This is a genomic window from Campylobacter concisus (assembly GCF_003048605.1).
Taxonomy (GTDB): domain Bacteria; phylum Campylobacterota; class Campylobacteria; order Campylobacterales; family Campylobacteraceae; genus Campylobacter_A; species Campylobacter_A concisus_BM.
In genome coordinates this window covers 1-115,343 of record NZ_PIRX01000005.1, presented here as the reverse complement: position 1 = coordinate 115,343, position 115,343 = coordinate 1, and the positions used below count along the sequence as shown (strand labels likewise).

Below are 115,343 nucleotides of genomic sequence, written 5' to 3'. Positions count from 1 at the left end.
CTAAAGTAGCTCTTTTTCAAAAGCCATTTCGTAATCTCTCTATAATAAATTTTATGTTAAATTTCAACCAAAAATCAAAGGATAAATTTTGGTAAAAATAGGACTTTACGGCGCTAGCGGCAAGATGGCTCAAAGCATCATCTCTTGTTTAAAAGATGAAAAAGACGCCACTTTAAGCGTTGCTTTTAGCCAAAAAAATGAAGTTGAAAATTTAAGCAGTGAGCTTTTGACAAACGACTTTGCTAAATTTTTTGAAGCGTGCGACGTTATCATCGATTTTAGCCAAAAAGAGGCGACCGTAGCACTACTAAACTACGCTAGAACCAACCCAAAACCACTAATCATCGGCACAACCGGACTAAACGACGATGAGAAAAACTTGCTTCACCTAGCATCAGGCACTATGCCAATACTCTACGCAACAAACATGAGTCTAGGCGTAGCAGTGTTAAATAGAATTGCAAGGATAGCCTCGAAAGTTTTACGAGAATTTGATATAGAGATCGTCGAGCAGCACCACAGACACAAAAAGGACGCTCCAAGCGGCACTGCGATGACTTTAGCTGGCTGCGTGGCGGAGGCAAGGGATCTAAATTTAAAAGATGTTTTAGTAACTGGCAGAGCCGGCATGGTGGGCGCAAGAAGTAAAGACGAGATCGCAGTTATGGCGCTTCGTGGCGGCGACGTGGTCGGTCGTCACACGGTTGGCTTTTATAATGACGGCGAATTTATCGAGCTTAACCACACGGCAACTAGCAGAGCGACCTTTTCAAAAGGTGCCATTAAAGCTGCCATCTGGCTAAAAGATCAAAACAGCGGTCTTTACTCAATAGATGATAGTTTGGGGCTTGATGATTAAATTTAAGCTTGATGATATAAAGAGATATGAGCTAGAATTTGGCGATAAATTCTACCTGCCAGAGCGCAAAAGCGTCAAAATTTAAGAGCTGGCGAGTTGATTTGAGATGATGAAATTTAGTTTTAGTGCATGTGGATTGTTATAATATGGTGCAAATAACGGCAAATGTGCCAGAATTTTGGATAACAAGCCACTTACAAAAAGTGCTTGGCGTTGGCTATGAAATTTAACTGCAAAGATAAAATTTAAAAAGATGAAAAGAGGATAAAAGATGTGTGCGATAGTTGGTATCATAAATTCTAAAGATGCGGCAAAAACGGCGTATTATGCGTTATTTTCTATGCAACACCGCGGTCAAGAGGCAAGTGGCATCAGCGTCTGTAACGACGGCGAAATTTCCACTCACAAGGGCAACGGCCTAGTCACCGAGGTCTTTAGCGAAGAGATATTAAGCTCACTAAAAGGCGACATGGCGATCGGCCACAACCGCTACGCAACAGCTGGCAAAAACTCAGGCCGTGACGCCCAGCCAATAGCCGCCAACTACGCCCTAGGTCAAATCTCGATCGTTCACAACGGAAATTTGGTCAATAAAGACGAGGTTAGAGACGAGCTTATCAAAGATGGCGCGATATTTCAGACAAATATGGACACCGAAAACATCATCCACCTCATCGCAAGAAACCACGACGAACACCTACAAGATCGCATCATTGCAGCACTTGATAAGATAAAAGGCGCTTACTGCTTGCTCGTGCAATCACGCCACAAGACCTTTGCCATAAGAGACCGCTGGGGTGTTAGGCCGCTAAGCCTTGGCAGGCTAAAAGATGGCGGATATATCGTAGCTAGCGAGACTTGCGCATTTGACCTTGTGGGAGCGACATTTATGAGAGATGTTAGACCTGGCGAGATGATAGTTTTTGAGCATGGCAAGAGCGAGTTTCAAAGCTTGCAAATCTTCGAGCCAGATCCTAGAATTTGCGCCTTTGAGTATATCTACTTTGCGCGCCCAGATAGCGTGATAGAGGGCAAAAGCGTCTATGAAGTGAGAAAAAAGATGGGCGAGGTGCTAGCAAAAAAGAGCAAGGTAAAGGCTGACTTTGTAGTGCCAGTGCCAGATAGCGGCGTGCCAGCAGCGCTTGGATACGCAAATGAGAGCAAAATTCCATTTGAGCTAGCCATCACCAGAAATCACTATGTGGGCAGGACCTTTATCGAGCCAAGCCAAGAGATGAGAAATTTAAAGGTCAAACTAAAACTAAACCCAATGTCAAGCGTGCTAGCTGACAAAAGCATCGTGGTGATCGATGATAGCATCGTTCGTGGCACCACTTCTAAAAAGGTGGTCGATCTCTTAAGACACGCAGGGGCGAAAGAAATTCACTTCAGAGTTGCGTGCCCTGAGCTCAAGTATCCTGAGCGATATGGCATCGACACACCAAGCTTTGAAGAGCTAATAAGCGCCAAAAAAAGCGTCGAAGAGGTCAGAGAGTACATAGGAGCCGATAGCTTGGAGTTTTTGAGTATCGATGAGCTTAAAGAGAGTATCGGCAACGAGAGAAAATACTCGCTTGTAAGCTTTGATGGTGATTACTTTATAAAATGAGAAATTTAGTAGTTTTGCTGCTAGCAATACTCTTTTTTGCTGGCTGCTCGCAAAAGGCACCTAGCAAAAAGGATGAAATTTCCATCATGGTGAGCTACTTTGAGCTAAATGGCAAAAAGCAGCAGCTACTCATAAAAAGCATGCCAAATTTATCTGATAAAAATGCCAGTGTGCCATTTTTTGGCATGATAAATTTTCTTGATCAAAATAAAACTACAAGTGCTTATTCTCTAGTAAATGGCGTTATAAACGTCATAGAAGCTGATAATGTCTCTATAAATTTAAACAAAACTAGTGACGTTTTGGCTCTTAAAAAATCTAGCGAGATAAGGTTTTACGAGATAAGGCCTGATGTGGTTGAGAGTGTTAAATTTAGATCACCAAACGGCGTTTGCGCTGAGTTTTTGGCTCAAAATCCAGTTTTTGTAAATGCGGCCACCAACTACTACTTAAGAGATGATAGCTTTTTTGCAAGTTTAATTGATGCAAAATTTGTCTATAAAAAGGGCGCAAAGATCCTAAAAAAGGAGTTTGCTTATAGCATCTTAGAGCCCAAAATCCTAGAAGAAGCCAAAGAATTTACACAAAAATCAAACCAGCTTTTCTTAAACGATATGCAAAAGCTTGGCAGACTGCTTGACATACTCTGCACATTTTAGTAGGCACTTACACACTAAATTTAAACTTTTTCACAAGCCTGCACCCTTTTAAAATTTATTTTAAGTACGGGGGGGGGTAGAATGCCTTTTTAAACCATAAAGGAGATCCATCAAGATGAAAAAGCAAATTTTAGCTTCAGTCTTAGCTAGCGTGTTGGCCACAAGTAGCGTATATGCTTGGGGCTTTGGGAGTAGCAAAGAAAAACCAAATTATGATTATAGTGGGGATAAACAGTTTATAGAAACTAACACGAAAAAAATAGACACAGATAGGGCAAAATATTGGTGTTTAGATCAAGGTAATGATCTAGGCTGCCTAGCACTAGAAAAACGAGAGGCTTTAGCCAATAAAGACCTTAAAAAAGTAGTGAATTTTTATGAAAAAACTATTCCAGAATACTGCTATGAGAAAAAATTTGCTCCAGCGTGCAATATACCAGCTCTTGATTTGATTTTATACAAAATAATCTATTTTGCACATAAAAGCGATGATCAAGCTAAAACCGATGCCATAGATTCTGATTATGCAAAAGCTCTTTCTGAGTCAAAAGCGGACGTAAAAATGCTTGAATACGGCTGCAATGAGCTAAAAAGCGCATATATATGTAGAGATCTACGCGACATGTATAAAAACCTGGGCGATAGAGATAAAATAAGAGAATATAACGAGAAAATAAAAAACGGTGATAAAAAATGGAATTCAGTCATTTATGATTATCATCATAGTCGATTTGCCTATGGAAGAGCTTCTGGATGGTGGTTTTTGGACGATTGATTATTTAAATATGCAGGAAAAACTCCTGCATATTTTTTAAAAATATCTATTTTTAAGTTGTAATTTCACTTTAGCTGACTTGTAAATTTCTCCATTTTCAAGTCAGCCACTTTAAATTTCAAGCTAAATTTAGCCCCCTGCTCTTTTAAATTTATCGCTCACCTCAAAAAATCTAGACGCCAAATTTATCCTAAAGCATCTCTATAAACGCCTCGAGCCTTGTCTTGATCTGCCCAGCATCGCTCGTCGAAAAGTCCGTCTCAAGCGCCATATAAGGCGTATCAACATCGTTGCACGCCCTTTTTATATTAGCAGTTTCTACGTTGTAGGTGTGACAGGCTTGCAGCACAACGTCGATCACGCCGTCCGCCTTATACTCTTTTATCATCTCTTGTAGCACATTTTCTCTATCTTTATTTGGCGACATGATAGAGCAAGGTATAGCCATGTAGCGCTTTGCTATGGCGCTAATTGGATCGTCATTTTCATCGATTAGGTTGCTAAAATTTTTAGTTCCAGTGCAGTTTTCGTAAGCTACCACGACGCCGCCCGCCTCTTCTATGGCTGGCACGATCTTATCATAGACCCCGCCGCTTGGACAGCCTGTGATGATGATGCGTTTGGCGTCCTTATGCACGGGTGAAATTTTATCTCTCACGCACTCTTTTAGCTTCTCAATGATGATCTCAAGGTCGCTTATCTGCTCCTCTTTGTCAAATATAAAACCATTTCCATATAACAGTGCGTGTAGCTCTTTGCCGTTCATCGGTGGTGGCGTTAGTTTCATGAAATTTTGAATTTCCCCCATTAGCTCGCGCTCTTTGTTAAATAGCCTGATAGAGTTTCTAAGCTCCTCATCGCTTACGCTCACGCCAAATTTAGCCTCCAGCCGCTCCTTTAGCTCCCTAACCTCATCTTGCCAAAGCTCCAGGCTCTTTTGGCTCTTGAAATGCGGCAAATGCATGACGTGCACATCTTTAAATTCGCCCATAAGCTCATACATCTTCTTCTTGCCGTCGCATGTCGTCTCGCCGATAACAATATCAGAGTTTCGCACAAATGGACACTTATTCGCTTTTGCAAAGCCGTAGCTTGCCTTTATGAGCGGACAGAGGTTTTTAGGCAGGTACTTTTCGCCCTCGACCACGGCGTTATCGCCAGTCGCGCAGACGCTCACGCTGTAAGCGTTTGCCGCGTGGATGAGCTCTCTTGGCGTGTAGGTGCAAAAGATAGCAGCGATCTTTTGGCCGCTATTTTTAACTGCTTCGACGTTTTGGGCTAAATTTTTCTTAGCACCATCATAGGTAGCAAAAATTTCGCTCAAATTCATACTCTCATTTATCGCCATATTCTCTCCTTAAATTTCTTATCCCTGCAAGGCCAGCGCCGATCGCACCGCAGTAGATCGCATCTTTGTGCGTGGTGACGCTAGCTTGCAAACACGCTTCTAAATTTTCTCTCACATACTCGCTCTTACTAAAGCCACCGCTTAGAAAATAGCTCGTATTTGCCTGTTTTTTAACCAAATTTGAAATTTTATTTATAGCTGAGATGATCACCGCTTTTGCGATATTTTCTCGTGAGACGTTTTGAGCGATAAGGCTTATGATCTCAGACTCCGCAAAGACCGTGCACATCGAGCTTATGGCGATATCTTTGTCGCTATTTTTAGCAAGGCTTGTAAGCTCATCAAACCTAACTCCAAGGCGGTTTGACATAATTTCAAGAAATTTACCAGTGCCGGCTGAGCATTTATCATTCATCGTAAAGTCCGTCACTGCGCCATTTTCAAGCTTGATAGCCTTCGTATCTTGGCCGCCCACGTCTATAACGGTGCAGTCGCTTTTGCAAAAGTAGTGCGCCCCAAGCGCGTGACAGGTGATCTCTGTAAGGGTTTTATCAGCGTATGGCACCGAGACTCTGCCGTAGCCTGTCGCTACAAAATAAAGCTCACCAAGACCTAAAGCTAAAACTCGCTCTTTTATAAGCATGGCCGTATCTGCGCTACTCCAGCCAGTTGGGAGTAAAAATAGCTCTTTTATCTCGCCGCTAGCTTCCATGACTGCTACTTTTGCAGAAGTTGAGCCTATATCGATTCCGATTGAGTGCATTTTGTATCCAAAAAAGGTCTTTCTAAAACTTAGAACTGGCGTGATTTTACTCCCTTTAAGACAAATTTGTCAATAAATAAGACCCAAAAATTTATAGCCTTTTCACCTTTTAAAATTTATAATTTACCCACACTTTACAAAGGGGATGAAATTTGAAAAATTTGACAAACGAACAGAGATTTTTCTCAAATGCCGACCTTACAAGGCTATTTTTCCCTATCGCCGTAGAGCAGTTTTTAGAGTATAGCTTAGGGCTTGCAAACTCGCTAATGGCAGCAAGTGTTAGCGAAAGTGCGGTGAGTGCGGTAAGCCTTGTGGAGTTTGTCATGGCGCTATTTATTAGCATATTTACCGCCATAGCCACTGGTGGCTCGGTGGTCGCTAGCCAGTATCTAGGTAGCAAACAAAGTGGCAACGCTAGAAATACCGCCGATCAGCTAATTTGGTTTAGCCTAATTTTCGCCATCTTTATAGCCATTGCCATCATCCTTTTAAAAGACCTCATCTTAGATAAAGTCTTTGGCGATATCGGCGAGCAAGTGAGGAGCGATGCTAGCCACTATCTCGTTTTCTCCGCCATTTCAGCGCCCTTTCTAGCCGTCTATGCAGCAGCTGCGGCGATCTTTCGCACGATGTCAAACGCAAAGCTACCTATGTATATCATGGCGGCTGCAAATTTACTAAATGTGCTACTAACTGCCATTAGCATCTACACATTTCACACAGGGGTGCTTGGTATCGCCATTAGCACGCTCATAGCAAGAGCTATCGCTTGCTTTGTCATCGTCTATCTGCTACTTGATATCAAGCTAAAACTTCACATAAGAAAGAGCCTTATCTATAAATTTGACTACGAAATCATCAAGAAAATTTTAAATATCGGCGTGCCTTATGGCTTTGAAAACTCTATGTTTTACGTGGGTCGCATCATCGTTTTGAGCCTTGTTTCGCTCTTTGGTACGGCAAGCATCGCTGCAAATGCCGTGGGCGGGACGATCGTGATGTTTCAGGTGCTCCCTGGCATGGCGATAGGCACAGGTCTAAGCGTCGTAGTGGCTAGATGTATCGGCGCAAATGACTTTAATCAGGCTAAATTTTACGTGAGAAAATCGATGCTAAGCATCTACATCGTGCAGCTTTTTAGCACGGCTGCCGTGTTACTGCTTCTTGAACCGCTACTTCGCGTTTATAATCTCTCAAGCGAGGCCATAAATTTAACAAGGCAGATCGTCTGGTATCACGGCATCGCGATGTGCCTTATCTGGCCGCTTGCCTACACCTATCCGACCGTTTTTCGAGCTGCTGGGGACGCAAAATACCCGATGATAGTAAATTTAGCCTGCATGTTTGCCTGCAGGATCGTGCTAGCTTATATCTTTGCGCTCACCTTTAATCTTGGCATGATAGGCACTTGGTTTGCGATGTTTGCCGACTGGGCGGTAAAGGCGGTACTCTTTGTGCGCAGATACGCAAATGGCACGTGGATGAAATTTCGAGCCATTTAAAAAAAAGTAGTAATATACACACGATTTTGTCACAAAGGATAAAGATGAAAAATGTTTTAAAATTTAGTGCAGCTCTAGTGATCGCAGCGCTTTTTACAGGGTGCGCAAGTGAGAGCTCAAGAGTGGTAGAAACTCCAAAAGTAGCAAGCTACGGCTCAGTTTATAACGGCAAAAAAGTCTCAGTTTCTATTGGTCGCTTTAATAACCAATCAGCCTATCAAAATGGCGCCTTTAGCGACGGCGAAGATAGACTTGGTAACCAAGCTCAAAGCATCCTAATCACAAATTTACAGCAAAGCGGTAGATTTTCGGTGCTTGAGAGATCAAATATGTCAGTCCTCAAACAAGAGAGCGAGCTAAGCAAAGAGGCTCAAAATTTAAAAGGCTCAAGATACGTCATAACTGGCGATGTGACTGAGTTTGGACGCAAGACAACAGGCGATCACCAGCTATTTGGCATACTTGGCAAAGGTAAGCAACAAACTGCCTACTCAAAGGTAAATTTAAACGTTGTCGATACCAAAACGGCTGAGGTTGTATATTCAGTTAGTGGCGCCGGCGAATACACCCTTTCAAACAGAGAGATCATCGGCTTTGGCGGCACCGCAGGATACGACTCTACGCTAAATGGCAAGGTGCTAAGCCTAGCGATAGTTGAAGCGGTAAATAACCTAGTAAATGGCATAGAAAGCGGAGCATGGCAAGTAAAATAAAGCTTGCCAGCCTTGGCGCTCTTGCGCTCGTGCTAGCAGGGTGCAGCAACGCAAGTGGCCCAAGGTCGCTTTACTACTGGGACGGCACATATAGCAGCTCGCTATATAGCTATCTAAGCGAAGATGGCGACGCAACTGAGCAAATTTCACGCTTAGAAAATTTAGTGCAAAACTCAACCCAAAGGGGCTACAAGGTTGCGCCAGGGCTTTATGCACACCTTGGACTTTTATACTTAAATAATGGAAATTTAGGCGCTGCAAATGCAAATTTTGACAAAGAGGTGCAAAATTTCCCAGAGTCAAAAGAATTTATAAATTTCATCAAAGGCTCTAAAAATTTAACCCCAAAAAAGCAGAGCAAAAAAGAGGGAGCGAAAGATGAAAAATAGCCTGAAATTTATAGCTGTGACGCTTCTTGCGATATTTTTTGCGGGTTGTTCTTTCAAAGAGCCTGAGCCATACGACTACTCAGCCTTTTTGCAAAAAAAGCCACGCTCCATCCTAGTGCTCATGCCAACAAACGATAGCACCGAAGTAAGCGGCTCAGCAGCGGTTTTGGCTAACTCAGTAGCCCCACTTAGCGAGGCTGGATACTATGTATTTCCAGTAGCTCTTGTAAATGATACATTTAAGCAAAATGGCATAACCGAGCCAAGCGAGATCGCAGCCGTGCCTCTGAACAAGCTTGATAAAATTTTTCACGCCGATAGCGTGCTTTACATAAACATAAAAGACTACGGTACAAGCTACGTCGTGGTCTCAAGCTCGACAAAGGTAGTGCTTGAAGCAAAGCTAGTCGATATAAAAAGTGGCACGACACTCTGGCAGGGCGAGGCAGCAGCCGCAGAGGATAGCGGTAATGGGCAAAACAGCCTGCTTGGCATGCTAGTCTCAGCCGTCATCACACAGGTGGCAAACACCATCTCAGATAGATCATACGACCTAGCAGTAAGGGCTGATGCCTACCTCTTTTCTAGAAACTGCCGCGACTGCATACTTTATGGGCCATATTCGCCTCACTACGGCAAAGACGCCCAGCTACATAAAGATAGATAAATTTAATGTCCAGCCATCAACTTGGAGTGCTACTTACGCTAATTGGTGGCGTTCTTTGGGGATTTAGCGGAGTTTGCGGGCAGTATCTCTTCTCGCAGGACATTAGCGCTGATTTTCTAGTACCTTATAGGCTCTTGCTAGCTGGCTCATTTATCGTGATCTACTACGCTTTTAAGGCTAAAAAAGCCGTTTTTGCGCCACTTACTGACATAAAACTGCTAGCAGAGCTTCTTATATACGCCATACTTGGGCTAATGATGACGCAGTATGCCTACTTTTACTCTATCGAGCTCTCAAACGCCGCAGTTGCAACGGTCATTCAATACACCGCTCCAGTCTTCATCCTAGCCATCATCTGCCTAAAAGAGAGGCGAGCGCCAAGACCGCTTGAAATTTTGGCTCTATTTTGCGCGATGCTTGGCGTCTTTTTTCTTGCTACGCACGCGCAAATTTCAGCCCTTGTCATCTCACCAGAAGCGCTATTTTGGTGCTTAGTAAGTGCTGTTTGCGTCTGCGTTTATAACCTAGCTCCCGCAAGGCTAAACGCCAAATACTCAGTCACGCTCACGCTTGGCTGGGGCATGGTGATAGGTGGCGTGGTGCTTTGCCTTTATATGAGAGTGTGGGAGTTTGCGGGGCTTAGTGGCACGGCGCAGTGGCTAGCATTTTTCGCCATTATCACGCTTGGCACGATATTTGCATTTAGCTTTTATATGACTGGAGTTAAGCTAATAGGTGCCTCAAAGGCTAGCATGATAGCCTGCATAGAGCCACTAAGTGCGGCCTTTTTTGGCTACCTTTGGCGTGGGACGAAATTCGTCTTTTGGGACTTTTTAGGCTTTGCTCTCATCATATCTTGCATATTTTTACTTTCAAAGAAGAGAGATGATATACCTAGCACAAACTGACACGACAGCTGGCTTTTTAAGCAAGGACTACAAGGAGATAAACCACGCCAAAATGCGAAACGAGGGCAAACCTTGCCTCATCACGACGGCTAAATTTAGCATTTTAAACGAGCTTGCAAGAGTGCCAAAAAAATATAAAAATTTCATCCGTCGTTCGAGAAAAACGACATTTTTATATCCAAATTTAAAGGCGATCAGGGTCGTAAAAGAGTGCGAACACGAGAAATTCCTAAGCAAATTTGACTGGCTTTACTCAAGTAGCGCAAACAAAAATGGCATGAAATTTGATGAAATTTGGGCTAGAAGCGTGGCTGATGAAGTTGTTGATGAGCACTTTTTTGAAGATACGCCATCAAAAATTTATAAAATTTCAAAGAACAGACTAAAAAAGATCCGTTAGTTAAATTTACGCCCTGCACTTTTCTTAAATTTAGGTGGTTTTTGTTGTGGTTTGAGGTGATAAATTTGCTAAATTTCACAGCTTGCAAAAGCGGTTTTAAAAGCTAGTTTTTTAGACAAGCTCTAAAATTTAATCTACTAATTAGATAAATTTACAAATATCCAAACTAAATTTAACCTGTCTCGTATTATAAGCCTCGCTCCAGACTACATTTTGAAATTTAAAGTCTGCCAGATGCTTTAGCCAAGCACTGGCTGATATAAATTTGCGCCAATATCTAAAATTGCCCACTAAGACCAAATTTAAGTCATTCAGGCTCTGCAACTCGCATAAATTTACAAATTTAGAGCAAGAAAGGACTAAATTTCATTAAATTTAGCTCATTTGTGCGGATAAAGTAGCTATTTGTCACAACGCCACTACAACCACGCAAGTAAAATCAGTCAAGCCACAAATTTAAAATTTTAGCCACTATCAAAATTTGGATGCAGAGATAGCCAAGTGAGTAAATTTGTCAGCTCTCAAAACCAAAATTTAGCCATTTTGCAAATTCAAAAAACAATTTCAATCACCACAGCTAGTTGCTTTTTCACGGGCGAAAATAGTCTTTGTAAAACGCAAACTACTCTATAAATTTCTCGTGACGGCATCAGATCATATAAATTTGCTTCTCGAGCGTAAATTTACAAATTTTAAGCGCCAGAACCCAAAAAAACAAAAAGTAGCCTTTACAAATTTACAGCAGCCAAACCCTAAATTTGACTAAATTTAGCCAGCATCATTTGGCACAAACAGATAAATTTACAAATTAGATTATTAAATTTGGTTTTGGGATTAAATTGACTTGCTAGCCCCTTTGGCTGGCACCAAAGGGATTTTACTAGCAAATTTAGATTATAGTTTTGCTTTTCTTTTGCGCTCTGTTGGGTCTAGATAGCGCTTACGAACGCGGATATTTATAGGCGTAACCTCGACTAGCTCGTCATCTTCTATCCACTCTAGCGCACGCTCAAGGCTTAGCTTTCTAGGTGGCACAAGTTTGATCGCATCGTCGCTACCGCTTGCACGCACGTTTGTTAGGTTTTTGCCCTTGATAGGATTTACATCAAGGTCGTTTGGACGGCTGTGCTCGCCGATGATCATACCCACATAGACTTTTGCCTGCGGATCAAGAAATAGCACGCCACGATCTTGCAAGTTAAATAGCGAATAAGCAAGCGTTACGCCGTTTTCCATAGAAACCAAAGCGCCGTTTGTTCTGTGCTCGACGGTGCCGCTTAGTGGTCTAAACTCCAAAAAGCTATGGTTCATAACGCCCTCGCCTTTTGTATCAGTCAAAAACTGGCTTCTAAAGCCGATAAGGCCGCGCGCTGGGATCTCAAACTCGATCCTTGTTTGACCATCGCCTGTTGGGTTCATAGAGACCATTTCAGCTTTTCTTTTGCCTAGTTTTTCTATGACAGTGCCTGTCGTATCATCAGGTGCGTCGATCACTAAAAGCTCGTATGGCTCGCATTTTACGCCGTTTATCTCTTTTACGATGACCTCTGGTCTGCCAAGCAAAAACTCATAGCCCTCGCGGCGCATATTTTCAGCCAAAATGGTGATCTGAAGCTCGCCACGGCCGCTTACTTTAAATTTGCCCTCGCCGATGTTTTCATACTTCATCGCGATATTTGTCTTCATCTCATTTGCAAGGCGCTCATCGATCTTGTTTGATGTGACGTGTTTGCCCTCAGTGCCTGCTAGTGGTCCGTCATTTACAGAAAATACAACGCTAAGTGTTGGCTCTTCGATATGGAGCGGATCAAGCGGATGTGGGTTGTTTGGATCAACGACGCTATCGCCAACGTCAAGCGCGTCAAAGCCAGCGATCGCTACGATGTCGCCAGTGCCAGCCTCGTTTATATCGATCCTATCAAGCCCCATAAAGCCGATGAGTTTTGAAATTCTACCAGTTGTCTTTGTGCCATCAGCTTTTGCAAGCATGACGTTTTGGTTTTTAGCTATCTTGCCGTTAAAAATCCTCGCGATACCGATCTTGCCGACGTAGTTATCATAATCAAGCGTGAAAACTTGAAGCTGAAGTGGGTTCTCGTCACTACCGCTTGGAGCTGGCACGTGAGCTAGGATAGTCTCGAAAAGTGGCTGCATATCTTTGTTTTCATCGCTTAGTTTTAGCTTTGCGTAGCCATTTTTTGCAGCTGCATAAACGACTGGAAACTCTAACTGCTCGTCATTTGCATCAAGCGCGACAAAAAGATCAAAAATTTCATTTATAACGCGGTCTGGATCGCCTGCGGGTTTGTCTATCTTATTTACGACGACGATTGGGCGAAGTCCAAGTGAGAGCGCCTTTTTGACGACAAATTTAGTTTGTGGCATAACGCCCTCTTGCGCATCAACAAGTAGTAAAACGCCATCAACCATCTTAAGAACACGCTCTACCTCGCCACCAAAGTCGGCGTGGCCTGGGGTGTCGATGATGTTGATCTTTGTATCTTTGTAGCGAATGGCGGTGTTTTTAGAAAGGATCGTGATGCCACGCTCTCTTTCGATGTCGTTGCTATCCATTACACGCTCGCCAAGGTTTTGATGCTCGTTAAATGTTCCTGACTGCTTCAAAAGCTCATCAACCATTGTTGTCTTACCGTGGTCGACGTGCGCGATAACGGCTATATTTCGTATCTTTTCCAAATGTTTTCCTTGAATTTATTTAAGGGTATGGATTATAATTAAAAAGAGTTTATTGTTTTATAAAAGAAAAATTTTAGAATAAATAAAACACTCTCACTTCCAAACACCAATCAAGTAATAACTTATCTGATAAGATTCATTATCGTAACTTCTCTTTATATAGTTTATCTCTATTTTGTCAAAGATACCAAACAATCTTTTGACTACTTCTTCATCATAATAATAATTTTGAATACCGTTTTCTAAAAATCCTATCCTTCCCTCGATCTGGTTTGCTACAGCTATGTATTTACTTTTTTTTATGGCTTGTTTGTATCTATCATCTTCTAAATTTCTTACTTGAAAAAACGCAGAACCTCCCTTTTTTAAAACCCTATAAACTTCGCTTAAAGCTTTTTTTGATTCTGCTTCATCTTTTGCATAAAAAAGAACTCCGAAATTGATCAAACCATCAAAAAAATTATCTTCATAAGGCAAATCTAACATATTACCCTCTCTGACATCTGCTTTTAAACCAGCACTATTTAAAAGCTCTTTAGTATGCAAAACTCCTTGCGGTGAGTAATCGCAGCCAAAAGCGTCAAAACCAAATTGTGCTAGAAATTTAACATGCCTACCCATTCCGCATCCAAGATCAAGCACTCTTCCACCAGGTTTAAAATTTTTAAAAGCAAAATCGGTTACATAGCTTACTGGATACACTGGTGCTATATCTTGAGAATAGTTTCCATTCCAATATTCTTGTGCCAAATCTCTCCCATTAATAGTCTTATTTGTCATTTTTAATCCTTTTTGCACTTACTATATAAATATCATTAAGCTGTTTCATATTTTGAGTTGTAAAAGTTATAGTTTCAATATTTAAAATTTCAAAATCCCTTAATAAATCCCTAATATCTTCCTTAGAAAAAGACTTTAATCTATCCGCCCTAAAGTCATCTGATTTAATGAAACAAAATACACAAATAGCTCCATCTTTTAAACTTTTTTTTGCGCTATCTAAAAGATTATTAACGCTTATGTCACAAAGACCAAGATAACTAAAAGCGCCATCTACTAATTTGCTATTAAAACTATTTTCACTCATTTTAATAACTTCGTATCCACTCTCTTTTAAAAAATTTATATATGTCTCATTATCTTCTAAAACTAATATCTTATCACCGCGCTTAAGATTTCTAAAAACAAAAGCTACAATATTATCATCAGCATACTGTTTCATATACGTTCTCCTTCTTCTTTTAAAAGTATATTTTCATCCATTTTTACTGTTTTTACAAAAATTTCAAAATACTGTCTTAAGTCAATAAGAGCCATATCACCACCTGCAAATTTTGCATAGTTGTAATTTTTAATTTTTTTAAGCATATCTATTTGTTTTTGCTTATCTAAAATACTATTCCTATCAAGATGGCGAACATAATATTTTATGGCCTTTTCTCTTTCAACACCTTTTCTATCAATTATCTTTCCACTAAACTCTTTAAAAAATCTATAGCTAACTCCTGCCATCTCTTCGGCGTATAGATAAAATGTCCAACCTTTACTTGCATCTCCAAAAGCTAAAAATTTACCATCTTTCTCGCGCAATACATCATACACACTACCTTTTCCAAAGCAACTATCGCAATCTTTTAAATAAATTTCTGGATTTTTTGAGCGAATAGCAAAAGAAAATATAGGATCATCTGTCCTAATTACGCCACTCTTATGCCTAAAATATTCACCAAGTGCACCGACTGTGCTTTTTGAGTTGAGATTATCATAAACCAAATTCTTACAAAAGCTATATGTAAAGGTTGGCATTATAAGATCACCATCGCTACCTAGAATTTCATAAAATGTAGATATTATTTCATCTAAAAAAGTATTTTTATCTCCAATAATTTTACCTAGCTTAAAAAGTTCGCTTGAGACTACAAGCTTATCGCCTTTTTTTAGCCCCAAATTAATAAGTATATTTTTAAGATCTTCTTTGGTGTAGGTTTTATCATTAAATTCAATCATTTTTTGCCTTTATTCTATTAATAAGGCTATTGATAGCGCTAATGCTTTCAAAATCGCTGGAATTTATATCACTAGCATTTATTTCTCCAAATTTTTTTGATATAAGCTCAACCAACTCCATCACATCAAGGCTATCTATAATTCCACCTGTCAATAAGTTTTGTTCATTTTCACTAATATCGCCTTTTGAAATTTCAGTTAGTAATTTTTTTGCCTCGTTCATCTCATCTCCTTTGCAAGATCTTTTAACGCGTTTCGGTCAATCTTTGTATTAACATTTAATTTAAATTTATCAATTTTAACAAAATATTTCGGAATCATGTATCTTGGCAGTTTTTGCTTTAGAATACTTGCTATATCGATTTCACTATCGCTTTCATAAAAAGCAAAAATTTTGTTATCCCAAAAAACACAAGCTGTCCGTTTTACACCCTCGATAGCACCTATAATGCTTTCTATTTCACCAAGCTCTATTCTATGTCCTGCTAGTTTTATTTGATTATCAGCTCTACCAACACAGACTAACTCGCCTCGATCATTGTAATAAGCAACATCCCCTGTTTTATAAACATAGTCTCTAAATTTATTGTTTATTGGATTTTGCATAAAAACACTTTTACTAAGCTCGACATCATTATAATAGCCCTGAGACACACACCTGCCACGAACATAAACGATGCCTCTTTTTCCAACATCATTCTTATTAATAATATTTAAATTCTCATCTAGTAAAAAAATTTCAATATTCTCACAAGCTCTTCCTGCCGGCAAAATCTCATCATCTTTAAGATCTTCATGACAAACATAATAGCTACAAATCCCTGTTACTTCACTAGGTCCATACAAATTTATAAATTTGGCATGTGGATATATTCTCATCCACTCTTTTAGCTGTTTTATAGGCGTTATCTCGCCTGATATAAAGACGCGCCTAAGACAAGGGAGTGGTTTTAGCGCATTTGTATTGGCAAAATATGTGATAATTTGTGGAGTTATTCCTGTTTGTGTGATGTTATTAGCCTCAAAATAATCGATAATCTTGCTAGGAAAAGCATAATCACTATTTTGCAAAATATGCAATGTTGCACCAGTAAAAATACAAGGATAAATATCAAGCACAGACTTATCAAAGTGAAAATAAGCTTGATTTGCAACTATATCACTCTCATTTATTCCCCATTTTTCCACAGCCCAAGTAATATAGTCAATTAAATTTAAATGATTAACTGCAAAACCTTTTGGCTCTCCGGTAGATCCAGATGTAAATAAAATATAGGCAAGATCTGCATCCACAAACTCAATACTTGCATCTTCCAAAAGGGATTTATCAATATTAAAATTTTCAAAATCGTTAGTTAAAATGGTAGGTAAATTTAGATACGAAAAATCAAACTCACTACTTGTAATTAGAAGTTTTGGCTCTATTTTTTTTACAACACTTAAAATTCTGTCCTTTGGACTATCTTCTGCTATAGTGGCATAAAAATTGCCACTTCTTAAAACTCCTAAAAATGCCACAATGCATTCAATACTCTTTTTAAGCAGAATAAAAATAGGTTCTTTTTTAATGTTCTTTCTTAAAATTTCACTCGCAACTTTTTTACAAAGCCTATCAAGTTCAGTATAAGTAATACGACTTTCATTTGAAACAATAGCTACTTTATCTGGAAATTTGGCTGCTGTCTTTGTTAAAAGATCACTAACATGCTTTATCATTTGACTTCCTCAATAAGATCAAATTTAATCAACTGGTCAATTATTTCTTTTAACTTTCTTACTTCAATTCCTAAAATATCAGCTATTTCTAAAGCATCGGTTTCTCCATCACAATATGCTAAAAAATGTCTTATATTGAGCATCTGTTTTGGATATGCGCCTTTATTTATTGTTGATATTAAGCCTCTTGAGCCTAAATTTGGCTCACAAACTGTTTTTAGCTTAAATTTTGCATTTGTTTCAAGGTTTAAAACAATGTTTTTCGCATATTTTAACCCGCCAGTTAATCCCTTTTGTGTAACAAAATTTAAATCATCAAGACTATTGTGATACTCTTTAAATTCTCCAAATTTTGAACGACATATCGCAACCGCACCAAGGTTTAAAGATGGGGTATTAAACTGTCTTTCATCACTTCCTCTATGTAAAAAACTATAAATTTTAGGATTTTTTGTAAGGTGTTTTATAGCATGAAGTGCTGTTTTGTCACTTAAACTATTCTCTTTTTGACTTAAAACAACGCTATATGCCTTTTCATCCCCTAGACAAGACATAACAAAAGCGGCTTTAACATTTTGTTTAAGCTCATTAAAATGCCTACTTATATAAGTTATTGAACCTATTGTTTCTGGAATAATTAAAAACCTATAGTTATAGCGCCTATCTTGCAGTGATTTTACAAACTCTATAAGTTTTGCCATAACAACAGGGCCACTTAATTCATTATTTGCCATTTGTGGATGACAAAGATATGTTGAAAATAATACTTCATCTTTTGTTTGCGTCGTAGCAGGTATAAATAATTCACCATAATAAAGCGATCCATCATCTTTAAAATCAGTATCTATAAAAACCTCATAAACTCCGTCTTTTAGAGTATCTAACTCTTTTTTACTAATACAAAAGCCCCAACGTCTTTCATAATAACTAGTAACATAAGGAATAGCATTTGGCAAATGAGGCAAAGAATAAAGATGTGGTAAAAGCTCATTTAAATGCATTTTTTTATGAATTTTTTCAGAATAATTAACTAAATTAAGTGTATTTTTACTAAATTCGCAGATCTTTTTGCCATCAGGTGTGATTATATAAGCATCTCTCACAACCCACTCGGGAGGTATGGTCCAGTCAAAACACTTGGTGCCACTTTTTACAGAAGTTATATTTAGTTTAAAATTATCTCCATCTTTTTCAACTTCATCTTTTATAAATTGCAAGCTTTTTAAAAATCCTTCTCCAGTGATAGAACGAGGAATTGTAAAAAGTTTTGTAGCCATGTCGTGCATTTTCATTTAAACTCCTTTTTTAAAATGAAATATTACCATTTTTTTTAATCTTTTATAAATTTTAAGCTGATATCAAGAAATTAATTTTTGGAATAGATTTTGCATGTAAGCGTTAAGTTTTTAAATTTAAAGGGATTAAATGCAAGCTTACACAGCGAAAAACAACGTAGATTTGCTAGCTCCTGCGGCTACTAAAAAGCCTGCGGCTGCGAAGAAGTCTCAAAACAACGGCGAGTTTTTGTCGATGGTTTTGGATGCGGCTGCGAGCAAGGCAAATAGCGGTCAAAAGATCACCGAAAAGGATGTCAAAGAGATAGTAAAAACTGTTGATATCCAAAAAGAGACGATAGAAAAGGCGCAAAACGAAAGCGTGGCAAAAATTTCGACCGCACTTGAAGAAAATTTGGACGAAGATACAAAAAATGAGCTCTATGAAAATGCAAATTTCATGCAGCTTTTGCAAGTTTTAGAGATACTAAACGGCAATGAAAAGGTAAGCAAATTTCCAAATTTCAGCGACAAAATAGCAAATTTCTTAAGTGTGCCCCAAAACGTCGAAGAGCTTAGCAACGTTAAAAGCGTTAGCGATCTTATCGACCTTGCTAAGAAATTTGACCTTGGCCTTGAAAATATAGAAATTTCAAATGAAGATGTGCCAAAACTAAACGAGATGTTTAAAAATTTGGGCAAGCAGGAATTTTTCACGCCGATAAAGACTGAGGACAAGCCTTTTTATCTAAAAGAGCTAAAAAACGAGGTCGAGCAAACTATCATCAAAAACGAGCCAAAAGAGGTCGTAAAGCTTGATACTTTGCTAAAAGAGGTAGTGGCAAATCCAGTCAGCGAAGTTAAAAATTTAGTCAAAGAAGAGCCTAAAAAACTAGATGATAGTGAAGTAAAGCTTGATGATGAGATAGTAGATGTTGAGCCAGAGGAGCAGCCAAAAGAGCCAAAAGTAAAGGTAAATTTACACGAGCAAAAGGCGCAAAAAGCCCCAACTCTTGAGTCGCTACTCTTTCCAGAAAGAGAACAGATGAGCGAGGCTGAGCCAAGCGAGGAGACCTTTAGCAGCGATAATAAATCAGAGCTAAATCAAATGGTAAAAGATATCGCAAATAGCGCTAAACACCAGCTTCAGACAAAGGCGGAGATAAAAGAGACGCTTAGTAACTTCTCTTCTACACTAAAAGAGCAGGTGCAAAACTACAAAGCGCCGATCACTCGCTTTAACATCACGCTTAACCCGCTAAATTTAGGCGAGGTCGAGATCACGATGGTTAATCGCGGCAATAATTTGCATGTAAATTTTAACTCTACAACGGCTACGATGAACCTCTTTTTACAAAACCAGGCTGAGTTTAAAAACAGCCTTGTAAATATGGGATTTACCGAGCTTGAGATGAATTTCTCAGACCAAAACCAAAGACAAGAAAAAAGAGAACAAGCAAAGAACAAATATAGCTCAAATCAAAGCGACGAGAGCGAAAACGCTCAAGCGGAACAAAGCTTGCTTGAGCTAGTAATACCAAGATATATTTAGGAGAGATTATGGCTTCAGTTTCAGATATAACTACGCAAACAACACAGCAAAAAAACGCCGAGAAAAAGGCTAACTCTAGAATAGACGCGGCAAAAGGCACAGGCACAAACCCAAATTCACAGCTAGATAAAGATGCATTTATGAAGCTACTTTTAACAGAGCTTCAGCACCAAGACCCAACAAGCCCTATGGATACTGAAAAGATGCTAACGCAAACTAGCCAGCTAGCATCAGTCGAGATGCAAGAAAATACAAACAAAGCGATGAAAGAGCTAGTAAATCAGCTAAAATCAAACGCAAATGCCTACGCTATCTCAGCCCTTGGCAAGATGGTCTCAACTGGCTCAAATGCAGTCACACTAACAGATGAGAAAAAAGATGCAAAATTTGCGCTTTACTTTAAGACAGATCTTGCAAATGGCAAAATCGAGATTAAAAACGCAAATGGTCAAGTCGTAAGAACAACTGATCTAAATGAGACAAATGCAGGCGTTCATAACCTAGCTTGGGACGGCAAAGACGCGTCTGGCAACCAAGTGCCAAACGGCTCATACACCATTTCAGCGACTTATACTGGCAAAGATGGCAAAGAGTATAAAACACAAGTAGGCAACTACCCAGTCGAGGCGGTGAAATTTGTAGATGGCAAGGCTATGATGAAGGTAGCTGGCGAATACGTTTCAATGGATAAAGTATCTGAATATTACGAGGGCTAAAAGCCATGATGAGAGGTTTTTACAACGGGGTTAGCGGCATCAAGACGCAAAGCTTTGGTATGGATGTTTGGTCAAACAACATCTCAAACATAAACAATGTCGGTTTCAAAGCTTCAATCCCTGAGTTTAAAAATTTAATAAACCAAAACCTAGTCTCAGCTGGCAGTGGCCCAACTAGTGATCAAGTGGGACTTGGAGCTACCAAGCAAACGACTGCGCTTGACATGTCAAATGGTAGCTTTCAAAGTACCGATAACAACTTTGACCTTGCCATAGGCGGAGATGGCTTCTTTGGCGTTGTCGATAAAACAGGCAAAAACTACTACACAAGAACAGGCACTTTTGACATAGATGCGGCTGGAAATTTAGTAGATACTAGGGGAAATTTACTCCTTGGCACGCTTGCAAATTTCACTCCGACCACGCCAAGTGCAACCGCTCTTAAAAAATATGGTCAAACCTCAAGCGCCCCACAAGCTTACACGGTCTCACAAGAGGAGCTAAGTCTTGGCGATCCTGGCTCACAAAAGGGCATAACACTGCCTCATTTTTTATTTATGCCAGCTGAGGCTACTACAAACATCAGCCTAAAAGGCAACCTAAACTCAACCCGCATAACAGATAAAAAAACGACAGCGCTTGATGCTAGCCAATACGCCTACACGCTTGATAATACAAACAAGACGATCTCGCTAAACGGGCAGATCCCGCTAAGCACCACATCTCTTGGCGCAAAAGCTGGCGACAGCGTGGTCGTCAAGGTCAAAGACGGCGATGGTAAATTTAGCGAGTTTTCTACCACACTTGAGGGTGATGGCACTTGGCAGATAAACGACAAGAGCCTTAAATTTATGGATTTTGCAAATTTAGAGGTAAATGCTGAAGTCACCTCGCTCGTTGAAGTGCCAAACAAAGAGAAACTAACCTCTGACATATACAACGCAGATGGCACAAAGAGCTTGGTCACTATAAATTTAACCAAGCAGATCCCACAAACTGGCGACCAGACTATCTGGGACGCGGTGGCAACGATAACTGACGCTAGCGGAGCCGTGCAAAATACGGCGATGGGCTCACTTACATTTAATGGCAGTGGCAGGCTTGTGGCAAACACACTAACGAGCGTTGGCGGCGTAAATTTAAACTTCGAGGGCGACGGCGATGCGGACGTTTATAACGGCATGACAAGCTCAGCAAACGCCAGAAAAGACTTCAACATAAAAAGAGATGGCTACGCTGAGGGGCTTTTATCAAAATATAGCGTCGATGATCGTGGCAACATCATGGCAAATTTCGACAACACTCGTGCATTCCCAGTGGCAAAAGTGGCCCTTTATCACTTCATAAACGACCAAGGCGTAGCAAAGGTTGGCGACAATCTCTATGAAGCCACCGCTAACTCAGGCGAGCCATTTTTTTACAAAAACAAAGCTGGCGAAACCGTTTATGGGGCGCAAATTTTGGCAAATAAGCTTGAGATGAGTAACGTCGATCTTGGTCAAGCACTAAGCGAGGTAATCGTCACGCAAAAGGCCTACGAAGCGAGTGCAAAAAGCATCACGACAAGTGATGAGATGATACAAACTGCTATCCAGATGAAGAAATAATCCTTAAAGTAAATTTGGGCGAGCAATCGCCCTATTTTTATAACTTTAAATTTACTTTAGCCCTTTCAAATCCCCTAAAATACTTACTTTTCTCTAAATATAGCAATATAATTTTAAGCATGCTGGTTATAAAATTCATTTAATTTCTTTTTTTAAGGATTGTCAAATGAAAATGCTATTTTTAGCCCCAGTGCTAGCTTGTAGTCTTGCCTTTGGTGCTGATGTGATCGCAAAAGATGCAAACATCACACTTGATGGCAAGATGATCGGTAAGATCGAGGTTTTAACGCCAGTTGAGGTCGTAGAAAAAGGCGATAAAACGAGTAAGATCAAGGTTAGTGGTGTAGTGTCGGCAAACTACTTGGCTCAGCTTCAAAGAAGCGTAGAAGACCCTGAAGTTTTTGTAGCTTTTGATAACGAGAGCGAGGCAAATTTCAAAAAAGTAAAAGATCTTGAAGATGACTACGGCGAGGTTTGGTACCAAGCTGATGGCGTTTATGAAGTGTCAAATGACGCGCTTGGTGGCAACCAAAAAGAGCTTTATGCAAAGGCAAAGAAAATTTACGAGGAGACCTGCTCGGCATGTCACAGGTTGCACGAGCCAAACAGCTTTACAGCTGCTCAGTGGCCAGCAAATTTAGCTGGTATGGTTGATGCGAAATTTGTCGCACTTGATGAAACTGACCTAAATTTAGTGCTTAAATACCTACAGCACAATGCCAAAAAAGTAAAATAAATTTTCATAAGGGAGAAAATATGAAAAGACGAGATTTTATAAAATTTTCTGCACTTGCTGCCACAGCGGCACAAGCAAACAAGATAGAAGGCGTGACAAAGACCATCTTTGATCAAAACAAGACCTTTGGCGCAAATAGATTTGGCCTATTTTGGGCAAATACCAACTCAAACCAAATCGTCTCAGTCGATCCATTTGAGGGCGATAAATTCCCAAATACCATGAACAACAGCTTGCCAGACCTCATCCAAAACGAGAGCCGCGTACTCTATCCATACGTAAGAAAGAGCTATCTAAAAGCAAAAGGCGCAGCAAAGAGCGAGCTTCGTGGCAAAGAGGAATTTGTGCGCGTTAGCTGGGACATGGCCCTTGATCTAGCAGCAAAAGCCTTAAAAGAAAATTTCGACAAATATGGCCCTGAGAGCATCTACGGCGAGTGCTACTGGTGGGGCGGCAGCGGTAAGATCAGCTGGGGTAGGACTGTTGGTCACAGGATGCTAAAAGTGCTTGGCGGATATGTAGAAGAGAGCGGCGACTACTCAACGGGTGCTGGCCTTGTTATCATGCTTCACGTCCTAGGCAACAGCGCCGTTTATGATGCTCCGACAAAGTGGGAGGCTATCGCTAAAAACGCTAAAAATGTTGTATTTTGGGGCACTGACCCACTTGTAACTGATCAAATTTCATGGCAACCACCAACACATGATGGCTATCTTGGCATCAAAAAGATAAAAGAGGCAGGCATAAAAACTTATAGCGTTTGCGTCTTTAAAAACGACACCACAAGATACCTTGACTCTGAAGCTATCATCGTTCGTCCAAATACCGACGTAGCAATGATGCTTGGCATGTGCCACTATCTATATGAAAACAAGCTTTATGACGAAGAATTTATCAAAAAATACACAGTTGGCTTTAATAAATTTAAAGACTACCTGCTTGGCACAACCGACAAGGTAGTCAAAGATATCAACTGGGCTAGCAAAATTTGCGGAGTAAAAGCTGAGGATATCGCAAAATTTGCAACAGCACTTGCAAAAGAGCCAAGCGTCATCATCGCAGGCAGATCACTTCAAAGACAAGATCACGGCGAGATGAGCTTTTGGGGTATCGTAACACTTAGCGCGATGCTAGGTCAGATAGGCAAAGAGGGACTTGGCTTCGAGTTTAACCTCTACCACTCAAATGGCGCTACAGACAAGATCGCTCCGTCACTAAAAGGCATCAGCACTAGCATCAGCGAAAAATACGACAACGTAGATGGCGCTCCTTGGAAGAAATTTAAAAACGTCACCATCCCATCTTCAAGATCGATCGAGGCTTTGCAAAACCCTGGCAAAGAGATAGACTATGACGGCTCAAAGATCAAGCTACCACACATGAGAGTGGCTTACATGGCGTCTGGATCGATGTTTACAAGACATCAGGATGTAAATAACGCCGTAAAAGCGTGGCGTAAATTTGACACCGTAATAACAGCTGAGCCATTTTGGACAAGCACAGCAAAACTAAGCGACATCGTCTTGCCAGTAGCCCTTGAAGTCGAGAGAAACGACATAAACCAAAGCGTGCCTACAAACGAGTACATCGTGGCTTACAAGCCTGTCGTAGAGCCTATGGGCGAGAGTAGGAGCGATTACTGGATCTGCTCACAAATCTGCAAACGCTGGGGCAGAGAAGAGGTCTTTACAGAGGGTAAAGATGAGCTTGGCTGGGCGAAAGAATTTTACGCAGACGCAGCCGAGCAAGCCAAAGGCATAAATGTCAAGATGCCAAGCTTTGATGAGTTTTGGAAAGAGGGATATGTTAGATTTGAGCAAGATGACGAAGCGAGCAGATACTACACAAGGCTTAGCGCTTTTAGAGAAAATCCTCACAAAAACCGCCTAGGCACGCCATCTGGCAAGATAGAGCTCTACTCTCCAACTATCGCCAAATTTGGCTACAAAGACTTTGCTCCACACTTTGCTTGGATCGAGCCGTTTGAGTGGCTTGGCAGCGAAAAGGCCAAAAAGTATCCATTTAGCGTCACAACCCCGCACTCAAGATACCGCCTCCACTCACAGCTAAATAACTCCGTGATCAGAAACTACGCTGAAGTATGCGCGCGCGAGCCAATGCTAATAAACGTAAATGACGCCAAAGCAAAAGGCATCGCAACTGGCGACGTGGTGAGAGTATTTAACGACAGGGGCGAAATTTTGGTTGGCGCACTAGTCACTGACATCATCCCAGAGCACGTCATCGCCATATGCGAGGGTGCGTGGTACGATCCTGAAGTGCTAGGCGAGAAGAGCCTTTGCAAGCATGGCTGCATCAACGTCCTAACTCGCGACAAAGGCACATCTAGCATCGCTCAAAGCAACTGCGGACACACGATCCTTGCAAATTTAGAAAAATATAAAGGCGAAATCAAGCCGATCACTGCGTTTTCTAAACCAAAGATTTTGCAATCTTTGTAGAATTTATATAAATTTAGCCCTCGTTTGGGGGCTAAATTTGACGTATATGTGCTGCTTTAAATCTGCAAATAGCTAAAGTTTCAACCACAATAAATTTCTAGCTTCTAAAAACAAAAATATTTAAACAAGCTACTTGCTGAGCAAATTTCTCGGGCAGTTCAAATTTAGTTATCACTTTGGCTAATAAATTTGGTAGCAAGAATTTAAATCCAAGCCCGAAGCGACTTAAATTTGATCGTAAATTTCTAGATTATTTGATTTTGTAGTTAAATTTAGTGGGAAAATATCAGCACAACTACCACCACAAAAGAAATATACTTTTCTAATAGCTTAAATTTATTGCTTCTATTGCAAATTTCATCTCTTTTACTCTTTAAGTATCTCGGTTTTCTAAATTTAAGCCACAATTTTTTGTGTTTTGAAGCTCTAAAGTTAAATTTACCAACAGCGCCTCGCCTACAACCAATATCGCAGCGTTGCCAAATATACACGAGATTATTGCTTGCAAATGGTTCAAAATTTAATTGTTAATTTGAAATTTTGAGTCTATAAATTTGATACGGATCATTTAATAAATGGATATTTTTACCGAATTCACAAAATAAATTTGATAAATTCAAATGAAAATCGAGTTTCTGAAAGTTTTAAAGATGGAGTTTAAAAAAAGATGGTGCGGATGAGAGGACTTGAACCTCCACGCCGTGGGGCACCAGATCCTAAGTCTGGCGTGTCTGCCAATTTCACCACATCCGCACAACAATAATAAGTGGTACGCCCATCAGGATTCGAACCTGAGGCCTACGGCTTAGAAGGCCGTTGCTCTATCCAGCTGAGCTATGAGCGCATAAAGTCTTTCAAGTGGCGCGCCCGATAGGAGTCGAACCCATAACCTACAGATCCGAAGTCTGTCGCTCTATCCAATTGAGCTACGAGCGCCCAAAATGGGGTGAGTGATGGGAATCGAACCCACGACCCTCAGGACCACAATCTGATGCTCTAACCGACTGAGCTACACTCACCATTTAACATGGTCGGGGTGAAAGGATTCGAACCTTCGGCCCTCTGGTCCCAAACCAGATGCGCTAACCAGACTGCGCTACACCCCGCCTGAGTCGTGTTTGTAAGTTTATGCCACTACCTCATTAAAAAGTCGCATTGTATCTAAAAATGTTATTGTTGTCAAGAAAAAATTAGTTTTAGACTTTATTTTTATAAATTTTCAAGAATTAAGTGTAAATTTCAGACTTTAAGCTTTTGATAAAAAATCTAACTAAAAAACGATGCGAACAGCGCTAAAGCTGATATGAGCTGGCAATGCTCCTTGTGCTGGCTTTATCATGGTCTGACTAAAGCGCTTAAATTCTGGAGCTTCCCAAAGTTTTTTACATAGGCCTTGCTCGCTAATATCTACTCCCAAGCAGCTTTGGTCTGCGGCAAAGAATTTTAATGAAATGCACTTTTCATTTTTAGCAAAAAAGCCAAGATCACCAGAGCTATCTACAACCCCAGCATTTGTCATCACTCTAAAATCAACTCTGTTATTTTTGGTGTCAATAGCCAGCTTGCCTTCTGATATGTAGTAGGTATTTATGTCTTGAATTGCAACTGCTATCTCTGACATAACTTTTGTAAGCTTGGCGTCCTCTCTTGTGGCGTTTATCTTAGAGATGTTAACTGCGGTCAGTATTCCCATAATGACTATTACAAAAATTGGCTCAATCATTGTAAAGGCCTTTTTCATTACTTCATCCTTGAATTTGAAGTTGCGAGATTATAGCTAGAATTTTTATAAATGAAAGATAAATTTTGAAATTAAGTTAAAGAAGAGTGGCAAGGAATTTCCTTGCCAATAAGTAAAGGTTAAAAGTTATTCCCACTTAATGCCAGTACCACCAAATTTTAATTTACCATTAGCAGCTGCAACGTCAGCATTAGATGCAGTTGTGGTACCTGTTATTAGCGCCGCTATACTTCTCATAGAAGGTAAATTCCATACTGATTGACATAGTCCGCCAACTTTAATAGTAGCTCCAACAGTACCGTTTTTATTATTTACTGTACCTAAATTTAGACACTCTTCGTTCTTAGCTTTAACAGGATTTGGAACATTTGTCATTTGCGCAAAATCAGCTGTTACTTCGCCATCAGCAGCAGCCGTAGCACCACTTGCCTCTTTAAACTTACCTTGTGAAGTGTAGTAAGAGCCTAGGTCAGAAACAAGCGTTTGTATATTTGTAGCAACTTTAGCTATCTCTGCATCGTCCCTTGTTGCAGCTAGTCTTGGTATAGCGACTGCGGCCAATATACCCAAAATGACGATCACGAAGATCAACTCGATCATTGTAAAACCTTTTTTCATGGTTCCTCCTTGAAATTTGTGTAATTTTTCGCGGATTATACAACATTTTTTTCAAAAGACAAATAAAAACTAAATTTTTTACAATTTAGCCGATTTGGTAGTTATGAAAAAGAATTCCGCTATAATGACGCTCAAGAATATGGAGATTTTATGAAAAAAGTTTTATTTTGGATGGTAGTATCTTTTTGTATTTTGAGCGCAAATTCATCATTTGAGCCAGTGCTTTCATCAAAATATGACGAAAAACAAGCCTACATCGGCAAAAAGCTCTTTTTTGACAAAAGGCTAAGCACTACTGAAAACTACTCATGCGAAACTTGCCACAACTTATACTGGAATTTAAGTGGTACAAACTCATCTTACACTAGCCAAAAGGGCGTCATAAACCCGCCTAGCGTGCTAAATTCGGCTTTAAATTTTCTATTTTTTACTGATGGCAGGGTAAGAAGCTTAAAAGATCAGGTAAAAGAGTCGATAAATTCTAGAAATGAGCTAAATTCAAACAAAGATGAGATAGTAAAAAAAGTAAAAAGCATAGGCGAGTATGCGATTTTATTTAATGACGCATATGGTGATGGCATAAACTACGAGAATATAGTAGATGCTTTGGTGGAATTTGAAAAGGCGGTTTTGAGCATTGATTCGCCATTTGATGAGTATCTAGCTGGCAATGATGACTCCATAAATGCTGAGGCGAAAAAGGGCTTTGAGCTCTTTAATAAAATAGGCTGTGTGGCATGCCACAATGGTAGAAATTTAGGCGGAAATTTGATGCAAAACGTAGGCTTAAAAGATGCAGGTGAGAGCAGACGCCTTATGCGTGTGCCTTCGCTTAGAAATGTAACAAGAACGGCTCCATATCTAAGCAGTGGCGAAATGAGCGATCTAAAAGAGGTCATAGGCTTTGTGAGCTATCATCAGCTGATCCACACACTAAGTAGCGAAGAGCTGGAGCAAATTTATAAATTTTTGCAAACACTAAATGGACGCAGACCTAGGATACTAAATGAATAAAAGACAAGCAAATATCATCTTAATCGTCCTGGCGATCATCTTTTTCTTTAGCTCGGCTTACATCTATATGGCAAATAGAGCAGTTACTGCTGTTAGTAAATTTAACGATACGATCTTAAGCCTTATCTTGCTAGATAACGAGCTAAGCTTTAGCTTAGAAAATAACGTACTTCGTCTAAACTACGACGATGTAAATAAAAATTTAAAAAGTTTTGATCAAAATTTAACCAGACTTGATGAGTTAAACGAAATCATACATGTCTTTTACCAAGAGAAAAATGCCAAAACTTTAAAGGTTATAAACGACGACTTTTTAAAAAAACAAAGGCTTGTAGATAGGTCAAACTACGCTAGCTCGTCAATGGCTGCTTATATCTTATCAGGTGAGTTTGAAATAGCATCAGAGAAAAAGCTAGATGCTCTTAATGTGATATTTCACGCGATAAAAAGCTCAGCCATAATCAGCCCTGAGACGCTAAATCAAACAAAAGAGCAGATACAAAAGTATAAAGATATCTATAAAAACGACGCAAAAGCGATCTTGGTGCTAAATAAGGCAACTTACGCGCTTGAATTTGCAAAAAACCTAAGCGCCATAGCTAAAGACTCTGTTGATCTAAAACTTGGACATGAGCTAAGAAAATTTAGAGATGATACCCTAGCCTCTTACAGCATAATGATACGAAATATAGTGATAATGCAAGTGCTTTGTCTTATCAGCTTCGTGCTATTTTGCGCACTGACCTTTTACCAAGCAAGGGTGCTAACCAAGCAGCAAAAACAGATAAAACTACTAAAAACGACAGTGGATGCAGGACACAGCTCGATAGTCTTTTGCGACAATGACAATAAAATTTTATATGTAAATAAAACCTTTGAGTCAAAAACTGGCTATAAACTAAAAGATGTTGTCGGAAAAAGTCCTAAAATTTTAAAGTCAAATATGCACCCAGAGAGCTTTTACGCTGAGATAAGAAATGCTATAAATAAGCACATCTCATGGGAGAGCGAAGAGCTCATAAGCAGGACAAAAAGCGGCAAGCTACTCTATGAGAAGGTGCGTTTTGCGCCATTTTTCTTTGAGGGTAAGTTAGAGGGCTACATGGCTATAAAGCTTGATAGAACAAAAGAGCTTAGCATGCTTAAAGAGCTAACTCAAAAAAATGAGCAGATAAAAATTCAGTCTTCTATCGACAAGCTAACTGGCTTTGGCAACTACTTTGCCCTAACTGAGATGATAGAGGCGAAAAAAGATGGAATTTTGATCAGCATAAGCATCAAAAACTATAAGATGCTAAGATTTTTCTACCAAAACAAGGTCATCGAAGCCATGCTAAAAGCGGTGGCAAATACACTAAAACTCTGTGTTGATACCTACTCTATAAATGCTGAGTTATTTAGATTTCAAGATGATGCGTTTTACATCTGGTATCAAGGCGATGACATCGTTAGAGATATCGGCTTTATAAAAGAGTATTTTAACTTTAGCAGGATGAACATCGAGATAGATAGTAAATTTGAAAACCTACCTGGTATCAAGATAACTCTTGGCGTATCTTTATCAAATGACACACCGCAAACAAATCGTCTAATGCAGTCAATCCTAGCTAATCAACAAGCAAGTGATAGCGGCAACGAGATCTACTACTATCTCGAAAACGACGCGATCGAGATGAGATACTATAAAAACCAACTCATAACCGAACTCATCGAGTACGCCCTAGAAAACGACAAGGTGATAGTCGAGTGTCAGGGAATTTTTAACGTGCGTGAAAATGAGACAGAGGCAAAATACTACGAGGTTTTGGTGCGTATAGTCGATCAAAACGGCAAGATCCGCTACCCAGGCGAGTTCTTAGAAATCGCGATGAAAACGCAACTCTATCTTCAGATAACAAAAAAGGTGATCGCTCTAGCCTTTGATCTAGTGAAAAAATATCCAGACTATACATTTTCTATCAACCTCTCAAGCTCGGATCTAACAGATCCTGGTGTGAGAGAAATTTTAGACGAAAAGCTAGAGAGTTGCCCAGATCCAAGTAGAGTTTGCTTTGAGATGCTAGAGAGCGAAGAGCTTAGCGACTACGCCATGGCAAATGAATTTATAAAAAGAGCTAAAAAATATGGATGTAAAATCTCAATCGACGACTTTGGCTCTGGCTACTCTAACTACTACCGAATTTTAGAGCTTGATATAGATAACATCAAGATAGATGGCTCGATCATCAAAAAGCTACCAACTGATGAAAACGCAAGAGTTTTGGTTGAGACTATCGTGAGCTTTGCTAGAAGACAAGGCTATAAGATAGTGGCTGAGTTTGTGAGCAACGAAGAAATTTTAGAGTATATAAAGAAATTTGGAATTTCGTATGCGCAGGGATTTTTACTAGGCAAACCACATCAGATGTAAATTTTGCAGTTACTTTAAAGCCTATTAAAAGGCTAAATTTAACTGCTTTTTACTTTTATACTCGCGCAAAACCTCTTTTTTAAATTTTACTAGACGTGAAATTTGATCTTTTTTACAAAACGAAAATTTAAGAATTTGTTTTTAGAAAGCTTGAAATTTGGATTAACTAGATTTTAAAGCTTATGTGGATAAGATTTTGTCTTTTAGAAGTGGTGACCCATACGAGACTCGAACTCGTGTTACCGCCGTGAAAGGGCGATGTCCTAACCGCTAGACGAATGGGCCACGGTCGGTTATGAAGTTGGGATTATATTACTTTTTAACTTAAATTTACATAAAAGGACAAATCGTTGAAGAAATTTTCACTTGTTTTATTATCTGCTCTCATTTTTTCAGGCTGTGTTGCGACTAAAACGCCGCAAAGTTCGCAAGCTTTTCAGGTCACTTTATTTTCTCCGATGATAAAGATAAATGATGTTGGATTTTTTCACACTTATAAAAATGATCTAAATTTACAAATTTATAGCTCTGGCGTAAATACCGCAAATATCAATATAAAGGACAAAATTTGCGTAAATAGCGCTTGTTTTAAAAAGACTGAATTTAACGAGAAATTTTTTCTAGCGCCACATTATGAGAGCCTTTTTGAAGAGATTTTGCAAAGGCAAAAAATTTATGACGGCAAGAATCTAAGCACCACAGAGTGCGGCTTTAGACAAGATCTAAGTTCTTATTTTATAAAATACGAAGTTTGCGATAACTACGTCAAATTTATCGACAGCAAAAATAAAATAAAAGTGATAATAAAAGAGTTAAAATGAGATACATAGGAGCTCACGTAAGTGCGACTGGAGGCGTCTTTAACGCACCGATAAACGCTGCAAAAATAGGAGCAAATGCCTTTGCGCTTTTTACAAAAAACCAGCGCCAATGGAGCACAAAAGAGCTAAGTGAGGGCGAGATAGAGCAGTTTAAAGCAAATTTAAAGGCCTCTGGCATAAGCGCCGATCACGTCTTGCCACACGCAAGCTACCTCATAAATTTAGGCCATCCAGAAAAAGAGGCAAGGACAAAATCCCTTGAAGCCTTTATCGATGAGATAGAGCGAGCTAGCAAGCTTGGACTAAAGCTTTTAAATTTTCACCCAGGCTCACACCTAAAGCAAATAAGCCAAACCGAGTGCCTAGATAACATCGCTAGGTGCATAAACGAAGCGCTAAAACGAACAAGCGGCGTAAAGCTTGTCATCGAAAACACAGCCGCACAAGGCTCAAATTTAGGCTTTGATTTTGCGCAGCTGGCGTATCTGATCGAGCGAGCAGACGATGAGAGCAGGGTTGGCGTTTGCATCGACACTTGCCACGCATTTGCCGCTGGGTACGATCTAAGAAGCAAAGAGGCTTACGCTAAGACGATGGGCGAATTTGACGCGATCATCGGCTATAAATTTCTATCTGGTATGCACCTAAATGATGCTAAATTTGGGCTTGGCTCAAAAAAAGATAGGCATGAGAGCCTTGGCAAGGGCGAGCTTGGGCTTGGCGCTTTTGAAAATATAATAAATGATGATAAAATAGGCGAAATTCCCTTGATTTTAGAGACGATTGATGAGAGTATTTGGGAAGATGAGATCAAAATTTTAAGAAACCTAGAAAAGGAAAAGCTATGAAAAGAGTGCTTTTAAGCATTGTTGCGACGTGTTCTTTATTAAATGCTGGGGGTTATAAGGTCCCTGAGCAAAGTGCTGACTCTTTGGGGCTTGCTGCTAGCAACGTAGCCTTTAGTTTTGGGGCTGATGCGGCTTATTTTAACCCTGCAAATATGATGTTTTTAGACGGGCTTCACCATTTTGAAAGTACGCTTGGTTGGTTTCATATAAATTCCATCGACTTTAAAAGCGATGATGGCAAGAGCTACAGCTCAAAGAAATTTGACTCACTAGCTGGCACATTTAGCTTTGTAACGCCAGAAATTTATGAAAACTGGAGATTTGGACTAGCTCTTGCCGTGCCTGCTGCTGTTGGCATCTCGTGGGAGGATCCAGAGACTGCTTTTACTGGCAAGAGGTTTAAACTACAAGTTGTCGAGCTAAATCCAACCGTAGCTTACCGCATAAATGACAAACTTGCCGTTGCTCTGGGCGCTAGAGGCGTTTATAGTAAGGGTAAGATAGCAAGTGATTTTGGACGTTTTGGCTACAGAGAGATACAAGGCGATGGGATAAACTACGGCTACAACGTCGCTCTTACATATAGACCAATTGATGATCTAAGCTTTGCAGTGACTTACCGCTCGAAGGTAAATTTAGAGCTTAAAGGTAGCGCTGACGCTGATTTTAACGGAGCTCTAGCAGCTATAAGCTATCATGGTAAAACAAGAGTTGAGATCCCTCTACCTGCTCAGCTAGTGCTTGCAACTGGATATAAATTTAGCGATTTTACCCTTTTGCTAGCTTTCGAGAAAACTTACTGGTCTAAATTTAAAGATTATGACTTTGAATATGATGACAAGACGGCAGCTCATTCACGCCACCCTGCTTTTAAAATGTTTATGGACGATCCGGTCGTTAAAAATGCAAAAGATACAAACACATATAGGATAGGCCTTGCTTACGACGCAAATGAAAAACTTAGGCTAATGGCTGGCTTTTCATACGATGAGGATATCACTAGTGGCGAGCACACTGGCTTAGAGCTTCCAAACACCACCTCTCAGGCATATTCATTTGGAGCAAACTATAAATTTACGCCAAATTTAGAGCTAGGACTAGGCTATCTCTATCAGCACCGAGACAAAAAGCGTGCGACAGGCATAAAAACTGGCGCCGGCTCAATGTCTGGCGAATTTGACGCAAGTAGCGTTCAGATAGCTGCAATGACATTTAAATACTCTTTCTAGGGCTAAAAATGCAATACTCTTATAATAATTTTTATGAAATTTTGACCAAAGTAGCAAAGCAGAGTCCAAACCAGATAGCGATCTTTGACGAAAAAGAGAAGCTAAAATACCACGAAATAAAGCAAAACGTCGATAAAGTGGCGGCTTACTTGCAGCTTTGTGGAGTAAATTTTGGCGACAAAGTGGCTATGGCGGTGGCAAATTCGAAAGAATTTATCATATCATACCTTGCTATCACGGCTATCGGTGCGGTCGCAGTGCCGATGAACACCTTTTTAAAAACAAATGAGTTTGAGTATATCTTAAATGACTGCGGCGCAAGGGTGCTCTTTGCCTCTAGCTCGCTTGCAAAGGAGCTAATCGCACTTAGCGAGCTTGAAATTTTAAGAAAGATCATCTGGATCGGTCAAACGCCTAAAAAGCTTCAAAGCGCCTCAAAAGACGACTATGTAAGCGTTGATGAGGAGTATGGCGAGAGTGCTTATCTCTCTTCTACACCACAAATTTCAAAAGAGGATATGAGCAAGGGCTATGAAAATAATGGCGTTGTAAAAAATGTAAATTTCAGCGAAGCGCTAAATCACAAATACACTCTAAGCATCACAAAATACCCTAAAATAGACGATCTAATGCATATCATCTACACCTCAGGCACCACAGGCAAACCAAAGGGTGCTATGATAAGCTATAAAAATATCTTTTCAAACGTCATCGGCGCTCACGAGCGTTTCAAGGTTAAAAAAAGCGATAGATTTATCGTATTTTTGCCGATGTTTCATAGCTTCACACTCACAGCGATGGTGCTTTTACCGATATATGCGGGCGCTTCGATGGTGCTTGTAAGATCGGTCTTTCCATTTTCAAATGTGCTAAAGCAGACGCTGCTTAAAAGAGTAACTGTATTTTTGGGTATCCCAGCCATCTATACAGCCATCGGCAAGGCAAAAATTCCATGGTATTTTAGATGGTTTAACCGCATAAGGCTATTTGTAAGTGGCGCTGCTCCGCTTGCTAAGCAAACGATTGATGATTTTAGAGTGAAATTCCCGCGTGCAACGCTAGTTGAAGGATATGGCCTTAGCGAGTGCTCGCCAGTCGTAGCGGCAAATTTATTTGACAAGCAAAAGCTTCTAAGCGTCGGCCCTGCGCTAAATGGCTATGAGGTCAAGATCGTAGATGATGAGATGATGGAGCTACCAGTTGGGCAGATAGGCGAGATCATCGTAAAAGGCGACTGCGTCATGCAAGGCTACTACGGCATGCCAGGCGTGACAGATGAGACTATCATAAATGGCTGGCTAAAGACTGGAGATCTAGGCAAGATCGATGAAGAGGGCTTTATCTACATCGTTGATCGCAAAAAAGACCTCATCATATCAAAGGGCATAAATATCTATCCGCGCGAGATCGAAGAGGTGATCTATAAGCTTGAAGCAGTCGAAGCCGCAGCAGTCATCGGCGTAAAAGATGTGCATGCAGACGAAGAGGTCGTCGCTTTCATACAGGTAAAAGATGGTATGGATCTTGATGAAAAGACGGTTAGAGAGCATCTAAAGAAAAACTTAGCAAATTTCAAAATTCCAAAAAGCATTTATTTTGCCGAGGAGCTGCCTAGAAACGCCACTGGCAAAGTGCTAAAACGCGTGCTAAAAGAGCAGATAAAGGATAAAATTTAGTGAAGTATTTGCTTGATTTTCTAAACCAAGACCTCAAAAAAAGTAAAATTTACGAGCTTATAAAGTGCGGCGATGAAGAGGGAGAAATTTTAAAATACCTAAGCAAAGCCTACGTGCAAGGCACGGCTAGTATGAGCGTTTTTGAGCTACTTGGAGCTGTTTTTGGCACGCAAAACGACAAGCAGCTTTTATACCTTAAATTTATAAAAAATTTGCTTGATAGTGGCTGGATAGTGCAAAACTACAGCCTCTTTAAAATGCCAGAGAACTCGCAAAAAAGCTCTAACCAAGGGCTGCTTTCGCTACTTCACTCTGAAATTTCACTCTCTAGCACGTTTTTAAAAATTCTAGAAGATGGCAACGCCGATATAAATTTACCAGAGCTTGCGCCGTATGAAGATCATTTGGAGTATTTAAAAGATCAGTTTTTAAAGATAGAGCTTTACTCAAAGGCTGCGATATTTGAAGGTGGCTCAAATGACGCTAAAAAGCGCATAAACGAGCAAATTTCCGAGCTTACAAAACGCATAAACGAGCGAGTAAAACTAAGCAAGATCAGCCTAAAAATAGAGCAAATTTTTAAAGAAAACTCACTTGATGAAAAAGAGCAGATCATATTTTTAGCCCTTTTAAAAGAGGAGTATGCGGGCGACTTTGAAAATGGCCGCGACCTAAACACCCTAGTTGGGCTAATAAGCAAAGATGAGCTTGAACGCATCAAAAATCGCACTCTTTTAGAGGACGGCTCAAGGCTCATCGAGGGCGCACTAATCGACTACGACGAGGTTTTAAACGCTTATGGCAACGTAAGCAAGAGCTTTTTTATAAACGAAGAAATTTTGCAAAGCATAATGCACCCAAAAAATGACAAAAACAGCAAGAAAATCAAGATCGAAAGCCTAGTAAAAGAGCAAGAAATTTTTGAGCTCATTGAGCCAGTAACTAGCCTAGAAGATGTCGTGCTAAACGAAAAGACAAAGCAGCTTTTAAGCACGATACTAAAGCAAGTCGATAAAAAAGTGCTCGCTAGACTTAGCAGCTGGGGCATAAAAACTAGGAAAAATATAGACGCAAAAATCATCTTTTACGGCGAGCCTGGCACTGGTAAGACCATGAGCGCCGTTGGGCTTGCAAAGAGCCTAAAGAAGCAAATTTTAAGCTTTGACTGCTCAAAAATTTTAAGCAAATATGTCGGTGAGAGCGAGCAAAATGTAAGGAAAATTTTTGATACTTACAAAGAAATTTGCAAAAAAAGCGGCAGCGAGCCGGTGCTTTTACTAAATGAGGCTGATCAATTTTTAAGCACGAGAGTGGAGAGCTCGAGCGGGGCTGAAAAGATGCATAATCAAATGCAAAATATCTTCTTAGAGCAGATCGAGCGCTTTGAAGGCGTGCTGATTGCCACGACAAATTTCTTACAAAGCCTTGACGTGGCGTTTTCTAGAAGGTTTGACTATAAGATCGAGTTTAAAAAGCCTGATTTTAACGGCAGGCTTGCCATTTGGCGTAAAATTTTGCCTGAAAATGCGAGCTTTGAAGATGGCTTTAGCGTAGAAAAGCTGGCTGAGTTTAACCTAAGTGGCGCGCAAATCGTCCTTGCGTTAAAAAATACCGCTTTAAAAGTGGCTATAAAAGATGATGGGATTTTTACCTTTGAGGACTTCAAAACCACGATAGAGCGCGAGCTAAACTCAAGCTTTGGCGAGGATAAAAAGATGGGATTTGGCTCTTAGCTTTTCCCTTAATTTATAAATTTGACTTTGCGTTACACAAAACCGCTGATATCGATAAAACTTTTGCTTTACTCAATAAAATTTAGACAAGCGTCGCCACTAAAATCACGGAAAACGCGAGTTAAATTTAGGCTTTGGCGATAAAAAATGCAGATAAGTGCCGAGAGTGTGAAATTTTGTTTTTATATGGAGTATGCCCATAAAAGACATAGAGATCGCAAAATAAATTCAAGCTCTGACGATGAAAAATGGTTTTATTCTTGTGCTTTTTAAAAGCTATCTTGCGAGGTTAGCGCTGCAACAAAGACCAAGGACGGATATCAAATTTGCTTTTTATCTATTAAATTTACAAGAAGTCTGCCATTAAAATTTATAAAAAACATGAAGCAAATTCAATCTTTGGCAAAGTAAAAAGAGGTTTTTCTCTTGCACTTTTCTAAATATACGCCTTGCGTCACAAGGCAAAGTCTAAAATATCAGTGCTTGCCAAACTAAACGTGGAATTTTTAAAATTAGTTTTTGGCAAAAGCTACGATAGGATAGACACTCACCCATAGGCTTTTTGCATAAATTTAACTAGCTCGCTTATCTCAAATTTTAAAATTTTATCCGTTCTATAACTACCCTACTTTTTCATCTATTGCGGGCTTTTTCATTAAAGTAGATGGCTGCAGGTCAAAGTGTGAAATTTTGCTTTTTTATTAAATTTGAGCGAAAAACTACAGCTTGGCAGATACCAACTTATAGGCACTAGCATAAATTTACTCCCTTGGCCTTTACAAAATGGTATTTTTTATCCAAAAAACGCAAAATTTTAATTTATCCACTATGCCTTAAACATAAAGCGCACAAAGTGCATAACTCTAGTTGCGTATGCTTTTGCATTAAATTTTGTTTTTATCTATGCAAATGTGCAAGAGCAATAAGCAAGACAAATCCCACTCACACCAATTTAAATTTACTACCACATTTTTACATACAAGCATTTTTGCCAAAAATCCCAAAAATTTTAAATTTTATCCGCCATTTGAAGCGTTAGCGTGACTATTTTTTATAACGCTTTATCATTTTTCCTAACACAAAAGCCACCCACTTCATGAAATTTAACCCCAAAAACCCAGTAAATTTCAAACACGCTTCCGCGACTTTTGCAACAACACTTTTCGCACCAAAAAAAGCAAAATTTACCGATATTTTTAATAAAAGGCTATGAAATTTTAGTAGTCAAATTTATAGAGAAATTTTACTGATTGATCTTATCAAGTAGCTCTTCAACCTCTTCAAGCGCAAAGGCCTCTTCTGAGCTTTGTTTTAAAAAGCTCTCCATAAATTCTTTCTTCGAGATCGCAAGGTCAAGCTCCTTGTCGCTGCCCTTTTGATATGCGCCGATGCGAAGCAAGACCTCATTTTCTTTTAAAAGCGAGTAAAGTCGCTTAAATTTCATCGCATTTAGCTTGTGCTCTTTGCCGATCACGTCGCCCATGACACGCGAGGCTGAGTTTTGGATATTGATAGGTGGGTAGATGCCAAAGTCCGTTAGCTCGCGGCTTAGCACGATGTGGCCGTCTAGGATAGAGCGGCTTTGGTCAGCTATCGGGTCGCTCATATCATCGCCCTCGACTAGCACGGTGAAAAACGCCGTGATACTGCCCTTGCCCTCCTCTTTGCCAGCGCGCTCCATTAGCTGTGGCAAGAGTGTGAGCGAGCTTGGCGGATAGCCCTTTGAAGTCGGTGGCTCGCCAAGCGCAAGGCCGATCTCACGCTGTGCCATCGCAAAACGAGTGACGCTATCCATGATGAAAAGTACGTCGTTGCCCTGCTGTTTGAAGTATTCAGCCACGCTCATCGCACAAAATGCGCCGTATTTTCGCATGAGCGAGCTATCATCGCTGGTCGCTACGATGATTACCGTGCCCTCTAGGTCGCCGCCTAGGTTTTTTTCTATAAATTCGGGCACCTCACGGCCACGCTCGCCTATTAGCGCGACTACTTTTATGGGAGCTAGCGTATTTTTTACGATCATCCCCATGAGGGTTGATTTGCCCACGCCTGAACCTGCGAAAATTCCCAGCTTTTGCCCTTTGCCGCAAGTAAGCAGCCCATCTATCGTCTTTATACCAACGCTAAAAGGCTCGTTTATAAGCCCCCTTTTCATCGCATCTATGGGTGCTCTCATGATCGGCATATATTCAGTCGTATCAATCGCCCCTTTGCCGTCAATGGGCTTCATAAATGGATCGACCACGCGACCAAGTAAATTTGGCCCCACCGGTATGCTCATGCCCTGATCGCTCTCATAGACAAAGTCGCCTATCCTAAAGCCCTCGACAAAGCCAAATGGGCTGATATAAGCGCCATCTGTCTTTATCTGCGTGACCATGCCAAGGCCGTTTTTACTCTTGTCTTTTGCCACTATGCGTACGATGTCACCGATACTTGGGCGAAGTCCGGTGATCTCTATCGTAGTAGCTGTGATCTTTGTGATGACGCCAAAGGTATTTGAGAGCTTCATGCCCTCTTTAAGCCTTGAATTTATGCGCTCTAAGCTCAAAAATGCGTTTCCCTAGGCGAATTTATCAGCGAGAAAAACTCTCGTCTTGTGTCTGCGTTTTTGATAAAGCAGCCTCTAAGCGCAGAGGTCGTAGTAGTCGAGTTTATCTTCTCCACACCCCTCATCTCAACGCACATGTGCCTAGCTTCGACGACTACTCCAACGCCTTTTGGAGCGATAACGTCCTCAAGCGCCTTTGCGATCTGCTCGGTCATCTGCTCTTGAATTTGCAAGCGTCTGGCGTAGATATTTACCATGCGTGGAATTTTACTAAGGCCAACGACCTTGCCATTTGGGATGTAGGCCACATGCACGCGGCCGATGATAGGCAGCAAATGGTGCTCGCAAAGGCTGTAAAACTCGATGTTTCGCATTAAAACCATTTCGTTATTTGAGCTAGTAAAAAGAGCGTCACCAAGGACTTCTTTTGGGTCTTGATCGTATCCGCTAGTTAGAAATTTAAAAGCTTTATAAACGCGCTCTGGGGTTTTGATAAGCCCCTCTCTGTTTGGATCTTCACCGATGATAGTTAGCATATTTTTAACTGAATTTTCAAAACTCTCTTGCATAAATTTTCTCCATAATTTTATCGCCAAATTCTACGTTAAAACGCCTTTTATATCTATAAAAATTTACAAATTTACAATGAAATAAGGAAAATTCTGCTATATTTTGGGCTAAAAATTTGTATTCATAAAGGAATTCGATGGAAATCAAAACAAAAGCTCTAGATAGCGTAAATACCCTAGCAAGCACAACCATAAGTGCAGATGCTATAAAGTCTAGTGTAGAAAAACTAGCAAAAAAAGCGGCAAAAACTATGAAAGTAGATGGCTTCAGACAAGGCCATGTGCCAGTCGCTGTCGTGCTAAAACGCTACGAGAAAGAGCTGACAAACGACGCTGAGCAAGATGTCTTAAGAGATGTAGTCGAAGAGGCTATCAAAAAAGCAGGCAAGAAAAATGACGACCTTATCGGCGAGCCTATCGTTTCAAAATTTGACAGAAAAGATGACAAGATCGATGTTGAGCTAACAGTTTCATTTAAACCAAGCGTCGATGTGAGCGGTTATGAGAGCTTGATACCTGAGTTTTCAAACCCACGCGTTTTGAAAAAAGATATCGATGAGAAAAAAGCTGAGCTTCTAAAAATGATAGCTCCACTTGAAAAAGTAGAGAGCAAAAGAGGCCTAAAAGTTGGCGATTTTGCTAAATTTGACTTTGAAGGCTTTGTTGATGGCGTTGCATTTGAAGGTGGCAAGGCTGAAAACTACGTGCTTGAGATCGGCTCAAACCAATTCATCCCAGGCTTTGAAGATGGCATGGTAGGCATAAAAGCTGGCGGTGAAAAAGATATCGAGGTTAAATTCCCAGAAAACTACGGCGCTGCACATTTAGCTGGCAAAGACGCTGTTTTTAAAGTCAAACTTCATGAAATTCAAGAGAGAAAGATCCCTGAAAAACTAGATGAAGAGATGCTAAAAACTATCCTTCCAAACGAAGAAAAACCAACTGAAGAGCTACTTGAAGAGCGCATAAAAGAGCAAATTCGCCAAGAGAAAATTTATAAACTTATAAACGAAGAGCTAAAACCAAAATTTGCTGAAGCTGCGGTTGAGAAATTTAAATTTGACGTGCCAAAAAATATCGTCGAGCAAGAGATCGATATGCAGTTTAGAAACGCATGGAGCTCATTTACTCCAGACGATATGAAGAAATTTAGAGAAGACAAAGACGCTCTAGCTAAAAAACGTGATGAGTTTAGAAAAGACGCTGAAAATAGCGTTCGCCTAACTTTCATTATCGATGAGCTAGCTCGCGTAAGAGGCGTGAAAGTGAGCGATCAAGAGGTTGTTCAAGCGATCTATTTTGAGGCATATAGAAGCGGTCAAGATCCAAAAGCACACCTTGAGATGTACCGCAACCAAGGCATGCTTCCAGCTATAAAGATGTCGATGATCGAAGAGAAGCTATTTAGCGAGCTTTTCAACAAAGAAAAAGACGAGAAAAAAGCAAGCAAAAAAGAGAAGGCTGAGTAATGAGCTATTACGTTCCTGTCGTAGTTGAAAGAACTAGCAGAGGTGAGCGAAGCTATGATATATACTCCCGTCTTTTAAAAGATAGGATCGTTATGCTAAGTGGCGAGATAGAGGACGGCATGGCTGCTTCTATCGTCGCTCAGCTGCTATTTTTAGAGGCTGAAGACCCAGACAAAGACATCTACCTTTACATAAACTCACCAGGCGGCGTGATAACAAGTGGCTTTAGCATCTATGACACGATGAACTACATAAAGCCAGATGTTTGCACTATCTGCATCGGTCAGGCTGCTAGTATGGGCGCATTTTTACTAAGCTGTGGCGCACCTGGCAAGAGATATGCACTGCCAAATTCTCGTATCATGATACACCAACCACTTGGCGGTGCTAGAGGACAAGCGACTGATATAGAGATACAAGCTCGTGAAATTTTACGTTTGAAAGAAATTTTAAATGGAATTTTGGCAAAAAATACAGGTCAAAAACTAAGCAAGATCGTAAAAGATACTGAGCGCGACTTTTTTATGAGCTCAGCTGAAGCTAAAGAGTACGGACTTGTCGATAAAATTTTGGAGAAAAGTTTTAAATAAGGCCCAAAGTGATAAAGATAGATAACGCACCAGATCCAAAAAGAAAAGCAGCTGAAGCAAAACCAGCTGTCAAAAAAGAAAAGGTAAATATCTATAAATTTTCAGAGGACGTTTTGCACGAGCTAAGTGACGACAACGTCCCATCTACGCCGACAAACTACTCTATCTACTTTGAAAAGATGCTTGATGGGCAGTCAGATGAGTTTAGAAAAGAGATCGGCGATATCATTGTGGCAAATTCTGAAAGCTCAGTGCCGACAAATGGCAACATCTCTATCGAAAAAGAGGTAAAACAAGGCTTTATCCAGATAAAGAGCATGCTTCAAGCAGTCGTGCTCATCTATAAAAATTTAGGCGTTATGAGAGGTCTAGTGCAAAAGCGCATGGATGGGCTTAAAAACAACACAAACGTCCTTGCACTGCAAAATGTCTTAAGCGCCTTTAACCAAGACCTCATCAAACTAAACGATCTCATGGACAAGCATCTTGACGTCATCAAGATGAGCTACGAAGAGGTCGGCAAGATGTTTAAGGCAATCGAAGAGCAGTCGATCTATGACACGACCTACGAGGTCTATAACAAGAAATTTCTAGTAGCGACCATAAGCAGCGAGATCGAGTCTGTTAGGCGCTACGGCTATAATGCCTCATTTTTACTTGTCAAGATAAAAGATAAATTTGCAAACCGAGTTAAAAATTTAAAAGAGCGAAACAATATGTTTAAAAGCATGTCGCAGCTTCTTTTAAGAACTTCACGTAGAAGCGATATAGTCGCACACTACGGAGATGGCTGCTTTGCTATGGTGATGAAATACACCGACGAAAATGGCACAAAGCAAGCGTGCGCTAGAATTTTAAACATGCTCTCATCTATGCCTTGGAAGATCGACAACGAAGAGTGCAAACTAGATGTGCAGATCGTCTCAAGCATGATCTCAAAGACAAAGAGCACCGAAGAGCTGCTCTCTCACGCGCTTGACAAGCTAGAGACCAACCAAGACCTAAATGAGCCACTATTTTTAGACGAGAAAGCAGAGAATTAGTTTGATCCTAGAAGTTTTATCCTATCCAAATAAAAAACTTTATGAAATTTCAAAAGAGGTTGAGGTTTTCGATGAGAAGCTTCACAAACTTCTTGATGATATGTATGAGACGATGATCGCAAAAGAAGGCATCGGTCTTGCGGCCATACAAATAGGCGTTGCAAAGAGAATTTTTATCATAAATTTAGCCAACGAAGAGGGTGTGCAAGATAGAGAAAATTTAATCGAGATCATAAACCCAAAATTTGAGCTACGTGAGGGCGAGTGCGTCTATCAAGAGGGCTGCCTTAGCGTGCCTGGCTACTATGAGGACGTTAAACGAAGTGAGGTCGTTAGCATCAAATTTCAAGACCGCTTTGGCAAAGAGCAGACCTTAAAAACTGATGGGCTACTAGCGATCGCTATCCAGCATGAAAATGACCACCTAGACGGACATCTTTTTATAGAAAAAATAGGCTTTAACAAACGCAAAAAATTCGACAAGGAATACAAAAAGCAGAAAAAAGAAAAGACATCATGAAGTCCCTAAAATGTGCTACTTACGGCGACGGACTAAAGATCATTGATGTTGAGTCTATCTTTTCGCGTGGGCTTCCTGGCTTTAGCATCGTGGGCCTTGCAAGCACCAGCATCAAAGAGAGCACAGAGCGCGTAAAGGCGGCACTTTTAGCGCTTGACTTTGCCTTTCCAGCGCAAAAAATAACCATAAATTTATCCCCCTCAGACCTGCCAAAAAGTGGCTCACATTTTGATCTAAGTATCGCCCTTTTAATCGCTCTTCAAAAGGCAAAAAGCTTGGAGAAAATTTTTGTTTTTGGCGAGCTTGGACTTGACGGCAGTGTAAAAAGCACGGCAAATTTGTTTTCGATCCTACTTTTTTTAAGCACGCAGGTGCAAAAGGCAAAAATTTTAGTGCCTAGTGAGATAGCCGCCAAAGCTTCGATGATCCCAAATTTAGAGGTTTATGGCGTTAGCACACTAGAGGAGGCGATAAAGTTTTTTAGCGACGCAGAATTTGCTAAAAGCACGCATTTTAGCGCCACACACGAGCTATTTTCAAATGTGATAGAAATTTCTGGCAAAAGATACGTTCCAAATTTAAATTTCGAGCTTGATTTTAAGGACGTTTTGGGTCAAGAAAGAGCCAAAAGAGCCTGCGTCATCGCAGCTGTTGGCATGCACAATATCTTATTTGAAGGCAGCCCAGGCAGCGGCAAGAGCATGTGCGCAAAACGCCTCGTCTATATCATGGCGCCACAAAGCCTAGAAGAGGTGCTAAAGTCCGCCGCCTACCGCTCGCTAAATTTGCAAGATAGCGAATTTACAAGCACTAGAGCCTTTCGCTCGCCACATCACACCTCGACAAAAAGCTCGATCTTTGGCGGAGGCTCAAACGTCGCAAAGATCGGCGAGATCGCACTTGCAAATGGCGGAGTGCTATTTTTTGACGAGTTCCCACACTTTGCTAAACAGGTGATAGAAAGCCTTAGAGAGCCACTTGAGAACAATCAAATCCACATCGCAAGGGTAAATTCAAAAGTGACTTATGAGACTAAATTTATCTTCGTAGCCGCTCAAAACCCCTGCCCTTGTGGGAATTTGTTTTCTCGCAACCTAAACTGCAAATGCAGCGAAAATGAGATAAAAAACTACAAAGCCAAAATTTCAGCCCCAGTGCTTGACCGCATAGACCTAAAGGTCGCGATGGATGAGAGCTCGCCAGGCGACAAGGCAAGTTTAAGCTCACAGCAGATGAGCGATATGGTTTTAAAAGCCTTTATCTTTCAAAAAAAGCGCGCTCAAGATGAGCTAAATGGTAAGCTAAATGACGCGCAGGTGGCTAAATTTTGCACGTTAAACGCCGAGGCGAGTGAAATTTTACAAAAGGCCGCCACGAAGTACAACCTCTCACAAAGGGGCATAAAAAGGACGCTTAGAGTAGCTAGAAGCATCGCCGATCTTGATGAGAGCGAGCAAATTTTAAAGCCCCACATCCTAGAGGCGCTTAGTTTTAGGGCATAAAATGAAAAATTTATATTTAGATACGAGAGTTTTAGACGAGAGAGCAGGCGAGAAATTTGACCTTAGCGAAGAGCTCTTGATGGAAAATGCAGCCGCAGCCATAGCAAATTTCATCCGTAAGAAATTTAAAAAAGGCAAGAGGGTGCTTGGCGTTTGCGGTGGTGGAAACAACGGCGCTGACGTGCTTTGCGCTTTAAGGATGCTAGAGGGCGAGTATGAGTGTGAATTTATCCTAGCTAGTAAAAATTTAAAGCCACTAGCCACCAAGCAGCTCGAAAGGGCTAAATTTGCTGGTGTGCGAGAGAGCAAAGATGTAGAAAATAGCTTAAATAGCGCAAAATGCGTCATAGACGGGCTTTTTGGCTCAGGGCTAAATAGAAATTTAGACGAAACGCACATAGAGTTAATCTCAAAAATAAACGCTAACCCCGCTTACATCATCGCTTGCGACGTGCCAAGCGGGCTAAGTAGCGATGGCAAGGTGCTTGGCGCTTGCGTAAAAGCAGATGCGACGATCACGATGGGAGCTAGAAAGCTAGCTCTTTATAGCGACGCGGCAAAGGACTACGTTGGCAAAATAAAGCTCGCCACTCTTGGCATAAGCGCGCAAAACTACGAGTGCGAAAGCGACTATCACTTGCTTGAAAAACGCGACCTCGTGCTTCCAAATAGAAAAAATCAGTGCGTAAATAAGGGCAACTTTGGCCATGCATTTATCATATCTGGCGAGCACGTGGGAGCTAGCAAGCTTTGCGCAAAGGCGGCATTTGCCTTTGGAGCTGGGCTAGTTAGCGTGATAGGCGAGCAGGGTTTAAATTTACCAACGCATATCATGCAAGCTAGCAAGATAAGCGAGAAAATGAACGCTGGAGCCCTTGGCATGGGGCTTGGCAAAAGGGGCGTAGAAGAGCTTGAGGTGCAAATTTTAAAAGGTAAAAAGCTTGTGCTTGACGCTGATATCTTTTATAGCCCAAAAGTGCTTGACTTGCTAAGCGAAAACTGCGTCTTGACGCCTCATCCAAAGGAGTTTTGCTCGCTTTTAAAAATTTGCAAAATAGCCGATATAGATGTGCAAACCTTGCAAGAAAACAGATACGCTTACGCTAAGGCTTGGAGCGAGAAATTTAAGGCTGTGCTTGTGCTAAAAGGGGCAAACACCATAATCGCCAAAGATGGGCAAATTTACGTCATGCCTTATGGCAAAAACACGCTTGCAAAAGGCGGCAGTGGCGACGTGCTAAGCGGCCTTGTGCTAGCACTTTTGGCTCAAGGCTACGAGCCACTAAATGCTGCCATCTCAGCCACTTTAGCTCATGCGCTTAGCCTTAGAAATTTTGACAAAAACAGCTATGCGCTCGAGCCAACAGACATCATCAAAGGAGTAAAATGCTTACGAAAAAGATAGCCGTGCTTTTTAGCGGCAGTGGCTCAAATTTAGAAGCGATACTTAAAAAAGTTCATAATCAAATTTTTAACGGCGTAAAGATCGAAGTTTGCCTTTGTATCTGCAACAAGCCTGGTGCTTTTGGCATCGAGCGAGCTAAGAAATTTGGACTTGAAACGACGATAATAGAGAGCGCTAAATTTGACAAACGTGAGGAATTTGACGCTGTTTTGGTGGAGCAAATTTTAAAAAGCGGGGCCGATCTAACGGTGCTTGCAGGCTTCATGAGGATACTAACGCCAGGTTTTACGGCGCAGATAAAAGCCATAAACCTTCACCCATCTATCCTACCGCTTTTTAAGGGCGCGCATGCGATAAAGGAGAGCTTTGAGAGCGATATGATGATAGGCGGTGTCAGCGTGCACTACGTGAGCGAGGAGCTTGACGGGGGCAAACTGATCGCGCAAAGGGCGTTTGAGCGCGAGGACGGCATGAGCTTGGAGGCTTGGGAGGCTAAAATTCACGCCATAGAGCATGAAATTTTGCCTGAGAGCATAATAAAAATTTTAACAAAGGAAGTAAATGTTTGAATGGTTGAGTTCGCCAGAGGCGTGGATATCGCTACTTACGCTAACTGGCTTGGAGATAGTTTTAGGCATAGATAACATCATATTTATAGCCATTTTAGTAGGCAAACTGCCACCAGAGCAAAGGGGCAAAGGCCGCATTTTAGGGCTTGGCTTTGCGATGATCACTAGGATCATCCTGCTACTTTCGCTATTTTGGATCATGAAGCTTACAAAGCCGCTCTTTAGCATAGGTGAGCTTAGCATCACTGGACGCGATCTGGTGCTCATAATAGGCGGTCTATTTTTGATAGTAAAATCATCAATGGAGATCCACGCAAACGTCACTGGCAAGCATGAAGAGGCTCACGAGAGCAAGTCTCATCCAGGATTTTTCGCGACTATCCTTGAGATAGGCATTTTAGACATAGTCTTTTCGCTTGATAGCGTTATCACCGCAGTTGGCATGGCTCAGCACATCGATATCATGATACTTGCTGTCATCATCGCAGTTGGCGTGATGATGTTTGCCTCAAAGGCGATCTCAGAATTTGTCGATAACAACCCAACCATAAAAATGCTCGCACTAGCATTTTTGGTGCTAGTTGGCTTTGCGCTCATACTTGATGGCTTTGGTGTGCATGTGCCAAAAGGCTACATCTACTTTGCGATGGGCTTCTCGCTAGCGGTTGAATGCCTAAATATCTACGCTAGAAAAAGGGCATTAAGAGATCAAAAATAAAAAATGTGAGCCAAAATGCAGATAAAAAATTTAGACCACATCGTGCTTGTAGTAAGCGACGTTGAAGAGGCGCTTAAATTTTACTGCGACATTTTAGGCATGCGACTAGCTCAGAAAGACGGTCACATTAGCCTAAATTTTGGCTCACAAAAGATAAATTTACATAGGTTTGAGGGCGAGTTTTTACCTGCGGCAAAGCACCCAACAAAGGGTAGTGCTGACATTTGCTTGATAATTGAAGACGAGATAGAAGACGTGCGCTCAGAGCTTCTTGCAAAAGGCGTAGAGATCGAGCTTGGCGTCGTTAGGCGAAATGGGGCTCTGGGAGCAATGAAGAGTTTATATATTTACGATTTTGATGGAAATTTGATAGAACTTAGCTCATATGAAATTTAACAAGAAGGCAGCTTGGACCTACTAAAAGACCCGCTAAAAGGGCTCATCATCTCACTCTCGCTGCCAGCTGGTGTGGGTATGATGTTTAACACCCTTTACAACGTCACTGGCACATTTTTCGCAGCTAAAATTTCTACCATAGCAGTTGCTGGCATGGCGATGAGCTTTTTGCTCTATCTAAGCATCGTTGGCATCGGGCTTGGCTTTGGCTCGGCACTCACCGCGCTAATTGGCAACAGCCTAGGCGCAAACAAACCAAAAATGGCTAAACTTTACGCCTCAAATGGCATCATCTTTGTGCTTCTTTTTGCCATTTTTATGGGGCTATGTGGCTATTTACTAGCACCAAATTTACTAATTCTTTTAGGCGCCGATCACCACTACATCAAAGAGGCGCTTGACTACGCTGGTGTCATCTTTCTTGCAGCTCCATTTTTCTTGCTTATAAAGTCGCTTAACGGCGTTCTAGTCGCGCTTGGCGATACTAAAAGCTACCGCAACTGGCTATTTTGCGGCCTTTTTATCAACGCATTTTTTTGCTATCTTTTTGCCTTTGGCTTTGCTCTTGGCGTAAAGGGCCTTGCTCTAGCGACGGCTAGCGTGCAGTTTTTAGGTATGATCTATCTCTTTTTTAAAGTTAGAAAGAGCAAGATGATAGATCCTAGAAATTTAGGCTACTTCGTACCAAATTTCGCCGTCTGGGCAAAGATACTAAAGCAAGCCTTGCCAGCTTGCCTAAACTACCTCTCAATGTCGCTTGGCTCGCTCGTGCTTTTAAAATTTGTGAGCTTTTACGGCGTAAATGCAGTGGCAGGTTATGGCATAGCTTTAAGGATCGAGCAAATTTTAGTACTTCCAACCATCGGCATGGCAGCAGGAGTGCTTAGCATCGTCTCAAGAAACTACGGCGCTAAGAGCTTTCAAAGAGTATTGCAGTGCTACAAACTATCGCTTCTTTTTTTGCTCATCTACTGCGTCTTTGCCTACATCTTTATAAGGCTTTTTGGCGAGAGCGCGATCAAACTCTTTGATGGCACGCCAGCCGTGCTAGAAGTGGCAAAGCTCTACCTTGGCATCAACTCACTTGCCTACATGGCTTACGGCACGATAAACATCTCAGGCAGCACTTTGCAGGCGATAAAACGCCCAGTAGCGATCTTTTTGCTAAATGGCTTTAGACAGCTCGTGCTTCAATGCTCGCTTTTTTACGCGGTGGTCTTTTGGCTGGGGCTTGAGATCAAATTTATGTGGCTAGCGCTATTTTTTAGCGTCTATTTTACGGCGATTTGCTTTTTGGCTTGGACGCTTTTTAGGTTAAAAAGAGCTACGAGCGCAAGCTTTTAAATTTAAAGCTAAATGCAAAAAAGCAAAGTGAGGCGACTAAGATGATGCTAGCTCCACCTGTGAGATTGAAATAAAAGCTGATCACAAGGCCGATAAAGCAAAAAATGATAGAAAAAATGGTTGAGATTAGCATCATTAGTCCAAGTCTTTTGGCGAAAATTTGCGCAATATATGGCGGTATGGTAAGTAGTGCGATGACAAGTATTAGCCCCACGACGCGGATCGTAGCCACCACGCAAAGCGCCATCATACAAACTAGCAGATAGTGAAAAAAAGTGGTATTTACCCCGCGAAGTTTTGCAAACTCCGCATCAAAGCTGATCGCCACAAACTGGCGGTAAAAAAGTGAGATGAGCGCCAAAAACAAGAGGTCTAAAAAGCTCATAAATGCGATATCTGTGCCACTAACTGCAAGGATCGAGCCAAAAAGATAGCTCATAAGATCGGCGTTATAGCCAGGTGTGAGGTCGATAAAAATGATACCGATCGCCATGCCAATCGCCCAAATAGCGCCTATTACAGAGTCTATGTTTGTCTTATCTTTTAGCGTAATCGTGGCTATTATGAGCGCTAGAAGCAGCGAAAATATGCTCGCTCCAAGCAGCGGCTCAAGAGAGAAGAAAAAGGCAAGTCCTATGCCGCCATATGCGCCGTGTGCGATGCCTCCAGCGATGAAGGTCATCTTGTTTATCACGACAAGCGAGCCTATCATGCCGCATATTATGCTTACTAAAATGCTCGCAATAAAGGCATTTTGCATAAAATTTAACTCTAAAATTTCGCTCATTTTCTCTCTTTAAAATTTAAAAATATTGCTCTTTGTCTTTTCGCAGCCACACTCGCCAAGTGCGATCTCGACATCACAAAAATGGCTATGCGTTCTAGCTAGATGCTCGATAAATTCCCTCTTAGCAAGGTTTTCATGCGTTTTATGAATGTGTAAATTTTTACTCACGTAAGCGATCTTTGTAGCGTAATTTAGCACGATATTTAGGTCGTGACTAACTAAAACCACGCCAACGCCGCTTGCGTTTATCCCCTTTAAAATTTCATAAATTTCAGCCTGCCCTTTTGTGTCGATGCTGGCTGTTGGCTCGTCTAGGATGAGCACTTTTGCATTTGCACAAAGCGCTCTAGCGATATAGACGCGCTGCCTTTGACCGCCACTTAGCTCGCCGATCCTCGCGTTTGCAAACTCACTCATGCCGACCTTTTCAAGGGCACTTAGTGCTAGAGCTTTTTCATCTTTTGAGTAAAAACCAAAGATTTTTTTATCGATTAATCCCATCAAAACGACTTCTAAAACCATCATCGGAAAGCTTTGATTTGAGAGGAAATTTTGCGGCACGTAGCCTATAAATTTACTTACCTCGCTTGGCTCTTTACCAAAGAGCTTGATCTCGCCACTTTGAGGCTTAAGCAGGCCCAAAATGAGCTTTAAAAGCGTGCTTTTGCCTCCGCCATTTGGGCCAATTATCGCTAAAAACTCATCGCTACTATAGTCTAAATTTATGTCCTCTAAAACGACTTGTTTATCGTAGCTAAAGTTTAAATTTCTAATTTTTATAATATCTTTCAAAATAGGCTCTTTTGCGTAAATGTCGTGACAAAAATGAAAAGTCCAAGCCAAAGCATGATGCCAAGGGCTGCAAATTCTGCGTAGATTTTAAACTTTTTTAGCTTAATGTTCGTGCTGATCTTTGAGCCAAAAACTGCCGCTACAAATATCACCACACTCATGCCAAGCGCCATAAACAAGCCACTTATCACACCTGCAAAGTAGCTGCCTATCTCATTTGCCAGCACAAAGACTAGTATCGTGCCAGGACAGGGCACAAGAGCCGCAGCGGCCGCCACCAGCCACTCTTCTTTGCTCTTTGGCTTTTTAGTAGAGCAAATTTGACAGCCACATTCACTTGTAAATTTTGTATTTTTACTCAAATTTTGGTTCAAATTTGAGCTAAAAATATAAAATTTAGCCTCTTTTTTGTTTAAAAGATAAAATTTAACCTTTTTAACGAGCATAAAAATCGCCACAAAAAATATCACGACCCCTGAAAACGCGGTCGTTATGCTAGCAGTGTCCTTTGTAAGGTCGTTACTCACCTCTCGAAGCAGCAAAAAGCTAGCAAAGACAAAGACAAATGCACCCACAACATGCAAAAAGCCGATCTTTAACGCAAATAAAAACGCCCTTTTGTAGCTGCCACCAGTTGCGGCAAAATATGAGCTTGTTAGCACCTTGCCATGACCTGCGCCAGCAGCGTGCAAGAAGCCATAGCCAAATGAGATAAACGCTAAAAATAGCAGCGCAAGCGGACTTTTGTAATCCACGCTTCTTAAAATTTGCTTTAGCCTATCAAGCAAGCTTAGGCTAGTTTTTGAGACGATGTCAAATTTAGCCTCATCGATCTTATCTATCTGGCTTAAATTTTCATCGCTCACGCCTGCTACTGGCTCTTTTAGCAGCTCTTTAAGCGCTGGCTTTTCGTTGTGAGCTTTGGCCGCTTCTTTGCTTGAAAATGTAAAAAATATCAAATTTGAGTTTGAATTTGGTATCGCCCAGAAGCTTTCACCCACCAAAAATGCGTCGCTTTGCGTGAATTTGAAGTTAAAATAGCCCTCTTTATCCTCCATATCAACAGATACGACAAGACCGTCAGCGACCACTAAATTTGTCTTAAAACTCACATCAAATTTAAGCCTACCCTCGTCAAAATAGAGCTTATACTCATTTAAATTTAGCTCGATTTTTGTAGCATTTTCGTCTTTGTAATAGTACTCAATGTCCGTTAGATAGTGCCTTGGCACGAGGTAGTCTAGTAAATTTAAGCGGATCTTTCTTAGCTCTTTTTCGTCTATCTTTTCATCTTGATTGAGATCAAAATTTTGCTTCATCAGCTCTGAGAAATTTTGCGAAAATGTCCAAGTAAAAGCTATCTGTGTGATGTTGTTTTCGTGTGCGATAAATTTCGCCCCAACGTGGGCTGTGGGGCTGTAAAGCGAGCATAGAGCACACCCGAAGGCATTTATGGCTAGTAGGCAAATGACGATCAGGCGTGCTAACATTTTTATAGGCTCTTAGCGAAAATTTCAGCCGTTTTTTTCATCTCGGCTAACCAGTTTTCAGGCAGTTGGTCTATCGTGACGACCTTTGCACCAGTCTCTTTTGCGATCAAATTTGCAGCCTTTGTTGGAAACTGCGGAGCGACGAAAATGACCTTTACACCATGCTCTTTAGCCTCTTCGATGAGCTCTTTTAGCTCAGCTGGCTTTGGCTCTTTGCCCTCTACCTCGATAGCGATCTGCTCTAGGTCATAGCGCTTTGCAAAGTAGCCCCAAGATGGGTGATATACGATAAATTCGCGAGTTTTGACATCTTTTAGGGAGTTTTTGATAAAGCCATCAAGCTCGTCAAGGCTAGCTTTAAATTTAGCCAAATTCTCCTCATAAAGCTTTGCATTTTGCGGGAATTTCTCTATTAGCGCCTTTGCGATGTTATCAGCCTGAGTTTTTACTAGGATAGGGTCAAGCCAGATGTGCGGATCAAGCCCGTCATGGTGGTAATGGTGATCATGATGGTCGTGAGCGCCATGGTCGTGGTGCTCATGTTTATGTTCGCCCTCGTGCTTGTGCTCATGGTGCTCTTCATGTTCATGCTCCTCGCTCATAGCGATCTTTTCGATGCCCTCTTGCGTCTTTACGATGCGTAAATTTTTAAATGTCTTTGAGAAGCGATCAAGCCACGCATCCTCAAACTCGATGCCGATAGCAAAGTAAAGCTCGCTCTTTTCAAGCTCCTTCATCTGCTTTGGCTTTGGCTCGTAGGTGTGCGGATCAGCCCCTTTGCCAACCATCGTATTTACATCTAGCGTATCTCCAGCGATCTGCTCGACGAAAAATTTCGTTGGCAGTATGCTAGTAGTAACAACCGGCTTTGCAAAAAGAGACAAAGCACATACAGCTAAAAAAACGATAATTTTTCTCATTATCTCTCCTTTAAAAAATAATTGCGAAGTTTAGCAAAATGCAACTTGGTTGCAACTTAAAGTTCAAAAGCCTAAATTTAGCCTTTTCTTTTAAATATAGTTTAAATCTTTTAGCGTTAATATACGCAAAATAAAAAGGGCAAAGATGAACGCGAGAAATTTCCTAGAAGAGCACAATATCAAGGCTACGACGCTTCGCATAAAGCTTGTTGAAATTTTGCAAAGCGCCAAAGCGCCGCTAAGCTACGACGAAATTTTAGAGAGCCTTGACGCAAATAAAACGACCTTTTATAGAAGTATGGAAATTTTCGAAAAAGAAAATCTCGTGATAAAAACCGAAAACAACCACAAGAGCTACTACGAGCTGGCAAATGAAGCCAAAGCCTATTTCATCTGCGACGTCTGCCACAAGGTGACAAACATCGATATGCCCCACCTAAACGTCGCTAAAAATATAAAAAGTGCCGTGATAAAGGGCGTTTGCGACGAGTGTGATCACGAGTAAAGCGCGATGATCTCGGCTGGGATAGCTTTTGGGCGGTTTGTCTTTAGATCGATATAGACAAACTCGGTCTTGCCAGTTGCTATTAGCTCTCCATCCTTTTTAAACTCAAAATACCTGCTCGAAGTGGCCTTGCCATCGGCCTGCGTGTAGGTGTGGATAAAGACCTCATCCATCATTTTTACGCTCTTTATATACTTGATCTCATTTTTTCTAATGAGCCAAATTTCACCCCTTTTATACTGCGCCGCGACTGTGTCGCCAACAGCGGCAGAGTGGGCAAATGCGGCCTCTTGCATAAGCGTGAAATAATAGACATTATTCATATGTCCGTGCATGTCGATGGCTTGTGGCGGGATGATGACGCGATATATAAAATCTCTCATTTTTGACCTTTTTTGCTAAAATTATAACCAAAAAGAGGAGCTAAAATGCAAAATTTATGGGATAAAAAGGCGTCAAACTACCAAAGATTTGACGGCAAGATCAGCGCTATCCAGCAGCAAATTTTTGCCAAAGCCTTGGCTTGGGGAGCTAGCTTTAGCGGCAAAGAAATTTTAGATATCGGCTGTGGCACGGGCGTTTGGAGCATATTTTTATCCAAAACCGCCAAAAGCGTAACTGGCATAGATAGCTCTGAAAAGATGATAGAAATTTTAAACGAAGATGCAAAGAGATTTGGCGTGACAAATTTAAGTAGCGAGGTTTGCTCGTGGAGAGAATTTAAGCCTAAAGGGCACTTTGATATCGCTATTTGCACGATGAGCCCAGCCATTGCGAGCGATGAAGATTTTGCTAAATTTCAAAACTGCGCCAAGCAAAAGCTCTATCTTGGCTGGGACAAGCCTAGAAGCTCTGACCTACTTGAGCCATTTTTTGAAAAATTTGGCCGCACGCTCTCGCAAAAAAACATAGTAGATAGGCTTGAAGCGTGGCTAAACGAGCAAGGCATCGCTTACAAAAGCGAAATTTTAAACGAAACTAGGATCGCTAGACGAAGCGTGCAAGAGGCAGCTGAAAATATCTGCTGGCACCTTGAGATAAACGGAGCTAAAAACTACGATGAAAAGGCGGTTTTAGCGATGTTAAAAGAGAGATTTGACGGCGAGTTTATAGATGAGAAAATTGACTCTCAAATGAAGCTTTTTGTCTTTTAAGGCTTAAATTTAGAGCAAATTTGCTTGCCAAATTCGCTAAAAATGACGCCAAAGATGATGAGCATGGCTCCAAAAATTTGCCAGATACTAAGTATCTCACCAGCAAAAAAGTAGCCGATCAGCCCAGCAGAGACTGGCTCTAGGCAGAAAAACAAGGCCGCCTTGCTAGCGGTCGTATATCTTTGGGCGATCGTTTGCACAAAGTAACAAAATATGGTGCCAATCACCGTCGTGATAAATATCGCTATGAAAAATTCCCTATAGAAATTTGGCACGATACTGCCCTGAAAAAGCGCAAAAACAAGTGAAAACAGGGCATTTGTGAGAAAGACCACAAAGACTAGCAAACAAAGCTCACTCTTTCTTACAAAGTGGCCATTTAGCGTCGTGTAAAGTGCGTAAAATATGGCGCAAACAAGCGCTAGTGCCTCGCCAGCCCCAAGTGCGAGCGTGGCGCCACTTAAGAGCCAAAGCCCAAAAATAGCGATGAGTGCGCCTAAAATTGCAAAAATACTTATCTTATTTTTAAAAAACACCGCCGCCATAAAAGGGACTATCACACACTCAAGCCCCGTGATAAAGGCGACGCTCGAGCTAAATGTAAGCTTTAGGGCGTAAGTCTGCGTTGTAAATGACGAAAACAGCACCGCACCAAGGATAACGCCGTAGAAGACGCTCTTTTTATCAAATTTCTTAGTAAATTTAAGCGCGACAAAGCCCATAAAGATAGCCGAGAGAAAAAACCGGCAAAAAAGCATGACAAAGACGCCATTTGTCTTTAGTGCATTTGCCATGGGTAAAAACGTAGCGCCCCAAACGACGGCAACTACGATAAGAGCGATGTCGGCTTTGTTTTGAGCGCTTAAATTTCTCATTTAAATATCGAGTCAAGCACCTTTTTGCCGCTATCTAGGCTAAAGCCGCTTCTTAGCCCCTTTTCCTTCTCGCTCATCACGTTAAATAGCCCATCTAGCGTCTTTCTCGTGATATAAGCGTTTATATCCTCGCTCTCATCTGGCACATATTCGCTTGCGCCTAAATTTTTAGCTAGGCTCTTTACCGATTTTATCGTTTCGTTGTTTTTTGCTGAGTTGCCGATGAAAGAATTTAGCCCATTATACGCAGTCGCAAAGCTATTATCGCTCATCATTTTCTCAATTATCGGCGTAAATGCCGCCTTTAGCTTTTGGCTGGAGCTTTGTTGCAAATACTTCGTAACGCTGTCGTTGCCGCCATTAAAGAGCTTTTTGATGTCTGCCTCGCTCATATTTTTTATGCTCTCGCTAAAAATTTCAGCAGCCTTTGGCACGGCCGTGGTCGCAGCGTTGTTTATCGACTTGCTAAGGTCTTGCGCCCACTTCTCGCCGCCCACTTTTTTGGCTAAATTTGACGCCATCTCAAGGCTTTTTGGGAGTGGAATTTTAGCTGTCGCGTTGTTTATAAAGCCCTCTTTTGAAAGCTCGCTAACAGCAGCATTTAGCGCCTCACTAACTAGACTTTTGTAGTCGCCGCTTGATGCGTGAGTGGCGATTTTCACGCCTTTATTTATCATATCATCCATGCTTGCGGCTTGTAAATTTAAAACAAGCGCGCCACAAAGAATAACAAGAGATCTTTTCATCTTCTCTCCTTTTTACAAATTTAAAGCAAAATCATACAAAAAATATCTAAACGCTTAAAATAAATTTAATCTTTTTGCACTAAAATTCGCCATTTTTAGGGGAATTTATGCAGATTTTACTTCTTAGCTTCGCTCTTAGTATGGATAGCGCAGCGCTAAATATGGCAAACGGCGCAAGGTATAAAAGTCTTGCCCTTGGCAAAATTTTATTTATAGCCTTCATGCTTGGATTTTTTCAGTTTCTCATGCCGCTTATTGGCTATTTTTTAGGCATTAGCTTTGCTAAATTTATAAGCTCCATTGATCACTTTATCGCCTTTTTTATACTCTGCTTTCTTGGCTTTAAAATGCTAAAAGAGGCCTGCAGCAGCGAGGATAGCGACTCTTTGGGCATGGATATTAAGACCATTTTTGTAGGCGCATTTGCCACTAGCATAGACGCACTTGCCGTTGGCGTCACGCTTAGCTTTGAAGCGGTTAATGTATTTGAGAGTGCGCTCATCATCGGCGTAGTCTGCTTTGTGCTAAGCCTAGCCGCCTTTTACATCGGTAAATTTATGGGTGAAATTTTGGAGAAAAAGGCGCTCTTTTTAGGCGGAGCGATACTTATATTTCTTGGCTTTAAAATTCTCATCACCCACCTGTTAGAAGAGGGAGTGCTCTAAATTTCTATCTCTATGCCAACTGGGCAGTGGTCGCTGCCAGTGATCTCTGGCAGGATAAAGGCGTCTTTTAGCCTATCTTTTAGCCCTTGCGAGATGAAGAAATAATCAATCCTCCAGCCGACATTTTTAGCCCTTGCGTTAAAGCGGTAGCTCCACCACGAGTAAGCGTCCGCAACGTCGCCATTTACGGCTCTAAATGTATCTATAAAGCCACCTTTTAGCACCTCATCTATCCACGCGCGCTCGATAGGTAAAAAGCCCGAAGTTTTGGCGTTTGCCTTTGGATTTTTCAGGTCGATCTCGCGGTGAGCGGTATTTACGTCGCCACAAAATATCACCTCTTTGCCACTTTTTACTAGCTCTTTGCAGTAAGCTAGAAATTTCTCGTAAAAGTCCATCTTGTAAGCTAGCCTCTCGTCGTCCTTTTGGCCGTTTGGAAAGTAGATGTTAAAAAGCACGATATCATCAAATCTATGCTCCAAAACTCGCCCCTCCGTGTCGTCAAAAAAGGCCGCCTTTTGCGTTTGCACGTCAAATTTAGCAAGGCTCATCACACCAGAATATCCTGCTCTTGCGCCTGAATTTACACTTATATCTTTAAAGCCAAGGTTGTAAATTTCTTTTGGCACGTCGTCCTCTTTGACCTTGATCTCTTGCAGTCCCAAAAAATCAGGCCTAACCTCATCAAGCCAGCCAAAGCCATCTTTTGCCACGACTGCGCGCAGCCCATTTACATTCCAGCTAATAAGTTTCAAATTTCATCCTTTTTTTAATTATAATTATGCCAAAAATCACAAAAAGGAAAGTTATGAGAAACCAGCCAGAGTATAAATTTTTTAAAAATTTTGGCTACGCAAGAGAGGGTTTGGCTGAAATTTTTAAAAACGAAAAGAGCTTTCGCATAGAAATTTGCATATTTTTGATAGCTACGATCTCGCTATTTTTTTGGAAATTTGACCTTATTTTTAACCTATTTTTGATCTTTAGCATGGCATTTGTGCTAGTTTGCGAGTGCTTAAACTCGGGCCTAGAGCGAGTGACTGATCTTGCAAGCCCAGACTATCACGCCCTAGCAAAGGCGGCAAAGGACGCTGGAAGTGCGGCCGTGATGATCGCAAATTTCTTATGTGGCGCGCTTTGGTGCGTAGCGATAGGATATAAAATTTGGGGCTAGACAAAGAAATTTACAAGGCGCTTCTTGGCGAGAAAAAGGTAGAGATCATAAATTTACTTTGCGAGCTAAGCGATGAAAATGGCTTTATCATGCTTAAAATTTCAGAAATTTGCGAGAAGCTAAATGTGAGCAAACCAACCGTGATAAGCACGTTTAAGCTGCTTGAAGAGAAGAAAATTTTTGAGCGAGTAAAAAACGGGGTTTATAGATTTAAAAATTTATAGTGGCAAGCAAACGCCTGCCACTTCTTTCTAGCCGATAGTCTCAGCAGCGATCATACCAAATGTCAAGCAATCAGTTATAGCCACTGATCCTAGACGACTGGCTCCGTGAACGCCGCCAGTGATCTCGCCAGCTGCATATAAATTTGGTATAGGCATAGCTGTTTGAGAGTTCATGACTTGAGCTTTTGTGTTGATATTTAGGCCGCCCATTGTGTGGTGAACTTTTGGCGTGCCACGCTCTGCGTAAAACGGCGGAACCGAAATATCAATACCCTTTGTCGTAGTCGCAACAACTGGCTTGCCAAAGTCCTCATCAACGCCTTTTTTGACAAATTCGTTGTATCTTGCGACCGTTTTTTTGAGCTCATCAACTGGGATCTTATACTCAGCTGCCAAGGCATCAAGTGTGTCAAATTTCTTGCAAATTCCAGCTGCGATAGCCTTTTCATAGTGAGCTGGGAGCATGTGAGGAAGGGCTCTTGAGTCGCAGAAGTTGATAGGGAAGTTTTTATCGTCTTCGCCTTTTTCATGGATGACTTTAAACATCGCTTCAGTTCTTGTCCTGCGGTCAGCTAGCTCGTTCATGTAGCGTTTGCCAGTTCTTGGATTGACTGAAATTCCAAATGGAAAAGCGCCATTTACGTTAAACATCGATCCCACGCCAAAGCCTGTCTCATCGGCACATCCCCATGGGCCGTACTGGATCCAGCTTGGCTGAACTGGATAAGCACCCGCTCTAAATGCTGCTAAAAGCGCGCCCGCTGTTGAGCCTGGTTGGTTTGTTGAGTCTGTCTCAGGTGTGATCCTTGGATCTTGAAGGCGCCTAAAAATTTTATCTCTACAAAAGCCACCAGCTGCTAGCACAACGCCCTTTTTAGCTTTTATATATTTTGTATCGCCGCCTTTGTTTTCGACATCGTCACTCATCAAATTGCCATCAAATTTGTAGTTTTCTCTGACGATGACGCCCACAACTGCGCCCTTGTCGTCAAAGACAAAATCATCAAATTTTGTCCTTTTTTTGATAGACGCGCCTTCTAATTTTTCAAATGTCGCAGTCATAGGAAGTACGATGCCAGCGCCGCTACCGACCTCTGTTTGAAGGCTTCTTGGCACTGAGTGACCGCCTGCGTGAGTGATCTGATCGATATATTTTGCACCACAATCAAGTGTGAGTTTGTAAGCATCTTGCGCTCTCTCGCCGATCTTTGCTAAAAGATCAACGTGGTTGATGCCGCGTCCTGCTTTCAAGCAGTCTTTGATAAATAGTTCGGTGCTATCTTTGATACCAGCTTTCTTTTGCATGTCGCTATTTGGAACGGCAAAAATTCCGCCGTTGATGACAGAGTTGCCACCTGTGCGGCCCATCTTTTCGATCAAGACGACTTTGTTGCCTTTTTTAGCTGATGTCACACCAGCCGCAAGAGCTGCAAAGCCTGAGCCGATGATGACTACGTCATACTCCTCGTCCCATTTGACATCTTTTTCGTTCATTGGGCTGGCCATTAAATTTGTAGCGCCCATGCCAAGTGCCGTGGCTCCGATAGCGCTAAATTTCACAAAATCTCTTCTAGATAAACCTGAATTTTTCATGCTCTCTCCTTTGAAGTAAGATATTCACTAACTAGATTATACGACTTTTTTATTAAAATAGTCTAATTAGTTTTTTAAATTAAACTTTATTAAAGCTAAGTGCGATTAGAGCGTAGTTTGGTAATATTTAATAAGATTAAATTCATTTAAATTTGACTTTAGATTTACGCTAGATAGGCATTCAAAGTAAATTTGGCATAAAGTTTGGAATTTTTATTTTTAAATTTAGAAAAAATAAGCATTAATTAAATTTTCTGTTTTAAAAAATTTATGAGAAATTTTAGGATTTAGTTTTGGATATTTGCTTAAATTTATAAATTAGTTTAGAAGAAGAGGATCGGAGCAAATTTGCCCCGAAAATTATTTAACGCCAACTATGATTTGAGTTGCTTTGATGATCGCAGTTACGTCGTCGCCAACTTTTAAAGCCATGCCATTTACTGACTCTTTTGTGATAACAGCTGAAATTTTGCTGCCGTTTGCGTCGATGATAACCTCAGCATTTACAGCGCCGTCTTTTATCTCGCTCACAACGCCTTTGATTTGATTTGTAGCGCTTAGCTTGATGTGGTTATTTTTTGAAACGATAACGCTTGAAGCTTTGAATAAAAATATAGCTTTTTTACCAACTTTAAGATCAAGAGCTTTCTCGCTATCAACTGTAATAGTTGCTTTTAGCACCTCGCCACCTGCTAGTTTGCCAGCTATTAGCGAATTTACCGCACCTGTTCTTACTTCTGATATCTCAACATTTAGTTGATTTCTTGCACTTAGTGACATATTTTCTCCTTATTTTGATTTAATGTTTGGGTATTATAGAGTATTATTGTTAATGCAAACTCATGATCAATTAATAAAATTTTTTAATATTACAAGTAAAGATTTATAATTTACCAAAGCCCAAAATATCGCACTAAATGAACTAAAATCTAAAAATTTAATTTGAATTATTTTTGAAAAATATATAAATAAATATTATTTTTTATTATAAAGCAGACAAACTAAGATCGTTTCAAGATCAGATGGCTTTATATCTTAGTTTGTAGATTTTTGATTTTTAGTGATTTAGTAAGAATTTATAAATTTTGCGCTTAGATACCAGCTTCAAGCATTGCTTCTGCTTGATAGTGAGTGATAAGCGGCTCGATGATCTCGTCAAATAATCCTGCAGCCATGATCGCATCAAGGCGGTAAAGTGTTAAATTTATGCGGTGATCACTTATGCGGTTTTGCGGGTAGTTATAAGTTCTTATCCTGCCTGAGCGGTCGCCAGTACCAACCTGGCTCTTGCGCTCACTAGTCTCTTTAGCAAGTCTCTCTTGCTCTTGCATCTCGTAAAGTCTAGCTTTTAGCACCTTCATCGCAGCTTCTTTGTTTTTGTGCTGGCTCTTGCCGTCTTGGTTTGTGACAACAAGTCCTGTTGGTATGTGCGTGATCCTAACGGCACTATCAGTTGTATTTACTGACTGGCCGCCATGGCCCGAGCTTCTCATAACATCAACTCTTATATCATTTGGATTGATCTCGATCTCGTTATCTTCAACCTCTGGCATGATAGCCACAGTCACAGCCGAGGTGTGCACCCTGCCCTGACTCTCAGTCTCTGGCACACGCTGAACCCTATGTGTGCCACCTTCAAATTTTAGCCTTGAGTAAGCGCCTTTGCCCTTTATGAGCACGATGATCTCTTTAAAACCGCCAGTGTTGCCCTCGCTTTGGCTAACAATCTCAAATTTATATCCACGAAGCTCTGCATATCTGATGTAAGCGTTAAAAAGATCGCCAACAAATAGTGCAGCCTCGTCACCACCAGTACCTGCGCGAATTTCTAAAAATATATTTTTATCATCGTTTGGATCTTTTGGAAGAAGTAAAATTTTGATCTCTTCTTCAAGCTTCTCTCTTGAAATTTCTAAATTTTTAAGCTCATCTTTTGCAAGCTCGCCAAGCTCAGAGTCCTCAAGCAGGGCTTTGTTCTCGTCAATATCATTTAGAATTTGTAGATATTTTTTTGCAGCAGTTGCGACTGGTTCGATAGATGATTGCTCTTTTGAGAGCTTTGTCATCTTTTCGATATCGTTTGCTATATTTGGATCGCTTAGAAGCGTAGAAATTTCATCATAGCGATCCAAAAATGGATGAAGTTTATCAGCAAACATTAAAATTTAATAGATTAAGCAGCTTTTAGAGTATTTACTAATTGAGCAAGGCGACTAACGCGGCGAGCAGCAGTTTGTTTCTTCAAAAAGCCTCTACTTACGAAGCTGTGGATGCTTTTGTTAGCAACTTTTAAAGCTTCATTTGCAGCATTTAGATCTTTAGCTTCTACAGCTACACGCACTGCTTTTGTGATGTTTTTAAGTCTAGTGCGGTAAAATCTGTTTCTTTCTGTTCTTTTTATAGTTTGTCTAGCTCTTTTTTCAGCAGATTTATGGTTTGCCATAATATACCTTTTTTGATAATTTTAGTCCGTGATTATATGAAAAATATATTTAATTGTAACTGAATTTAAGTCTGCTTTAAAACAAATAAAATTTTAGATTTTAAATTTGATAATTTCTGATAAAATAGCACCATTTTATAATAAAAAGGATAAATTGATGAAACTTTTTGGAACAGACGGAGTTCGTGGCAAGGCTGGCGAAAAGCTTTCAGCTCAAACATCTATGCGCCTTGCAATGGCTGCTGGAATTTACTTTAGAAAGACCTCAGCGACAAATGTGATTTTGGTTGGAAAAGATACAAGAAAAAGCGGCTATATGATCGAAACCGCCATCGTTGCAGGGCTAACTGCAGTTGGTTACAACGTCCTTCAAATAGGCCCTATGCCAACACCTGCGATCGCATTTTTAACAGAAAATATGCGCTGTGACGCTGGCATAATGATAAGTGCGTCGCACAACCCATACTACGATAACGGCATCAAATTTTTTGATAGCTTTGGCAACAAGCTTGATGAGACGATAGAGGCCGAGATAGAGAAAATCTTCTACGACGACGAGCTCATCGCAAACGCCCAAAAGACAATGACAGAGATCGGCGCAAACAAGAGAATCGACGATGTTATCGGCAGATATATCGTCCAGATCAAAAATTCATTCCCAAAAGAGCTAAATTTAAAGAATTTACGAGTAGTTTTAGACGTGGCAAACGGAGCTGCTTACAAGGTCGCACCAACTGTATTTAGCGAGCTTGGAGCTGATGTCATCGTCATAAACGACGAGCCAAATGGTAGCAATATCAACCAAAACTGTGGCGCACTTCACCCAGAAGATCTAGCAAGTGAGGTAAAAAGGCTTCGTGCTGACATCGGCTTTGCATTTGACGGCGATGCTGATAGGCTTGTCGTGGTCGATGAAAACGGAGAAGTAGTGCATGGAGATGCGATACTTGGCTCACTGGCTGCATTTTTGCACGAGCAAAAGACTCTAAAAGGCGGTGCCATCGTGGCTACAGTAATGAGTAATGCCGCGCTTGATGACTATCTAAAAGCTCACAAGATCAAGCTACTTCGCTCAAATGTAGGCGATAAATACGTGCTTGAGATGATGAAAGAAAATGGCATAAATTTTGGCGGCGAGCAAAGCGGACACGTCATATTTAACGACTACGCTAAGACTGGCGACGGCCTTGTTACTTCAATGCAAGTTGTTGCGATGATGCTTAAAAAAGGCAAAAAAGCTAGTGAAATTTTTGGCGAGCTAAAGCCGTATCCGCAAATTTTGCTAAATTTAAAGATCACAGAGAAAAAGCCGCTTGATAAGATAGAGGGGCTAAAAGAGCTTGAGGCTAGCCTTGCAAAAGAGGGCATAAGATCGCTCTTTAGATACTCTGGCACTGAAAATTTGATCAGACTTTTGCTTGAGGGCAAAAATCAAACTTTAGTTGAAAAACGCATGGATGAAGTTGAGAAATTTTTTGTAAAAGCCCTAAATGCGTAGAAATTTGGTTAAATTTTTCATCGCATTTTTTCTCATTTTTATCGTTGATCAAGTGATAAAGATGATATTTATAGATGGTTTTTCGTGGGAGGGCGAGTTTTTCTCGCTAGTGCTTACATATAATAAGGGCGTTGCATTTTCAATGTTTGCCTTTTTAGATGAGTGGCTGAAATTTATCCAGATCGCCCTTATCTTAGGCGTTTTTATCTATCTAGTCGTTGAAAAAAAGCTGCTTTGCTCACATGCCATTTGGCTTGGAGCTTTGCTGGGAGCTGGCAGCTCAAACATCACAGATAGATTTATCCATGGCGGCGTCGTGGATTACGTCTTTTGGCATAAGTGGTTTAACTTTGCAGTCTTTAACTTCGCTGATGTGATGATCGATCTTTGCGTCGTGATGATACTTTGGCAAAGTTTTAGAAAAAGGAGAGAGAGTGGGAAATAATATCTACGTCGCATACGCGCTTTGGCTACTTACTGGCTGGCTTGGAGCGCATAGAATTTACCTTGGTAAATTTATCACTGGCTTTTTGATGATGGGGTTATTTTTCGTTGGGTATGCTACGTTTTATTTCATTATAGGCATACCATTTTTAATGATCTGGGGCATTTGGTGGATCATCGACGCATTTTTGGTTGGCGCTTATGTCGAGAAAAATTTACAAAAGGCCGAGCTAAAAGAGAGAGTAAAACTAAAAGATAAAGAGGACGACTTAAAAAGGCTTTACGAGCTTTTTGAGAGTGGTGCGATCAGCAAGGCTGAATTTGAAGCTAGAAAAGAGATACTTTTTAGATAAGGAGACGTTATGGCAGAATATTATCTTTACTTAAAATACCTCCACTATTTGTTTTTCATCTCGTGGATGGCAGTGCTGTTTTATCAGCCAAGGCTCTACGTTTATCACGTAGAAAACATGGACAAGCCAGACTTTGTCAAAGTGGTAGAGGTGATGGAGTACAAGATGTATCACTACATCGGCTGGGTAGCGCTCATTGGCTCATTTGTAACTGGCATTTTGATACTTATAGCGATGCCTGATCTTATAAAAACTGGTCACATCCACGTCAAAATTTTAGTTGTCATCTTAATGGCTATCTATCACCTAGACCTTGGACGCTACATGAAGCAGCTCAAGGAGAAACGCTGTAACAAAAGCGGCATCTTCTTTAGAGCTTACAACGAAGTGCCAACTATCGCGATGCTCATCATCATCTGGGTAATGATAGTAAATCCATTTTAAAGGAATTTGATGAAGAAATTTTTAGCATTTATCGCCTTGCCAGCGCTCTTGCTCGCAGCTACTCAGTATTTTGAGCCGATGCAGATAAAATTTGACAACAGACTCTACTCACTAGCAGGCTCAGCCAAGCCTGTGCCAAATTTATTCACGCAGGAGTACTTGCTGCCTGGCGAGAAGCTAGATAGTTTTAGCTACATGCTCTCGCTAAATATGCTTAAATTTGAAGCGACGATCGAGCAAGCAGTCGAGCAAAAGATAAATGATCTAAAAGAGCTAAAAGCAAAAGGGCTAAAAGTAGCTTATAAAAAGGGCTCGCTGGTAAATGAAATTTATCTTGATATCACGATATTTTCAAACCTAAATGGCGTGCCAACAGCCGAGCACTCGATATATCGCTATACCAAGCAAGGCGGAAATTTAGTCCTTTTTACCATCCAAAGGCGTGCTTATAAAAAAGAGGGCATTCAAAGATTTGCTACAAATTTCACGATCGAGTCGCAAGACTTTAGCAAAAAAGCCCTAGCCACACCTTTCCCACAAATCATCAGCAAATAAAGAAATTTGAGTGTAAATTTAGCCTTTGCACTCAAATTTTAAAACCAGACTTAACAAATTTATCTAAAAATAAAACGAATAGTTATATGATAAGAAAAACTCAAAAAGGATAGCCTATGATACACAAAATTCTTATCGCAAATCGTGGTGAGATCGCAGTTAGGATAGTCAGAGCTTGTAGGGATTTACACATCCAAAGCGTAGGAATTTACACAGCACCAGACAGCGAATGCTTGCATGTAAGGATCGCTGATGAGGCCTATCAAGTGGGTGAAGATCCGATCAAGGGCTATCTTGACGCCAAAGCTATCGTAAAGCTTGCCAAAGAGTGCGGGGCTGACGCGATACACCCAGGATACGGCTTTTTAAGCGAAAACTACGAATTTGCAAAGGCAGTTGAGGATGCTGGGCTCATCTTCATCGGTCCAAAGGCTGAAGTCATCAAGAAAATGGGCGATAAAAACATCGCTAGATATCTAATGAAGAAAAACGGCATACCAATAGTGCCAGGCACTGAAAAGCTAAATGATGAGAGCATGGACGCCATAAAAGAGCACGCTAGACGCATCGGCTACCCTGTCATCTTAAAAGCAAGTGGTGGTGGTGGTGGCCGTGGCATCAGGGAGGTCTGGCAAGAAGAAGATATGCAAGATGCCTTTGAGTCGTGCACCAGAGAGGCAAAAGCATACTTTAACAACGACGAGGTTTTTATGGAGAAGCTTGTCGTAAACCCTCGCCACATCGAGTTTCAAATTTTAGGTGACAACTACGGCAACATCATCCACCTTTGTGAGCGTGACTGCTCTATCCAAAGGCGCCACCAAAAGATCATCGAGATTGCACCTTGTCCTTCTATCAGCGAAAATTTAAGAAAGATCATGGGTGTGACTGCTGTGGCTGCTGCAAAGGCTGTGGGCTACTCAAACGTAGGTACGATCGAGTTTTTGCTAGATGACTACAACAACTTTTACTTCATGGAGATGAACACCCGTATCCAAGTGGAGCACGGCATCACTGAAGAGATCACAGGCCATGACCTAGTCGTTAGGCAGATAAGAATAGCAGCTGGTGAAATTTTAGAGATCGAGCAAAGCGACATCAAGCCGCGCGGCTACGCGATAGAAGCAAGGATCACGGCTGAGAATGTCTGGGAGAATTTCATCCCAGCACCAGGCACGATCGAGGGCTACTACCCAGCTCTTGGCCCATCTGTGCGCGTCGATAGCCACGTCTATAAGGACTACACCATACCGCCATTTTACGACTCACTTATCGCAAAACTGATCGTCAAAGCAACCGACTACGATCTTGCTGTAAATAAGCTTGAAAGAGCACTTGAAGAATTTACCATCGAGGGCGTGCGAACGATCATCCCATTTTTGCTAACGATCAGCAAAAGTAAGGAATTTAGAAGGGGATTTTTCGATACTAGCTACGTTGAGAAAAACTTAAAAACTATCCTTGAAAACACCTACGACGATATGAACAAAGAGCCAAATGACGACCTAGAAGAGGTCATCGTAGAGGCGATAAAAAGATATAAAAAGAAGAGATAAATTTATCTCATTTCAGCTTTGGCGATAAATTTCGCCAAGGCTAAATTTCTGCGCAAACTGCGTAAATTTTAGCTCCGTCATTTGCCACAGCATAGAGCCTGCCACCGCTTACTAGCATGATCTGATCTGCGCTAAGGCTAAATTTCTCAAACTCTATCTCTTTTAATAGCAAGCCATCTTTGGCACTTATCAAAACTGGCTTATTTTTGCGGTTTGCGAGCAAAATTTGACCCTCGACCCAAACAAAATGCTCCGTGCCACTGGTTTTAAACTTAAATATCACCTCGCCACTTTTTGCATCCACGCCGTATAGATCTCCGCCCTTGCCAGCGGTGCCAAAGTAAAGCACCCCATCATTCAGGCAGACTGGCGTGTAGAGATATGCGCCAAGCTTTAGCCGCCAGATGGTCTTGCCTATCCTTGCGCCCTGCTCTTTTGGCGGCAAATTAGCGTTTAAATTTTCATCTTTTGCTTCGCTTTTGAACTCTGCGCTGTCCAAAATTTCTTTGCACTCCATCATAAATGGCGAACTCATTCGCACGCAAAAGCCATCAAATTCATACGTTTTAGCGTCGTTATATATCTCTTTTATGGGCTCATTAGCAACGCCGAGCTCGCTCATCTGCCCGTCACTTATCTTTATAAGCTTTGCTGGGGAGTTTATGTAGCCCTTGTAGTATCTAGTATTTAGCACGAAGTAGCCATTTTCTGGGTAGCAAAGTGCGTCGCTGGCTATGAAAATTTCGCTTTGTTTGTAGGTAAGTGTTGATCTTTTATGTTCGCTAAAGTCGCGCGAAAATGTATCTAGTAGCACGTAGTTTGGCGTTAGCTTTTGAGCTATCTCTAACTCGCTAGGCACCCCAAAAGCAAAATGCACAAAGGCAATGCGCCCATTCATCTCGTAAATGCCAGTTACGCCGTGCCCGCGAAACTCCACGCCAGGCATATCAAGAGGATATGATCTAACCATGCTAGCTCCTTAAATTTATGGCGATTATAACCCAAATTTCAAAGCGCGCTGGGTTAAATTTGATAAAATTTGCCAAATTTAGCAAATTTAAGGACCGATATGTTTTTAAAACTAGATGAGATCGCTGGGAAGCTAGATCAAATTTTCTTGCCGCTAGAGCAAGATGGTATGACTGGCATGAGGCTTTTGCCGCAAAAGGACGCTTCGGCGCTTATGCAAGCGCAAAAGAGCCTTGGCGTAAATTTTCCAGATAAATTTACAGAGCTTTTAAGCAAATTTGATCTTGGAAATTTTGAAATTTGCAATGTCAGCTTTGGCTCCAGAGGCGACTACGCAAGCGAGTTAGCGCGCCTAAACAGCGTAGATGAGTTTGGTGGAAAATGGTGGAGTGGCGAGGAGAGGCCAGCAAATTTGATAGTTTTTGCCGTGGGTGATCCTTGGATATTTTTGCTTGATTGCACGAGTGGTGCGGTCTATGCGTGGCTACTTGAAGATGAGGAGCTTTGCAGCAGGCGCGTTGCGAGCGACTTTGAAAAATTTTTCATAGCGATTGCTAGCACCTATATAGCAAGGCTAAATGATGAAACTATGCCATCAGCCCAGCAAATCCTAAATTTTGTCCAAGCAGACGACACAGCACTTGATTTTTGGCAAGAGATGACGCAAATTTAGTAAATTTTATAAATTTATCCTAGCAACCAAAGCAAAAACCACTTTTTATAAATTTAGTTTCGATATGTAACACTCATTGCCCAAAATAAAAATATTAAAATATCTTTAAATAAAAATTTTTTCTAGCCGAGCTAATATTTAACTACAAAAAAAGGAAAAAGGAGCAAAAATGAGCGAGTACATCGAACAAACGATGGAGTGGATAAAGAAGACCAACCCAGGTCAAGGCGTCTTTGTCCAAGCTGCGACTGAGGTTCTAAACAGCCTAGAGCCGCTTATCAAAAGAGAGAGCAAGTACCAAAAACACGCGATCCTAGAGCGTATCGTCATCCCTGAGCGCACGGTGATCTTTCGCGTGACATACACGGGCGATGATGGCAGACCAAAGGTAAATAACGGCTACCGCGTGCAGTTTAACTCAGCCGTTGGCCCATACAAAGGCGGTCTAAGGCTCCACCCAAGCGTCGATCTTGGCGTGCTAAAATTTCTTGGATTTGAGCAAATTTTCAAAAACTCGCTCACTGGCGTAAATATCGGCGGCGCAAAAGGCGGCAGCACCTTTGATCCAAAGGGCAAGAGCGAGGGCGAGATAATGCGCTTTTGCCAAGCATTTATGAGCGAGCTATATCGCCACATCGGCAACACCGTGGATGTGCCAGCAGGCGACATCGGCGTGGGCGCTAGAGAGATCGGCTATATGTTTGGCCAGTATAAAAAGCTAACCGGCAGATTTGATGGCATCCTAACTGGCAAGGGGCTAAACTGGGGTGGCAGCCTAGCGCGCACAGAGGCTACTGGATACGGACTAGTATATTTCACTCAAAACATGCTAAAAAAAGCTGGACTTGATCTAGAGGGCAAAAAATGCAGCGTCAGCGGTAGCGGAAACGTCGCCATCTACACAGTAGAAAAGCTCTATCAAGCAGGCGCACTGCCTATCACCGTCTCTGACTCAAACGGATATGTCTATGACGCTAAGGGCATCGATCTAGCGGTACTTAAAGAGCTAAAAGAAGTAAAACGCGCTCGCCTTAGCGAATACACCAAATTTAGACCAAATGCAAAATATGTAAGCGTGAGCGAATATAAAGAGGGCAGAAACGGCGTCTGGGACGTGCCATGCGACGGAGCCTTCCCATGCGCGACACAAAACGAGCTTCACCTAGCCGACATAAAAGTGCTTTACGCAAATGGCTGCCGCTTCGTAGCTGAGGGCGCGAACATGCCAAGCACGCTTGATGCGATAAATTTCATGCTTGAACAAAAAGACTTTCACTTTGCTCCAGCAAAAGCGGCAAACGCTGGTGGCGTGGGCACAAGCGGACTTGAGATGATGCAAAATGCTGGCATGACTTCGTGGAGCTTTGAAGAGGTCGATCGCAGACTTCATGGCATCATGAACCACATCTTTGAACTAAGCTACGAAACGAGTAAAGAGTTTGGCGATGAGGGCAACTTGGTGCTTGGCTCAAATATCGCTGGCTTTAGAAAAGTGGCTGATGCGATGATAGATCAAGGATATGTGTAGGCCATTTTGGCTCTGTAAATTTACGTCCAACCTAAATTTGGACGTAAATGGGTACTAGGCAGGCTATGGTTTTTAGGCAAAATAGAATTTGCCTTTTGCATGGCAAATTCTACTAGCAAGCTAGCAAATTTACGCAAGCTTGAAGCATTTTATGCGGTGTGTATAGAGTGTTTTTTGACAAATTTTGCTGGCGTGACAGATGTAAATTTGAAGCTTGGTTAAATTTCACTAGGGTAGCGAGCAGACCACTTTTTTAGAGCTTCTGATATAAATTTATTAAAAAGCTGATATGGCGGCAAATGGTGGAGTGGCGAGGTTTGAGCAGTAAAAAATTAAAAGTTTTTGCTGTGGGAGATCCTTGGATATTTTGCTTGATTGCACAAGTGGTGCGGTCTATGCGTGGCTTATTTGACGATGAAGAAGCTTTGTAGCAGGTGTGTCACAAACTAGAAATTTTTATAGCGCTTGCAACTTCGACATAGTAAAGCTAAATGACAAAATCCTACCAAAAAGCGAACAAGACCTAAAATTTCTAAAGCAGATAAAAAAGCACTTTTTTGACAAGAAACGGCATATGAAATTTAGTAAATTTAGGCTCGTCCAGCCTAAATTCTCTTTTATAAATTTAAACTACAAACAAGCGAATTTCTTACTAAATTTAGCCTAAAAACTCGCACACGCAACATAAATTTATAAACTCACAAGAAGTTCAAATTTACTTTACTAGATGGTGTTTGCTTGGTCAAATTTCAGCAAATCGCTCACGTAAGAGGCAGTAAAAAGGTGGGATAATTTTGGTAAGTGAAAATTAAAATTTACTGCATTTAACCTACAAATAAGCAAATTTCTTATCAATTTTAGTCACCACATAAAAAGTATTATTAAAACAATATTTCTCTTGCCAAATTTAGCTAGATATTAGGCGAAAATTAGCTTAAAACACTCACGCAAGCGCTAAAAATTTGTAAGCTCAAAAGAACTTTTCAAATTTACTCCAACAAGTTGGCTTTACCAAGTCAAATTTCAACAAAGCAACCCACGCTAGCGATGGTAAAATGATTAAATTCTGCTAAGCAAAGATTAAAATTTGATAAATTTAAGCTGCAAATAATCAAGTTTCTTACCAAATTTAGCCTGCAATTAGACAAAATTTGGTTTAAAACACCCACACAAACACTTAAATTTACAAACTCGCAAGAAAGTCAATTTGTCTATATTATTTTCAGCACAACGTCTATACAAGTGATGTCAAAGTATTAAATTCCAGTAAGCAAAAATCAAAATTTACTAAATTTAAGCCGCGTCTAAATTCATCCTACAAAATTTAACCGCAAACCACATCAACCGCAAACGCCATCGCGTAAATTTAGCAAATATAAAAATGATAGAATTTTTGAAAATAGTTATTTGTGAGTTTTTGTATTAAAAATTTAATGAAAAAGAGCAAGCCCTAGCCTGCTCTTTGTGAGAATTTAACCCTTTTTTGGAGTTACAAGCATATTTACATAACGACCTTCTATTATAGGCTCTTTGTCGCGATCAGCTTCATCTTTGATCATCTCCCAGACCTTCTCAAGCATGGCTACTCCAGCCTCTGGGGTACTCATCTCGCGACCCTTTAAAAATACACGAAATTTAACGTGTTTGCCATCTTGCAAAAACTCGCTTGCGTGTTTAACCTTGTAGTTTATATCGTTTTGGGCGATCTTGACAGAGAGTTTTATCTCTTTTATCTCGATGGTTTTTTGCTTTTTCTTGGCCTCTTTTTGCTTTTTCTCTTGCTGATAGCGGAATTTACCATAGTCCATTATCTTGCAAACTGGTGGCTTCGCATCTGGCGCTATAAGCACTAGATCAAGCCCAAGCTTGTTTGAGATCTCTAAAGCCTCATCTCTTGAGATGACACCGTATGCCGTGCCATCATCCCCTACACATCTTACCTCTCTCGCCCTTATGTCCTCATTGAGCAATACTTCATTTTCCTTACTCAAAAATGTACCTCACTAAGTTTCTCCTTCGTTAAATTTATAAATTCCGCCAAGCTCATATCGCTCTGCGTCCTAGCCTGTCTGTCGCGCAATGCAACGCTCTTGTTCGCTACTTCGTTGTCTCCTAGCACGACTATCATAGGCACCCTTTGTTTTTCTGCCGTTCTTATTCTCTTATTTAAACTCTCATTTTTACTTGCGATCTCGCTATCGACGTTGATCTTTCTTAGCTCACGTGAAATTTCTTTTGCGTAGTCTAAATGCGCATCACTAATAGGCACGATGACGACTTGCGTTGGAGCTACGAAAAATGGCAGCTCGCCAGCAGTGTGCTCAAGTAAAATTCCTATAAATCTCTCAAAACTGCCAAGCAAGGCTCTGTGAAGCATTACAGGGCGCTGTCTTTCGTTATTTGCATCGATGTAGCCTAGATCAAAGCGCTCTGGCAGGTTAAAGTCCACTTGTATCGTGCCACACTGCCACTTTCTCTTAAGCGCGTCGGTGATCTTAATGTCGATCTTTGGTCCATAAAATGCGCCGCCGCCCTCGTCGATGCCGTATTTAAAGCCATTTTCATCAAGAGCTTCTTTTAGCGCTTTTGTAGCAGTTTCCCAAATTTCATCGCCACCGATCGCTTTGGCTGGCTTTGTTGAAATTTCCATCTCGTAGTTAAAGCCAAAATTCTCCATTATCTTGCCAGCAAATTTTAAAATTTCTAGGATATTTTCTTTGATCTGGCTTGGCATACAAAAGATATGTGAGTCATCTTGTGCAAATTCTCTAACTCTGAAAAGTCCGTGAAGCACGCCGCTTTTCTCATGGCGGTGTACGACGCCGTACTCAAAAAATTTAAGCGGTAGATCACGGTAAGACCTGATATCGCTTTGATAAACTTTGATGTGACCAACGCAGTTCATCGGCTTGATGCCATACTCTGTCTCATCGATCGTTGTAAAGTACATATTTTCTTTGTAGTTTGCGTAGTGACCGCTTCTTCTCCACACGTCAGCCTTTAAAAGCTCAGGTCCTCGCACTGGCTCATAGCCACGGTCGCGGTGAGCTTTGTATAGAAGTTGCTCTAGTTTTGATCTTAAGCGCCCGCCATTTGGTAGCCATATCGGCAAACCACCACCCACTTCTTCATCAAATGTAAATAGCTTCATCTCGACGCCAAGCTTTCTGTGATCGCGCTTTTTAGCCTCTTCGATGATGCGGATGTGCTCTTTTAGGCTCTCTTTGTCTGCGTAAGCTGTGCCGTAAATTCTAGTTAGCATCTCACGGCTCTCATCGCCGCCAAGATACGCACCAGCCACGCGTGTAAGCTTGAAGAATTTTAAAAATTTAGTATTTGGCAGGTGTGGTCCGCGGCAAAGGTCTTCAAAATCGCCTTGTGCATAGCTGCTCACTTCGCCATCTGGAATTCTTTTTAAGACCTCTTGTTTTAGGTCGTCGTTTTTAAATTTCTCACTCATATTAGCTTTAGTTGAGCAGGTTTTAACGATGTCAAATTTCTTCTCAGCAAGCTCTTTCATCTTATCTTCGATCGCTGCTAGATCGCTCTCGCCTAGCTTCGTGCCCTCATCATCAACTCTAAAATCATAATAAAATCCATCTTCTACGTTTGGTCCGACAAAGAATTTCGCCTTTGGATAGAGTGATTTGATAGCTTGTGCCATGAGGTGTGCACAGGAGTGTCTGATAACGTGTAGTGCCTCTTTTGAGTTGTCGAAATAGACAGGCTCAGCACTACTTTCACGCCCTGCGATACTTTGAGTATCGACTATTTCGCCATTTAGTTTGTATGCGATGATATCGCTCATTGTTTTTCCTTATATCAAATTGTCTTTTTTACGATAAAAGAACGATTAAGGATTTTATCGAAATGGGCTTTAAGCTAAACTTAATAATTGCTAAGCAAATTTTTATAAATTCTTTTTAAATTTAATGAAATTTGAGCCAAAATTTTTGGTTTTTAAAATATATTTTTTTATATATAAAGATAAAAATCCCTAAAATATGCATATTTTATCAATATAATTTATTATATTTTAAGATTATCCTTGATAATATTTGCTCCTGAAATGAATTTAGCAATTTCTCGTCTTTGCATTACTTAAATTCATTTTTCTCCCGACAAATTTAGTGCTAGGAAGTGATTAGCCTAGCACTTTTCTTTTGCGAATTTAACAAAAACTGGCTTTACTATCCTGGCGTAGTCTTTTGCATTTAAAACGACTGATCTATTAAGAAGCCCTGCATTAAAGGTGATCTCCTCGTTTCGCTCTAGCAAATTCTCATCCACAACAAGGTGCAAATTTTTATGAAAGCTAAATGGCGGAACCGAGCCAAATACGCAATCAGCAAGCGCTGTAACCTCCTCTGGACTAGCAAGGCTTGCTCTTTTACCGTCAAATTTTTGCGTAAGCGCGTCAAGATCAGCCTGCTCGTCAGCTGGCAAGACCGCGAGCAAGTAAATTTTACCAGCCTTCATCGCTGGCTTTTCATCATCTAGCAAGTAGCCATCTAGCACATTTTCATCTTTAAAAATTTCTCTAAATTTAGCTTCATCAACGCCTTTTATAGAGCAGACCAGCGCCTTTGCGCCCTGACTCATCTTCGTGCCTCTTATCTTAGCGACCTCCTCTGAAGTCCTAGCGCTCTCATGCTCTATCACTCTAAATTTAGCCCCATTTTTGCTAAGTAGATCGTGGATTTTATTAAAAATTTGCTCTGACACAGCTCTTTCCTTTGGATAAATTTAGTTAAAATTATACCGCTAAAACAAAAAAGGGCAGGAAAATGCAGATAAATTTAGATGACGTAAAGATCGAGCCAAGCTGGAAAGAGGTGCTAAAAGATGAGTTTTTGAGCGAAAATTTCGCACGCGTCAAAGAGAATTTCTTAAAAGCAAAGAGCACTGGTGTCGTCTATCCACCAAGCGGGCTTATATTTAACGCATTTAACCTAACACCATTTCACGCCGTAAAAGTCGTCATCCTTGGACAAGACCCATATCACGGCGCAAATCAAGCCATGGGGCTAAGCTTTTCAGTGCCAAGTGGCGTGAGAGTGCCGCCAAGCCTTGTTAATATCTATAAAGAAATTTACGCCGATCTTGGCATAAAAGAGCCAAATAGCGGCGATCTTACAAAGTGGGCAAAGCAAGGCGTGCTTTTATTAAATTCAACTTTAAGCGTTAGTGCTGGAGTGGCAAATTCTCACGCTGGCTTTGGTTGGCAGGGCTTTACAGACGCAGTTATAAGAAAGATTAGCCAAAATTTACAAAACGTAGTTTTTATGCTCTGGGGCAACCCAGCCAAGGCAAAAGCGCCGCTAATAGACGCCAGCAAGCACCTCATCTTAGAAGCAGCCCACCCAAGTCCGCTAGCTCGTGGGGCGTTTTTTGGTTGCAGGCACTTTTCAAAGGCAAATATCTACCTAGCAAACCACGGCAAAACGCCCATCGAGTGGGACTTAAACGCTAAAATTTGAGCTATTTTTTAAGCTCAGAAAGAAGCTTATTTACCTTTTCTAGCTCGCTTTTGCAAAATTTCTCATCGTTATTTTGCATTATCATCGCCTCTTGGCCGCTTTGTCTTTGCTTAAACTCATCAAATTTAAGCTCAAAAAGCCTTAGCGCCTTCTCATCACCCGCAAGCTTCTTGCTCTCTTTGGCATAAAGCTCGTCAAGATAGAGCCTACTTTGCTTGACATACTCCTTGCAAACCTCGCTTGCACCAAATAAATTTACGCCCAGAAAAAGGGCAACAATGGCAAATTGTTTCATATTTTTCCTTGAAATTTTTGCGTTATACTAGCCTTTAAGCACTTAAATTTTAAAATATTTTGCAAAAAAAGGATGAAAATGAGGCGAAAAGATAGAGAACTAAGCCCTGACGAGGCGCTTGAGATTATCGATAACTGCGAATACGGCGTGATCTCATGTGTGGATGATGAGGGAGAAATTTTTAGCGTGCCGATCTCGCCTGTTAGAGTTGGTGAGAGCATTTTTATCCACGGAGCGACCGCTGGTAGCAAGGCTAAGCTGCTTCAAAATGGGCGAAAAGTGGAGTTTGTCTGCGTGAGCTTTAATAAAGTCCCACACCTAAATGATAGCGAGCTAGAAATGATAAAAGACGACGGCAAGGCGCTTGGCGGTAAGGTTTTTACGACTGAATACAAAAGCGCCATCGCAAAAACAAGAGCCTACGAAGTGACAGATGATGCCAAAAGATATGAAATTTTAAAAATTCTCAGCCAAAAATACACCGCCTACGCGATGAGCACCTTTGACGTGGCGGCAGAGTATGGGCTAAAAAATATGAAAATTTACGAGCTAAAGATAGAGAGCCTTAGCGCAAAGGCCAAAATTTTACCAAAAGCGGCAAAGGAGTAAATTTGAGCTCGCTTGCACTTATGTTTAGACCAAAAAACTTGGATGAAATTTGCGGTCAAAAGGCGGTTAAGGCGGCCTTTTTAAAATTTATAGCCACCGGCAAGATACCGCACTCCATATTTTATGGTCCAGCAGGCTGTGGCAAGACGAGCTTTGCAAGGGCAGTGGCAAACGGAGCAAACTACGACTTTTACGAGTTTGACGGCGGAAATTTAAAGATAGATGACTTTCGTAAAATTTTAAAAAACTACGAAAACGCCCTAAATAAACCGCTCTTTTTCATAGACGAGATACACAGGCTTAGCAAAACCCAGCAAGAAGCACTGCTCATCCCCATGGAAAACTACAAAGCCCTAGTCATCGGTGCAAGTACTGAAAATCCCTTTTTCACGCTAAGCTCGGGCATCAGAAGCCGCTCGATGCTCTTTGAGTTTAGACCGCTTAGCAGTAGCGATTTTGAAGAGCTTCTTAGTAAGATCAGGGAGCAAATTTCATTTAGCATTGACGAGGAGGCGAAGGAGTATCTCTTTAAAAGTAGCGGTGGCGACGCAAGGGCTATGCTAAATTTACTCGAATTTGCCGTTACGCTTGATGAAAACGTGAGTATAGAAAATTTAAAAACACTTCGCCAAAACGCCCTAAAAGAGGGAGCAAAAGAGGATGACACGCACTACGAGCTAGCAAGCGCTTTTATAAAAAGCCTGCGCGGAAGCGACGAAAACGCCGTCATATACTACCTCGCAAGGCTCATAGACTCTGGCGAGAGTGCGGACTTCATCGCTAGAAGGATGGCGATATTTGCCAGCGAAGACATCGGCAACGCAAACCCAAATGCGCTAAATTTAGCTGCCAGCACGCTAAGCATCGTAAAAGAGATAGGCTTTCCAGAGGCTAGGATCATACTGGCTCAGTGCGCCGTCTATCTAGCCAGCTCGCCAAAGTCAAACTCCAGTTACAACGCGATAAATGCGGCCCTAAGATACGTGCAAAGCGAAGAAATTTTAAAAATTCCACCATATCTAAAAAATCACACAAAAGAGAGCAAAGACTACCTTTATCCGCATGATTTTGGCGGCTGGGTCGAGCAAAAATACCTAGAAAAACCGCTCGTTTTTTACAAAAGCAAGGGCATAGGCTTTGAAAAAACGCTAAATGAGTGGCTAGAAAAGATAAGGGCAAAGGGCTAAATTTAGGCTTTACTCTTTAAATTTAAAAAGGTACGCACATGGTCGAGCAAAATTTAGAATATATAGCAAATTTAAAGATAAAAGACGTGTCGTGGGATAGGCTAAGCTGTAGCTACGGCACGGCGGAGCTTTTTGCGCAAATTTTAAACACACTTGCAAAGGCTGTAAAAAAGAGCAAATTTGACGAAAAAGAGCTTAGCGAGCTACTTGATGAGATCTTTGGTGAGTGTGAATATCAAGAGACATTTTGGCACGCAACGCCCTTTGCGCTCGTTTTTTTAGTGAGAATTTATAAAAGTGCGCTAGGCGAAAAAGGCGAGGCAGCTAAATTTATCTCGCGTAAGCTTGAACTCTTTTTTAAATTTATGCTTGAAATTTGCGAAAAAATAGAACAGATAGATCATGCAAAGCCACTTGCAAAGATGGAGCAAATGCTAGAGCCAAAGTATCTTGAGACCATTGATCAAGACGAGCTAAGCTATGATGATAGGCTATTTTACAGCTTTTACTACTACTCAAGCATGGTTTTGCAGGGCGCTTTTGTAAAAATTTAGCTCGGCCATGATTTTTTAATAGTTAATTTAAATTTTATATTTTTTCAAATATACTTCTTAAATCCAAATCAATCACGAAAGTTAAAAAATGCCTACAAATTTTGCTGAAATTTTAAATAACTGCGTTGAAAGTATAAATTCATTTCTTTGGGGTCCATACTTTCTTATCGCCCTACTTTGCGGCACTGGACTATTTTTCACCATTAGACTTGGCTTTGTTCAGATTTTTAAATTTAAGATGGGTTTAGGCGAACTTTTTGGAAATTTCTCACTTCACGGCGAGGCTGCTGGCAAGGCTGGTATGAGCTCGTTTCAGGCAGTCGCAACGGCGATCGCGGCGCAAGTTGGCACTGGAAACCTCGTGGGTGCGACCACAGCGCTTATCATGGGTGGTCCGGGGGCCATATTTTGGATGTGGTGCGCAGCATTTTTAGGCATGGCTACAAATTTTGCTGAAATTTGCCTCGCTCAAATTTACCGCACCAAAGATGACAGCGGCCACACGATAGGCGGTCCAGCCTTTTACATAAGCCGCGGATTAAAAGGCAAATGGGCGAAATTTCTAGCTGGATTTTTCGCTATCGCTATCATCATCGCGCTTGGCTTTATCGGCAACATGGTTCAAGCAAACTCTATATCAGACGGCTTTAGCGGCGCTTTTGGCATACCGCAGTGGCTAACAGGGGCGTTTTTGGCTCTAATTTGCGCGCTAATTTTCATAGGTGGCGTAAAGGCGATCGCAAGGGTCGCTGAAAAGATCGTGCCACTAATGGCGCTACTTTATATCGTCGTTGGCGTGGTTATCATCGCATTAAATTTTCACCAAATCCCAGAGGCGATCTCACTAATATTTAAAGCTGCGTTTGACCCTTCGGCTGCTTGGGGTGGGGCAACTGGAGCTAGCATCGCAGCTGCTATGAGATACGGCATCGCAAGGGGACTTTTTAGCAACGAAGCTGGCATGGGCTCAACTCCGCACGCACACGCTGCTGCAAACGTCAAACACCCAGTCGATCAAGCCGTCCTTGGCATAATGAGCGTCTTTATAGACACCTTTGTCATCTTAAATATAACCGTTTTTGTGGTGCTAACCGCAAACGTCATCAGCTTTGAAAACGGCAAGGCAGTCTTTACTGGCATCACCTTGGTGCAAGAGGCGTTTTCGTCACATATATTTGGCAAAACTGGCGGTTATAGCTTCGTGGCGATCTGCCTATTTTTCTTCGCATTTACGACGATCATTGGTTGGTACTACTTCGCTGAGATCAACGTGCGCTACCTTTTTGGCGCAAAAGCGGTTAAAATTTTTAAAATTTTAGTTGTTGTTTTTGTCTTTTTAGGCAGCTTGCAAAAGGTTGATTTTGTCTGGAGTTTAGCAGATATGTTTAACGGCCTTATGGTTGTGCCAAATTTGATAGCCATTATCCTTCTAAGCCCAGTCGTGGCTAAACTTTTAAAAGATCACGACGCTGGCAAAGAGTACAACGTAAAAGAGTATTTGAAGTAGATTTAAGAGTGTGTGGAGAGAGGCTCTCCACATTAAATTTATATTATAGGTGGTCAGTTGGAGCAACAGTTATAGGCTCAAGTGGCATATAAAATGTCGTTGCTTGAGGTTCTGCGTATTTATTGCCAGCCTCATCTACTGATGAAGCTTGGGCTGTGTATTCAAAATCTCTATTGTTTAAAACGCTACTTTCGACTTTCCAGTTGCCATCAGCATCAGCCTTGGCGCTTAGCTCTTCGACCACTTGAGCTGCTTTGCCTAGCCAAGAGTTACCTAAGCCATCGCGATTAATAATATCAGCAGTTTTGATAACCAAATTTATATCAGCAAACGGCTCTGCTTTGCCCTCTATGGTCGGTGAAAAGTCGTATTGTTTATTGCTATCATACATTGTGTTATAGTGTGACAAGTCAGAAAAGTCATCAGTAGATATTTTTGTGATAGACAAGGTGCTATTGTCTGTATCAACAGTTATCTCTTGCGTGCTTGTAGCTTTTAGCTCTTCGCCGTTTGCAGCTACTTTGCTAGCTTCGATAGTAAATTTATGATCTCCATCAGCTAAAGGCGAATTTGGTGTGTATGACCAGTTGCCATCATTATCAGTAGTTGTCGTACCAAGTAGTGGTGCATTTTCACCTTCACCATCAAATATGCTTATAGTAGCGTTTGAAGTAGCCTTGCCTACCAAAGTTGGAGTGTTATCGTTTGTGATATGCAGACCTGTTCTTTGTGAATTTTCATGCTCTAAGATATTGCCCTCGATGTCAAGGTTGCCGCTTACTGCCTGATCTGTATTACCAGTCACTACGTTATCATCAACTGCTGTGACAGATACTTCTAGTGGCTGCGAGAATATATTGTTATATGCATTATCTATCGCAGCCGCAAGTGTATCAAGACTAAAGCCCTCCTCGCTTGCGCCACCGCTTACATTTGTAAAAGCCTCTGCACTTGCATTTGCTTGAGAGCTTAGATCGCCAAAATTCGCATTGATGTTTGACTCATGACCGCCATTTGCAAAGCCAGCAGCACCAAGGCTCACACCATTCGAGCTTACTCCGCCTGCTGATTGAGTGCCGCCAGCTGCAGTCTCTTCAAGATCAGAGATATTTTTACCATTTAGTAGTTGCTCTTGTAGCGATGCTACCTCTTTGCCAGTCTCATCACTAGCTTTTTCATTTTGAGTTTGCTCAGCCTGCACCTCGACCTTTACGCCGTCTTGCTCTTTTATGACCTCATTGTCATAGATCACGTCGCCTGCTTTTAGAGTTCTTTGATTTCCATTAGCATCAACTGCGACGATGGCATCCGTGCCGATTATTGATTTTATTAATCCTTTAACTTTACTCATAACATTTCCTTTTTATGTTTTTAGTTTTTATGCTGCAATTATAAGTAAATATTTTAGTTCTTTGCTATTGTACTTTGGTACAGTTGTGACATTTTAGAAATGTGAAGTTGTAAATTTTGTAGTTAAATTTAGTAAAAACTTACCGTATTTTAGGAGTTTTACACAAAATTTAAAAATGGTAGAGTTACAAAAAATATTTTTAAATTTTATTTATTTGATTTTAGGTTTTGGGAAATTTGAAATAGAAATGGTGGCCCCGAATGGACTCGAACCATCGACCACTACCATGTCAAGGTAGTGCTCTACCAACTGAGCTACGGGACCAAAGATTTAGGATTATATTTCATTTTCCTTTTTATTTAGCTTAATTGCCATTTTCTTTAAAATTTAACTTTATAAAACTAGTCTATATTTTAGTACTCTAAAATATTATTAATGCAGATTTAATCAAGCAAGGACTATAATTTCATAAAAATAAGTTTAAGCAAAAATATTAGTTTTCCGTTGAAATTTGATGTTTATAAAATCTTAATAGAAAGGAAAGGGTATGAGAAAGCTTAAATTAGTTGCTATTTTTGCCTGTTTATTTTCGCTTCATCTCTTTGGTGCTGATATGCCAAAGGGCGATCTAAACGTCACAAAAATAGTAGTCTCTGATGAGCTAAGAGCCAAGTATAAGATCAAACCTCATCATGAACACCTAAGCTTTGACTGCGTTGATTGTCACCAAAACCAAGGCGATGATCCTAGCAAATTTAAAGCGATCGGTGACGCTGGCTGTCTATCTTGCCACAAGACCAAAAAACTCCTAGCCGATAGACTAAAATTCATGGATACTCTAAAAGCAAATCCTCACAACTCAGTTCACGACGGTCCAAATTTGTACTGCGACGAATGCCACAACGAGCATAAAGAGTCTACAAATATGTGTTCTGAGTGCCACGCGCATGAAGTTCCGCAATGGATGGGGGTAACACCATGAAAATTTCAAAAAAATTACTAGCGCTTATCATATTAATAAGCGGAATTGTTGGATTTTTAGTCGTTTTACCAGTTCATTATGCGCTTGATGAGACGAGTGGGGATAAATTCTGCATAGTTTGCCACGAGATGGACCCTATGGTCATCGCCTACAATGACGACGTCCACAGCGGAAACGGCAAAACCGGCATCAAAGCAAGATGCGTCGACTGCCACATACCACATGACAACATCGCAAAATACGCCCTAACAAAGGCGAAAAACGGCATTTTAGAGGGCTGGGTGCATTTCTTTGGCGATCCTAACGCTATTGATTGGCATAAAAACCTCAAAAACCGCGAGCATTTCGTCTTTGACAACGGCTGCACAAGCTGCCATACAAATGTAATAGATAGCAACAAAACCTCAGCGCAAGCTCAAAAGATGCACGCTCACTACAAAAAGCTCCTTGATACCCCTAAAGAGCTAAAATGCGTAAGCTGCCACTACGACGCAGGTCACGGCGCTGGCTTTAGAAACTATCTTGAGTATTGGAAGCCATCGTATAAAATTTACGATAAAAAGATGATCGAAAAGAGGATCGAAACTAAGCAAAAATTCTTCAAAGATGAGTACAAACCTACAAAAGACGAAGAGGAATTTTTAAAACAAAAGGCTGAAAAAGACGCTAAAAAGCCAGCTGGTGGCGGTCTAGCTGGCTAACAAAGAAGCTTTGCTGCTCTTAAGCGACTTTGAGCAAAATGTCATCCTAAATGCATCGCTTTACCGCTTTGGGTTTAGGATGATGCAGCTAAAAAGCGCTAGCGAAGTCATTAAAGACTTTGAGTGTGGCAACAGATATGATCTGTACGTTTTTGACGTAAAGGCTAGAAATTTAAACCTTGATCTGGTTAAATTTATAAGAGATAGCCAAAACATCACTCCCATTATGCTTTTGCGGGGCGTTAGCATCACTAGCGTTTTTAAGAGGATTTACTATAAGCCATTTTGCCCTGAAGAGTTTTTATTTCACGCCTTTAGCTTTGCAAGGTGCTTTTAGGCTCTAAATTTGAGCTAAAAAATGGTCTAGTCTTTGACAAAGACTCCCTTTGCGTAAGAAAAGAGGGCGAAGTCATCTATCTTGGCAAAAAAGAGAGTCAGCTACTTGAAATTTTATGCAAAAACTCGTCACACGTCGTCACCTACGACGAGATAGATCATCACCTATACAAAAACGAAACCTTATCGCAAGATCGCATAATATCGCTCGTGCGAGAGATAAGAGCCAAGATACCAACTATTTGCCTAAAAACCATACGTAGCACTAGATATAAGGTGGAGTGAGGGGATAGCCTAGAAAATAAAAAAGCTAAAAATCTCTAGTTTTTATATCCAACAACTATACTCATAAGCTTTTTGTTTTGTTCATTTATATCAAATTTTTCTTCTGCGATTTTTCTACTTTCAATACCCATTTGAATTACCATTTCTGGATTTTCTACAAAGTACATCATTTTTTGCGCCAACACATCGCTATTGTATGGCGGTACCAAAAAGCCATTTACACCATCCTTGACCGTTTCTCTGCATCCAACAGTGTCTGTTGTTATAACAGCTCTTCCTATTGCCATCGCCTCTTGCGAACTCCTTGGCACACCCTCTCTATATGACGGCAAGACAAATACCGAACTATTTGTGATCCAATCTTTTATATTATTTACGTATCCTGGAAAAATGACAATTTCATCATTAAGATAAGGCCTTAGCTCTTCTTTATTTAATCCAAATGGATTATTTTCTTCAAAACCACCTAATATATAAAAATTTACATCCTTATATTTATCTTTAACCATTTTAGCGGCTTTTAAATATTCAAAAATACCCTTTTCTGTAAGCAATCTACCTATGAATATAAAACTAACGGGATCACTTGTTGCTTTAGAGTATGAAAATTTTTCCAAATCAACACCTATGCCACCCAGTATATTTACACTTTTTACATTTATATTATAAGTATCTATTAGCTCTTTTTTATCATCGTTATTTAAAAAGATAAGTTCATCAAGAAGTGGTAAGGAAATTTTATATAGAAAAATCTGTATTATCTTGATAATTTTCGCCTTTTTTGTTTGACCGCTCTTGTGGACAGTAAAAGCCCCACCAAGCCCTTCTATCATACCAACTAGTCGTGGCACTCTTGCTATTTTTGCAGCTATAGTTGCAAAAATGACTGGCTTAACAAAAAAAGAAAAAACTACATCTGGCCTATACTGCCTAAATAGCCTAATCAAATTAAACGTAGCAATAACGTCTTTAAATGGATTTAAGCCTTTTGCATTTAAAGTATAGTCAAGTGGGATTGCACCAAAAGAGCTTATTTTTTCTCTACTTTTTCTATCGTAGTCACTAACCAAGCAATAAACTTCATGCCCAATTGATACAAGCATTTTAATAAATTCTTTTCTAAAATTTATCATCGTGGAGGCGAGATTGCCGATTATAAAAATTTTCATAGCATCTCCAAAAAAAAGTTTTTATAGGGTTGCCAATAATGAATAGCATAAAACGAGTAGTTATACCAAATATAAAAGATCAAAAAATTTTCTATTATGATTAAAAATGCTAAGGTAAATTTTAACTTTATTTCTAGTCTTTCTAGAAAAATACTAAAAATTACGATATCAAAAAATATAAAATATAAACCAAGCCTATCCGCTAAAGTAGATAAAAATATAGACAAAAACATAGCCACGACTATTAAAATGGATAGCTCATCGAATAATATGTAATTTATATTATTTCTATTTTTTATATCTTTTCTCATAAATATATATAAGATAAGAGGAATAATATGGATAGCAATCCTAATAAATCCACCTTTAGAATAGTGCATATCAGATAAATATAAAAATTTTATCTTGCTGATATATCCAGTAAAAATATCAAATTTAAAACATATCAATGCAAGAACAAGAAAAAATACTATACCCATACAAACTTTTTTTATATCAACTTGTCTTAAATATAGCAATGGTAAAAATATCAGTAATACAGCAATCGACTTATGAAATAAACTACCAATTAAAATAAAAATCACGGATTTTAAGTTATGATTTTTTGCCATAAAGTACATCGCTACAAAGCCAAACCCTATTGCAACACTTTGCCTGGTATATCCCATAGCTATCACCGTAATACTATAAGGAAATGCAACAAGCAATCCAGCAAAAGGATATCTAAATCTAGTTACCAGAAAAAATAAGCAACTTAAAAATAAAAAAGCGCAGCATAAATTTAAAAAAATGATCCCATGTTGCGCAGAAATATTTTTTCCAATTAGACTTAAAATTTCATATCCAAGATCAGTCTTTGCATCTTTATAAAATATTTCATATAAATAATAATTCCAATCGCCACCAACCTCGTATCTTGCGCCAATAAACAATATTAAAAATAGATAGAGTGCAACTAATACTATTTTGTTAAAGCGTGAAAACTTAGTCAGATCTAACACTAAAAATGTTGATATATAAGCAAATATTATAAAGTAAAGCAATAAATTTCCCTAATTATTTTTAAAAGAAAGAAATATCCTTTTTGCGAAAACAAAAATTTGAGGGCACCCTAAAAATACAGAACTGTATAAAATTTTGTAAACAAAATTTCTATTTATTTTAAAAACATATTTAATATTATTTGCTTCTGGGCATATAGCATTTATATGCTTTTTAAAGTTACTGTCCGAATAATCCAAAATAAACTTTAAAATTGCAGGGATATGATATTTAAAATATTTGTCAAAAAGACCTCTCTGCAGCAGGAAATCCCTTACGGCTTTACTAAACTCGGCAAAGTCATCAAGAGCTTTTTTGTTATTTGAAAAACTATTAGAAAGTGAGTTAGGATTCGTTCTGTAATGATAAAATGGCCTTGCAATGTGAGTAATTTTTTTTGCTTCATAAAAAAGCTGTAAACTTACAAAACTATCCTCACAATGTGAAAAATGTGGAAAATCAATATTTTTATAAAGCTCTCTTTTAGCTAATTTATCACACATAGAAACAGAAACTTCATGAGATAAAATAGCTTTTACAAATTCCAAATTTAACTTTGGATGATTTTTTGTATAAAAAAAACTTTTTATAACACTTTTTTTACTAAATTCTTTAATGTAGTCAAAGCAAACGATATCTGCATCACTTTTTCTAGCTTCATATATCAAAGAACTTACCATATCTTTATCGACCCAGTCATCACTATCTACATGTAAAATGTATTTACCGCTTGCTATTTTCAACCCACTTTTTCTAGCTTGCGGTAAGCCTTCATTTTTTGTTTTATTAATAATTTTTACATGGTTTTTTCTATTTGGGTATCTTTCGATCGTATTCTCCAAAATTTTCATAGATTTATCTGGTGTGCAATCATTTACAAAAACATACTCTATATTGTCATGATCTTGCTCTAAAAGCGTAACTGCGCTCTTTTCTATATATTTTTCCACATTATAAATGGGTACTATTATGGATACATCGTAGTCTTTCATTTGCTTATATCTGTATTTTTCCAAAATTTTTAAGAATCCTTAAAATAAATAGGACAGTTTGTAAAAATTTGTTTTCACCCATCGCCACTTGAACTCTATAAAATTCACAAAGGGTTCCTAATATATCAACACTGCTAACTCCATCATTTGAAAATTTACCGACCACACTTTTTAGTGTTTTTATCTTCGCTCCGTTGTTTACAACAGTCAATACAAATAGCTGATCTGCCGCTATTGGAAATTTTCTAGAATAGTATCCAAACTTTTGATGGAGACTTGTACGATATATTGAGCCAACAGCATGCCCTGAAATATAGTGAAATTGTCCTTTAAGCCATTTTGGACCACTATTTGGCTCGATTTTGCCATTATTAGTATCGATACAAGCTGTTATTATGTCTACACCATCTTCTATAACTTCCTTATAATTTTGAATAGCATTTGGATAAAGTTCATCATCAGCACCAATAACAAGGTAGAATTCTCCGTTACAAGCCTTTATACCTCTATTTAAAGCGTCATAAATCCCAAAGTCCTCTCCAGAAATAACTTTTATATTTATTACTTCAGTACTTTTTAAAATTTCTAAAGTACTATCACTAGATGCTCCATCAGAAATGATCCACTCAAAATCTTTATCGGTTTGCTCTTGCAGGCTTTTTATTACTCTAGGTAGGAATTTTCCTACATTGTAGGTTGCGGTAATTACGCTAAGTTTAGTTGGTTTTTCATTGTAGTTTTTATAGTAAATCTTTTGATTCATTTGGATGTGTCTTATTTTATTTTTAATATCTATTTCTGCAAAAAGCCTACACTTTATATCAAACTTCACAATCATTAAATTTATTTTTTAAATACCACTGTATGGTTTTTACTATTCCGCTTTCAAAGTTTTCGTCTGCTTTCCAGTGAAGCTCCTTTTCTATCTTACTCGCATCTATAGCATATCTTCTATCATGCCCTGCCCTATCTTCCACAAACGCAACTAGGTCTTTATATGAGAAATTTGCAATAGGTTTTTCTTTATCTAAAATGGTCGTAACGATATTAACTATTTCCAGATTAGTCTTTTCGTTGCGTCCACCAATATTATACGTTTCCCCGCTTTTCCCATTGTGAAAGACAGTATCTATTCCTTTGCAATGATCAAGTACATATAGCCAATCTCTTATATTTTTACCGTCACCATAGACTGGTATTGGCTTTTTTTCAAGTGCATTTTTTATAATTGTTGGTATAAATTTTTCACTATGCTGTTTTGGACCGTAATTATTTGAACAATTTGTAATAACCGTATTTAGTCCATATGTCTCATGATAGGATCTAACTATCATATCAGATGACGCCTTAGATGCTGAATATGGAGAATTTGGTGCATATGGTGTTTTTTCAGTAAATAGCTCATTTGAATCAAGACTAAGCGTTCCATAAACCTCATCTGTGCTAATATGATGAAATCTTGAGTCTTTATACTCCTTTTTATAGTTAAATGGACTTTTCATCCAATATTTATAAGCTACATCTATCAAGGTAAAAGTTCCATTTATATTTGTTTGTATAAATATATCTGGACATTTTATCGAGTTATCCACATGAGACTCAGCAGCAAAATGAACAACTCCTTGCACGTCATATTCTTTAAATATAAATTCCACCAACTCTCTGTTACGAATATCACCCTTGATAAATTTATAATTTTGATTTTTTTCACACTCTTTTAAATTTTCTAAATTCCCTGCATATGTCAGCAGATCCAAATTTACCAATCGGTAATCTGGATATTTTTCTAAAAAATACGGTACAAAATTTGACCCTATGAAGCCAGCACCGCCAGTTACTAAAACAGTTTTCATGTATTAGCTACCTTTAGAAGATATTTTCCATAGCTGTTTTTAGATAGCCCATTTCCGAGTGCTATTAGCTGTTCTTTTGAAATATATCCTTTTTTATAAGCTATTTCTTCGATGCAAGCTATTTTTAATCCTTGTCTTTTTTCGATCACTTCTATAAATTTGCTAGCTTCCAATAGGCTTTCATGCGTACCAGTATCAAGCCACGCATAACCCCTGCCCAAAACCTCTACATAAAGTTTTTCTTGCCTTAGATACTCTTGATTTATAGTAGTTATTTCTAGCTCGCCTCTATCTGATGGTTTAACATTTTTAGCTATTTGCACAACATCGCTTGGATAAAAATATAGACCTATTACAGCGTAGTTGCTCTTTGGTATTTTTGGTTTTTCCTCGATACTTATAGCTTTTTTATTTTTATCAAATTCCACAACACCATAAGCCGATGCATCATCAACGTAATAACCAAATACAACGCCTTTCTTATCATTTTCTACTTTTTGTTTGCTATTTTCAAGTAGTTTTATTAATCCCTCACCATATATGAGATTATCACCAAGTACCAAACAAACATCATCTTCACCTATAAATTTTTCACCTATTATAAAAGCTTCTGCAAGTCCATTTGGATAGTCTTGTACGGCATACTGTATATCTAATCCTAAACCGCTTCCATCTCCAAATATACCTTCAAATCTATCTATATCTTTTGGAGTAGAAATGATCAAAATTTCTTTGATATTAGCAAGCATAAGCACTGACAATGGATAATATATCATTGGCTTATTATAAATTGGTAATAGCTGCTTAACTATGCCCTTTGTAATTGGATAAAGCCTAGTTCCGCTTCCGCCAGCTAAAATTATCCCTTTCATTTTTGCCACCTATTCATAATATCGCAAATTTTTAGTATATCTTCTTCCTTGTGAAAATAAGATATTGGCAAGCTTAAGGTTGTGTTGTGTATCTCTTCGCTTATTGGATACCGACCTTCTATTATGCCCTGCATAGATTTTTGTCTATGTGGGGGCAATGGATAATGTATTTCAGTTTTTACTCCATTTTCAAGTAGATAGCTTTTTAGCTCGTCTCTTTTTTTATGTCTAACATTAAAAACATGATACACGTCAAAATAATCCTTATCCACAGCAGGCTTTACAAACCTATCATTCAAATTTTCCAAATAAATCTTTGCTAGCCCTCTTTTATGATTTGTAATATCATCTAAAATTTGAAGCTTAACCGATAAAAATCCAGCTTGAATTTCATCTAATCTCGAATTATAACCAAGCTCATCATTGTAATACTTTATAGCAGAGCCGTAGTTTCTAAGAGACTGAAATGTCTTTGCCAAATTTTCATCATTTGTAGTGATAGCCCCAGCATCACCCAATGCGCCTAAATTTTTTGTCGGATAAAAGCTAAAACATCCTATGCCAAAACTACCAACGATCTTATCTTTAAATTTAGCCCCGTGCGCCTGCGCTACATCTTCAATTATCTTTAAATTATACTTATTTGCAATAGTGCAAATTTTATCCATATCACAAGCCTTGCCATATAAATGTACGACTGTAATTGCTCTTGTATTTTTGGTTATTTTTTCTTCAATCTTATTTGGATCTATGTTGTATGTATTTATATCAGGTTCAACCAAAACAGGCTTAAACCCATTTCTAACAATTGCTAAAATTGTTGCTATATAGGTATTAGATGGTACTATTATCTCACTATTTTTAGGAAATTTACATGCGTCTATCGCTAGGATTAGAGCGTCCAGCCCACTTGCAACTCCTATGCAATGTTTTACGTTACAAAAAGAGGCAAAATTCTCCTCAAATTTCTTTACTTGATCTCCCAAGACAAACCAGCCGCTATTTAAAAATTCGCTAAAACTTTCTTTATATTTATTAAAAAGCTTTTCATTTGCAAGCCTTAAATTTTCATACTCGATCATTCAATACTCCTCATCAATATAATCATCTTTGTCGTAAAACTCTGAAGCAAAAACTAATAGAGTAGATCCTTTTGAAAAATTATCCATAGTATGCCAATCTTCTGGCTCGAGCAGTAAGCATTTTGAAGGGCTATCTAATAAAAATGTCTCTTTTTTTAGCCCATCATTGACATATATCTCGCAACTTCCACCAACACAGATTAAAGCTTGAATAGTCTTTTTATGTCTATGCCCACCCCTCTTTTGAGTCACATCATATATACAATAAAATCTCTTTATCTCAAAAGGAAGTAGCTTTTCCATGACGGTAAGCCAACCTCTTTCGTCTTTAAATGTTGGAGGATCAATAATATAAGCCATTCATAGTCCTAAAATATAATTTTTATCATAAACATTATAAGTATTTTTTATCAATCTTTTAATTTTTGAAAGTGGTGTTTTCCAATTTTTTTTAAATTTTATCGTACCGTGAAAATCGTATTTATAACCTATCTCTTCTAACCTGCTTTTTATATCTTCCAAGTGAGACAAATATGGCTTATATAAGTTTTTTAAATCAATTTTTCTTAATTTATAATTTCCAAATTCTAATTTATTATTTTCTAAAAATTTAAAACCATGAAAATGATAAAAAATCAGCTTAATTTCTTTTTTAGAAAGATCGTATTGTTGGATATTCCACGGTGCAACACCACCTCCTAAATTTTTTAAAGAATGGACTCCTTTAAATCTATTTAGCCAATCATCCAAATATTTTTGATCGCCGAATTTTCCATCTTCAAATCTAGCATAACACCACTCATTACAAGCATTTCGCCACCAGTTTAACACTTCCATCCCATTTTTATCATTTTTAAAAGTCATAAACTGCACACAATAAATTCCGCTGGTTCTGCTTTGATCATACTCTTTAGTATACCTATGCTCCGTTATCAAAACAGACTTTTCACCCAGCTCCTTAATAAGCACGGCCGGATTTGAGAAAAAATATAAATCTGCATCAAGATACGTACAACTATTAAGATTATATTTTTCTATGCAGTACTTAATAATCGAGGGTGTACAAGTCCAGCAATATTCGCCTGGTGTTCTACTTTTTTTTATATTTAAAAGTTCATCATCTTCAAATTCTTCAAGCTGAATTATTGTTGCTGCTTCTAATTTTAACTCTTTTAGAACTTTGTAGCTTCTATCATCAAAAGAAAAAATATATAGATAAAATTTATCGCTATTCTTTTTAAGAGACTCGTACATAGCTAAGCCACGAGTTAGATAATTGCTATCAAAAAGAGTGCAGTAATTATGCATCATGTACCTTTCTAAAAACTATTGCTATCGTATGCCCATCTTCTCTTAAATGAGAACATGAGTTTCTGACAAATTTACTCAATAGGAAAGAAATTTTTTGAATTACTCTACTCAAAAAAGATACATTGATAGTTTTTGTATCAATACCAAGTAGCCCTCTTATAAATTTAGAAAACTTAGTTGTATAAAACCAGTCCTTATGGACATTTGTAACTTTTTCTTTATAAATATCCACAATTTCTAAATTGTATTTTTTGGCAATATATTCTAATGTATACTCGTTCCAGTGAAGTAAATGATGTGGTGGTAAATTGAATATATTGTTTTGTGCATAACGAATAAAAGAATAATTATTAGGAACAGCAATAATAAAATAGCCATTTTTCTTTAAAGCAGTCAAAGATGATTTTATAAAACTATCTAAATTTACAATATGCTCAAGAACTTGAAATGTAACAACTACATCTTGACTATTCTGATTATTTTGAGCAAATTCTTCAATTGTTTTTTCTATAACATTAATTTTTTCTTTTTTTGCAAATTCGACAGCCTGAGAGCTAAGCTCGAGGCCAGTATACTCTATTTTTTTATCAATGTAATTAAAAAAAGCTCCTCGACCAGAACCAACGTCTAATACATGGTCATTCTCTTTTATAAATTTACATGAGTATAAAAATTCAGTTTTATCTTCGTGCAAATAATACCATTCTTCTCTACCTAGTAAACTATAAAATTTATTATCTCCAGGGACAAATGGATAGAAAAATTCAAGTTTGCAATGTGGACACAAGTTTTTGTATAGATATAAATTTTCTCCAAATAGTTTTTCTGTGTCAATGCCTCTTTTTTTCCACAAATTAATAATATCACTAGTATTTATTCTTTCGATATTTTCTGCACTATTACTACATAATGGACATTTTATTTCTTTTGCCATATAAAACCTTTTTCATATTTATATTCATTTTCTTCATCTTCTAAATCAAAAGACTCAATTAAAGTAAAATTTTTAGAGAAATATTTTTCAAAATTATATTCGTAAAATATCCAACAAGGAATGGTAGTATTCCCATATATATCTCCTGTGTGTTGTATAGTTATAAGGTCCTTTTTGTATTTTTTAGAAAAAATTGTTCTATCCAATAAAATAAATTCAAAATTATCTTTTAGTATTTTATCTAATAAATCATAAGGTCTCTCAATATATTGTAATACACTTGAAAGCAATAAAACATTTGGACCTTGTTCTTTCTTGCAAGTTTCAATATCATAATAAAATTTTAACCTATCATCTTGAAAATCCATTTTACCTATATCAACAAAGTGCTTTTGCTCAACAACACTCCAAGAAACTTCATCAAAGCAATCCAAGAATTTTTTATTTTGAAAATAAGTGCTTCCTAAACTTCCACCAAAGTCAAGCACCCTAAGCTTTCCTTTGGATTTTGCACAAGCATACATCAGTCCAGCTAATAACGGCCAAGAATATTGGATTTTATCAAATATTACGCTGTCTCTCTCAAAAATAGCTTCTTTATTTTTAACCTTTAAAAGAGAGGCTCTAACCTTTTGGAGTATTTCCTCACTATCATAGCCAATGGATGCTTTTTTCGCTTCCTCCCAAGTGTTATAACTACCTTTCCAGCCGTATTTATTTGGCCTCAGTCCCTTTAAAAATTTCAATAAAATAGGTGGAATTAAACTCTTAATAAATTGTTTCATCAGTACAATTAGCTCTTTTAAAGTAATTTTCATTTATATTATATACTTTATAAACATATAAGTAATTGTTCTTCATAGAATGTTTAAATGCCTTAAAAAGTCTTTGATCCTTTATTTTTGGGCTGTTCATAATACAATTATTTATAAGTTTATATTGTTTATAAGAATATTTATAAACATCCTCAATTGGATTTTCTAAATCAATCATAGAATATTTATCAAAAAAGATAAAATATAATCTTGCCCTTTCAACGACATCATCACTTAACCTTTTAACATTTTCTATATTCTCCAAGTTTTTCTTATATTCATCTATAGTTAAAGAATTTATAGTAGTTTTAGTTGTTTCCAAAAAATTTGAAGTTGTAAAAACTGGAACACCAAAGCAAGGGGCTTCAACACCGATTGTTCCAGTACAAGTTAGGCAAGCATCTGCATATTCAAATACTACTTTATTATCTACCTTTTTATCAAGATATATAAATTTAGCACCATATTTAGCATTTATCTCATCAACAACACTTTTAACAGTAATATCACATTTATAAAGGTATTCCGAAGGATGAGGTTTTATATAGAAATTATGCTCTAATGTTTTTTTTGATAATACTAATAGAGTCTCATATAACCAAGTATAAAAATCTGAATAAAGTGTGTCAAAATATTTAACAGCATCGACAAAAGCATGCGAAAATATAAAAAAATTTTTACCTTTTTTGTGTATCGCATATCTAGCCTTTAACTCACCTATACTATTTATTTCAGTATTTAAGTATACGTTTACATTATCAAAATTTTTATGGTTTTTTCCATTAACCCTAAGGAGTATTGTATCTTCATATTCTTTTTGCAGCTCTTTCTCAGAAATTCCGGAAAATACCATATCCATAATTTCCTGATTAAAGCATCTCGGTTTTTTTATAAACCCCTTTGTAGCATTCTGAATAGTAATATATCCGTTCTTATTCGTTTCTCCATCATAAAATTTTATATTTGGATCTACCAGATAAGCTACTCTAAAAAATATTCCATAGTCAGCATATACATTATGAGACAAAACAACATCAGTGATTCTACTTTCAGTTAGAATATCTTTGTATCTATAAAAAAGCGTTACAGCGTTATAAATATATAATAAAAACCTTAAATCCATCTTTCTATAAGTTGGCAAATTCGTGAACCTTAGAAATTGATCATATATAAGATCGCCTATTTCAATACCTTCGCAAATTATATTCCAGCCGCAAGTTTTATTATAATTAAAAGCTTTACAATTATTAAATAAAAAAATTAGCGCCTTATATCTATATAAAATGTTTTTAAAAGTATATACCGATACAAAACTATCTATGCCATATATATTTGCAATATATTTCATCTTAATATCCGAGTTATATTGAAGTAAAGCTATACTATTTGTAGCTCCTAAATTTTCTAAAAGCAATTTGAAATTACAAATGTTGTGAACCATTACAGGATAATCACTAAAAAACTCTAACAAGACTTTTCTATCTGATTTTATAAAATTAGAATTTTCTTTAAAATACTTAGATATATTTGATAGATCTATTTTGCTTAGCTGTTTGACTTTTGAAATAGACCTTACATAAAAAAATATATAATCAATAAAGGTTCCTCTCTTTAATAAACTTAATATATCCCTAACATATTTAAAGACTCTCATAAACACCTTCTAATTATAAAACATTAAATAAAATCAACCAAATACTACTACACTACTTATTTTTACTTATAAAATTATAAATGATTTATTATATAGAATTCATTATAAATTCTGCATACTTAAAGTCTTCAATGGTATCAATATCTATAGAGCGTTCTCTTGGCATTATATAGGCGTACGAGTTATCCCCATAGTATTTATTTTGTTTTATTAACTTATAATCAAAAACAAATACTGCACCATTTGGAAAATAGCTTTTTCTAATTTCTTGGCGATTTAGAAGTCTTTCTTCAAATATATTTTCAAATTTTCCATCTGCTGTGATATATTTATGCCATTCTATAGGGTGATATTCTTCAGTATAACTAATTACACTATCTGCTTTTTTTTCTATAAAAAGCTCAATAGCACCATCTATATCTTCTGCAATTCTTAATGGTGATGTGGGTTGAAGCAATACAAAACTTTCAATGTTATATCCAAAGTATTTATTTAATCTATCAATGGTATATATGTAATTATCAATAGCTTTTGCGTTATCGCTTGCCAAGTATCCGGGCCTTAAGAAATGACTTTTTGCTCCATATTCGACTGCAATTTTTTCTATATCTGCAGAATCTGTGGAAATTATTACATCGCTAATATATTTTGATCTAAGAGCCTGTTCTATAGTGTATGCAATCATTGGCTTTCCGCATAATTCTTTAATATTTTTTCCAGGCAAACCCTTGCTGCCTCCTCTTGCCGGTACAATCGCTAAAAAACTATTATTTTTATACATTAAAAAACTTCTTTATACTCTTCATTTGCTCTTTGATATTCTTCCATACGTCCGATATCAAGCCAATACTCTCTGATCGGAAATGATATAACATTTTTACTTAATTTTATTAGCTTTTCAAACAGCGTAGGCATATCATAAAACTCATCTTGTGGAATAAGATCTAAAATTTCAGGTGAGAGCATATATATCCCAGCACTTACAAAAAATTTCTGCACTGGTTTTTCTGCGATAGCAGTTATTTTATTATCATTCATCTTTACCACGCCGTAAGGTACCTCATAGTCGTACTCTCTGACGCACATTGTGGCTGTGGCTTTATGTAGCGTGTGATAGTTAAAAATGTGCTCAAAATTTACATTTGTAAGAAGATCACCGTTCATAACAAAAAATGGCTCACTTGGACGCTCTTTTAGCAAGCTTAACGCTCCTGCTGTACCCATCCTTTTTTGCTCTAAAACGTAGTCTATATTTACGCCAAATTCTTTTCCGTCGCCAAAATAGTCCCTAATAATGCTTGCATTAAAATTTACGCACATCGTGATATTCACAAAGCCATACTCTGCAAATCTCTCGACTATCGTCTGAAGAATCGGCTTATTTCCAACCTTTAGCATCGGCTTTGGCATATCTTGCGTAAGCGGTCTAAGCCTAGTGCCAAGGCCTCCTACCATTAAGATAACTCTATTTGTCTTGATCTTTGGCTCAACAAGCTCTTCTATCTCTTTTAAGTCCAAAACTATTCCATTATCATCTACTATTGGTATCTGGTGAAGTTTTTTAGATAATGCTATCTTTAAAATTTCCTCTTTTGTGCTAGAAATTTTTGCAATAGCAGGCTCTTTAAAAACGATCGTCTCTATAGGACTATCAAGGTCTAGCCCCCTTAATATACCCCTTCTTATATCGCCATCTGTCAGTGTCCCAAGAAGCTTATCATTGTCATCAACAACCAAAGCTATCTGCATAGCTCCGCTATCTATAATCTCCAAAGCTTCCTTTATAGTAGCATTTTGTTTTAGCTTTATGTTTTTTATATTTTTCATAAAATTTCCTTTAAAAGCATAAAACTTTCAGCATACTCACATCCACAAGTTGCCCCCTTTAAGGTGGCTAATGCTCTTAAATTTCTTTCACTTCTTGGAAATGGATGTTCCCCTATTTCACTTTTAAAAATTTTCATTATTTCTATTTTTTTATCAAGATAATTGCTTATATCCACAAATGAATTTGGCATAAAAGCATCCTCTTTAACACCTGGGGCAAATTCTGTTTCACTTAGAATTTCCATCATATATATCTTTTTGATAAATGGATATCTAAATGCCTTTGTGCAGCTATAGCTCGCTTCAAAAATTTTCCTATGGTCGCTATGCACGTCACTTTTAAATGGAAGGTATATGATGTTTGGCTTTACCTCACTTATTACCTTTGAGACTTTGCCTATAAGCTCGCTCATACTATACTCATCTACTCGCATTGTATTAAGTCCCAAACTAAAAACACCATCAAATTTATAAGCATCCGAAGCTTGTTTTATCTCATTTTCTCTAGTGGTATAATAATCGCTATTCTCATCCGTTTTTGTGCAAATAAGCCAGTAAATTTCATCTCCATCATGCTTATGCTTAAGTAGCGTCCCTCCACAGCCCAATGTCTCATCGTCTGGATGAACAGCCACCACAAGAATTTTGTTTTTCATAAATATTCTCCTACTTTAGGCAGCTCTTTGAAACCATGGTCTATAATTTTGATTGCTTTATCGTATGTTTTTACCACAATACTTTTGCCATCATTTTCTAGAACTTTACCAAATTCAATATTATTTTGGTCAAATTCCACTTCCTCTACATTCCATATAGATATATCTTGCTCATTATATTCCACATGAGCTCCAACGTAAGGTTTTGTTAATGCTCGAACAAGATTGTATATCGCCCTAGAGGTCATCCTAAAGTCAATCTTCCCATCAACCTTACCTCTTTTTCTCCATACATTAGCCAAATCATTATTTTGTTTAATTGTCTTAAAACTATTGTTTTGTAGTTTTGGCAAAAAGTCTTCTATTTGTCTTAGTGCAATATTTGAAACTTTATCATATAAACTTTTAGCATTATCTTCATATAAAATTTTAACCTTTTCTTGAGACAATATATCACCATCATCTGCACCTTCTGTCATAAAAAAGAATGTAGAACCGCTGTCACTAAGCCCAAGGACTAAAGCCCAGATAAGTGGGTGCCTACCTCTATTTTTTGGCAGCAGGGCTGGATGATATCCAACAATTCCCATTTTTGGTAAAGTAAGTAAATCCTTTTTTATTAAATTTGACCAGCCAAAGCAAAATATAATATCTGGACTTAAGCTCCTTATCCAATCAATATTTTCATTAGAATTTATATCATCTACATATTTAAATGGAATATCTACCTTCTTGCAAAGTGGAGTTAAATCCTTAAAATCAGAGTTAAAGTCAGATTTTTTTTTGGTGCAAACGCCAACTATTTCCGCGTTTAGTTCAATAAGCTTTTTTAATGCTTTATATGAAAATTCAACAGTGCCTATAAACATAATTTTCATAAATCAACCTTTAAATCATAAAACGATTTCTTCAAAATATTTGTTAAATCCACTCCTTTTATAACTTCTATTATTTTTTTACTAGCACATCCATCACCATATGGATTTACTACATTTTTTAAAACTTGTTGAAAATCGCGAGAGTATACCTTATCAAAAGCTTTTAAAATAGAATTTTTATTAGCTTGGCAGTCTATTACACTAGAAGCTTTTATCCGTCCTTTTTGTCTATCACCAATATTTATGGTAGCTATTTTAAAACTAGGAGCTTCTGCAAGCCCACTAGAGCTATTTCCAACTACTGCATCTACATATTGAAGTGCGCTTAAGTATCTTATTTGCCCAAGAGAAGTGAAACAAACGGACTTGTTTTTATTATTGGACACGTATTTATCAATCATTAAATTTATAATTCTTCCATCTGTATCGCTATTTGCCTTAGTAAATATAATGTTTGTATTTTTTTGCTCATCTATAGCATTTAATAACGCTTGAAATTGCTCTTCTGCAGTATTATTTTCCAAAGTAACAGGATGAAAAGTAACTAATAAATTTTTTTTATTTAACTTAAAATTTATTGACTCCTCAAACTCTTTTTTATTTAAGAGTTTTAGTCTTTTTATATTTTCTATCCCCATGCCACCTACATTATAAACTCTATCTGGATGCTCACCAAGCTGGATTACTCTATTTTTATATTCATTGGTTGAAGTAAAATGCAAATGGCTCATTTTCGTAATACTATGCCTTATTGCTTCGTCTATTAATCCCTCGGTTGCTTCTCCACCGTGGATATGAGCAATCGGAATTCGAGCTATCATTGCAGAACTGGCTGCACTAAATATTTCATATCTATCACCAAGTACAACAACAATATCTGGGCTGAGCTCTTCATAAGCCTCACTAAAAGATATCTGAGCTAACCCCATTGATTTTGAAATACCTATAGATGTATCCGACGACAAAAGATCTTCAACCCTTTTATCTATCTTAAATTCTTTTTCTATCTCTTTGTATGTTAGCCCAAACTCAGGACTTAGGTGCATGCCAGTAACAATGAGCTGAAGCTTAAGTTCACTATCTGCCTCAATCTCTTTTAAGAGCCAGTAAAGCAGACCATATTCTGCTCTAGCACCAGTTACTACACAAATTTTTCTCATATCAGCTCATCTTGTTTATAGTCTTTTTGTGAAATTTGTCCGATCACCTCATCCCACCTCATAGGATTTAAGCCATCTCCTGGGCGTTTTACGCAGATATTTTGCTCGCTAAAAATTTCACCCTTTTTTATATCGCATTTTGCCACGATCGACTTTCTAGCTATTTTGATATTTTCGCTCTCACTTTTGCTAAAGCGCTTAAGTCCATTTCCAAGTGCTAATTCAATATTTCTAATGCTCCTAACCATAGCCGCCAGTTCGTCTGGCTCAAGGCTAGCCTTATGATCAGGCCCAGGCATACTCTTATCAAGAGTAAAGTGCTTTTCTATGACCTTTGCTCCCATGGCAACCGCTGCGATATCGACCTCAATGCCAAGCGTATGATCACTATATCCGACCTCAAGCCCAAATGCATTTTTTAGTGTTGTCATTGCTTTTAAATTTACATCCTCCATTGGCGTTGGGTACTGCGTATTTGCATGAAGAAGGCTTATATTTTCACGTTTCGTGCCGTTTTTTACAAGTGTTTCTATCGCGGCTTCCACCTCGCCTAAATTTGCCATGCCAGTTGAGAGAATGATCTTTTTATTTAAGCCACCTATCTGTCTAAGATAAGGTAAATTTGTTATCTCACCACTTGGGATTTTAAATGTGTCAAGCCCAAGCTCATCAAGAAGCTTTATACTATCGCTATCAAAAGGGGTTGAGAGAAACGTGATATTTTTTTCTTTGCAGTAGGCTATGAGCTCCTTGTGCATATCCTCATTTAATTCAAGCTTTTTTATCATCTCAAACTGGCTTTCATTTTTATCAGTAGTTTGTTTTTGATAGTTAGCTTTTTGTGCGTTTTTTGAAATATTAAGAGTAGCTTTAAATGTCTGAAATTTTACCGCATCAGCGCCAGCCTTGGCTGCTATGTCTATAAGTTTTTTAGCTAAATTTATATCACCATTGTGATTTACTCCAGCCTCAGCTATGATAAAAACACTCATTTTATCTCCATTCTATATTTTAAAAATCTTTCGCAATCTTGCTTGCTTTGATTCAGCCAAATTTCATTATATTTTTTATAAATATCGCGATTATATACATTACCACATATATAAAATGGTTTTAAATCGTTTGAAAATTGCTGCTTAAAACGAAAAAGCGGGTCATCCTTTGATCCGTTTGTGCCGCCACCTAGATATAAAATTTTTTTAGAATTTACATAGCTCTTCACAATATTATCAAAAATAAAGTGATTTGTATTTAAGTTATAAAAATTTGGATCGGTTGCACCTAAATGGTAATAAATTTTATCATCTGAGCTTAATAAAATCACCATATTGATAATCTTATCTTCATGGCTTACGGCGTATAATAACGTTTCCTTAAAGCTTAAAATTCTTTTAAAGTATTCTATACTAAAAAAATAAAATTTATCTGCTTCATTTTTTAACATAGTTTTTGTATATAGCTCAAAAAATTTATCAGCATACTTTTCTTTTTCTTCAAGTTTATGAAATTTTAGATCATTTTGATTTGCCTTTTTTATATTTCGGCGCAAATTTGTCTTATAGCTATTATAAATTTCATTATATGTTTTATCTAGATCAATATAGATGGTGTCTCTATCATATCTACACATATCAAATTTGTCTTTGTGTAATGCTGCGAAATCATTAAACACATTGAACCTAAAAAACTCTGCTATTATTTTCTCATCTAAACATTTTTCTCTGTATTTGCAAAGTGCTTCTTGAATAAAAGATGTATCATTTGTATTGGCATAAAAACCACCATACCCATATGCACTCTCAAGATCAAAAAAACCATCATTTACTTTTATGTTATTTATATGCTCTATCTTTTTTTTTATAGATATATTAAAAAAAAGATTTTCATTCTGCGTATAGTTAAAGGTAAAAATTTCATCATCATCTTCTAGATAGAGTGATATATAGTCTTTATTACAATAGATGTCATTTAGTGAATTATATGAGTTCAAATCTATCTCCGATACTAAATTTATCATCAAATTCATACTCAACTATTTTTATAAAACTATCTTTTGTTTTTACTAAAAATCCGTCCTTATCTTTTTGAAGAATTGCTCCTATCGGACATTTATAGCTCGGAGCATCTTTTATAAGCATGGCTTTGTTTATCTTCATCTCTTTATTATTCAACTTAGCTCTTGCAACAATAGCTGGATAGGATAATGCCCTAATAAAGTTAAATACCTCTTGGCTGGTTTGATTAAAATCTATAAATTCATCACCATTTTTTCTATATGTACAATAAAAGCCGGTTGGATGTATATCGCTTTGTTTTATGCCTTTGGCTCTTCCATTTTTAAATTTAACCACCGCATCATATATAGTGCCAGCACAATAATCTGTAATCTTATCAAAAAGACTCTTGTAGTCATCGTTTTCAGAAATTACAAAATTTTTTTGTAAGATTATATCTCCTGTATCTATACCAACTTCCATATAATGAACTGTTATTCCAAATTCTGTTTCACCATTTATTAAAGCCCAGTTTAGGATATTTCTACCTCTATAAAAGGGTAACTTTCCTGCATGCCAGTTGATTGTGGCTAATTTTGGAGTATTTATAAGCGGCTCTTTAAAAATTTGGTTAAAAGATATTGATACAAACAAATCGCAAGAGTATTCCTTTGCTTTTTTTAAGAAAATAGGGTCGTTAATGCTATCATCTTGCAAAAAATCTATACCATTTTTCTTAGCAAGATCGCTTAAAATACCATTATAATTTGTTTTTGAATAGATAAATGCAATCTCTATTTTACTATCGGCAATAATATTTTCTATACCTTTCGAACCCCATAATCCCTCTGCAAAATACCCTATTTTAAGCTTCATGCCATTCTCCTTATTATTTTGCATATATGGCTACACCCTTGCACTACTTGGGATATTTACTATCCTGTCGCTTAGAAATTTAGCATTTTTTAGTTCATCTCTTTGGCAGTCCTTAAACATGTCAAGTTCATTCATGAGCTGCCAGATAGGACGCGTGAAAACGCCATTTTCATTGCTAAATTTCAAAAACTCGTCTCGCTTTTCACGGCTTTCAAAAAGCACCGCATTTAGCCAAAAATTTGACCTAGCGTCTGCTGGCTCATCTATAAATTTCACATCATCAAATTTAGAAAAATACTCTTTATAGATCATCGCAAGCTCGCGTTTGCTCTTTAAAAATAGCTCCAAATTTTCAAGCTGTGCCACAAGCAGGGCCGCATTTAAATTTGGCAAGCGGTAATTATAGCCGATCTCGCTGTGACGATACTCAAAAGGATGTGGCACCTTAGCCGTTGTGGTGATAAATTTAGCGTGCTTTGCTATCTCCTCATCGTTTGTGATGATAGCTCCGCCACCTCCGCTTGTGACTATCTTATTGCCATTAAAGCTCATCGCTGCAAGCTTGCCAAAATTCCCCGTATGAGTGCCTTTGTAGTAGCTGCCAAGGCTCTCGGCGCAGTCTTCTACTAAAGCAATGTTCCAACGATTGCAAATTTCAGCTATCTCATCTATCTTGCAAGGCAGTCCAAAAGTTTGCATAGGTACGCAGGCTCGCAATATCCTACCGCTAGTTTTATTGACACATTTGCCGCCTTTTAGCTCACAGTTTTTCTCCAAAAACGCACTAAGTGACGCTGGCGACATACCAAGTGTATCAAGATCAACATCCACGAAAACTGGCTTTGCAAAAAGGTAGCTAATGGCGTTACAAGTGGCTATAAAAGTAACTGGCTGCGTGATCACTTCGTCATTTTGCTCTACGCCAGCTAGTTTTAGGCAGATGTGAAGCGCCGAGGTGCCATTTGTCGTGGCAACTGCAAATTTAGCACCGACCATTTGAGCTAGCTTGCTCTCAAACTCATCGACAAATTTGCCGACACTTGAGACAAAGCTAGAGTCGATGCACTCAAGTAGATATTTTTTCTCATTGCCTATAAATTTAGGCTCGTGAAGCGGGACTTTGTCTTTGCCAAAGGTGCTTTTTATAAATTTTAAAACCTCGTCAAAATTACATTTTTTCATCGAGATACTTTCCTGTTTCTTTATGCATAAAATTTGGTATGAGCTCGAAAACTTCACGCAAAACGTCCTCTTTGCTCCATGTTAAGCTTGACTTTAAATTTAAGATATTGTTTTTGAAAATTTCTAGCTTTTTGCTGTCAAAATTTGCATCATTTTTGACTATGCCGATATTTTGAAGTCTTTGCATGTCAAGTCTCTCGCCATCAACGAAAAACTCCTCGTAGTCCTTCTCTCCAGTCGTGTCGCTAGGCGCAAAAAGACAAGGGTAAAAGCCATCTTTTGGAAGCACTTTGGCTAGCTTTCTAGCCTCCTCCTCATTTTCACACAAAAATGGCTCATAGCCTAAATTTGCTAAGTATCGCTTGGCTATCTCGCTAAATGTTATGAGGTCTAAATTTTCATCTAATTTTGGGAAAAATATATCTCTATTTTCGCCAAAAATAGTGCTTAAAAGGCAGAGCTCACCGCTCTCTTTTGGCGTTAAAAAGTAGCGTCTGACGTCGTTTGGAGCGACTATGGGCTGAGACTTTTCTATGCGTTTTTGAAAACCAAAAAGAAGCGAGCCGTCGCTAAATGCTACGTTTGCAAACCTAGCCATCGAGACGTCGATCTCTAAAGAGTGCCTAAACACAAACATCTCCATTATGCGCTTGCTAGCTCCCATTAAATTTACAGGGTTTGCGGCCTTGTCGGTACTGACGCAGAAATATTTTTTTGACTTCATATTGCAAGCTTGCGCTAGCGTTTTATCAGTGTTAAAGATGTTTGTTTTAAGCATTCTCATGAGTGTAAATGGGTCTTTTTCGCTTCTAACGTGCTTTAGCGCTGATAAATTTAGCACGTAGTCAAATCCACCACTTTGCACCAAAAGTGCGTCAAACTCAGCACTTGCAACATCTATGGCAAAAGTTTTAAAATCGCCACTTATATATCCAAACTCGCTTCTTATGTCGCGCACTAGCTCAACAAGGTTGTTTTCAGAGATATCAACGACGTAGAGTTTTTTGGGGTCTCTTATGAAGATCTCTTTTGTCACGGCAGAGCCTATAGATCCTGCTCCACCGATAACTAGAAAGCTTGAGCTTGAGACTATCTCTTTTAGGTCTTTATCAAGTGCATTTATGTCATCCTCAAAGAGATTTTTCGTGCGTCCTATTAAGCTTAAGATATTATTCATATTATTTTTCCATTAGATAGCATTATTTTTCTATCGCATCTTTCAATTGTGCTTAATCTGTGTGCAATGATTAGCAATGTCTTATCTTGACTTGTTTCGTATATCTCATCCATTATTTTTGCTTCTGTTTCATTATCTAAAGCACTTGTTGCTTCATCTAGTACTAAAATTTCTGGGTCACTATATAGAGCTCTAGCTATTCCTATTCTTTGTTTTTGCCCACCACTTAACTGGATTCCACCATCTCCAACCAAAGTATCTATACCTTCTTTCGAATACAAAAAATCATATATATTAGCCTTTTTTAGAACTTCTATAATTTTTTCTTTATTGTATTCGTAGCCAAAGGCCACATTTTCTCCAACCGTGCCATCAAAAAGGTATATTGATTGTGGTATATAGCCTACTTTTGACCTATAAGATTTTACATTATCAGTGGTTAATTTCTTATCATCTATAACTATTTCACCACTAAGTGGCTTATATAATCCAATAATCAAATCAACTAGAGTAGACTTTCCACTTCCACTCTCTCCCATAAAAGCAACTTTATCGCCTTTGTTTATAATTATATTGATGTTTTCTAGAACCTTTTTATTTCTGTTATACTCAAAGCTTATATTTGTTAATTCTATTTTGTTTTTAAAATCTATAAAATCTTTACCTTCTATTTGTGGAGTATAGCTAAGATCACTATATACAACATCAAGAGAGTTAGATAAAAATAAAAGAGTATTATAGTTAGAAAGTATTCTGTTTAAAGCGGGAAGAATTCTGTATAAAGCTAGGGCATACATAGAAATAATTGGCAAAACAAAGTTTGCATCGTTATATTGAAAAAGAACATAAACAACAATTCCTATAAGAACGCTAAAACCAATCGTTTCTAGAGAAAGCCTAGGCAGTTGGCTTAAGGTATTGCTTACAATATTGGCCCTAGCATAACCATAGCTTATGTTTGAAAATTCACTATAAAGTTTTTCTTCATTTTGTATAAGTTTTATAATTTTGAAATTACCAAATGTTTCATTTAAAATTTTGTAAAATTTTGATTGCATTATTGACCTTTTTAAACCCTCTTTTTCTATTCTTTTTTTTAGAAAAAACAATAAAAATAATACTTTTGCCCCCAAAAGAATAGTTAAAACTAGAGTCATTTTCCAATCCATTAAAAGCAATAAGGCATACAGCAATACTACAGTAAAAAATTCCGAGAATATCAAAAGTAGGCTTTGCATATAAAAAGAAAGATTTGAGGCTTCATTTACAATAGTCTTTATTAATTCTGCACTATTTCTTTTTACAAATCTTTTATACGGTAAATTTGTATAGTTTTTAAAAAGCCTAAATGCAAAAGCATGAAATCTTCCAAACGCAAATTTATTAAGTATATAATTATAAAGCATCGAATAAGTAGCTCTAAAAATATAAAATCCTATTAAAAAAAGTCCAAAAAATATCATAAAATTTGTAGTGGTAGAAAATTCAAAAAAATCATAAACCATTTTTGAGTATTTATTGCTAACTATTTTTGATGGATCTGATGCCAAAGTGATAAATGGCATAATAGCAGATATTCCAACAGTTTCAATGATCGACAAAAAAATACTCATAAAAATCAAAATTATAAAATTTTTCTTTTCTTGCCTTGTTGTTATTGCTAACAGCTTTTTTGGATTAGCCATTTAAATACCACTCATAAAGTGTCTTTATGCCATCTTCAAGCTCTATTTTATACCTCCAACCAAGAGAGTAGAGCTTAGACGGGTCCGTTAGTTTTAGCATCGTACCATCGGGCCTACTATCATTAAAGTATAGCTCGCCTTTAAAGCCAACTATATTTTTAACCAAATTTGCTAGCTCATTTATCGAGATATCTTTGCCTGTGCCTATATTTATATGCGTATTTCTTATCTCTTTGCTATTTTTATCATAAGTATCTTTAAAGTCTCTATTCTCCAGTAAAAACACGCAGGCATCGGCCATATCTTCTGAGTGCAGAAACTCCCGTCTAGGCTCTCCTGTACCCCAAATTTCTACTCTATCTTTTGAAATACCAAATTTATCAAGATAAGCCATAGCTTCATTTATATCTCTTGCTTTTAGATCCTTTACCACTTCATCAAATTTTTCTTCGCTTAAAAGCTTTGCTAAGTGTATCTTTCTTATAAGTGCTGGTAATACATGCGAAGTTTCTAGATCAAAGTTATCATTTGGACCATATAAATTTGTAGGCATTACAGATATGAAATTTGTACCATATTGCAGATTATAGCTCTCACACATCTTCATGCCAGCTATTTTAGCGATCGCGTATGGCTCATTTGTGTATTCAAGTGGAGATGTCAAAAGCACCTCCTCACTCATTGGCTGTGGAGCATCTTTAGGATATATGCAAGTACTTCCCAGAAATAATAGTTTTTTTACCTTATGCACATAGCTTTGATGGATCACATTATTTTGAATTTGTAAATTTTCATATATAAAATCAGCCCTATACGTACTATTAGCCACTATTCCGCCAACCTTTGCAGCGGCCAGTACTACATACTCAGGTTTTTCTTTTTCAAAAAACTCACAAACAGCTTTTTGATCCATAAGATTAAGCTCGCTATGAGTTCTTGTGATTATATTTTCATAGCCTTTTGATTTTAAATTTCTCACTATAGCAGAGCCTACCAGTCCCTTATGTCCTGCTACATAAATTTCGCTATTTTTATCCATTTTTTACTCGAAATAGCTCATTATCTCATATCCGCCATCTTTTAAATAGACGTCTTTTGTCATGAGCTTTAAGTCTGATTTCATCATATCATTTACTAGATCTTGAAGGTTAAATTCTCTCTTCCAGCCTAGTTTTTTCTCTGCCTTACTAGGATCTCCAAGTAGCAAATCAACCTCCGTTGGTCTAAAGTATCTTGGATCCACACAAACCACAGTTTGACCAACACTTAAATGAGATAAATTTAAATTTAACTCTTTTGCCTTTTCAAAATTTAGTGAGTCCACGACTCCTACTTCATCTACGCCGGCTCCTTCAAATCTCAAATTTATACCAGCATAGGCAAATGCAAATTTTACAAAATCTCTAACCGCTGTTGTTTGGCCAGTTGCTATTACCCAGTCTTCTGGCTCTGGAGCTTGAAGTATCATCCACATCATCTTCACATAGTCTTTTGCATGACCCCAGTCTCTTTTGGCATCTAAATTTCCAAGATAAAGCTTGTCTTGAAGCCCAAGCGCTATCTTACTAGCTGCCCTTGTGATCTTTCTAGTTACAAATGTCTCACCTCTAACTGGTGATTCATGGTTAAACAATATACCATTACAAGCAAAAATGCCATAAGCCTCTCTATAATTAACCGTTATCCAGTACGCATACATCTTTGCGACAGCATAAGGGCTTCTTGGATAAAATGGCGTAGTCTCGCTCTGCGGTGTCTCTTGCACTTTTCCGTAAAGCTCAGATGTAGATGCCTGATAAATTTTTGTCTTTTTCTCAAGCCCTAGTATCCTTATAGCTTCAAGAAGCCTAAGAGTGCCTGTGCCATCAGCATTTGCGACATACTCTGGAGTCTCAAAGCTTACATGCACGTGGCTCATGGCAGCTAGGTTATAAATTTCATCTGGCTGTACCTCTTGGATGATCCTTGTTAAATTCATAGAGTCCGTCATATCACCATAGTGTAAGAAAAAGTTTCTATTATCAACATGTGGATCTTGATAAAGATGATCTATCCTATCTGTATTAAAAAGACTTGTTCGCCTTTTTATACCATGGACTATATAACCTTTTTTTAGTAAAAATTCCGCCAGATACGATCCATCTTGACCCGTTATACCAGTTATTAACGCTACTTTCTTATCCATAAATCACCTTTTAAAATCATCATCTAGGCGAATTATATCATCTTCGCCTGTATATTCGCCGACTTGAGCTTCTATTAAAACCACAGGGATCTTACCTTCATTAGATAGCCTATGAATTTCACCCATTTTTATATAGATAGACTCATTAGGACAAACAAGTCTAGTTATCTCACCGATAGTCACAGTGGCACTACCTGATAGTACTATCCAGTGCTCATTTCTATGAAAATGCTTTTGCAAAGATAGCCTTTTACCAGGCTTTACCTCTATTATTTTTATCTTATAGCCATCTTGATTTTCAAGAACAGTGTAGTTTCCCCAAGGCCTATTTGTAGTAAGGTGAGCATTACAAAGCTCGGAGCTCTCCTTTTTTAAAATTTCCACCACATTTTTTACTTTTTGGCTAGAGGACTTTTTAGATATTAAAAGAGCATCTTTTGTATCAACTATAGTTAGATCATCAACATCTATCAAGGCTATTTTTTTGCCACTGGATAAGACTAGATTATTGTGAGAATTTATCTGCACCAGATCGCTATTTATTGTATTGCCATTGGCATCTTTTAGTAGCTGCTCATCCAAACTATCAAAGCTTCCAAGATCGCTCCAAGACGCATCTAGAGCTACCATTTTTACGATATCTGATTTTTCCATCACAGCATAATCTATGCTGTTTTGTGGGATATTTTGCATATCGGTAGTGTCTATTTTAATATCAAATTCGTCTTTTTTTGCGTTATTGAAAGCTAGCTTACATGCTTCAAGTATCTCAGGGGCAAAAATTTTCATCTGATCCAGAAAAACACCTGCTTTGAAGACAAACATGCCTGAATTCCAGTAGAAATTCTGATCTTTTAGAAATTTAACTGCCCTTTCATAGTCTGGCTTTTCATAAAAAGCCTTTACATCACCGCTAAAACTCTCAATATAACCAAATCCAGTCTCAGGCGAACTTGGTTTTATGCCAAAAGTAACTAAAAAATTTTGTTCAGCCAGCTCTTTTGCTACCTTTACGCTCTTTTGATACTCTTTAATATCCTTTATCAAATGATCCGATGGCGTTACTAAAACCACTTCATTTGGATCAAGTGCGAGACAAGCCAATGTGATCGCTGGAGCAGTATTTCTACCAACTGGCTCAAGCAGATATTTGAAATTTGTGATATTTAAATTTTCTATCTGATCCATTGCTAAGTAGTAATGATCAATGTTTGTTATAACAAATGTCCCATCACAAATTTCACTATTTCGCAGTGCTGTTAGCTGAAAAAGAGACCTATCATCAAATAATTTAATAAATTGTTTTGGCATCAAAGTCCTACTAATAGGCCATAGTCGCGTACCAGAACCACCGCATAATAATATATTAGTCATAATTTATTTCAACTTTAAATTAATATTAAAAATTTTATTTAATTAAACCAAAAACTCACTTTTAAATAGATAAATTTGATGACCTTCACTCACTAGATCATAATAACTCTCTCATCTTATGCGTTAGCTCCAAGCTCGCTTCTATCTCGGCGCGTTTTGCCATTACGCTTTCTATATTTATGCTTAAATTTAGCCCATTTTCATCGCCAAATTTCTTTAGCTCGCACCAAATTTCTTTGATGATCTCGCAGCTACTAGCCAGGTAGTCAGAGCTTAAATTTAGCCTTTCTTCGACCGAGCTTGGCACGCTCACTCCGAGCCATTTGATAAATTCAAGCGTTTTTGCATTGCCCGCTGTGCTAAATGTAAGAAATATCGGCTCGCTTATCTTTGCAGCCGCACAATCCTCTAAAAATTTACGCGCTAGCTGTGCGTCAAATATCGCTTGCGATATGAAAAATTTAGCCCCAGCTGCGATCTTTTCACGCATCCTTTGTGGCTCATCGCCCTTTTTGCCGTGACGTTCTGCGATACAGACGCCACCCACTGCCAACTCTTTAAATTCGCTAGCGATCTCGTAAGCGCGAGCTAAATTTAGACTCACTTTTTGCGTGCTAGAAGTTGCCCCCACTAGCACGTTTAAATTTGAACTTTGAGCCTTAAGCGCTGCGCGAAATTCATCCTCGCCGTATCCGCTAGCCACGCGGTAAAATATACTAGGTGTTGCGACGTTTAGGTACTTTTTGTAGTAAATTTCTGGGCTTAGCGTCCCACTAAACTCAAATGTCCTCTCGCTATCATTTCTCTCGCTCTCGTCTTGCACCTCGTAAAGCACGAGCCCATCGGCCTTGATATCATTTATCCGCCCCGTCCAGCGATCCGAGATGTCGCGCAGCTTGGACTCCTCAAATTCGGCCTTTGGCGGCGTAAGGCCATATAGTACGAGCCCTTTTTCTTTATTTAAAATTTTCTCTTTTAGCATTTTCTCACTTTTGAACTAGATCAGCCCTCATCACCACGCCAACAGAACTTTTTGACGACATGCAGACAAACTCGTCTTTTAGGTATTTCGCGTCGGCTCGCCAAAAGCTTACGATATTTGCCACGTCCGCATTTTGCTTTTTAGCAGCTATCATATATCTTTTTATGACGGCGACAAAAGCCTCTTGGCAATAGCCCTTTATATCCCCGCTATCAGTGATAAATCTTTGAACCTTTACATTTGCCTTTATTACGCTTTTATTTTGGTCGTTTGAGCCAAATTCAAGCCTCACATTTTCAAAGCCTGCTAGCTCTTTTTTGGCAGCTTCTAAATTTAAAGCCTCGCTGATACTATAGATATTTGTTTGCTTGTACGCACCTTTGTTGAGTGGTATAGAGTGGCGTCCAGAACTACATCCGGACGCAAATATAACTAATATTACAAATAGAAAAATCCTTTTCATTTTTCAAATCCTTTTTAATTAAATTTTATAGACCTCTTACGATCTTGACGGCTTCTACCATGTTTTTAAGGCTCGGCTCGACCTCTTCCCATTTTCTAGTTTTTAGGCCGCAGTCTGGGTTGATCCAGAGTTGCTCTTTTGGCAAGACTTCAAGCAGAGCTTTGATCTGAGCGACGATTTCCTCGACACTTGGCACGCGTGGGCTGTGGATGTCGTAAACGCCAGGTCCAACCTCTTGTTTGTAGCCAACGGCTTTGAAAATTTTAAGTAGCTCGTTACCACTTCTTGCAGTCTCGATACTGATGACATCAGCATCCATTGCCTCAATAGTCTTAATAATATCGTTAAATTCAGAGTAGCACATATGCGTATGGATCTGAGTTTTTGCCTCTGCTGAGCTTACTGAAAGCTTAAAGCAATCAACCGCAAATTTCTCATAAGCTGGGATATTTTCAGCTCTTAGCGGATAGCCCTCTTTAAACGCTGCCTCATCGACTTGGATCACTCTGATGCCCGCGTTTTGAAGGTCTGCGATCTCGTCGTAGATACAAAGTGCAAGCTGTTTTGCTACCTCGCTTCTTGGAAGATCGTCACGCACAAAGCTCCAGTTTAGCATAGTCACAGGACCTGTTAGCATGCCCTTCATTACATGTTTTGTGATACTTTGAGCGTATTTCATCCACTTAACAGTCATCGGCTCTGGGCGGCTTACGTCACCAAAGAGAAGTGGTGGCTTGACGCAGCGGCTACCGTAGCTTTGTACCCAGCCATTTTGGCTAAATGCATATCCGCTGATCTGCTCGCCAAAGTACTCGACCATGTCGTTTCTCTCTGGCTCGCCATGTACTAGCACGTCTAGGCCGATATCTTCTTGGAATTTCACGCAGTGATCGATGTATTTTTTGATGCCTGCTTCATAAGCGGCCGCGTCGATCTCGCCTTTTTTGAAATTTTGGCGAAGTACGCGAAGGTCAACCGTTTGAGGGAAGCTACCTATCGTTGTTGTTGGCAATATGCCGTATTTTAGCGTTTCACGTTGAATTTTGATGCGGTCTTCAAATTTCTCATCACGCTCAAATTTGCTTAAATTTTTAACGCGGTTTTGAACGCTTTCAGAGTGGATGAGCTTTGAAGTGGCGCGAGTTTTAACAGCATTTTTATTCTCTTCATAAATTTTTGTTTCGCTCTCATTTAACTTCTCGCCATTTGCTAGTTTTGTGATGATCTTGATCTCATCAAGCTTCTCAACTGCAAAGCTTAGCCAGCTTTTGATCTCTGGGTTTAAATTCTCTTCGTATTTTAGAGTGTATGGCACGTGAAGAAGCGAGCATGAAGTGCCGATGTAAAAGTCTTTGCTGCCTATTTTTTCTGAAATTTCATGAACAAGTTTTACTTTTTCATCGATATTGCTTTTCCAGATATTTCTGCCATCGATCACACCAGCAAATAGTGTTAAATGGCTATTTTTGATAGTCTCAAGTGCTTCGAAATTTCTCTTGCCGTGGATGAAATCAAGTGCGATGCCGTAAATTTTAGTTTTAGCCACTTCGCTAACTGCCTTGATCGCATGCTCAAAATATGTCGCAAACACGATCTTGATGTTGCTAGCAACACCTGTTAGCTCATTATAAACCTTAGTTATAAGTGGCAAAAGGTCGCTTTCATTTTTGTCAGTTACAAAGATCGGCTCGTCAAACTGCACTAAAATTTCATCATCAAGCTTAGAAATTTGCTCAAGTAGCTTTTTGTACTCGCCTACAAGAGCGTCAAGGTGCTTAAATGGGCAGCTGCCGTCAGTCGTCTTTGAAAGGGCCAAAAATGTGATAGGGCCGATCAAATTTACCTTGCCTTTTACGCCGTTAGCCTTCGCCTCTTTGTATTCATTTAAAATTTTGTCAGCTTTTAGGCTAAATTTACTCTCGCTGCTAAGCTCTGGCACGATGTAGTGGTAGTTTGTGTTAAACCACTTTGTCATCTCCATCGCAACGCCACTTTTATTGCCTCTTGAGCAAGCAAAATATTGCTCCAGGCCGCTTAAATTTGCAAATCTTGGAGGTGTAGCGCCAAAAGCGATGATGTTATCAAGCATTAGGTCGTAAAATGAAAAATCATTAACGCTAATGGCCGAAATGCCAGCGTCTTGTTGATATTTCCAGTGTCTTTGGCGAAGCGTCTTTGCAGTCTCTTGCAAATTCTCTTCACTAAAGCCCTCTTTACCAGCCCAAAAGCCCTCTAATGCGCGCTTTAACTCTCTTTTCTCTCCGATTCTTGGAAAACCTAAAACATAACTTTTTATCATTTTTATCCTTTTTAAATTTCTATTTTTTAATTAAAACTGCGCAAGGCGCAGCAACCTTGAACGTGCAGTGGGGTAGGTG

General features: G+C 39.0%; 116 protein-coding genes and 7 tRNA genes. 56 read left to right on the top strand and 67 right to left on the bottom strand.

Translation table 11 applies throughout. The annotated features are described in order from the left end of the window. Positions 1-88 precede the first annotated feature (88 nt). The 4 genes from dapB (at position 89) to CVS86_RS05320 (ending at position 3,902) form a co-directional block, all read left to right on the top strand. Positions 89-859: a 4-hydroxy-tetrahydrodipicolinate reductase gene (gene dapB, locus CVS86_RS05335; RefSeq protein WP_107791221.1), complete on the top strand. Its 771-nt coding sequence runs from the start codon at positions 89-91 to the stop codon at positions 857-859. 271 nt (positions 860-1,130) lie between these two features. Next, entirely contained in the window at positions 1,131-2,468 is a 1,338-nt protein-coding gene (gene purF / locus CVS86_RS05330) for an amidophosphoribosyltransferase (RefSeq protein WP_107791220.1), read from the top strand. After that, positions 2,465-3,127 carry a hypothetical protein gene (locus CVS86_RS05325; RefSeq protein ID WP_103645856.1) on the top strand — a complete coding sequence of 221 codons (663 nt, stop codon included), beginning with the start codon at positions 2,465-2,467 and terminating at the stop codon, positions 3,125-3,127. Before purF ends, CVS86_RS05325 begins: the two co-directional genes overlap by 4 nt. A 115-nt stretch (positions 3,128-3,242) precedes the next feature. Then, positions 3,243-3,902 (top strand): hypothetical protein, encoded by a 660-nt coding sequence (locus CVS86_RS05320; protein ID WP_103645857.1) that lies wholly within the window; start codon positions 3,243-3,245, stop codon positions 3,900-3,902. 190 nt (positions 3,903-4,092) lie between these two features. Here the strand turns inward: CVS86_RS05320 and CVS86_RS05315 are convergent, their stop codons facing one another. Together CVS86_RS05315 and CVS86_RS05310 are read right to left on the bottom strand one after the other, a co-directional pair. Continuing rightward, a complete protein-coding gene (locus tag CVS86_RS05315) occupies positions 4,093-5,250 on the bottom strand; it encodes a double-cubane-cluster-containing anaerobic reductase (RefSeq protein ID WP_107791219.1) in 1,158 nt (385 codons plus the stop codon). Further along, positions 5,237-6,013, bottom strand: coding sequence for an acyl-CoA dehydratase activase (locus tag CVS86_RS05310; RefSeq protein WP_107791218.1), 777 nt, complete (start codon positions 6,011-6,013; stop codon positions 5,237-5,239). Before CVS86_RS05310 ends, CVS86_RS05315 begins: the two co-directional genes overlap by 14 nt. Positions 6,014-6,165: 152 nt before the next feature. Here CVS86_RS05310 and CVS86_RS05305 point away from each other — a divergent pair, with 152 nt between their 5' ends. From CVS86_RS05305 to CVS86_RS05280, 6 genes are read left to right on the top strand one after another with little or no spacing between them, the layout of a single operon-like run. Continuing rightward, entirely contained in the window at positions 6,166-7,518 is a 1,353-nt protein-coding gene (locus tag CVS86_RS05305; protein ID WP_107791217.1) for an MATE family efflux transporter, read from the top strand. A gap of 44 nt (positions 7,519-7,562) precedes the next feature. Then, positions 7,563-8,231: a CsgG/HfaB family protein gene (locus tag CVS86_RS05300; protein ID WP_107791216.1), complete on the top strand. Its 669-nt coding sequence runs from the start codon at positions 7,563-7,565 to the stop codon at positions 8,229-8,231. Then, positions 8,216-8,620 (top strand): DUF4810 domain-containing protein, encoded by a 405-nt coding sequence (locus tag CVS86_RS05295; protein WP_012001043.1) that lies wholly within the window; start codon positions 8,216-8,218, stop codon positions 8,618-8,620. Before CVS86_RS05300 ends, CVS86_RS05295 begins: the two co-directional genes overlap by 16 nt. Then, positions 8,610-9,287 carry a DUF799 domain-containing protein gene (locus tag CVS86_RS05290; RefSeq protein ID WP_107791215.1) on the top strand — a complete coding sequence of 226 codons (678 nt, stop codon included), beginning with the start codon at positions 8,610-8,612 and terminating at the stop codon, positions 9,285-9,287. Before CVS86_RS05295 ends, CVS86_RS05290 begins: the two co-directional genes overlap by 11 nt. A 5-nt stretch (positions 9,288-9,292) precedes the next feature. After that, the gene (locus tag CVS86_RS05285) at positions 9,293-10,195 is read left to right on the top strand and encodes a DMT family transporter (protein WP_107791214.1); all 903 of its coding nucleotides are present in this window, start codon (positions 9,293-9,295) and stop codon (positions 10,193-10,195) included. Beyond that, positions 10,173-10,595, top strand: coding sequence for a Sua5 YciO YrdC YwlC family protein (locus tag CVS86_RS05280; protein ID WP_107791213.1), 423 nt, complete (start codon positions 10,173-10,175; stop codon positions 10,593-10,595). The genes CVS86_RS05285 and CVS86_RS05280 overlap by 23 nt, the downstream gene beginning before the upstream one ends. Before the next feature lie 894 nt (positions 10,596-11,489). Here CVS86_RS05280 and typA read toward each other — a convergent pair. The 7 genes from typA to CVS86_RS05245 form a co-directional block, all read right to left on the bottom strand. After that, on the bottom strand, positions 11,490-13,292 hold the full coding sequence (typA, locus tag CVS86_RS05275) for a translational GTPase TypA (RefSeq protein ID WP_004317297.1): 1,803 nt from the start codon (positions 13,290-13,292) through the stop codon (positions 11,490-11,492). A 93-nt stretch (positions 13,293-13,385) separates the two neighbouring features. After that, positions 13,386-14,072, bottom strand: coding sequence for a class I SAM-dependent methyltransferase (locus CVS86_RS05270; RefSeq protein WP_087581963.1), 687 nt, complete (start codon positions 14,070-14,072; stop codon positions 13,386-13,388). Continuing rightward, positions 14,062-14,514: a hypothetical protein gene (locus CVS86_RS05265; RefSeq protein WP_087581962.1), complete on the bottom strand. Its 453-nt coding sequence runs from the start codon at positions 14,512-14,514 to the stop codon at positions 14,062-14,064. Before CVS86_RS05265 ends, CVS86_RS05270 begins: the two co-directional genes overlap by 11 nt. After that, positions 14,511-15,299: an AAC(3) family N-acetyltransferase gene (locus CVS86_RS05260; RefSeq protein ID WP_107791212.1), complete on the bottom strand. Its 789-nt coding sequence runs from the start codon at positions 15,297-15,299 to the stop codon at positions 14,511-14,513. The genes CVS86_RS05265 and CVS86_RS05260 overlap by 4 nt, the downstream gene beginning before the upstream one ends. Next, on the bottom strand, positions 15,292-15,522 hold the full coding sequence (locus CVS86_RS05255; RefSeq protein ID WP_107791211.1) for a phosphopantetheine-binding protein: 231 nt from the start codon (positions 15,520-15,522) through the stop codon (positions 15,292-15,294). The genes CVS86_RS05260 and CVS86_RS05255 overlap by 8 nt, the downstream gene beginning before the upstream one ends. Next, complete coding sequence (locus CVS86_RS05250) at positions 15,519-17,015, bottom strand: amino acid adenylation domain-containing protein (RefSeq protein ID WP_107791210.1); 1,497 nt, start codon at positions 17,013-17,015, stop codon at positions 15,519-15,521. Before CVS86_RS05250 ends, CVS86_RS05255 begins: the two co-directional genes overlap by 4 nt. Further along, the gene (locus CVS86_RS05245) at positions 17,012-18,307 is read right to left on the bottom strand and encodes a DUF4910 domain-containing protein (protein ID WP_320205274.1); all 1,296 of its coding nucleotides are present in this window, start codon (positions 18,305-18,307) and stop codon (positions 17,012-17,014) included. Before CVS86_RS05245 ends, CVS86_RS05250 begins: the two co-directional genes overlap by 4 nt. Before the next feature lie 133 nt (positions 18,308-18,440). Here CVS86_RS05245 and CVS86_RS05240 point away from each other — a divergent pair, with 133 nt between their 5' ends. The 5 genes from CVS86_RS05240 to CVS86_RS05220 all read left to right on the top strand — a co-directional run bounded on the left by CVS86_RS05240 (position 18,441) and on the right by CVS86_RS05220 (position 25,362). Continuing rightward, positions 18,441-19,841 carry a flagellar hook-length control protein FliK gene (locus CVS86_RS05240; protein ID WP_107791209.1) on the top strand — a complete coding sequence of 467 codons (1,401 nt, stop codon included), beginning with the start codon at positions 18,441-18,443 and terminating at the stop codon, positions 19,839-19,841. 8 nt (positions 19,842-19,849) lie between these two features. After that, the gene (locus tag CVS86_RS05235; protein ID WP_103617322.1) at positions 19,850-20,557 is read left to right on the top strand and encodes a flagellar basal body rod modification protein; all 708 of its coding nucleotides are present in this window, start codon (positions 19,850-19,852) and stop codon (positions 20,555-20,557) included. 5 nt (positions 20,558-20,562) lie between these two features. Next, positions 20,563-22,164 carry a flagellar hook-basal body complex protein gene (locus CVS86_RS05230; RefSeq protein WP_107791208.1) on the top strand — a complete coding sequence of 534 codons (1,602 nt, stop codon included), beginning with the start codon at positions 20,563-20,565 and terminating at the stop codon, positions 22,162-22,164. A gap of 166 nt (positions 22,165-22,330) precedes the next feature. Continuing rightward, positions 22,331-22,900, top strand: coding sequence for a hypothetical protein (locus tag CVS86_RS05225; protein ID WP_103574131.1), 570 nt, complete (start codon positions 22,331-22,333; stop codon positions 22,898-22,900). Between the two features lie 20 nt (positions 22,901-22,920). After that, complete coding sequence (locus CVS86_RS05220; RefSeq protein WP_107791207.1) at positions 22,921-25,362, top strand: molybdopterin-dependent oxidoreductase; 2,442 nt, start codon at positions 22,921-22,923, stop codon at positions 25,360-25,362. Positions 25,363-26,030: 668 nt separating this feature from the next. On the opposite strand, the gene CVS86_RS05215 is transcribed toward CVS86_RS05220, so the two are convergent. The 7 genes from CVS86_RS05215 to CVS86_RS05185 all read right to left on the bottom strand — a co-directional run bounded on the left by CVS86_RS05215 (position 26,031) and on the right by CVS86_RS05185 (position 27,721). Next, positions 26,031-26,115 (bottom strand) — tRNA-Leu (locus CVS86_RS05215). Positions 26,116-26,129: 14 nt separating this feature from the next. Further along, positions 26,130-26,206 (bottom strand) — tRNA-Arg (locus CVS86_RS05210). 15 nt (positions 26,207-26,221) lie between these two features. Further along, a tRNA-Arg gene (locus CVS86_RS05205) sits at positions 26,222-26,298 on the bottom strand. A gap of 6 nt (positions 26,299-26,304) precedes the next feature. Continuing rightward, positions 26,305-26,381, bottom strand: a tRNA-His gene (locus CVS86_RS05200). A gap of 9 nt (positions 26,382-26,390) precedes the next feature. Continuing rightward, positions 26,391-26,468: transfer RNA gene (locus CVS86_RS05195), tRNA-Pro, on the bottom strand. Between the two features lie 164 nt (positions 26,469-26,632). Then, entirely contained in the window at positions 26,633-27,085 is a 453-nt protein-coding gene (locus CVS86_RS05190) for a type II secretion system protein (protein WP_159070813.1), read from the bottom strand. 144 nt (positions 27,086-27,229) lie between these two features. After that, positions 27,230-27,721 (bottom strand): type II secretion system protein, encoded by a 492-nt coding sequence (locus CVS86_RS05185; protein ID WP_107791205.1) that lies wholly within the window; start codon positions 27,719-27,721, stop codon positions 27,230-27,232. 150 nt (positions 27,722-27,871) lie between these two features. Here CVS86_RS05185 and CVS86_RS05180 point away from each other — a divergent pair, with 150 nt between their 5' ends. Then, on the top strand, positions 27,872-28,735 hold the full coding sequence (locus tag CVS86_RS05180; RefSeq protein ID WP_107791204.1) for a cytochrome-c peroxidase: 864 nt from the start codon (positions 27,872-27,874) through the stop codon (positions 28,733-28,735). After that, on the top strand, positions 28,728-31,145 hold the full coding sequence (locus tag CVS86_RS05175; protein WP_107791203.1) for a GGDEF domain-containing phosphodiesterase: 2,418 nt from the start codon (positions 28,728-28,730) through the stop codon (positions 31,143-31,145). Before CVS86_RS05180 ends, CVS86_RS05175 begins: the two co-directional genes overlap by 8 nt. Positions 31,146-31,355: 210 nt before the next feature. Here the strand turns inward: CVS86_RS05175 and CVS86_RS05170 are convergent. Then, a tRNA-Glu gene (locus CVS86_RS05170) sits at positions 31,356-31,430 on the bottom strand. A 65-nt stretch (positions 31,431-31,495) separates the two neighbouring features. On the opposite strand from CVS86_RS05170, the gene CVS86_RS05165 reads away from it, so the two are divergent. Genes CVS86_RS05165 through CVS86_RS05145 form a run of 5 tightly spaced genes read left to right on the top strand, consistent with a single transcriptional unit; the run spans position 31,496 to position 37,452 of the window. Continuing rightward, complete coding sequence (locus tag CVS86_RS05165; protein WP_107791202.1) at positions 31,496-31,966, top strand: hypothetical protein; 471 nt, start codon at positions 31,496-31,498, stop codon at positions 31,964-31,966. Then, positions 31,963-32,814 carry a deoxyribonuclease IV gene (gene nfo / locus CVS86_RS05160; RefSeq protein ID WP_107791201.1) on the top strand — a complete coding sequence of 284 codons (852 nt, stop codon included), beginning with the start codon at positions 31,963-31,965 and terminating at the stop codon, positions 32,812-32,814. The genes CVS86_RS05165 and nfo overlap by 4 nt, the downstream gene beginning before the upstream one ends. After that, positions 32,811-34,043, top strand: coding sequence for an OmpP1/FadL family transporter (locus CVS86_RS05155; protein ID WP_107791200.1), 1,233 nt, complete (start codon positions 32,811-32,813; stop codon positions 34,041-34,043). Before nfo ends, CVS86_RS05155 begins: the two co-directional genes overlap by 4 nt. 8 nt (positions 34,044-34,051) lie before the next feature. Then, positions 34,052-35,719, top strand: a complete 1,668-nt coding sequence (locus CVS86_RS05150; protein ID WP_103614075.1) for a fatty acid--CoA ligase — start codon at positions 34,052-34,054, stop codon at positions 35,717-35,719. Continuing rightward, positions 35,719-37,452 carry an ATP-binding protein gene (locus tag CVS86_RS05145; protein WP_107791199.1) on the top strand — a complete coding sequence of 578 codons (1,734 nt, stop codon included), beginning with the start codon at positions 35,719-35,721 and terminating at the stop codon, positions 37,450-37,452. The genes CVS86_RS05150 and CVS86_RS05145 overlap by 1 nt, the downstream gene beginning before the upstream one ends. 1,243 nt (positions 37,453-38,695) lie before the next feature. Here CVS86_RS05145 and fliI read toward each other — a convergent pair. After that, positions 38,696-40,003: a flagellar protein export ATPase FliI gene (gene fliI, locus CVS86_RS05140; protein WP_103580368.1), complete on the bottom strand. Its 1,308-nt coding sequence runs from the start codon at positions 40,001-40,003 to the stop codon at positions 38,696-38,698. Next, entirely contained in the window at positions 40,000-40,572 is a 573-nt protein-coding gene (gene folE, locus CVS86_RS05135) for a GTP cyclohydrolase I FolE (protein WP_004317386.1), read from the bottom strand. Before folE ends, fliI begins: the two co-directional genes overlap by 4 nt. A gap of 137 nt (positions 40,573-40,709) precedes the next feature. Between folE and tig the strand changes: the two genes are divergently transcribed. Genes tig through CVS86_RS05085 form a run of 10 tightly spaced genes read left to right on the top strand, consistent with a single transcriptional unit; the run spans position 40,710 to position 50,128 of the window. Beyond that, the gene (gene tig, locus CVS86_RS05130) at positions 40,710-42,041 is read left to right on the top strand and encodes a trigger factor (RefSeq protein WP_107791198.1); all 1,332 of its coding nucleotides are present in this window, start codon (positions 40,710-40,712) and stop codon (positions 42,039-42,041) included. Further along, positions 42,041-42,631, top strand: a complete 591-nt coding sequence (gene clpP, locus CVS86_RS05125) for an ATP-dependent Clp endopeptidase proteolytic subunit ClpP (RefSeq protein ID WP_004317374.1) — start codon at positions 42,041-42,043, stop codon at positions 42,629-42,631. Before tig ends, clpP begins: the two co-directional genes overlap by 1 nt. Positions 42,632-42,639: 8 nt before the next feature. Beyond that, entirely contained in the window at positions 42,640-43,674 is a 1,035-nt protein-coding gene (locus CVS86_RS05120) for a GGDEF domain-containing protein (protein ID WP_021088789.1), read from the top strand. A 1-nt stretch (position 43,675) separates the two neighbouring features. Next, positions 43,676-44,194 carry a peptide deformylase gene (gene def, locus CVS86_RS05115; protein ID WP_103614072.1) on the top strand — a complete coding sequence of 173 codons (519 nt, stop codon included), beginning with the start codon at positions 43,676-43,678 and terminating at the stop codon, positions 44,192-44,194. Continuing rightward, positions 44,191-45,696 carry a YifB family Mg chelatase-like AAA ATPase gene (locus CVS86_RS05110; RefSeq protein WP_107791197.1) on the top strand — a complete coding sequence of 502 codons (1,506 nt, stop codon included), beginning with the start codon at positions 44,191-44,193 and terminating at the stop codon, positions 45,694-45,696. The genes def and CVS86_RS05110 overlap by 4 nt, the downstream gene beginning before the upstream one ends. Before the next feature lies 1 nt (position 45,697). Next, positions 45,698-47,101, top strand: a complete 1,404-nt coding sequence (locus CVS86_RS05105) for an NAD(P)H-hydrate dehydratase (RefSeq protein ID WP_107791196.1) — start codon at positions 45,698-45,700, stop codon at positions 47,099-47,101. Continuing rightward, the gene (purN, locus tag CVS86_RS05100; RefSeq protein ID WP_107791195.1) at positions 47,083-47,670 is read left to right on the top strand and encodes a phosphoribosylglycinamide formyltransferase; all 588 of its coding nucleotides are present in this window, start codon (positions 47,083-47,085) and stop codon (positions 47,668-47,670) included. The genes CVS86_RS05105 and purN overlap by 19 nt, the downstream gene beginning before the upstream one ends. After that, the gene (locus CVS86_RS05095) at positions 47,663-48,388 is read left to right on the top strand and encodes a TerC family protein (protein WP_087581939.1); all 726 of its coding nucleotides are present in this window, start codon (positions 47,663-47,665) and stop codon (positions 48,386-48,388) included. Before purN ends, CVS86_RS05095 begins: the two co-directional genes overlap by 8 nt. Before the next feature lie 15 nt (positions 48,389-48,403). Continuing rightward, positions 48,404-48,784, top strand: a complete 381-nt coding sequence (locus tag CVS86_RS05090; protein ID WP_107791194.1) for a VOC family protein — start codon at positions 48,404-48,406, stop codon at positions 48,782-48,784. A 12-nt stretch (positions 48,785-48,796) separates the two neighbouring features. Next, the gene (locus tag CVS86_RS05085) at positions 48,797-50,128 is read left to right on the top strand and encodes an MATE family efflux transporter (RefSeq protein ID WP_107791193.1); all 1,332 of its coding nucleotides are present in this window, start codon (positions 48,797-48,799) and stop codon (positions 50,126-50,128) included. Here CVS86_RS05085 and CVS86_RS05080 read toward each other — a convergent pair. From CVS86_RS05080 to CVS86_RS05065, 4 genes are read right to left on the bottom strand one after another with little or no spacing between them, the layout of a single operon-like run. Then, positions 50,109-50,915, bottom strand: coding sequence for a metal ABC transporter permease (locus tag CVS86_RS05080; protein ID WP_107791192.1), 807 nt, complete (start codon positions 50,913-50,915; stop codon positions 50,109-50,111). The two genes, CVS86_RS05085 and CVS86_RS05080, sit on opposite strands and share 20 nt — an antisense overlap. Before the next feature lie 9 nt (positions 50,916-50,924). After that, positions 50,925-51,707 (bottom strand): metal ABC transporter ATP-binding protein, encoded by a 783-nt coding sequence (locus CVS86_RS05075; RefSeq protein ID WP_107791191.1) that lies wholly within the window; start codon positions 51,705-51,707, stop codon positions 50,925-50,927. Next, positions 51,704-53,197 (bottom strand): nickel/cobalt transporter, encoded by a 1,494-nt coding sequence (locus CVS86_RS05070; RefSeq protein WP_107791190.1) that lies wholly within the window; start codon positions 53,195-53,197, stop codon positions 51,704-51,706. Before CVS86_RS05070 ends, CVS86_RS05075 begins: the two co-directional genes overlap by 4 nt. Before the next feature lie 2 nt (positions 53,198-53,199). Further along, positions 53,200-54,117, bottom strand: coding sequence for a metal ABC transporter solute-binding protein, Zn/Mn family (locus CVS86_RS05065; protein WP_107791189.1), 918 nt, complete (start codon positions 54,115-54,117; stop codon positions 53,200-53,202). Between the two features lie 145 nt (positions 54,118-54,262). Between CVS86_RS05065 and CVS86_RS05060 the strand changes: the two genes are divergently transcribed. Beyond that, positions 54,263-54,622, top strand: coding sequence for a Fur family transcriptional regulator (locus CVS86_RS05060; protein ID WP_107791188.1), 360 nt, complete (start codon positions 54,263-54,265; stop codon positions 54,620-54,622). On the opposite strand, the gene CVS86_RS05055 is transcribed toward CVS86_RS05060, so the two are convergent. Continuing rightward, a complete protein-coding gene (locus CVS86_RS05055; protein WP_107791187.1) occupies positions 54,613-55,005 on the bottom strand; it encodes an acyl-CoA thioesterase in 393 nt (130 codons plus the stop codon). The two genes, CVS86_RS05060 and CVS86_RS05055, sit on opposite strands and share 10 nt — an antisense overlap. A 45-nt stretch (positions 55,006-55,050) precedes the next feature. Here CVS86_RS05055 and CVS86_RS05050 point away from each other — a divergent pair, with 45 nt between their 5' ends. Further along, positions 55,051-55,776 (top strand): class I SAM-dependent methyltransferase, encoded by a 726-nt coding sequence (locus CVS86_RS05050; protein ID WP_107791186.1) that lies wholly within the window; start codon positions 55,051-55,053, stop codon positions 55,774-55,776. Here the strand turns inward: CVS86_RS05050 and CVS86_RS05045 are convergent. Further along, positions 55,773-56,651 carry a DMT family transporter gene (locus CVS86_RS05045; protein WP_107791185.1) on the bottom strand — a complete coding sequence of 293 codons (879 nt, stop codon included), beginning with the start codon at positions 56,649-56,651 and terminating at the stop codon, positions 55,773-55,775. The two genes, CVS86_RS05050 and CVS86_RS05045, sit on opposite strands and share 4 nt — an antisense overlap. After that, the gene (locus tag CVS86_RS05040; protein WP_107791184.1) at positions 56,648-57,397 is read right to left on the bottom strand and encodes a DUF4197 domain-containing protein; all 750 of its coding nucleotides are present in this window, start codon (positions 57,395-57,397) and stop codon (positions 56,648-56,650) included. The genes CVS86_RS05045 and CVS86_RS05040 overlap by 4 nt, the downstream gene beginning before the upstream one ends. A 107-nt stretch (positions 57,398-57,504) precedes the next feature. Here CVS86_RS05040 and CVS86_RS05035 point away from each other — a divergent pair, with 107 nt between their 5' ends. Then, positions 57,505-58,062 carry a manganese efflux pump MntP family protein gene (locus CVS86_RS05035; protein ID WP_107791183.1) on the top strand — a complete coding sequence of 186 codons (558 nt, stop codon included), beginning with the start codon at positions 57,505-57,507 and terminating at the stop codon, positions 58,060-58,062. Here the strand turns inward: CVS86_RS05035 and CVS86_RS05030 are convergent. Then, complete coding sequence (locus CVS86_RS05030) at positions 58,059-58,817, bottom strand: exodeoxyribonuclease III (RefSeq protein WP_107791182.1); 759 nt, start codon at positions 58,815-58,817, stop codon at positions 58,059-58,061. The two genes, CVS86_RS05035 and CVS86_RS05030, sit on opposite strands and share 4 nt — an antisense overlap. Before the next feature lie 53 nt (positions 58,818-58,870). Between CVS86_RS05030 and CVS86_RS05025 the strand changes: the two genes are divergently transcribed. Beyond that, entirely contained in the window at positions 58,871-59,236 is a 366-nt protein-coding gene (locus tag CVS86_RS05025; RefSeq protein WP_103644018.1) for a diacylglycerol kinase, read from the top strand. Then, complete coding sequence (locus CVS86_RS05020; RefSeq protein ID WP_107791181.1) at positions 59,227-59,460, top strand: winged helix-turn-helix domain-containing protein; 234 nt, start codon at positions 59,227-59,229, stop codon at positions 59,458-59,460. Before CVS86_RS05025 ends, CVS86_RS05020 begins: the two co-directional genes overlap by 10 nt. 27 nt (positions 59,461-59,487) lie before the next feature. On the opposite strand, the gene CVS86_RS05015 is transcribed toward CVS86_RS05020, so the two are convergent. The 4 genes from CVS86_RS05015 to rpsT all read right to left on the bottom strand — a co-directional run bounded on the left by CVS86_RS05015 (position 59,488) and on the right by rpsT (position 63,496). Beyond that, on the bottom strand, positions 59,488-61,053 hold the full coding sequence (locus CVS86_RS05015; protein WP_021083834.1) for a flavocytochrome c: 1,566 nt from the start codon (positions 61,051-61,053) through the stop codon (positions 59,488-59,490). A 360-nt stretch (positions 61,054-61,413) separates the two neighbouring features. Further along, complete coding sequence (locus CVS86_RS05010) at positions 61,414-61,833, bottom strand: TOBE domain-containing protein (protein ID WP_107791180.1); 420 nt, start codon at positions 61,831-61,833, stop codon at positions 61,414-61,416. 311 nt (positions 61,834-62,144) lie between these two features. Next, positions 62,145-63,212 carry a peptide chain release factor 1 gene (prfA, locus tag CVS86_RS05005; RefSeq protein WP_107791179.1) on the bottom strand — a complete coding sequence of 356 codons (1,068 nt, stop codon included), beginning with the start codon at positions 63,210-63,212 and terminating at the stop codon, positions 62,145-62,147. A gap of 14 nt (positions 63,213-63,226) precedes the next feature. Next, the gene (gene rpsT, locus CVS86_RS05000; RefSeq protein WP_004317319.1) at positions 63,227-63,496 is read right to left on the bottom strand and encodes a 30S ribosomal protein S20; all 270 of its coding nucleotides are present in this window, start codon (positions 63,494-63,496) and stop codon (positions 63,227-63,229) included. A gap of 157 nt (positions 63,497-63,653) precedes the next feature. Between rpsT and glmM the strand changes: the two genes are divergently transcribed. From glmM to CVS86_RS04970, 6 genes are all read left to right on the top strand, one after another. Next, complete coding sequence (gene glmM / locus CVS86_RS04995) at positions 63,654-64,994, top strand: phosphoglucosamine mutase (RefSeq protein ID WP_103651815.1); 1,341 nt, start codon at positions 63,654-63,656, stop codon at positions 64,992-64,994. After that, positions 64,987-65,439: a signal peptidase II gene (lspA, locus tag CVS86_RS04990; protein ID WP_107791178.1), complete on the top strand. Its 453-nt coding sequence runs from the start codon at positions 64,987-64,989 to the stop codon at positions 65,437-65,439. The genes glmM and lspA overlap by 8 nt, the downstream gene beginning before the upstream one ends. Then, entirely contained in the window at positions 65,429-65,791 is a 363-nt protein-coding gene (locus tag CVS86_RS04985) for an NINE protein (RefSeq protein ID WP_107791177.1), read from the top strand. Before lspA ends, CVS86_RS04985 begins: the two co-directional genes overlap by 11 nt. Positions 65,792-65,800: 9 nt before the next feature. Next, positions 65,801-66,235, top strand: coding sequence for a CopD family protein (locus CVS86_RS04980; protein WP_004317437.1), 435 nt, complete (start codon positions 65,801-65,803; stop codon positions 66,233-66,235). Positions 66,236-66,244: 9 nt separating this feature from the next. Further along, positions 66,245-66,790, top strand: a complete 546-nt coding sequence (locus CVS86_RS04975; protein WP_107791176.1) for a hypothetical protein — start codon at positions 66,245-66,247, stop codon at positions 66,788-66,790. A gap of 116 nt (positions 66,791-66,906) precedes the next feature. Then, a complete protein-coding gene (locus CVS86_RS04970) occupies positions 66,907-68,346 on the top strand; it encodes an acetyl-CoA carboxylase subunit A (protein ID WP_004317286.1) in 1,440 nt (479 codons plus the stop codon). Between the two features lie 40 nt (positions 68,347-68,386). Here CVS86_RS04970 and CVS86_RS04965 read toward each other — a convergent pair whose 3' ends face one another. Further along, entirely contained in the window at positions 68,387-69,316 is a 930-nt protein-coding gene (locus CVS86_RS04965; RefSeq protein ID WP_107791175.1) for a PQQ-binding-like beta-propeller repeat protein, read from the bottom strand. A gap of 99 nt (positions 69,317-69,415) precedes the next feature. On the opposite strand from CVS86_RS04965, the gene CVS86_RS04960 reads away from it, so the two are divergent. The 4 genes from CVS86_RS04960 (at position 69,416) to CVS86_RS04950 (ending at position 72,183) form a co-directional block, all read left to right on the top strand. Beyond that, positions 69,416-69,988, top strand: a complete 573-nt coding sequence (locus CVS86_RS04960; RefSeq protein WP_107791174.1) for an SMI1/KNR4 family protein — start codon at positions 69,416-69,418, stop codon at positions 69,986-69,988. Positions 69,989-70,157: 169 nt separating this feature from the next. Beyond that, entirely contained in the window at positions 70,158-71,516 is a 1,359-nt protein-coding gene (gdhA, locus tag CVS86_RS04955) for an NADP-specific glutamate dehydrogenase (protein ID WP_107791173.1), read from the top strand. Positions 71,517-71,615: 99 nt separating this feature from the next. Next, on the top strand, positions 71,616-71,738 hold the full coding sequence (locus CVS86_RS10120; RefSeq protein ID WP_265094621.1) for a hypothetical protein: 123 nt from the start codon (positions 71,616-71,618) through the stop codon (positions 71,736-71,738). A gap of 214 nt (positions 71,739-71,952) precedes the next feature. Continuing rightward, positions 71,953-72,183, top strand: coding sequence for a hypothetical protein (locus CVS86_RS04950; RefSeq protein WP_107791172.1), 231 nt, complete (start codon positions 71,953-71,955; stop codon positions 72,181-72,183). Between the two features lie 805 nt (positions 72,184-72,988). Here the strand turns inward: CVS86_RS04950 and infC are convergent. From infC to CVS86_RS04930, 3 genes are all read right to left on the bottom strand, one after another. Further along, entirely contained in the window at positions 72,989-73,507 is a 519-nt protein-coding gene (gene infC / locus CVS86_RS04945) for a translation initiation factor IF-3 (RefSeq protein WP_009295104.1), read from the bottom strand. After that, positions 73,504-75,324 (bottom strand): threonine--tRNA ligase, encoded by a 1,821-nt coding sequence (gene thrS, locus CVS86_RS04940; protein WP_107791171.1) that lies wholly within the window; start codon positions 75,322-75,324, stop codon positions 73,504-73,506. The genes infC and thrS overlap by 4 nt, the downstream gene beginning before the upstream one ends. A 341-nt stretch (positions 75,325-75,665) precedes the next feature. Beyond that, a complete protein-coding gene (locus CVS86_RS04930) occupies positions 75,666-76,241 on the bottom strand; it encodes a YbaK/EbsC family protein (RefSeq protein WP_103581237.1) in 576 nt (191 codons plus the stop codon). 62 nt (positions 76,242-76,303) lie between these two features. On the opposite strand from CVS86_RS04930, the gene ung reads away from it, so the two are divergent. Next, complete coding sequence (gene ung / locus CVS86_RS04925) at positions 76,304-76,996, top strand: uracil-DNA glycosylase (protein ID WP_107791170.1); 693 nt, start codon at positions 76,304-76,306, stop codon at positions 76,994-76,996. 1 nt (position 76,997) lies between these two features. Here ung and CVS86_RS04920 read toward each other — a convergent pair whose 3' ends face one another. Next, a complete protein-coding gene (locus CVS86_RS04920; RefSeq protein ID WP_107791169.1) occupies positions 76,998-77,291 on the bottom strand; it encodes a hypothetical protein in 294 nt (97 codons plus the stop codon). Between the two features lie 78 nt (positions 77,292-77,369). Here CVS86_RS04920 and CVS86_RS04915 point away from each other — a divergent pair, with 78 nt between their 5' ends. The 4 genes from CVS86_RS04915 to CVS86_RS04900 all read left to right on the top strand — a co-directional run bounded on the left by CVS86_RS04915 (position 77,370) and on the right by CVS86_RS04900 (position 81,148). Further along, entirely contained in the window at positions 77,370-77,900 is a 531-nt protein-coding gene (locus CVS86_RS04915; protein ID WP_107791168.1) for a pyridoxamine 5'-phosphate oxidase family protein, read from the top strand. 20 nt (positions 77,901-77,920) lie between these two features. After that, positions 77,921-79,087, top strand: coding sequence for a replication-associated recombination protein A (locus tag CVS86_RS04910; protein WP_234399236.1), 1,167 nt, complete (start codon positions 77,921-77,923; stop codon positions 79,085-79,087). A 38-nt stretch (positions 79,088-79,125) separates the two neighbouring features. After that, on the top strand, positions 79,126-79,641 hold the full coding sequence (locus CVS86_RS04905; protein ID WP_107791166.1) for an ATP-dependent DNA helicase RuvA: 516 nt from the start codon (positions 79,126-79,128) through the stop codon (positions 79,639-79,641). A gap of 88 nt (positions 79,642-79,729) precedes the next feature. Beyond that, positions 79,730-81,148: an alanine/glycine:cation symporter family protein gene (locus CVS86_RS04900; protein WP_107791165.1), complete on the top strand. Its 1,419-nt coding sequence runs from the start codon at positions 79,730-79,732 to the stop codon at positions 81,146-81,148. Positions 81,149-81,191: 43 nt separating this feature from the next. Here the strand turns inward: CVS86_RS04900 and CVS86_RS04895 are convergent, their stop codons facing one another. Beyond that, on the bottom strand, positions 81,192-82,499 hold the full coding sequence (locus CVS86_RS04895; protein WP_107791164.1) for an Ig-like domain-containing protein: 1,308 nt from the start codon (positions 82,497-82,499) through the stop codon (positions 81,192-81,194). Positions 82,500-82,747: 248 nt separating this feature from the next. Then, positions 82,748-82,823 (bottom strand) — tRNA-Val (locus tag CVS86_RS04890). Between the two features lie 223 nt (positions 82,824-83,046). Between CVS86_RS04890 and CVS86_RS04885 the strand changes: the two genes are divergently transcribed. From CVS86_RS04885 to CVS86_RS09895, 4 genes are read left to right on the top strand one after another with little or no spacing between them, the layout of a single operon-like run. Continuing rightward, positions 83,047-83,481, top strand: coding sequence for a cytochrome c3 family protein (locus CVS86_RS04885; RefSeq protein ID WP_107791163.1), 435 nt, complete (start codon positions 83,047-83,049; stop codon positions 83,479-83,481). After that, complete coding sequence (locus tag CVS86_RS04880; protein ID WP_107791162.1) at positions 83,478-84,182, top strand: cytochrome c3 family protein; 705 nt, start codon at positions 83,478-83,480, stop codon at positions 84,180-84,182. The genes CVS86_RS04885 and CVS86_RS04880 overlap by 4 nt, the downstream gene beginning before the upstream one ends. A gap of 10 nt (positions 84,183-84,192) precedes the next feature. Further along, a complete protein-coding gene (locus tag CVS86_RS09900; RefSeq protein ID WP_199906522.1) occupies positions 84,193-84,519 on the top strand; it encodes a hypothetical protein in 327 nt (108 codons plus the stop codon). After that, on the top strand, positions 84,510-84,803 hold the full coding sequence (locus CVS86_RS09895; RefSeq protein WP_199906521.1) for a winged helix-turn-helix domain-containing protein: 294 nt from the start codon (positions 84,510-84,512) through the stop codon (positions 84,801-84,803). Before CVS86_RS09900 ends, CVS86_RS09895 begins: the two co-directional genes overlap by 10 nt. A 35-nt stretch (positions 84,804-84,838) precedes the next feature. On the opposite strand, the gene CVS86_RS04870 is transcribed toward CVS86_RS09895, so the two are convergent. The 29 genes from CVS86_RS04870 to metE form a co-directional block, all read right to left on the bottom strand. After that, complete coding sequence (locus tag CVS86_RS04870; RefSeq protein WP_103639753.1) at positions 84,839-85,972, bottom strand: glycosyltransferase family 4 protein; 1,134 nt, start codon at positions 85,970-85,972, stop codon at positions 84,839-84,841. Continuing rightward, complete coding sequence (locus tag CVS86_RS04865; protein WP_107791161.1) at positions 85,969-87,015, bottom strand: EpsG family protein; 1,047 nt, start codon at positions 87,013-87,015, stop codon at positions 85,969-85,971. Before CVS86_RS04865 ends, CVS86_RS04870 begins: the two co-directional genes overlap by 4 nt. 9 nt (positions 87,016-87,024) lie before the next feature. After that, the gene (locus tag CVS86_RS04860; RefSeq protein ID WP_103639755.1) at positions 87,025-88,029 is read right to left on the bottom strand and encodes a glycosyltransferase family 2 protein; all 1,005 of its coding nucleotides are present in this window, start codon (positions 88,027-88,029) and stop codon (positions 87,025-87,027) included. Continuing rightward, on the bottom strand, positions 88,010-88,843 hold the full coding sequence (locus CVS86_RS04855) for a glycosyltransferase (RefSeq protein WP_103639756.1): 834 nt from the start codon (positions 88,841-88,843) through the stop codon (positions 88,010-88,012). The genes CVS86_RS04860 and CVS86_RS04855 overlap by 20 nt, the downstream gene beginning before the upstream one ends. Continuing rightward, complete coding sequence (gene rfbB, locus CVS86_RS04850; RefSeq protein WP_103639757.1) at positions 88,827-89,858, bottom strand: dTDP-glucose 4,6-dehydratase; 1,032 nt, start codon at positions 89,856-89,858, stop codon at positions 88,827-88,829. Before rfbB ends, CVS86_RS04855 begins: the two co-directional genes overlap by 17 nt. Then, on the bottom strand, positions 89,855-90,730 hold the full coding sequence (rfbA, locus tag CVS86_RS04845; RefSeq protein WP_107791160.1) for a glucose-1-phosphate thymidylyltransferase RfbA: 876 nt from the start codon (positions 90,728-90,730) through the stop codon (positions 89,855-89,857). Before rfbA ends, rfbB begins: the two co-directional genes overlap by 4 nt. Continuing rightward, entirely contained in the window at positions 90,727-91,812 is a 1,086-nt protein-coding gene (locus tag CVS86_RS04840) for a DegT/DnrJ/EryC1/StrS family aminotransferase (protein ID WP_107791159.1), read from the bottom strand. The genes rfbA and CVS86_RS04840 overlap by 4 nt, the downstream gene beginning before the upstream one ends. Further along, positions 91,813-92,172, bottom strand: coding sequence for a sugar 3,4-ketoisomerase (locus tag CVS86_RS04835; protein WP_107791158.1), 360 nt, complete (start codon positions 92,170-92,172; stop codon positions 91,813-91,815). Then, positions 92,173-93,120 (bottom strand): glycosyl transferase, encoded by a 948-nt coding sequence (locus CVS86_RS04830; RefSeq protein ID WP_107791157.1) that lies wholly within the window; start codon positions 93,118-93,120, stop codon positions 92,173-92,175. Then, complete coding sequence (locus CVS86_RS04825) at positions 93,113-94,057, bottom strand: class I SAM-dependent methyltransferase (protein WP_107791156.1); 945 nt, start codon at positions 94,055-94,057, stop codon at positions 93,113-93,115. The genes CVS86_RS04830 and CVS86_RS04825 overlap by 8 nt, the downstream gene beginning before the upstream one ends. Then, on the bottom strand, positions 94,042-94,842 hold the full coding sequence (locus tag CVS86_RS04820) for a TIGR04325 family methyltransferase (protein ID WP_159070812.1): 801 nt from the start codon (positions 94,840-94,842) through the stop codon (positions 94,042-94,044). Before CVS86_RS04820 ends, CVS86_RS04825 begins: the two co-directional genes overlap by 16 nt. Then, entirely contained in the window at positions 94,826-96,526 is a 1,701-nt protein-coding gene (locus tag CVS86_RS04815; RefSeq protein WP_107791154.1) for a hypothetical protein, read from the bottom strand. The genes CVS86_RS04820 and CVS86_RS04815 overlap by 17 nt, the downstream gene beginning before the upstream one ends. A gap of 88 nt (positions 96,527-96,614) precedes the next feature. After that, on the bottom strand, positions 96,615-97,307 hold the full coding sequence (locus CVS86_RS04810; RefSeq protein ID WP_107791153.1) for a cytidylyltransferase domain-containing protein: 693 nt from the start codon (positions 97,305-97,307) through the stop codon (positions 96,615-96,617). Beyond that, on the bottom strand, positions 97,307-98,353 hold the full coding sequence (locus CVS86_RS04805) for a nucleotidyltransferase family protein (RefSeq protein ID WP_107791152.1): 1,047 nt from the start codon (positions 98,351-98,353) through the stop codon (positions 97,307-97,309). The genes CVS86_RS04810 and CVS86_RS04805 overlap by 1 nt, the downstream gene beginning before the upstream one ends. Then, positions 98,350-99,009, bottom strand: coding sequence for a PIG-L deacetylase family protein (locus tag CVS86_RS04800; RefSeq protein WP_107791151.1), 660 nt, complete (start codon positions 99,007-99,009; stop codon positions 98,350-98,352). The genes CVS86_RS04805 and CVS86_RS04800 overlap by 4 nt, the downstream gene beginning before the upstream one ends. After that, the gene (locus tag CVS86_RS04795; protein WP_107791150.1) at positions 99,006-99,887 is read right to left on the bottom strand and encodes a formyltransferase family protein; all 882 of its coding nucleotides are present in this window, start codon (positions 99,885-99,887) and stop codon (positions 99,006-99,008) included. Before CVS86_RS04795 ends, CVS86_RS04800 begins: the two co-directional genes overlap by 4 nt. Then, positions 99,884-101,047: a UDP-N-acetylglucosamine 2-epimerase gene (gene neuC, locus CVS86_RS04790; protein ID WP_107791149.1), complete on the bottom strand. Its 1,164-nt coding sequence runs from the start codon at positions 101,045-101,047 to the stop codon at positions 99,884-99,886. Before neuC ends, CVS86_RS04795 begins: the two co-directional genes overlap by 4 nt. After that, entirely contained in the window at positions 101,044-102,039 is a 996-nt protein-coding gene (neuB, locus tag CVS86_RS04785) for an N-acetylneuraminate synthase (RefSeq protein ID WP_107791148.1), read from the bottom strand. The genes neuC and neuB overlap by 4 nt, the downstream gene beginning before the upstream one ends. Continuing rightward, a complete protein-coding gene (locus CVS86_RS04780) occupies positions 102,036-103,037 on the bottom strand; it encodes a GNAT family N-acetyltransferase (RefSeq protein ID WP_159070811.1) in 1,002 nt (333 codons plus the stop codon). Before CVS86_RS04780 ends, neuB begins: the two co-directional genes overlap by 4 nt. Further along, complete coding sequence (locus CVS86_RS04775; RefSeq protein WP_107791146.1) at positions 103,024-103,917, bottom strand: methionyl-tRNA formyltransferase; 894 nt, start codon at positions 103,915-103,917, stop codon at positions 103,024-103,026. The genes CVS86_RS04780 and CVS86_RS04775 overlap by 14 nt, the downstream gene beginning before the upstream one ends. Before the next feature lie 30 nt (positions 103,918-103,947). Further along, positions 103,948-105,099 (bottom strand): LegC family aminotransferase, encoded by a 1,152-nt coding sequence (locus CVS86_RS04770; protein ID WP_107791145.1) that lies wholly within the window; start codon positions 105,097-105,099, stop codon positions 103,948-103,950. Beyond that, positions 105,086-106,276, bottom strand: coding sequence for a UDP-N-acetylglucosamine 4,6-dehydratase (locus CVS86_RS04765; protein WP_107791144.1), 1,191 nt, complete (start codon positions 106,274-106,276; stop codon positions 105,086-105,088). Before CVS86_RS04765 ends, CVS86_RS04770 begins: the two co-directional genes overlap by 14 nt. Further along, positions 106,273-107,961: an ABC transporter ATP-binding protein gene (locus CVS86_RS04760; RefSeq protein ID WP_107791143.1), complete on the bottom strand. Its 1,689-nt coding sequence runs from the start codon at positions 107,959-107,961 to the stop codon at positions 106,273-106,275. Before CVS86_RS04760 ends, CVS86_RS04765 begins: the two co-directional genes overlap by 4 nt. Further along, positions 107,954-109,000 carry a GDP-L-fucose synthase family protein gene (locus CVS86_RS04755; RefSeq protein WP_107791142.1) on the bottom strand — a complete coding sequence of 349 codons (1,047 nt, stop codon included), beginning with the start codon at positions 108,998-109,000 and terminating at the stop codon, positions 107,954-107,956. Before CVS86_RS04755 ends, CVS86_RS04760 begins: the two co-directional genes overlap by 8 nt. 3 nt (positions 109,001-109,003) lie before the next feature. Continuing rightward, the gene (gene gmd / locus CVS86_RS04750; RefSeq protein WP_103617830.1) at positions 109,004-110,146 is read right to left on the bottom strand and encodes a GDP-mannose 4,6-dehydratase; all 1,143 of its coding nucleotides are present in this window, start codon (positions 110,144-110,146) and stop codon (positions 109,004-109,006) included. 3 nt (positions 110,147-110,149) lie between these two features. Then, positions 110,150-111,520: a mannose-1-phosphate guanylyltransferase/mannose-6-phosphate isomerase gene (locus tag CVS86_RS04745; protein ID WP_103640170.1), complete on the bottom strand. Its 1,371-nt coding sequence runs from the start codon at positions 111,518-111,520 to the stop codon at positions 110,150-110,152. A 97-nt stretch (positions 111,521-111,617) separates the two neighbouring features. Next, complete coding sequence (locus CVS86_RS04740) at positions 111,618-112,502, bottom strand: methylenetetrahydrofolate reductase (protein ID WP_107791141.1); 885 nt, start codon at positions 112,500-112,502, stop codon at positions 111,618-111,620. A 4-nt stretch (positions 112,503-112,506) separates the two neighbouring features. Then, the gene (locus CVS86_RS04735) at positions 112,507-112,965 is read right to left on the bottom strand and encodes a hypothetical protein (RefSeq protein WP_035169741.1); all 459 of its coding nucleotides are present in this window, start codon (positions 112,963-112,965) and stop codon (positions 112,507-112,509) included. A gap of 25 nt (positions 112,966-112,990) precedes the next feature. Further along, positions 112,991-115,264, bottom strand: a complete 2,274-nt coding sequence (gene metE / locus CVS86_RS04730) for a 5-methyltetrahydropteroyltriglutamate--homocysteine S-methyltransferase (RefSeq protein WP_107791140.1) — start codon at positions 115,262-115,264, stop codon at positions 112,991-112,993. Between the last annotated feature and the right edge of the window lie 79 nt (positions 115,265-115,343).

Bases quoted from the DNA above. Each gene is read 5' to 3' on its own strand.
- purF (WP_107791220.1), top strand. From the start codon at position 1,131: ATGTGTGCGATAGTTGGTATCATAAATTCTAAAGATGCGGCAAAAACG.
- CVS86_RS05325 (WP_103645856.1), top strand. From the start codon at position 2,465: ATGAGAAATTTAGTAGTTTTGCTGCTAGCAATACTCTTTTTTGCTGGC.
- CVS86_RS05320 (WP_103645857.1), top strand. From the start codon at position 3,243: ATGAAAAAGCAAATTTTAGCTTCAGTCTTAGCTAGCGTGTTGGCCACA.
- CVS86_RS05315 (WP_107791219.1), bottom strand. From the start codon at position 5,250: ATGGCGATAAATGAGAGTATGAATTTGAGCGAAATTTTTGCTACCTAT.
- CVS86_RS05310 (WP_107791218.1), bottom strand. From the start codon at position 6,013: ATGCACTCAATCGGAATCGATATAGGCTCAACTTCTGCAAAAGTAGCA.
- CVS86_RS05300 (WP_107791216.1), top strand. From the start codon at position 7,563: ATGAAAAATGTTTTAAAATTTAGTGCAGCTCTAGTGATCGCAGCGCTT.
- CVS86_RS05295 (WP_012001043.1), top strand. From the start codon at position 8,216: ATGGCAAGTAAAATAAAGCTTGCCAGCCTTGGCGCTCTTGCGCTCGTG.
- CVS86_RS05290 (WP_107791215.1), top strand. From the start codon at position 8,610: ATGAAAAATAGCCTGAAATTTATAGCTGTGACGCTTCTTGCGATATTT.
- CVS86_RS05285 (WP_107791214.1), top strand. From the start codon at position 9,293: ATGTCCAGCCATCAACTTGGAGTGCTACTTACGCTAATTGGTGGCGTT.
- CVS86_RS05280 (WP_107791213.1), top strand. From the start codon at position 10,173: ATGATATACCTAGCACAAACTGACACGACAGCTGGCTTTTTAAGCAAG.
- CVS86_RS05270 (WP_087581963.1), bottom strand. From the start codon at position 14,072: ATGACAAATAAGACTATTAATGGGAGAGATTTGGCACAAGAATATTGG.
- CVS86_RS05265 (WP_087581962.1), bottom strand. From the start codon at position 14,514: ATGAAACAGTATGCTGATGATAATATTGTAGCTTTTGTTTTTAGAAAT.
- CVS86_RS05260 (WP_107791212.1), bottom strand. From the start codon at position 15,299: ATGATTGAATTTAATGATAAAACCTACACCAAAGAAGATCTTAAAAAT.
- CVS86_RS05255 (WP_107791211.1), bottom strand. From the start codon at position 15,522: ATGAACGAGGCAAAAAAATTACTAACTGAAATTTCAAAAGGCGATATT.
- CVS86_RS05250 (WP_107791210.1), bottom strand. From the start codon at position 17,015: ATGATAAAGCATGTTAGTGATCTTTTAACAAAGACAGCAGCCAAATTT.
- CVS86_RS05245 (WP_320205274.1), bottom strand. From the start codon at position 18,307: ATGAAAATGCACGACATGGCTACAAAACTTTTTACAATTCCTCGTTCT.
- CVS86_RS05240 (WP_107791209.1), top strand. From the start codon at position 18,441: ATGCAAGCTTACACAGCGAAAAACAACGTAGATTTGCTAGCTCCTGCG.
- CVS86_RS05235 (WP_103617322.1), top strand. From the start codon at position 19,850: ATGGCTTCAGTTTCAGATATAACTACGCAAACAACACAGCAAAAAAAC.
- CVS86_RS05230 (WP_107791208.1), top strand. From the start codon at position 20,563: ATGATGAGAGGTTTTTACAACGGGGTTAGCGGCATCAAGACGCAAAGC.
- CVS86_RS05225 (WP_103574131.1), top strand. From the start codon at position 22,331: ATGAAAATGCTATTTTTAGCCCCAGTGCTAGCTTGTAGTCTTGCCTTT.
- CVS86_RS05220 (WP_107791207.1), top strand. From the start codon at position 22,921: ATGAAAAGACGAGATTTTATAAAATTTTCTGCACTTGCTGCCACAGCG.
- CVS86_RS05190 (WP_159070813.1), bottom strand. From the start codon at position 27,085: ATGATTGAGCCAATTTTTGTAATAGTCATTATGGGAATACTGACCGCA.
- CVS86_RS05185 (WP_107791205.1), bottom strand. From the start codon at position 27,721: ATGAAAAAAGGTTTTACAATGATCGAGTTGATCTTCGTGATCGTCATT.
- CVS86_RS05180 (WP_107791204.1), top strand. From the start codon at position 27,872: ATGAAAAAAGTTTTATTTTGGATGGTAGTATCTTTTTGTATTTTGAGC.
- CVS86_RS05175 (WP_107791203.1), top strand. From the start codon at position 28,728: ATGAATAAAAGACAAGCAAATATCATCTTAATCGTCCTGGCGATCATC.
- nfo (WP_107791201.1), top strand. From the start codon at position 31,963: ATGAGATACATAGGAGCTCACGTAAGTGCGACTGGAGGCGTCTTTAAC.
- CVS86_RS05155 (WP_107791200.1), top strand. From the start codon at position 32,811: ATGAAAAGAGTGCTTTTAAGCATTGTTGCGACGTGTTCTTTATTAAAT.
- CVS86_RS05150 (WP_103614075.1), top strand. From the start codon at position 34,052: ATGCAATACTCTTATAATAATTTTTATGAAATTTTGACCAAAGTAGCA.
- folE (WP_004317386.1), bottom strand. From the start codon at position 40,572: ATGCAAGAGAGTTTTGAAAATTCAGTTAAAAATATGCTAACTATCATC.
- tig (WP_107791198.1), top strand. From the start codon at position 40,710: ATGGAAATCAAAACAAAAGCTCTAGATAGCGTAAATACCCTAGCAAGC.
- clpP (WP_004317374.1), top strand. From the start codon at position 42,041: ATGAGCTATTACGTTCCTGTCGTAGTTGAAAGAACTAGCAGAGGTGAG.
- CVS86_RS05110 (WP_107791197.1), top strand. From the start codon at position 44,191: ATGAAGTCCCTAAAATGTGCTACTTACGGCGACGGACTAAAGATCATT.
- CVS86_RS05105 (WP_107791196.1), top strand. From the start codon at position 45,698: ATGAAAAATTTATATTTAGATACGAGAGTTTTAGACGAGAGAGCAGGC.
- purN (WP_107791195.1), top strand. From the start codon at position 47,083: ATGCTTACGAAAAAGATAGCCGTGCTTTTTAGCGGCAGTGGCTCAAAT.
- CVS86_RS05095 (WP_087581939.1), top strand. From the start codon at position 47,663: ATGTTTGAATGGTTGAGTTCGCCAGAGGCGTGGATATCGCTACTTACG.
- CVS86_RS05090 (WP_107791194.1), top strand. From the start codon at position 48,404: ATGCAGATAAAAAATTTAGACCACATCGTGCTTGTAGTAAGCGACGTT.
- CVS86_RS05080 (WP_107791192.1), bottom strand. From the start codon at position 50,915: ATGAGCGAAATTTTAGAGTTAAATTTTATGCAAAATGCCTTTATTGCG.
- CVS86_RS05070 (WP_107791190.1), bottom strand. From the start codon at position 53,197: ATGTTAGCACGCCTGATCGTCATTTGCCTACTAGCCATAAATGCCTTC.
- CVS86_RS05065 (WP_107791189.1), bottom strand. From the start codon at position 54,117: ATGAGAAAAATTATCGTTTTTTTAGCTGTATGTGCTTTGTCTCTTTTT.
- CVS86_RS05060 (WP_107791188.1), top strand. From the start codon at position 54,263: ATGAACGCGAGAAATTTCCTAGAAGAGCACAATATCAAGGCTACGACG.
- CVS86_RS05055 (WP_107791187.1), bottom strand. From the start codon at position 55,005: ATGAGAGATTTTATATATCGCGTCATCATCCCGCCACAAGCCATCGAC.
- CVS86_RS05050 (WP_107791186.1), top strand. From the start codon at position 55,051: ATGCAAAATTTATGGGATAAAAAGGCGTCAAACTACCAAAGATTTGAC.
- CVS86_RS05045 (WP_107791185.1), bottom strand. From the start codon at position 56,651: ATGAGAAATTTAAGCGCTCAAAACAAAGCCGACATCGCTCTTATCGTA.
- CVS86_RS05040 (WP_107791184.1), bottom strand. From the start codon at position 57,397: ATGAAAAGATCTCTTGTTATTCTTTGTGGCGCGCTTGTTTTAAATTTA.
- CVS86_RS05035 (WP_107791183.1), top strand. From the start codon at position 57,505: ATGCAGATTTTACTTCTTAGCTTCGCTCTTAGTATGGATAGCGCAGCG.
- CVS86_RS05025 (WP_103644018.1), top strand. From the start codon at position 58,871: ATGAGAAACCAGCCAGAGTATAAATTTTTTAAAAATTTTGGCTACGCA.
- CVS86_RS05015 (WP_021083834.1), bottom strand. From the start codon at position 61,053: ATGAAAAATTCAGGTTTATCTAGAAGAGATTTTGTGAAATTTAGCGCT.
- CVS86_RS05010 (WP_107791180.1), bottom strand. From the start codon at position 61,833: ATGTCACTAAGTGCAAGAAATCAACTAAATGTTGAGATATCAGAAGTA.
- prfA (WP_107791179.1), bottom strand. From the start codon at position 63,212: ATGTTTGCTGATAAACTTCATCCATTTTTGGATCGCTATGATGAAATT.
- rpsT (WP_004317319.1), bottom strand. From the start codon at position 63,496: ATGGCAAACCATAAATCTGCTGAAAAAAGAGCTAGACAAACTATAAAA.
- glmM (WP_103651815.1), top strand. From the start codon at position 63,654: ATGAAACTTTTTGGAACAGACGGAGTTCGTGGCAAGGCTGGCGAAAAG.
- lspA (WP_107791178.1), top strand. From the start codon at position 64,987: ATGCGTAGAAATTTGGTTAAATTTTTCATCGCATTTTTTCTCATTTTT.
- CVS86_RS04980 (WP_004317437.1), top strand. From the start codon at position 65,801: ATGGCAGAATATTATCTTTACTTAAAATACCTCCACTATTTGTTTTTC.
- CVS86_RS04975 (WP_107791176.1), top strand. From the start codon at position 66,245: ATGAAGAAATTTTTAGCATTTATCGCCTTGCCAGCGCTCTTGCTCGCA.
- CVS86_RS04970 (WP_004317286.1), top strand. From the start codon at position 66,907: ATGATACACAAAATTCTTATCGCAAATCGTGGTGAGATCGCAGTTAGG.
- CVS86_RS04965 (WP_107791175.1), bottom strand. From the start codon at position 69,316: ATGGTTAGATCATATCCTCTTGATATGCCTGGCGTGGAGTTTCGCGGG.
- CVS86_RS04960 (WP_107791174.1), top strand. From the start codon at position 69,416: ATGTTTTTAAAACTAGATGAGATCGCTGGGAAGCTAGATCAAATTTTC.
- gdhA (WP_107791173.1), top strand. From the start codon at position 70,158: ATGAGCGAGTACATCGAACAAACGATGGAGTGGATAAAGAAGACCAAC.
- CVS86_RS10120 (WP_265094621.1), top strand. From the start codon at position 71,616: ATGGCAAATTCTACTAGCAAGCTAGCAAATTTACGCAAGCTTGAAGCA.
- thrS (WP_107791171.1), bottom strand. From the start codon at position 75,324: ATGAGCGATATCATCGCATACAAACTAAATGGCGAAATAGTCGATACT.
- ung (WP_107791170.1), top strand. From the start codon at position 76,304: ATGCAGATAAATTTAGATGACGTAAAGATCGAGCCAAGCTGGAAAGAG.
- CVS86_RS04920 (WP_107791169.1), bottom strand. From the start codon at position 77,291: ATGAAACAATTTGCCATTGTTGCCCTTTTTCTGGGCGTAAATTTATTT.
- CVS86_RS04915 (WP_107791168.1), top strand. From the start codon at position 77,370: ATGAGGCGAAAAGATAGAGAACTAAGCCCTGACGAGGCGCTTGAGATT.
- CVS86_RS04910 (WP_234399236.1), top strand. From the start codon at position 77,921: ATGTTTAGACCAAAAAACTTGGATGAAATTTGCGGTCAAAAGGCGGTT.
- CVS86_RS04905 (WP_107791166.1), top strand. From the start codon at position 79,126: ATGGTCGAGCAAAATTTAGAATATATAGCAAATTTAAAGATAAAAGAC.
- CVS86_RS04900 (WP_107791165.1), top strand. From the start codon at position 79,730: ATGCCTACAAATTTTGCTGAAATTTTAAATAACTGCGTTGAAAGTATA.
- CVS86_RS04895 (WP_107791164.1), bottom strand. From the start codon at position 82,499: ATGAGTAAAGTTAAAGGATTAATAAAATCAATAATCGGCACGGATGCC.
- CVS86_RS04885 (WP_107791163.1), top strand. From the start codon at position 83,047: ATGAGAAAGCTTAAATTAGTTGCTATTTTTGCCTGTTTATTTTCGCTT.
- CVS86_RS04880 (WP_107791162.1), top strand. From the start codon at position 83,478: ATGAAAATTTCAAAAAAATTACTAGCGCTTATCATATTAATAAGCGGA.
- CVS86_RS04870 (WP_103639753.1), bottom strand. From the start codon at position 85,972: ATGAAAATTTTTATAATCGGCAATCTCGCCTCCACGATGATAAATTTT.
- CVS86_RS04855 (WP_103639756.1), bottom strand. From the start codon at position 88,843: ATGATTGTGAAGTTTGATATAAAGTGTAGGCTTTTTGCAGAAATAGAT.
- rfbB (WP_103639757.1), bottom strand. From the start codon at position 89,858: ATGAAAACTGTTTTAGTAACTGGCGGTGCTGGCTTCATAGGGTCAAAT.
- rfbA (WP_107791160.1), bottom strand. From the start codon at position 90,730: ATGAAAGGGATAATTTTAGCTGGCGGAAGCGGAACTAGGCTTTATCCA.
- CVS86_RS04840 (WP_107791159.1), bottom strand. From the start codon at position 91,812: ATGATCGAGTATGAAAATTTAAGGCTTGCAAATGAAAAGCTTTTTAAT.
- CVS86_RS04835 (WP_107791158.1), bottom strand. From the start codon at position 92,172: ATGGCTTATATTATTGATCCTCCAACATTTAAAGACGAAAGAGGTTGG.
- CVS86_RS04830 (WP_107791157.1), bottom strand. From the start codon at position 93,120: ATGCATAATTACTGCACTCTTTTTGATAGCAATTATCTAACTCGTGGC.
- CVS86_RS04825 (WP_107791156.1), bottom strand. From the start codon at position 94,057: ATGGCAAAAGAAATAAAATGTCCATTATGTAGTAATAGTGCAGAAAAT.
- CVS86_RS04820 (WP_159070812.1), bottom strand. From the start codon at position 94,842: ATGAAACAATTTATTAAGAGTTTAATTCCACCTATTTTATTGAAATTT.
- CVS86_RS04815 (WP_107791154.1), bottom strand. From the start codon at position 96,526: ATGAGAGTCTTTAAATATGTTAGGGATATATTAAGTTTATTAAAGAGA.
- CVS86_RS04810 (WP_107791153.1), bottom strand. From the start codon at position 97,307: ATGTATAAAAATAATAGTTTTTTAGCGATTGTACCGGCAAGAGGAGGC.
- CVS86_RS04805 (WP_107791152.1), bottom strand. From the start codon at position 98,353: ATGAAAAATATAAAAAACATAAAGCTAAAACAAAATGCTACTATAAAG.
- CVS86_RS04800 (WP_107791151.1), bottom strand. From the start codon at position 99,009: ATGAAAAACAAAATTCTTGTGGTGGCTGTTCATCCAGACGATGAGACA.
- CVS86_RS04795 (WP_107791150.1), bottom strand. From the start codon at position 99,887: ATGAAAATTATGTTTATAGGCACTGTTGAATTTTCATATAAAGCATTA.
- neuC (WP_107791149.1), bottom strand. From the start codon at position 101,047: ATGAGAAAAATTTGTGTAGTAACTGGTGCTAGAGCAGAATATGGTCTG.
- neuB (WP_107791148.1), bottom strand. From the start codon at position 102,039: ATGAGTGTTTTTATCATAGCTGAGGCTGGAGTAAATCACAATGGTGAT.
- CVS86_RS04775 (WP_107791146.1), bottom strand. From the start codon at position 103,917: ATGAAGCTTAAAATAGGGTATTTTGCAGAGGGATTATGGGGTTCGAAA.
- CVS86_RS04770 (WP_107791145.1), bottom strand. From the start codon at position 105,099: ATGAAAAAATGTAATTTTGACGAGGTTTTAAAATTTATAAAAAGCACC.
- CVS86_RS04765 (WP_107791144.1), bottom strand. From the start codon at position 106,276: ATGAATAATATCTTAAGCTTAATAGGACGCACGAAAAATCTCTTTGAG.
- CVS86_RS04760 (WP_107791143.1), bottom strand. From the start codon at position 107,961: ATGGCTAATCCAAAAAAGCTGTTAGCAATAACAACAAGGCAAGAAAAG.
- CVS86_RS04755 (WP_107791142.1), bottom strand. From the start codon at position 109,000: ATGGATAAAAATAGCGAAATTTATGTAGCAGGACATAAGGGACTGGTA.
- gmd (WP_103617830.1), bottom strand. From the start codon at position 110,146: ATGGATAAGAAAGTAGCGTTAATAACTGGTATAACGGGTCAAGATGGA.
- CVS86_RS04745 (WP_103640170.1), bottom strand. From the start codon at position 111,520: ATGACTAATATATTATTATGCGGTGGTTCTGGTACGCGACTATGGCCT.
- CVS86_RS04740 (WP_107791141.1), bottom strand. From the start codon at position 112,502: ATGCTAAAAGAGAAAATTTTAAATAAAGAAAAAGGGCTCGTACTATAT.
- CVS86_RS04735 (WP_035169741.1), bottom strand. From the start codon at position 112,965: ATGAAAAGGATTTTTCTATTTGTAATATTAGTTATATTTGCGTCCGGA.
- metE (WP_107791140.1), bottom strand. From the start codon at position 115,264: ATGATAAAAAGTTATGTTTTAGGTTTTCCAAGAATCGGAGAGAAAAGA.